Origin of the sequence: Streptomyces sp. NPDC056883 (assembly GCF_042788835.1) — a bacterium.
Taxonomy (GTDB): Bacteria; Actinomycetota; Actinomycetes; order Streptomycetales; family Streptomycetaceae; genus Streptomyces; species Streptomyces stoeckheimensis.
The window spans coordinates 43703-156653 of sequence record NZ_JBHUBS010000002.1 but is presented as its reverse complement, the minus strand read 5'-3'; the positions used below and the strand labels follow the sequence as shown (position 1 = coordinate 156653).

The window sequence follows — 112951 nt, the reverse complement described above, 5'->3', positions numbered from 1 at the left end:
GCTTCCGGTGTTCTGCGGGGTCTGCGCATGGGCTCCTCGTTCCGGGCGGTGCGCACGTACGTGACGGTCGCGGGGGCGGTGGCGGTGGCGTGGCGTGGCGGCGGGTATCGGCGGCGGTCGGGCGCCGTTCGAGGCGGCGGCCGGACGGCGGCCGGGCCTCAGCCGGTGGGGGCGGTGGCGGCCCGCTCTCCCAGGCGCAGGTCGGCGGAGGCCATCGCGGAGGCCTCCCGCTCGTCGGCGGTCGGTGAGAGGGCGACGAACGCGGAGGTGATGAAGAGGTAGGAGCCGAGGCCGACGGCGAGCGGGAAGATGAACTGCATGGCGGTGGCGCCCGGCAGGGCCGCGTCCGAGGGGGTGACCTCGACGGCGACCGCGAGCATGCCGGTGTAGTGCATGCTGCTGACGGCGCCGCCCATCACGAGCGAGGCGACGGCGACGGCCACCGGGGACTTGATGTTGAGGGCCGCCCACAGGGCCGCCGTGGCCGCGACGACCGCGATGGCGACGGAGAGCCCGACGGTGAGCGGCTCGTAGGAGACCGAGCCGTGCAGGCGCAGGGCCGCCATGCCGAGGTAGTGCATGCTGGCGACGCCGAGGCCGGTGGTGAGGCCGCCGACGACGAGGGCCCGGCCGCGGTCCTTCCCGTAGCCGACGGCGAAGACCCCGGCGCCGACGACGATCATCGCGACGAGGAGGCTGAGGATGGTCAGCGGCACGTTGTAGCGGATCTCGGTCCCGGTGACGTGGAAGCCGAGCATGGCGACGAAGTGCATCGTCCAGATCCCGGTGCCGATGGCCGAGGCCGCGGTGAGGAGCCAGTTGCGGCGGGAGGTTCCGGTCGTCGCGGCGAGCGCGCGAACGGTGCAGCGCAGGCCGAGGGCGGCGCCGATCGAAGCCATCACGTATGACAGCGCGGGGGTAAGCCAGCCATAGGCGGCGTGGTCCAGGTGTCCCATGGCCACGGAAGCTAGTCCGGGTGAGGGAGCGAACACGGGCCGCATTTCGAAAGCCACTGGAACTGCTGGAATATGACAGAGATACGTTCATCTTCGATCACGCCACGTACCACCTTGCACACGTTCCGCAGGCATGTGCCGGAGCCCCGGTGAGGGATCATGGGCACATGAGCGAAGACCGCACACAGGACCAGACCCGGGACCGTGGCCACGTCCAGGAGTTCTTCGGGGCGCGCGCGGCCGGCTGGGACCGCAAGTTCCCCGGCGACGGGCCCGCCTTCGCGACCGCCGTCGGCGAGTTCGAACTGCGCCCCGGCGACCGGGTGCTCGACGCGGGATGTGGCACCGGGCGGGCGCTGACCGCGCTCCGCGCGGCCGTCGGACCGTCGGGGACGGTGCTCGGCGCCGATGTCACCCCGCAGATGCTGGCTGCCGCGCACGAGGCCGGCCGGGACGCGGAGGGCGCCCTGCTGCTCGCGGACGTGGCCCGGCTGCCGCTGCGCGACGGGGTGCTGGACGCCGTGTTCGCCGCCGGTCTCATCGCCCATCTGCCCGACCCCGGGGCCAACTTGCGCGAGCTCGCCCGGGTGGTCCGCCCGGGCGGCCGGCTCGCGCTGTTCCACCCGATCGGGCGGGCGGCCCTCGCGGCGCGCCACGGCCGCGAACTGACCCCGGACGACATGCGCGCCGAGCACAACCTGGGCCCGCTGCTGGCCGGTTCGGGCTGGCGGATGACCTCGTACGCCGACGAGGACTCCCGCTTCCTCGCGCTGGCGGTCCGCACCCCCTGATCACGACCGACGCATCCTTTACGTCGGCCACTTGCCCGGAGCCCGCCAAGCCGGTCCGGACCGGCCCGGAGCGTGAGCCGGACCTCCGGCCGACCGGCGCGGGTCCCGTACGGGGCATCCGCCCGAGCCGGGCACCGGCCACGCACCGGCCGTGCAGGTGAGCGGCTTGGAAATCGCCTCCCGCCAGCTCTCGACGCGGTGGTTACTCGCTGGTTAGGGTGCGCCGACGAGAGAACGACCGGGAGGCCACGTGTCCGAAGAGGAGGACGGCGGGTCGCTGTACGTGCTGACCGCCGTGCTGCTGACCCCCGCGCAGTTCCCGAGCATCCTGGGTGACGACTACCCCGAGGCCTGCTCGCTGCTCGGCGTGCCGCCGGCGGCCGCCGGGTACGGCCTGGTGCTGGGGCAGGACGAGGAAGGCGCGCGCTGGACGGTCGTGGTCGACGACGTCTCGCTCGTGGCCATGGCCATCGCCTCGTGGGACTGCGGGATGGAGTACGACCTGTCCCCCGACGAACGGTCCATCGTGGTCTCGCTGGCGGGCTGGCCCCTGGCGCTCGCGGTGGCCACGGCCGGGATCCCCGATCCGCACGATCCCGAGCAGGGTGCGGACGGCACGGGGCGGGTGCCGCTGGCCCCGCCGTCGGCCGAGACCTGGGGGCCGGTGCAGCGGCGGATGGGCGCCGACCAGATCGCCCGGGAGTGGGCCGACTGGAGCGAGCGCGTGGCCACGGACGGCGGGGCCGCCGCGGCCGCGCACCCGGGGCTGGCGCGGGCTTTGGAGCAGGCTCTGGCGTATACGCAGAGCCCGCCGCCGCCCGGCAGGGTGCGGTCGTCCTTCGCGGGCGACGAGGCGCGGACGCTGCGCGTCGACGGGCCCGGGTGGTCCCTGGTGGCCCGCACCGACGGGGCCGCCTTCGTCCTGCTCGACGAGGAGCCGAGCGAGGTGCTGGCCGTACCGCACGAGGCCCAGGGGGAGCTTCCGGAGCTGTCGGAGCTGCTGGCGGCGCTGGACCGGGTGGCCGTGCGGCCTGCCTGAGCGGGGCGGGCGGGGCGGGCGGGGCGGGGCCCAGCAGGGGTGCGGTGCGACGCAAGGCCCGGGTGAGCCGCGTGCGGGGTGTTCGATGGACGGGCTGGGTGTGAGGGGGAGGATGCGCTGATGGATCCGGTGGAAGTGGTCCCGGTGGGCATGGTGGTGGGCGGCCGCTCGGAGGTCGTCGACGACGACTGGGGGCGGGAGACGGCGGTGATCCGGCTGGACCGGGAGCGGTTCGGTCCGGAAGCCCTGTACGGGCTGGAGGACTTCTCGCACGTCGAGGTGGTCTTCCACTTCGACCGGGTGCCACAGGACAAGATCGAGACGGGCGCGCGGCGCCCCCGGGGCAATCCGGACTGGCCGCTCGTCGGCATCTTCGCCCAGCGCGGCAAGAACCGGCCCAACCGGCTGGGCCTCTCGCGCTGTCGCGTCCTGAAGGTGGACGTACTGGCGGCGGACGGCCCGGAGTTGCACGTGGAGGGGCTGGACGCGGTCGCGGGCACGCCGGTGCTCGACCTCAAGCCGTACATGACGGAATTCGGCCCGCGCGGCGAGCACCGCCAGCCGGAATGGGCGACGGAGCTGATGCGGGACTACTACTGAGTCGCGCGGGGTGCGGCGGGGCTCCGCGTGTAGGGTCCGAGATTCCGTGAGCACGTTGGGCGAGCCGACAGGAGTGCGGCATGACCGCGGTGACCCGTCTGGTCACGTACACCGATCTGCACGCCGGCGCCACGAACGCTCGGCAGCTGTCGGTGTCGGCACGGCTGGAGGCCGTCCTCGCGGACGGCCGCAGCGTGGTGTTGCTCGACGACCGCGGCTGGAGCACCTCGGGCCCTTCGGGCCTCCCTGCGCTGACCTCCCCCGAGGACATCGCGGAGACGGCCCGGACGGTGGTCGGACCGGACGAGCCGTTCGACGGCATGACGCAGGAGCAGATGGCCGCCGGACACTGGGGCTACCTGGCCGGCGTCCTCGGGGAGCAGGGAGTGGACGTGACGGCCCACGAGCTGGAGCGGCTGCCCCACGACGTGGTGCTCGGCGAGCGTCTGCGCGCGTGGCTCGGCTGAGCGGTCAGACGCGGTCGAGGGGGACGTGGGGAGTCGGCGGCAGGGTGACCTCGATGGTGTCGCCGGGCTGGATGGTGCCACCCCGGTGGACCACGCCCATGATTCCGGCCTTGCGGAGCACGTTGCCCTCGTCGTCCCTGCCCACCACCTGCTTGAGCAGCCCGTGCTGGAAGGTGTCGATCTGCAGGCACGGGTTGCGCAGCCCGGTCACCTCGACCACCGCGTCCGCGCCGAGGCGCAGCAACGTGCCGGTCGGCAGGGCGAGCAGGTCTATGCCTTCGGTGGTGACGTTCTCCCCGAGCTGCCCCGGCTCGACCTGGTGACCGGCGTCGGCGACCTCCTCGAAGAGCTCCCGGTGGATCAGGTGCACCTGCCGGAGGTTCGGCTGCGTGGGGTCCTGGGCCACGCGGGAGCGGTGCTTGACCGTGACCCCGGCGTGCACGTCGCCCTCGACCCCGAGCCCCTCGAGGAGCGTGATGCTCTCGCGGGTGGGCTTGGTGAACGAGTAGACCCCGTTGCTGCTGACCGCCGCGACCTGCGCCGCGCCTGCCGCGCTCGCTCTGCTCGCCGTGCTCATGGTTGGCCCCCCTGCCCCTGCCGCCGTCAGCGGCCGATCTGCTTCCTGGATATGCCCCGCAGCCTACGACGCTGGGAGGAGTCCAACAGCAGGTAGGCGGCGACCGGAACGCCGATCAGGACCAGCAGTCCGGCCCAGAACCCGACCGTCCAGAACAGTGCGATGGCTGCCACCACACCGGCAACCGCGATCTTTCCGCTCGTGGACATCTGCGGCACCCTCTTTCTCCGTAGGCCACTACCCCACACAACGCGCGCTCCGGGCCCCGCGTTCCCGGCTCCTCGTTTTCGTCCGGTCCGCCGCCCCTCCCGCGCACGGCGGCTCGCGCACGCCCGCTCACGCGAACGGCCGAGGACGTGATCCGGGTCACCGCGTCGCCGCGGGGCGGGGAGGCCGTCGGTGGGTTACTCTCGGCCACTCCGTATTCGGTAGTCAAGTTTGAGGAATGCGTGCTCCCAACGATCTCCGGCCTCATCCCCTGCTCCACCGTCTTCCTCCCCGCCGATCCGGCCCGCGAGGGCCGGATCGCCTTCTGGCGGCCCGACCCGGCCGAAAGCCTCCACCTCGGCGGCCTGGGCACCCCCGAGCAACTCACCATCGTCACGCCCGACCTGCGGCGCACCACCGTGCCGGCCCTCGTCCTGCCCCTCGCCGAAGCCCTGCCGCTGCTCACCCGGGTCCGGTCCGCCGCATCGGCCGGAGCAGCGCCCTTCTGGGGCGCCGCCACCCTGCTGGCCCTGCGCTTCGCCGCGCGCGGGCTCCTGCTGCCCGGGCTGAGCCCCGCCGGGTACGACGCCTGGCGGCTCGGGCCGCTGGACGCCGCCGATCTGGAGGAGGTACGGGAGCTGGCGGCGGCCATGCCGCCCGACGCGCACTGCGTACCGATCGGCTTCGGCGACGGCGGGGCCACGGCCGACACCGGCACCGGCACCGGCACCGCCGGGGATGGTGACCTCGCCGTCCCGCCGCGGCTGCCCGCCCCGGAGCCGCTGCTGCGCGCCTTCCTCGACGCCGTCGCCGACATCCTGCCCCGCTCCCCCGCCGCGCCCGCCGCCGCCGGCGGCTCCGCCTACGCCGCCCGCCCGCCGCAGCTCCACCCCGAACTGCGCGACTGGGCCGCGGAGGTCGCGGCCGGGCACGACGCCGGGGTCCGCGTCTCGCTCCGCATCGACGTGGACCCGGACGCCCGGCCCGCCGCCTTCCGCGCCGTCCTGCAGATGCACGGCCTCGCCGACGCCACGCTCGTCGCGGACGCAGCCGACGTCTGGGCCGGGTCCGGACCCGCCGCGGCCGCCTTCCCGCCCGGTGCCCGCCTGGACGCCCTCCGGGCCCTGCGCCGCGCCGCCCGCCTGTGGCCGCCGCTCGCACCCCTGCTCGGCGCCGCCGTCCCCGACGCGGTGGACCTCGCCGACGAGGAGGTCGCGGAGCTGCTCGGGGAAGCCGCCGGCGCCCTGGCGGCCGACGGGGTGCAGGTGCACTGGCCGCGCGGGCTCGCCCGTACGCTCACCGCGCGGGCCGTCGTGGGCCGGCCCGCCACCGGCTCCGACCTGCCGGGCATGTCGGGCCCGTCCGGCCTGCCGGGGCCGCCCTCCGCCACCTCCGCGCACCCCGTCGGCTGGCGCTACGCCCTGAGCGGCCAGGGCGATCTGACCGCCGATGAACTGGACCGGCTCGCCGAGGCGAAGCGGCCCCTGGTCCGGCTGCGCGACCAGTGGATCCTGATCGATCCGGCCGCGGCCCGCCGGGCCCGGGCCCTCGCCCGCGAGAACCGCGAGGTGACGGCCGCCGATGCACTGGCAGCCGTACTGACCGGCTCGGCGGAGCTCGGCGGCACGCGGTACGACGTAGAGGCCACCGGTCCGCTGGAACGGCTCCGCACGCTCCTCACGGCCGACCCCGAGCACCCCGCCCCGGAGCACTCCGACTTACAGGCTCACGCGCAGGCCGACGTACAAGCCCCGGCCGCCCTCCGCGCGAGCCTGCGCGACTACCAGCTGCGCGGCCTGCGCTGGCTCGCCCGCCTCACCGGGCTCGGCTTCGGCGCCTGCCTCGCCGACGACATGGGCCTCGGCAAGACCGTCACGCTGATCGCCCTGCACCTGCACCGCCAGGAGCACGGGCACGAGGGCCCGACGCTGGTGGTCTGCCCGGCCTCGCTGCTCGGCAACTGGCAGCGCGAGATCGAGAAGTTCGCCCCCGGCACGCCGGTGCGCCGCTTCCACGGCGCCGGCCGCGACCTCGAAGGGACGGCCGACCGGCCCGCCGCGGGATTCGTCCTCACCACCTACGGCACCATGCGCCTGGACGCGCCCCGACTGGCCGCCGTGCGCTGGGGCATGGTCGTCGCGGACGAGGCCCAGCACGTCAAGAACCCGCGCTCCTCGACCGCCAGGGCCCTGCGCACCATCCCGTCGGCGGCCCGTGTCGCCCTCACGGGCACCCCGGTCGAGAACAACCTGTCCGAGCTGTGGGCCGTCCTCGACTGGACCACGCCCGGCCTCCTCGGCCGCCTCGGCACCTTCCGCACGCGCTACGCCGAGCCGGTCGAAAGCGGCCGGGACCCGCGGGCGGCGGCCCGGCTCGGGGCGCTCGTCAGGCCGTTCCTGCTCCGCCGCAAGAAGTCGGACCCCGGGATCGCGCCCGAGCTGCCGCCGAAGACCGAGACCGACCACGCGGTGTCCCTGACCCGTGAACAGGCCGGGCTGTACGAGGCGGTCGTGCGCGAGACCCTCGCCGCGATCGCCGCGGCGGACGGGATGGAGCGCCGCGGGCTCGTCGTCAAACTGCTCACCTCGCTCAAGCAGATCTGCAACCACCCGGCCCAGTACACGAAGGAGCCGCAGGGTTCGAAGGAGTCCACCGGGGCGGTCTCCGGCAAGCTGGAGCTCCTCGACGAGCTGCTCGACACGATCCTGGCCGAGGGCGGCTCGGTGCTGGTCTTCACCCAGTACGTGACGATGGCCCGCATCATCGAACGCCATCTCACCGCGCGCGGCATCGCCTCCCAACTGCTGCACGGAGGCACACCAGTTCCGCGCCGGGAGGAGCTCGTGGACCGCTTCCAGGCGGGCGAGGTCCCCGTCTTTCTGCTCTCCCTCAAGGCCGCGGGCACCGGCCTCAACCTCACCCGCGCCGGCCACGTCATCCACTACGACCGCTGGTGGAACCCGGCCGTCGAAGAACAGGCCACCGACCGCGCCTACCGCATCGGCCAGACCCAGCCCGTCCAGGTCCACCGCATCATCGCCGAAGGCACCGTCGAAGACCGGATCGCGGAACTCCTCGAGCGCAAACGCGCCCTGGCCGACGCCGTGCTGACGGGCGGCGAGGCCGCGCTGACCGAACTGAGCGATGCGGAGCTGGCCGAACTGGTCGCGCTCCGCCCGACCACCTCCGGGGAGTGACACGGATGAACGCGAAGGACCCGTACGCGAAGGACCGGTACGCGAAGGACCCGTACGAGAAGACCTTCCCGCCCCTCCCGCCCGCCCCGGGCCGCGCCTTCGCCCACACCTGGTGGGGCCATGCCTGGCTGCGCGCCCTGGAGGACAGCGCGCTCGACGGCCAACAGGTCAAGCAGGGCCGGCGGTACGCGCGTTCGGGCGCCGTCGGGGCCGTGTCCGTACGGCCGGGCGGGCTGACGGCCGTGGTGCGCGATCCGGACGGGACGGCGCACCGGACCGACGTGCTGGTGCAGGAGTTCACGGAAGCGGAATGGGACCGGCTGCTCGGGATGGCTGCCGCCGAGTCGGGCCACATCGCGGCGCTGCTGGACCGGGAGGTGCCGCCGGAGCTCGTGGAGGACGCGGCGGCGGCCGGGGTGGAGCTGCTGCCCGGGATCGGCGACCTCGACCCGCGCTGCGACTGCGAGGAATGGGACCACTGCCCGCACACGGCGGCGCTCTGCTACCAGGTGGCGCGGCTGCTGGACCAGGACCCCTTCGTGCTGTTGCTGCTGCGCGGGCGGGCGGAGGCCGGTCTGGTGGCCGAGCTGGAGGAGCGCAGCACGGCGGAAGCGGAAGCGGGATCCCCGGATTCCGCGAGCGAGGCCGGCGGCGTACTCGGCGTCCTCGCGTCCGAGGTGTACGCCGCGGCGTCCGCCCTGCCCCCGCTGCCCCCGCCCGCGGCGCTGCCGGACGCGCCGGGCCAGCCTCCGACGCTGGACACGGAGTCGGGGACGGAGCCGCCGGGCCTGGACGTGGACGGGGTGGAGTTCCTGGCGCAGGCGGCCGCGACGGAGGCGTACCGGCTGCTCGCGGAAGCGCTCGCTCCGGCCCACGCGGAGCGCGCCCCGCAGCCCGGGCCCACGCCTGCGCACGACGCCGTACGGCTCACGGCGGAGGCCCATGACCTTCGGGTCCGCTCCCGCCTGTCGGCGGCTTCCGACAGGGACCGGGCCGCCATGGACCGGGCCGTACTCGCCTGGGGCTTCGGCGGGTCACGGGCCGTCGAGGTGCTGGAGGAGGACTGGAACCCCGACCGGGCATCGCTCGCCCGGGCCCGGGCCGCCCTGGCATCGGCCTGGCCCGACGGGGCGGACGGGGCGGACGCCGGCGCCGGCGCCCCCGCCCCGGTGCTCCGCCGGATCCGGTCCCGCTGGACGGAACCGGGCGGTGACCGCCAGCTCCGCCTGGGCCGCGAGGGCCGCTGGTGGCCGTACCGCCGGGCGGCGGACCACTGGCTCCCGGCGGGCCCGCCGTCCACGGACCCGGCGTCGGCGCTGGCCGCGCTGGACCCGGAGGACTAGGAGGCCCCGGCGCCGGGGCCCGGGACGAGGCCCGGGGCGCACCGGCGGGGACCGGCCGACCCGCATCCCGCACTGGCCGACGTACCGCTTGCCGGGGCGTCGGGCCGGTACGACGATGGGGCGCTCCGGGTACCAAGGCACCGCGAGAGGGTGACATGGACGATCCTTCGGTGGCTCTGCCGGGCGGGGCCGACCCCGCCGAGCGGACGCGGGAACTGCGGCGGGCCCACGCCGCGTTCACCCAGGACGGGCGGGTCGAGGCCCCGGTGCGGGCGGTCATCGCGAGGTCCTGGCGCCGCTGCGCCCGGGCCCGGGTCAGCCCGGAGTGCACGCCCCGGCTGGAGCTGGCCGGGCCGGAACTGCGGTCGTACCGGGAGCAGCACCCCCTGGCCAGGGTGCTCCCGCTGTTCCGGGACCTGGTGGGCGCCTTCGCCTCGGACGGGGCCCATCTGCTGGCGGTGTGCGATGCGCGGGGCAGCCTGCTCTGGGTGGAGGGCGAACCCGCCACGATGCGGCGCGCGGAGGGCCTCGGCTTCGTGCCGGGCGCCCACTGGGCGGAGACGGCGATGGGCACCAACGCCCCCGGCACCGCGGTGGCGGTCGGGGAGCCGGTCCAGGTCTTCGGCGCCGAGCACTTCAGCCGTCGGGTGCACCCGTGGACCTGCGCGGCGGCTCCGGTCCGCGATCCGCGCACCGGAAGGCTGCTCGGCGCCGTCGACGTCACCGGGGGCGACTGGCTGGCCCATCCGCACTCCCTCGCCTTCGTGCGTGCGGTGGCGTGCGCGGCGGAGGCCCGGCTCGCGCTGCTCGATCCGGCCCCCCTGCCACCCGGCGGCGCCCTCACCGCACTCGGCCGTGACGAGGCGCTGCTGACCGGCCCGGGCGGCCGTGAGGTCCGGCTCGGGCGGCGGCACAGCGAGATCATGGCGCTGCTCGCGCACCACCCGGAGGGCTTGTCGGGGGAGGAGCTGGCGATCGCCCTGTACGAGGACGAGTCGGTGTCACCGGTCACCCTGCGCGCCGAAATGTCACGGCTGCGCGGCCTGTTGGGTCCCCGGGCCCCGCTCTCCCGCCCCTACCGCACGGCCGCACCGCTGGAGGCCGACTTCACGGCCGTCACCCGCCACCTGGCCTCCGGCGCCGTCTCGGCGGCGCTGGCCCGCTACCCGGGCCCGCTGCTGCCCGCGTCCACGGCACCCGGCATCGTCCGGCTCCGGCGCCGCATCGAGGAGCAGGCCCGGGCCGCCGTGATCGCGCGGGCCGACCCGGGGCTGCTGACCGACTGGGTGTCCAGTCCGTGGGGCGCGGAGGACATCGAGGTCTGGCGGGCCCTGGCCGCCGTACTCCCGGCTGCGGGCCGGACGGCCGCGCTGGCCCGCGTACGGGCCATCGACGCGGAACTCACGGCGCCGCCACAGGAGTTGCCGACCCCGGGCTCGGCCGAGCGGGGCCGCACCGCCACGCCGACGGCCCGTACGCCGCGCGGCCGTGCAACGTACCGGCAACCTGCCCGCCCCTAGCCTCACGGCGAGCACCGGCCGACGGCGGCCGGCGCCCGGCAAGGGGAGGTCCTTCCATGGCCCGTTACGCTGCGCCCGGTACCGAAGGCGCGCTCATGTCGTACGCGTCCCGCTACGGCCACTTCATCGGCGGCGAGTACGTCGAGCCGGCCCTCGGGCGGTACTTCGCCAACCCCTCCCCCGTGACCGGTGAGACCTTCACCGAGGTGGCGCGCGGTACGGCCGAGGACATCGAGCGCGCACTGGACGCGGCGCACGCCGCCGCGCCCGCGTGGGGACGTACCTCGATCACCGAGCGTTCCACGATCCTGCTGCGCATCGCGAACCGGATGGAGCAGAACCTGGAGGCGCTCGCGGTCGCGGAGACCTGGGAGAACGGCAAGCCGATCCGCGAGACCCTGGCCGCCGACATGCCGCTCGCCGTCGACCAGTTCCGCTATTTCGCGGGCGCGCTGCGCGCCCAGGAGGGGGCCCTCAGCCAGATCGACGAGGACACGGTGGCCTATCACTTCCACGAGCCGCTGGGGGTGGTCGCCCAGATCATCCCGTGGAACTTCCCCATCCTGATGGCGGTGTGGAAGCTGGCTCCGGCCCTGGCCGCGGGCAACACGGTGGTGCTGAAACCGGCCGAGCAGACCCCGGTGTCGGTGCACTACCTGATGAGCCTGATCGCGGACCTGCTGCCGCCGGGCGTGGTGAACATCGTCAACGGCTTCGGCGAGGAGGCCGGCAAGCCGCTCGCGTCCAGCCCGCGCGTGGCGAAGGTGGCCTTCACCGGGGAGACGTCCACCGGGCGGCTGATCCTGCAGTACGCGGCGGAGCACCTCAAGCCGGTCACGCTGGAGTTGGGCGGAAAGAGCCCCAACCTCTTCTTCGACGACATCTGGACCGCCGACGACGACCTGCGGGACAAGGCCCTCGAAGGGTTCACGATGTTCGCCCTCAACCAGGGCGAGGTGTGCACCAGCCCGTCGCGCGCCCTGATCGAGCGCGGCCGCTACGGAGACTTCCTCGACGCGGCCGTGGCCCGCACCGAACTGATCGTGCCGGGGCATCCGTTGGACACCGACACGATGATCGGCGCGCAGGCCTCGGCGGAGCAGCTGAAGAAGGTCCTGTCCTACGTGGAGATCGGCCAGCAGGAGGGCGCGAAGATCCTGACCGGCGGCGGGCGCATCGACCACGGCGGCGAACTGGCGGGCGGCTTCTACGTCCAGCCGACCATCTTCGAGGGCGACAACCGCATGCGGATCTTCCAGGAGGAGATCTTCGGCCCGGTGGTGTCGGTGACCTCGTTCCAGGACTTCGACGACGCGCTGCGCATCGCGAACGACACGGCGTACGGCCTGGGCGCCGGCGTCTGGACCCGCGACATCAACACGGCCTACCGCGCGGGCCGCGCGATCCAGGCGGGCCGCGTCTGGACGAACTGCTACCACGCCTACCCCGCCCACGCGGCCTTCGGCGGCTACAAGCAGTCGGGCATCGGCCGCGAGACCCACAAGATGATGCTGGAGCACTACCAGCAGACGAAGAACCTCCTGGTGTCGTACTCTCCGAAGAAGCTCGGCTTCTTCTAGGCCCAGCGTCTCGTCCGAAGCGGGCGGTGCCTGCCTCGCCGCCCGCTTCGGCTCCCGGATGCGCCGGCGGTCACCGGGCACTCGCGGCGGGGCGTACGACGATCTCGTTGACGTCGACCCCGGACGGCTGGGCGACGGCATAGGCGATGGCCCCGGCGATGGCGGACGCCGGCAGGGCCACGGCGCGATAGGCCTTCATGGCCTCCCTCGCGGAGGGATCGGCGATCCCGTCGGCCAGCTCGGACTCGGTCACGCCCGGAGAGACCAGGGTGACCCTGATGGAGCCGTCCGACTCCTGGCGCAGCCCTTCGGATACGGCTCGGACGGCGAACTTGGTCGCGCAGTAGACAGCGGCAGTGGGTGACACCTCGTACGCACCGACGGAGGCCACGTTCACGAAGTGCCCGCCGCCCTGGGCGCGCATCACGGGCAGGGCGGCGGCTATCCCGTGCAGGACGCCCCGTACGTTCACGTCGATCATCCGGTCCCAGTCGTCGACCTCCAGCGCGTCCAGCGGCGAGAGCGGCATCACCCCGGCGTTGTTGACCATCACGTCGACCCGGCCGTATTGCTCCCGGGCGGCGGCCACGAAGGCCCGTACATCGGCGGCGTCGGTGACGTCCAGCCGCTGGAAGGCTGCCGTGCCACCTGCCTCGTCGATCTCCCGGCTCAGCGACTCGAGCCGATCGGTGCGCCGGGCGCCCAGGAACAACCGGTGCCCGTCGGCGGCGAGCCGCCGGGCCGTCGCCTCCCCGATCCCGCTGCTCGCTCCGGTAATGGCCACGACCTTGGCTTCGTTCCTCATGTCTGCCCCACTCCTCGTTCGAAACGGAATGCTCCGCCCGACCGAGTCTGTGCAAGCAGGAGCCGGCCAGCCAGGACGCATCACACCCAGGCAGCACGCCTCCCCCACCGCCTAGCCTGTGGCCATGACGGTGACCGGCAACCTCCTCGGCGAGTTCCTCCGCGCGCGCAGGGCGGCCCTGGGGCCGCGGGACGTCGGCCTGGTGAGCCACGGCGTACGCAGGGTCACCGGACTGCGTCGTGAAGAGGTCGCCGACCTGGCCGGGGTGAACGCGGACTACTACGCCCGCCTCGAGCAGGGCCGCGAACGCCGTCCCTCGCCGCAGGTCCTCGACGCCCTCGGCCGGGCCCTGCGCCTGGCTCCCGACACCCACGCCCACCTGCACCGCCTGGCCGGCGCGCCCCCGGCCGGCCGGTCGTCCACCGACCGGATCAGCGCGGCTCTGCGCCAACTCCTGGACGGCTTCACGGGCGCCCCGGCGTTCGTCATCAACCCCGCCCTGGACGTCCTGGCCGCCAACCCCCGCGCCGAAGCCCTGCATTCACCGTTCGCGGCGGCGGACAACCTGGCGCGCATGGTCTTCCTCGACCCGGAGGGCCGGCAGTTCTACACCGACTGGACCTCCACGGCCCGGGCCACAGCGGCCCACCTTCGGCAGACCTGCGGCATCACACCGGACGACCCGCGCCTGCGGTCCCTCATCGACACCCTGACCGCCCACAGTGTGGACTTCGCCCGCCTCTGGACCACCCATGACGTCCTGAACAAGACCCAGGACACCAAGCACCTGCACCACCCGACGGTCGGCCCCCTGACCGTGACCTACCAGTCCTTCGACGTCCGGGCCGCCCCGGGCCAACAACTCATCGTCTACCAACCCGCTCCCGACACCCCCACCGCCGAAGCCCTCGTCCGGCTCGCCCAGGGGACGGGCTCAGCCCGGATTGCCTGAGGGCTAGGTGTCCAGCGCCGCTTCCAGGGTGTGCGCGTACGTCCTGAAGTACCGTTTGGCGGCCTCCGGGGAGGTGGACGCGGGCATCAGAACGCCGGGGAGGAAGGCCGCCCGCCACATCAGGAAGACCTCGCGCGCCGTGCGCGCGTGGGCGGGTGACCCCAGCGAGGCAGCGGTTTCGAGCACCTCGACGATGGTCGCGGCATTGGCCTGCACGTCCTGCGGCGCACGGAACGAGGCCGTGCCCACCAGAGCGTGCAACAGGTGCGTCAGCTGGAGGTCCGTGCCCATCCGGGCCATGCGCCGCACCGCCTCGGCTCCGCCGAGCTCCGGCGAGAACTCCTCGATGCAGCCGGACCACAACAGCAACGACGTGACGGGAACGTCGTGCTCGCGCAGGTATCCCAGCTGATCGACGATGTCCATCGTCGGCGGATGGAATCTGCCGATGTCCCGCACCGCGGCAAGGATCCGGTCCAGTTCGGTGCGGCGGATCGTGACGAACTCGGCCACCGTTTCGCCACGGAGGGCCGCTCCGCATTCGACGATCCCCCCGAGAGGCCCGAAGATCTCCCGCGCGAGGGAGGTCTCCGAGGCCATGGGCCGCTCATCCACCGCTGTTCAGCTCCTTCGCGTGCACGTTCGTTTCCTTGTCGTCCTAGAACCGGTTGCTGAAGGGTTCCATGATCGCCTGCCCCTGCGGGAGGGCCTGTAGATGCTTGTTGAGCAGCTCGATTCCCTCCCGAGTGTTCACGAAGTACTCGGGGAAATTGCCGGCCGGCCCCGAATGCAGCCTGTACACGGATTCGGCGAAATCCGACCGGCCACGCCACCGATCCCCACACGGTGCTGCGGCTCTGCCAGGCCAGGGTCCCCGATTCGTCGACGAGCTCCGTGGGCGTGCCCACCAGGTCCGTGACGATGGAGAAGAAGCGCTCGCCGATCGCTTCCTGCGGCGCGTCGGCCGGGAGAATGCGCTCCGTCTGGGTGAGGGGACGCAAGCCGTTGTGGTCCCGGGTCATCGTCACCAGGTTCGGGGAGTGTGGCGCCTCAGTTCCCGGCCCACCACGTCCACTCGAAGGTCAGGGTGCGTCACGAGACGGTGAGGGCCGAGCGGCGGCCCGTCTCGTCGTACGTCCAGCGGGAGCGGGCCCCCGTCGGCGTCGTGTGGTGGGTGCGGCGGCCCAGGGCGTCGTAGGCGAACTCCGTCGTGCGGCCGTCGACCGTCTCGGACCGTACGAGTCCGTCCCGGTCGCGCAGCCAGGTCACCGTGGCGTCCGGGGACGCCGCGGACACCAGGTGGTCCGAGACGTCGTACTCGAACGTGGTCACCAGGCCGGCCGCGTCCTTGTGGACGATCTGCCCCATTTCATTGCGCCGGTAGGCCACGGTCTGGCCCAGCGCGTCGGTGCGGGAGGCCAGACGGCCACCCGCGTCGTAGGCATAGCCGAGCGACCGCGAGTCGAAGTCGTTCTCCGCGATCAGACGGCCCGCCGCGTCCTAGCTGTAGGTCCACGACAGACCCTGCGGGTTGGTGTTCCCCTCGGGCACCCTGGGATTCCTCCATGACCAGACAGATCTCGGTGACCTCGTAGCCGGTGCGGGCGGCACGAACCTCCTGGTCAGCTGGTCCACCAAGAAGCTCGGCTTCTTCCAAAAAGTGGAGCACGGTACCTGACCTGCACGAACGACAGGTGGGACACCGTGCTTCCCATGACTGCTTCCGCTGCTGCTACGGCTGCAACGGATTGACCGGATCGCTGATCGGCGCACCGTCCAGGTCGGTGGCGAAGTCGCGGTGGACCGGCTTCTTGTCCTTCGGATGGGGGAGGCCGGGGCATGCGATGCCGTCGCCGTCCCGGTCGAGCTCGTTGGGGTCGAGCGTGTCGGCGCGCAGCACCGCCTGGGCGTCCGCCTGGGCCTTGAACGTGTCGCAGTCGGCCACGTGCCCCTTGTGTACGTAAGGGGCGACGTCGAACCTGCGCTCCGGGGATCCGTTGCCGGCGCACGCGGTCAGCATGATCGCCGCGATCACACCGACCGCCGTCACGGTGGTACTACGGCCCGGTCCGCGCGGGTGATTCCCGCCCGTGCAGATGGTGCGTGACTGGTCTCGCATGGCCCTAGTCCGATCCCGTACCGAACAACACGACCTGCGACGTGCCCGGTTCGAGCACGTACAGCTTCGCCGTGGTGCCGTTCACGGCCAGCGAGCCGAACTGGGTGGGCGCCGCGACCGGAGCCTGCGTCAGCATCGTGGTGCCATCGACCACTCCGAGACCGCCCGGGGCGGTGGTGAGTCCGCCCGACGTGGAATGGAACTGCGAGAAGAACAGCCTGTTGGAGTTCTTCAGCACGGTGAGCTTGTGCGCCGGGTTCGACGTGATATTTGAGGTTCCGGTCGTCGGTACCTGCTTGCCGGCCACCTTCCCTTCGATGCGGGTGATGCGGCCCGTGGCGCCAGCTGAGGAGTAGACGTAGACCGCCGCTGCCGAGACGCTGTAGACGGCGGAGTGGTGGCCCATGCTCCCCGTCAGCACCGGTATTTCGTCGATCGCTGTGAAACTACCGTCGACAGGGTTGATGACAACCGTTGTCCCCACCGTCCGCGTGGTTGTCGAATCCAGCGCCACGCACTTGCCGGCAAGGAGGTAGACGAGGCCGCGATTCGGATCGACGGCCGTCACGCCGCGGGCGGAGGTGGACAGGAAGTGTCCGACACCGCCGCTGCTGCCGCAGCCCGACTTCGAGGGGAGTTCAGCCGCGAGCCGGGCCGTGTGGGTCTGCGTCGAGACGACGAAGAGGCCGATGTTGGGGCTCAGGGCGTTGCCCTGCTTCACGAAGTAGACCTCATGACGCGCGGGGTCGAAGGAGAAGTCCATACCGCCGGTCGCCAGTACGAGGCCCGCAGCGGGCAGCGGGATCGGCGTCGCCGTCGAGCTGCCGGCAGCAATGTAGGCGACCTCCGAGGCACCCACAGGACCACCGCCGACGTAGACCTCGCCGTTCTCAGGAGAGACGGCCAGGCCGCTGACGATCGCCGGGAAGTCGACTCGGGTCACTTGATTGCCGTTGGCCGTGTCTATGATCGCGACGCCGTTCGTACCCCCGACGTAGACCTGGCCCGTACCGGAGTTGATCGCGATCCGGGTGGGGTTCGGCGCGGCGCCGGAAACGTCGACCGGAGCGCCGATCTGCTTGTCGGTCTTGCCGTCGATCACGGTCACGGTGCCGTTGTTGGCGCTGGACACGACGTACACGCGATTGGCCTTCTCATCGACCGCGAGGTCGACCGGGCCGGTGGCCACCGGGATCGGGGCGCCCTTGCGCTCCGTCGGGGACGTGTCGTACAGCGTGAACGAGGACTTGGCGCCCCGGCCGCACTTGTTCTCCTCACCGACCGCCACCATGTTGTAGCCCGGATCGCCGGCCAGCAGCCCGTCGCCCTTCAGGTCGTCGATCGTCCCGTAGTGTCCGTGCTTCGCGCAGTAGGTCTCTTCCGCCGTGCGCAGGGTGGCCGCGTCCGCGGCGGCCGCGGCGTCGCTGCCCTTGTCGCCGATGCCCCTGACGGAGAACACCACGATGGCCGCGAGAACGCCCAGGATCACGATGACCACGAGCAACTCGATGAGCGTGAAGCCGTCCTCGCGTCTGGCGCGCAAGGGGAACGGGCGGTGGTCGGGTCTCATGACAGTCGGGCTTTCCTTCAATCGATGGGTCACGTCCGGCCCGAGCGCACGCGCGAGCCTCTGCCGCGTCACGGTGTTTTCCGCAGCACGGGCTTGACGTCCTTGGGTTCCGGGAGGTCCGGGCACGCAATGCCCTTCCCGTCGCCGTCAAGGTGGTTCGGGTCGGTCGGTGCGAAGCGCAGGACGGCCTGTGCGTCCGCCTGGCTGGCGAAGTCGGCGCAGTCGTAGGCGTCGTTGTTGTAGCGCAGGAAGTAGCGCGGCTCGAGGGCTCGCTCCGGCTGCGGGCAGAGCGCGCTGCGGGTGTCACCGGGCGCGCACGTGAACCGCTGCGCGGCCTGGGCAACGGGTGTGACGTCACGCGGGTCGGGCAGTCCTCGGCACGCGACGCCGCCGCCCTCGTCGATGCGGTTCGGATCGCTGGGGTCGGCCCGCAGCACCGCCTGCGCATCCGCTTGATTGGCGAAGTAGAGGCAATCGAAGGCGTCGCCGTGAGTGGTCTGCTCCTTGGCGTCGAAGGTCTTGCCGTTCGGGCAGAGCAGGGTGCGCGGGGAGCCCGGCGTGCACCATTCGCGCTCGGGCCTCTGGGCCTGGGCGGCCGAGTCCGACCCGCCCCGTACGAACACCACGACGCCCAACGCCACCGCCACCACCGCGAGAACGAGCACGCTCCGCCTGATCGCGCGCGAGCCCGACAGCCTGCTCAACACTGCCATTTCACGCCTCTGCACATCGTGCCGCCAACCCTTTCTGCGCGTCCCGCAGCGGGCCGACGGCACTCGCCCACCAGTCCCGTTGCAGTTTTGATACGTGCATTACATCCACAGCAGCCATGGTTGTCAACGATTGACTACCGGGGTTCCACATGAGCACCATCTAGGCGCGTGCGGCACGTTCATGCCAGAAACCTCGCAGATGCCCATGCAATTCCGGCATTTGCCTGACCCCGCCAACGGGGTGCCCGTACGGCAGCCGCCGCCCACCTGATCCACGAGGAGTAGCACATGCACATCAGATCCAGCCGCGCCCGAAGCGGCCCGAACTCCGTCCGCACCGCGATGCGCCGGGTACGGAGCGCGTTCGCAGTAGGCGCCCTCGCGACGGCGCTGATCACCACCACGGCCACGGCGGCGTCGGCGACCACGGACGCGCAGGTCGGTGTCGCGAACAACATGTACCCCGCCGCGAAGGACATGAAGACCTACATCTCGACGCTCAAGTCGTTCACGCCGTTCACGGCGAACGCCGCGTCGCAGGTCGGCGGGTTCTGGAACAAGCCGGCGATCGACACCTCGACGATGCGGGGCATCACCTCGGGAAGCCTGCGCCAGCAGCTCAAGAGCGCCGGCCCCTACACCACCTGCAACCCCGCCTCGTCGAACAACTGCGTCAACGGGCCTTTGCACATCGATGCGTTCCTGTCTGCGGACGCGACCAACGTGGACGCGGTCATCCCGACCTCGCTCGGCGGGACGTGCACGGCGAGCGGCAGCGTCGAGTGCAACGGCGACGCCGACAGCAGGCACCTCGTGGCGGTCGGGAAGCTGGCGATCTACAGCTGTAACGGCAGCTGGGCGGGTTCGACCAAGGGCGACGACCCGTCCAACGCCGCGAGCCCGCCGCTGGCGCTCGGCGCGGACGCCAACGGAAGCGGCAACGGCAAGGCCCAGTCGCCTCGCTGTGACGCCACGCCGATCAACGGCGGCGCGCCCACCACGATCTCCGGCGTGAAGACCTGGCTTGAGACGAGTGGAAACCGGATCGCGGTCGCCGACCCGGCTTCCGCACCGTTCGGTGCGGCGTCCAAGCAGGCGCTGGTGCAGGCGGGGTTCACCTGGACCGACAGCGGTGCGGGCCAGAACGTGTTCAAGGGAACCGCGTGCGACAACGCGGGCACGGCATGCAAGGTGCGTCTGGAATCCGGCATCAGCCAGGTGCGCGGCGCCGTGACGGCGAACGCCGGCGGAAACACCCAGCTGGGTCTCGTCGCGAAGTCGAACGTCATGAACGTGAGCTGGACGTCGAGCTCGCTGGCCCCCACCCCGTCCAATGACCCCAACTCTTGGACCGAGGTCAACCCCAGCGCGTACTCGGGCTACGGAGACATCGAGCAGTACGGCGTGGCCCTGACCGGTGGCAACACCGGTGCGGCAGCCGTCTGGAGCGATCTGTTCAACAACGACTGGGACTTCGACTCCACCATCCAGGGGACCCTCGCCGCCTACGGCTACTAGGCGACCCGGAACCCAGGGCAACGGACCGTCGGCCGGGCACGAGCGCCCGCCGACGGTCCCGGCCCGGCGGTACCCGTCGGCAGTACCCCTGTCCGCCGACGGCACGCATCTCCCTTCATCAGACCCTTAGGAGGGTCCTCCCCCATGCACAGATCGACACGTCGGCGACTCAGAGTTCCGACGCTCGTCTTCGCGGTGGCGACCGCCGTGATGGCGGCCGCCACCCCGGCCTCGGCGACCGGTACCAACACGACCGGCTTCGGCACCGCGGCGAACCTCGACGACACCGGCCGCGGCAGCTCCGCCGTCGCGATCGGCGATCTCGACAACGACGGGAAGCCGGACCTCGTGACGGCGATCCGCTCCGAGGGCCTCGGCGTGTTCCTCGGTTCGGGCAGTGGCGGCTTCGGCGCCGTCACCAAGTACGCGGCGCCGCTGACCTCGACGAGCGTCTTCCTCGGCTCGGCGGAGATCCGCGACGTCAACGGCGACGGCCACAAGGACGTCATCAGCCAGGACGCACGCGGCAACGTCGCCCTGGTCTGGCTCGGCGACGGCTCGGGCGCACTCGGCACCGGAGCGACGGTGCAGCTCAACCCGACGCCCGGATGCGACACCACGGGCGACAACCCCTGCGTCGTGCGCTTCCCGACCGGCGTCACCGTGGGCGACTTCGACGAGGACGGCAAGCAGGACCTCGCGACGTCCAACTCGAACACGAACAACGTCGCGATCGTGCCCGGCAACGGCGACGGCACGTTCGCCACGCCGGCACAGTTCGGACTGAACGGCGGCACCGGCCCGCAGGGCATCGCCACCGCCGACCTCAACGGCGACGGCCACCTGGACCTCGTCACGGCGAACCTCACGGCCGGCACGCTCTCCGTGCTGCTCGGCGACGGGGACGGCGGCTTCGGCACGGCATCGAACGTCTCGGCCGGCATGACGCTGCCCTCGAAGCTCAAGCTCGCCGACGTCAACGAGGACGGCAAGCAGGACATCGTCGTCGTGGCGCCCGGCACGCCGGGACGCCTGGCCGTCCTGCTCGGCGACGGCTCGGGCGGCTTCGCCGCCGCGAGCCTCCTGTCGGCGGGGGCGAACCTCACCTCCGCTTCGGTGTCCGACCTGAACGGCGACGGACACGTCGACCTGGTCGTCTCCAGCGCCGGCTCGCACGAGATCGTGGTGCTCGAGGGCAACGGTACGGGCGCGTTCGGCAGCCCGCTGGCCTTCGGGCTGAACGGCGGCAGCAGCCCGCAGGCCACGGCCGTCGCCGACCTCAACGGCGACGGGCGTCCCGATGTCGCCACGGCCAACAGCAACGGCTCGGCGACGTTCGTCAAGGACGCGTCGGTGCTGCTCAACGCGACGAACCGGACGCCGACGGCCGCGAACGACTCGTACAATCACGTCGGGGCCGACACCCCGCTCGTGGTCGGCGCTCCCGGCGTCCTCGGCAACGACACGGACCCCGACGGCAACACGCTGACGGCCTCGCTCGTGACCGGGCCGGCGCACGGCACCCTGACGCTCAACGCCGACGGTTCGTTCACCTACCAGCCCGAGAGCGCCTACGTCGGAAGCGACAGCTTCACGTACAAGGCGACCGACGGCACGGTCGACTCGAACATCGCGACCGTGACCCTCAACGTGTCGGCCGGCTGCAACGGTCTCGCCGCCACGATCACCGGCAACGGGATCGTCAACGGTACGAGCGCCTCGGACGTGATCGTGACCGGCAACGGCAACGACGCGGTCGCCGGCAACGGCGGCAACGACACCATTTGCACGTTCGGCGGCAACGACGCCGTGGCGGCGGGCAGCGGCAACGACTACGTCGACGCCGGTGACGGCAACGACGCGATCAGCGGCGGCAGCGGCAACGACGTCGTCAAGGGCGGGGCCGGCGACGACGCGCTTTCCGGTGGCTCCGGCAACGACACCGTCGTCGGTGGCGCCGGCAGCGACATCCTCTCCGGCGGCAGCGACACGGACGTCTGCGCCGGCGACGCCAACGGCGGTGCGACCCTCCCGGGCACGGACTCGATCACGTCCGGCGGCTCCTGCGAGACGGTCGTCGAAGTGCCGTAGGCGGCGGGCCGTTTCCGACGGCTGCCTATGAGTCTCTGACCTGAAAGACGTGACAAGACGGGCTCGGCGATTGCGATGACGCGATCACCGGGCCCGTCTTACGTGTACACGCGCATCGTTGGGGCCGGGGTGTCACCCGGTCCTGACCGCCGGCCGCGCCGAGTCGGCGTCGGCGTCGCCATCGACATCGACGGCGTCGAGAAAGCGGCGCGCGGCACGGACGTGCTCCAGGCGCCAGGCGTAGATCGCGCGGGGAAGGTAGTCACCGACGTGTTCCTTGGCGCGCAGGGACTCCTCGATCTCGTCGATGACGACCCGTTGGCGCTCGACCAGGTGGGACGGGCTGGCGGCGCGGCGCTGGAGCAGCAGAAGCTTGCACGTGAGCTCGGCGCGGACGTCGAACAGCTGAGCCACGGGTTCGCTGAGCCACCGGCCGACCGTCGCCTTCGCGGAGGGGGTGGCGGCGTAGATCATGCGCTGCGGTCCGCGGTTGCCTTCCTCGGAACCGACCGGCGTGATCAGTCCGCGCTCGACCAGCCGCGTGATCGACCGGTAGACCATGGGGCGCGAGATGTACCAGAACTCGCCGATTTCCGCGCCCTCCGCAGTGAGGGACGCGATGGCGAAGCCGTGGCTGGGCCGTTCGGCCATGATGGCGAGCACGATCCACTCGGCCAGCGGCAGATCAAGATCAGGTTCCTTCATGGGGACCAGGTTAGGGATTGCCGCTGGTATTTGCGATGCCGACCGAGCGGCCGGCAACCGGCCGGCCGCCGGGACGCGAGGAGCCGGCCGACGTCCGGCCCGGGGTGTGAAGGTCAGCGGCGGTCCGCCGTGAGCGGCGCACCCAGCGCGTACGGGTCACTCGCGCTCTCGTACCAGTGGACGACGGGGGCGCCGACGAGGAGGGCCGCGATGGCTCCGGCGGCGAGGAACACGCCGAAGGGGAGGCGGGTGTGGCGGGTAATGCGACCCGCCGCCATGAGCGCGATGGCCAGCAGCAGCCCGGCGGCGCTGCCGGCCAGCAGCGCGAAGACGAAGTACCACGGGCCGAGCCAGCCCAGCCCGGTGCCGAGCAGGCCCGCCAGGCGCACGTCGCCGAACCCGAGCCAGGCCGGCCGCACCCAGTGCAGGGCGAAGAAGAGGGCGAACGCGCCCACTCCGCACGCCGCGGTCACGCCGAGACGCTGCCACTGGCCGGTGGCTGCCGCGGCCGCGAGCAGGCAGGCGGCGGTGAGTCCGAGCGTCGGGTAGACCAGCCGCAGCGGGAGGAGGAACAGCTCGGCGTCGCAGGCGGCCAGGGCCAGCAGCCCCGCGGTGAAGACGAGTGCCGCCGGGAGCATTTCCGACCAGCCGAAGCGCAGGGCCTCGGCGGCGAACAGGAGCGCGGTGAGCGCTTCCATGAGTGGGTAGCGCGCGGGGATCGGAACCCGGCAAGCGCGGCAGCGCCGGCCCAGCAGGAGCCATGACACGACGGGGATGTTGTCCCGGGCCGCGATCGGCGTGGCGCACTGCGGGCAGGCGGAGCGGGGCCGTACGACCGAAAGGCCTGCCGGAACCCGGGAGACGGCGACGTTGAGGAACGAGCCGACTGCGAGCCCCAGCAGACCGATGATCACGACAAGTATGGGTGGCATGGCCGCAATCGTGCCGTATGCCGTGTACTGGTTGCTACCGTCACAAAACGATGGATCCGGCGCTTCCATAGGCTGCCGAACCCGGTTCGCCGGGCGGCACGTGCGGTACCACCCGGCAACCCGGACCGACCGTCCGACGCGCGCAGGCGGCGTCGTCCGGTGGAGGCTCCCCGTATCAGGGGGCTGCGCAAGGCCCGCCGGCCAGCGGCCTGATGGTGGGCTGCTTCTTCGGGTCGAGCGGGTCAAGCACGGCCTCGTGCAAGGTGGAGACCTCGCTCAGGAACCCGCCCTGCTTGACGTCATCCACGGTCCCGTACTTGTTGTTGTTGGCGAAGTAGGCCTCCTCCGCGGTCAGGATCGTGACCTTGTCCGTCTTGCACGCCGAGGCCTGGCCCTTGTCGTTGATGCCGCGGACGGAGAAGACGACGATGGCGGACAGGATGCCCAGGATCACGATGACCACGAGGAGCTCGATCAGCGTGAAGCCGGCTTCCGTCGTCTCGTTCTGCGCACGCATACGGCGGCGCAACTTGCCTTGCAGGTATGTGGACATCGTTCTCCATCTACGGCGACCGGTTCAGCAGAACCAGGCACTAGTAACAGCCTGATTAATCAGCAGCAGACTACTGAGCGGGCGATGGGCTCACAAGAGGCGGGCTCCAGGGAAAACCGCCTATTGCGGTTGCAGATGACAGGCTGATGGCGTGCTGTAGCATGCAGCTGAGTAATCAGCGGCTGACAGTTCTACGGAACGTGTTCGGGGCGAATGATCGACCTCGGGGCGAATGACCGGCCGTTGTTCTGGATGCGCGAAAGGGGTGGGTTCCTTGGCGAACCGCCGGCTCTTCCGGGGCCGCTCGGCCCCGACAAACCCTGCGGGCGAGGGCGGCACCCTGCCCGACGGAGCGCAGGGCCCGGCGCCGTCGCCGATCCCGGAGGGCAAGCCCGTCCAGGACACGGCGTCCGGCGCGGTGCAGTCGCCGCCCCCGCGGCAGCAGGGCCACCGCATCGGGGAACTGCTCGTGCAGCGCGGTCTGCTCACCCCGGCGCAGGTGGACGAGGCGCTCCTGCAGCAGTCGGCGTCGGGCAAGCGGCTCGGTGCCCTGCTTGTGGAACTCGGGATGGTCGACGAGCGCTCCCTGATCGAGGCGCTGGCGGTTCAACTCGGCGTACCGGTCGCCGACCTGCGCCAGAGCGAACCCGATCCCGAGGCGGCCGCCCGGGTGCCGGAGGCGCTGGCCCGCTCGCTGGGCGTCGTCGCGGTGCGGCGGACCGGGGGCACGCTGCTGCTCGCGGCGGCCGACCCGACCGATCCGCGCGTGCTCGACGAGGTCGGCCGGGCCGTCGCGCCGGATCGGGTCCGGTTGGCGATCGCGGCTCCCTCGGACATCCGGCGCTCAATCGACAGTGCCTACCGGGCGTTGTCCGGCGTCAGCAGCCTGGTCGAGGCCTTCAAGGCGACCGAGACCGGCCGCGACGCCAACTCCGGTTCCAGGGTGGTGAGCGAGGACGCACCGGTCGTCCACCTGGTCAACCTCATGCTGACCCAGGGCCTGCGGGACCGGGCCTCGGACATCCACATCGAACCGCACGGCGACCGGGTCCGGGTCCGGTACCGCATCGACGGCGCGTTGCACGACGTGCTGAGTCTGCCGGAGAACATGGGCCCGTCCGTGGTCAGCCGGATCAAGATCATGGCCAACATGAACATCGTCGACCGGCGGCGACCGCAGGACGGTCAGATCGCCACCGAGATCGACGGCAGGTCGGTCGACATCCGGGTCGCGACCACCCCCACCATCTGGGGCGAGAAGGCGGTGCTGCGCCTGCTCGACAGCAACCGCACCCTGTTGCGGCTGGCCGAACTCGGCATGCCCGCGGCGACCTACGAACGGTTCTCGTCCCTGCTGCGCTCCCCGTACGGCATGGTCGCCTGCGGCGGACCGACCGGCAGCGGCAAGACGACCACCCTGTACGCCACGCTCGGCGAGCTGAACCAGAGCGAACGCAACATCACCACCATCGAGGACCCGGTGGAGTACGTGGTCCCGTCGGTCAACCAGATCCAGATCAACGACCAGGCGGGCGTCTCCTTCGCGACCGGACTGCGCTCGATCCTCCGACAGGACCCCGACGTGATCCTGGTCGGCGAGATCCGGGACGCCGAGACGGCTCGGATCGCGGTCGAGTCCGCTCTCACCGGCCACTTCGTCCTGTCGTCCATCCACGCCGCCGACGCCTGCTCCGCGCTGCACCGGTTCGTCGACATGGGCATCGAGCCGTTCCTGATCACCTCCACGGTCGCCGGGGTGGTGAGCCAGCGACTGGTGCGCCGGATCTGCGACCAGTGCCGCGAGCCCTACCGGCCGGGCGTGGACGAACTGGCCTTCTTCGCCCAGGCCGGCGGATCGACCGACACCGGGTTCTGGCAGGGCCGGGGCTGCAACTTCTGCTCCCGGACCGGCTACCAGGAGCGGATCGGCGTCTTCGAACTGCTCGTGATGAGCGACACGATCAAGCGGCTGCTCGTCGAGAAGGCGCCGATCAACAGCCTGCGCAAGGCCGCCCGCGAGGAGCACATGGACAGCCTCCTGGACGGCGGCGTCCGTCTGGTGGAGGAGGGCGTCACGACCATCACCGAGATCATGTCCAGCGTGTACGTGGCCTAGAGGCTGCCTGTCGCCCGGCTCGCCGGACGCCGTACCGAAACACAGACGACGCGCACCTCTGAACACGGAAACCAGGAGAGTCGGCATGGCCACCTTCAAGTACGCCGCGGTCGGCCCGGACGGGAAACAGGCCACCGGCGTGCTCACCGGCTCCAGTGTCGACGGCGTGACCGACAGCCTGACCCGGCAGGGCTACGAGGTGCGGTCGGTCAAGGCCGCGAGCCGCAGCCTGCTGCAGATGGAACTCACGACGCAGAAGGTCGACCTGGTCGAACTGAGCAACTTCTCCCGCCAGATGGGCGCCTTCATCAAGGCCGGAGTGCCCATCCTGGACGCCCTGGAGATCATCCGCGCCGAGACCAAGGACAAGAAGCTCGGCAAGGTGCTCGTCGACGTCATGGACTCGCTGCGGTTCGGCGAAAGCTTCTCCGGCTCGATGGCCGTCCACACCGCGGCGCTCCCTCCGTTCTACATATCCGTCCTCCGCTCGGCCGAGGCGACCGGTGAACTCGACGTGGTCATGGACCAGTTGGCGCGCTACATCGAGCGCGACGTCGAGGCCAGGCGCAGCATCCGCTCCTCCCTGACCTATCCGAGCCTGGTGATGGGGCTGGCCCTCGCCGTCGTCCTCGTCCTCGTCATCTTCGTACTGCCCCGTTTCAAGGTGTTCTTCGAGTCCTTCAACGCGGAACTGCCGCTGCCGACCCGGATCCTGCTGGGTTTCACCGACTTCGTCACCGCCTGGTATCCGGTCATCACCGGCGTGCTCGTCGCGCTCGCCGCGGCGCTGATCGCCGGTCTGCGAACCGAGCGGGGACGGGCGTTGCGCGACCGCTTCCTGCTGGCGATGCCCGTGGTCGGCGACGTGGTCCGCTTCATGGTCATCGAACGGTTCTGCCGGATCCTGACCTCGATGATCAAGGCCGGCGTGCCCATCCCGGACGCGCTCACCCTGGCCGGCGCCGGCGCCAACAACCTGGTGTTCGAACGGGCCATCGCGAGGGCCCGGACGGAGATGCTCGAAGGCGGCGGCATCTCCCGGCCGATCGCCCGCACCAAGCTGTTCCCCGGGGCGGTCACCCAGATGATGCGCGTCGGAGAGGAGACCGGAACCCTCGACGACCAGCTGCAGAACGTGTCCGAGTTCTACGAGAAGGAACTGCAGCACAAGCTCAAGCGGATGACGAGCCTGTTCGAGCCGACCGTGGTGATCCTGGTCGGGGTCGTCGTGGGGTTCGTGGCCGTCGCCCTCCTCACGGCGATCTACGGCGTCTACAGCCAGGTCGAGGTCCAGTGACCGGCCCGGCACGGCGCCCGCTGCGCCGCCGCGGCGAAGAGGGCGAGACCCTGGTCGAGGTTCTCGTCGCCGTGGTGCTCATGGGCGTCGCCTTCGTGGCCGTCCTCGGAGGCATGGAAACCGCGATCATCAGCTCGGCCACGCAGCAGAAGGTGACCGGCGCCGACGCGGTCATCCGCAACGCCGCCGAGAAGGTCGTCAGCGCCCCCTACGTGTCCTGCGCCCGTACGTACGAGACCCCTGCGCCGCCGGACGGGTACACCGTGACCCTCGACATCGAGTACTGGGACGGGGTGGGTGCGTTCGCCCGGACCTGCCCGACGGCCGATACCGGAGTACAGAAGGTGACGCTCACCGTGCGCTCGACCGGCCCGCGCCCCGTCAGGGACGCGACGCTCGAAGTGGTCAAGCGGGAGTCGATGCTGTCATGACGGAGCAACGCCCCTCATGCCGCTCGGAGTCGGGGTTCACGCTGACCGAGTTGCTGGTCACGATCGTCATCGTGGGCATCATCGGGACGCTGCTGCCCACGGCGATCCTCCTCGGACTGCGGTTCACCGCGGACACCGGGAAGCGGGTGGCCGCCACCAGCGCGGTGGGCACGCTGGGCCGCTACTTCTACGGCGACGTGCAGAGCGCGGACACCGTCACGACCGACCCCGCATGCGGCGTCGCCGACGTGATCGTCCACCTGAGCCGTCCCGGCACCGACGTCGTCTACACCTACGACCGGCCGACCGGCGCCCTCAACCGGGTGAAGTGCAGCGCCGGAGGCGTCGTCACCACGTTGCTGGGCCGGTTCGACGACGCCACATCGACCCATCCGGTGACTCTGAGCTGCGGTGCCGAGACCTCGTGCACCTCGCCCATGGAGGTAACGCTGACCGTGCAGAGCGACCCCGCCGTGCCCCCGACGGCCCTCACCGCCGTCCGACGATCGAGCTCGTCATGACCGGCCGCCCGGATCCGCGCCGTCTGAGTACGCGCCGCCCGAGTCCGCGTCGCCTGCGCGAGGACGAGCAGGGCTCGACGCTGATCCTCGCGCTGGCCTTCATCGTCGTCTTCAGCGTGGTCACCGTGTCGGTCCTGTCCTTCGCGGCCACGGGACTGAAGACGGCGGGCGTGTACGTCGACCAGGGCAAACGGGACTACAGCGCGGACGGTGCCACGCAGCTCGCGGTCAAGAACTTCTCGCAGGGCAACCCGTGTGCCGACTACACCGCCCCGCCGATCAACGGCCGCCAGATGATCGTCCACTGCGACCCCCAGAACACGTCTCCCGCAGCCACCCGCGCGACCCAACCGCAGGACGCGCTGCGCAGCCTGGGCAAGGCGGCGAAGGACGGCGTCAACGTGACCACGCCCGGCCTGCGCGTGCAGGGCAGCGTGTTCTCGAACTCGACCATCACCACCGGCGCCGCCATCGGCGCCTCGATGCTGGTGTCGGGCGACGTGTCCGCCGTCGGCGACTGCTCCCGTGCCGTGTCACAAGCCCAGTTGGCCCCGACCCAGGCGCCGTACGTGCGCAGCTGCGCCAACGACACCCCGTCGGCTCCCGCCGACCCGGTCATGGGCGCCGACCCGGACCACGCCCCGCCCGTCACGGCCGTCCCGGTCCGGCGGACGGTGCCCGCGTGCCCCGGACCCGGCCCCGGTTCCTGGCTGGTGCGCTTGCAGCCCGGCTCCTACGACGACGCCCGCGCGCTCACCCACCTCACCGCCGGCGATTGCCCGGGCGTGGTCGTGTGGCTGCAACCGGGCACCTACTACTTCGACTTCGACTTCGCCTCTCCCGGCGGCGCCGCGGTCTGGACGGTCTCCGACCCCACGGTCAGCGTGGTCGGCGGCACGCAGGCGGGCTGGGATCCCGGGGCCCCCACCCGCCCGGCCGTCCCCAACCCGGGCGGCTGCGACACGACGCGGCCCGAAGGCGTCACGGTGATGATGGGCGGCGGCAGCCGGTTCCAGGTCGACCGCGGACAGGTCGAACTGTGCGCCCCGGTGACCCCGGGCGCGCAGCAGGTGGCGGTGTACGGGGTCCAGCCGCCGAAGCCGTCCCACGCGCTGAAGCCGACGGCGGTGGCCACGAACACCGGCTTCGCCCACCCGGGCCATGCCCTGACCACTGGCGAGCGGCCGACCCTGCCGGGGTGTGCGCAGACCGCGCAGCCCACCGGCGTCGCGGGCTGCACGGCCGACGCCGTCCTCGACCCGGTGAAACGCCGCTCGGCCTCGATGCAGTTCGCAGGTTTCACCCCGCGGGTGCCGCCCGGTTCGGTCATCACCGGCGCGACGCTGCGTATCGCGCACGAGGACGACGGCGACCTGACCGCCCCCGGCGCGGTGAAGGTCACCACCGCCGTCGGCGCGGACACCTGCCGCACCGACGACGCGCCCCGGCACACGGCGCTCGCCACCGATCCCCCGATCGACCTGCTGGGCGCGTGCGGGCTCACCGACCCGGCTCGGCTCGCCGGCCTGACCGTGACCTACGCCGCCACCCTGGACGCCGACGGCGCCGCCGCCACGGAACGTCTGGACGGCATCTGGCTCGAGGTCTCCTACCGCACGCCGACCACGTTCAAGCCGACCGCCGTGACCGCATCCACCGGATTCACCGGCACCGGCACCGGCACCGATCCCGGCAACGCCCTGGAGATCGGCGAACAGCCGACGCCGTCGATGGCCGGCGCCGCTCTGACCGCGGCGACCCGGTCCGCGTCGATCACCCTGGCCGGGTTCGGCCAACCGCCCCTCCCGCCGGGGTCGACGATCGGCTCCGCCGTGCTGCGGGTGGCCCATCAGGAGACCGGCGACGTGGCGGCGCCCAGAATCAACGTCACCCCCGCGAGCGGCGGCGGCAGGTGTACCAACCTGCCGCTCACCGCGCGGGCCGGCCTGGGCGACGACCGCATCGACCTGAAGGCCTGCGGCATCACCGACACCGCACAGTTGACCGGCCTGACCGCGACCTACGCCGCCGGACTGGACGTGGACGGCAGCGAGGGCGCCGTCTCCCTGGACGGCATGTGGCTCGAGATCGTCTACGACCTGCCGCCGCCCCGGCCGGCGACGAGTGCGGAGTCGACGACGTTCACCGCCGCGGCCGACGCCAAGGCGATCGACGGCGCCGACACGGCCCGCGCCGCGCTCTCGGGCACGACGCCGACCGCCGCCATCGACCTCGCCGGTTACGACACCCCTGCGGTGGCGCCCGGTTCGGTCCTGGACGGGGCCCTGCTGCACGTCGCGCACCGCGACGATCCCGGGGCGGCCGGCGGACCGCCGCCGACGGTCGCGGTCACCCTGACCGGGCCCGGCCTCCCCCGCTCCTGCACCACCCCGCAGAAGCTCGGTGCCCGTCAGGACGCCCTGGCGACCGACACACTGGACCTGGTCGCCCTCTGCGGGCTCACGGACCCCGCCCAGCTGACCGGTCTGGTCGTGACCTACACCGCCACCCTCGGCGCCGGCAGCACCGCCGCCACCGAGCAGCTCGACGGCGTCACCCTGGAGCTGGCCTACCGGTCCCCGCTCCCGGTACGGCCCACCCAGGCCGTCAGCACCGCGACGCCCGCCACCGCGGCGTTCCTCAACCCGAAGAACGCGCAAGCGATCGACACCGCCACCTCGGCCGCGACGCTTTCCACGGCCACCCCGTCGGCGTCGGTCCGGCTCGGCGCGTTCGCGATGCTGCCCCTGCCGGCGGGGGCGGTGATCGACAAGATCGTGCTGCGCGTGGCGCACCAGGACGACGACACCACCCCGGCACCGCCTTCGCAGACGACACCGCCCTTGCCCAAGGCGCCGCCCACTGCGGCCCTGACCGTCTCCGGCACCGGTACCGCCTGCGACGCGCACCACGCCCTGACCTCCCGTGCAGGGGCACTCGGCGTCGACACGGTCGACCTCGGAGCCTGCGGGGTCACGAAGGGCGACCAGTTGTCCCGGCTCGCCGTCGACTACACGGCAAGGTTGGGCACGGGCAGTACCGACGCCGCCGTCCGGCTCGACGGCGTCGAGCTCGACATCGTGTTCCGCGCCCCGTCCCTACGGGCCCTGTCCGGCTGCCTCACCACGGGCAGCGATTGCGCGGTGCTCAAGTCGACCGACGACTCCGATACGGCCACCCAGCACAGCCGCCTGGTGATCAACGGCACCGTCTACGCGCCGACCGCTGCCGTCGACCTGTCGATGAGCCAGGTCAGCTCGCAGGTCGTCACCCGCGGCATCATCGCCCGGACCATCGATCTCGGCATCAGCCCGACCACCCGGTACCTCCGCCCGGTGATCGGAGTCCCGCCGGAGCCGGTGCTGTTCACGACCTATCCGGCCGTGATCGCGAAACCCGCGTCGGTCACCGCGATCACCGGGTTCACGCCCCCGGCTCCCGGCGCGCCCGTCGACGTCGCCGACGCCACCCTCCCCGGCGGAGGCCGGGCGTCCCTCACGTTCGGCGGCTACGCCCAGCCGGCCCCGGCCCCGGCACCGGCCCCGGCCGGACCGCTCGACCACGTCGTCCTGCAGGTGGCGCACCACGAGGAAGGCGACGTGGAGTCGGTGAAGATGTCGGTGGACTTCCCCGGCAGCACCTGCACCGGCGTCGACAAGGCCCTCGACGTTCCGGTCCACCTCGGCTCGGGCGGCCCGGTGACCGACCGGTTCGACCTGGCGCCGTGCGGCCTGACCACGACCTCCCAGCTGGCCGGGCTGACCCTGACCTACACCGTGACCGCCGGTACCGGCGGCGCGACCGAGCACCTCGGCGGCACCCGGATCGACCTGCTGTCCGGCCCGCTCGTCCGGGCCGCCGTGTCCTTCGACGGCCACGCCGGCACCGTCACCCAGTGGACGGTCCTGCCATGAGCAAGCACCAGCACACCACCTTGGAGACCACCATGTCCGGGCCGAGTTCCGCGATCATCGACCACCTGCTCGGTGAGCTGTGGGTACGGGGCGGCAGCGATCTGCTGCTCACCAGCGGATCGGCGCCGTTCCTCCGCGTCGACGGCGCCCTGCGGGCGGTCGAGGGGGCCGCGCTGACCGAGCCGGAGGTCGATCGCCTGGTGACCGGGGTGCTGGGCCCGGAACTCACGGAACGGTTCCGCCGGAAGAAGCAGGTCGATTTCGCGTTCAGCTGGGGGGAGCAGGCCAGGTTGCGCGGGAACGCCTTCGTGCAGCGCGGCGCGTCGGCGCTGGCCCTGCGGATCATCCCGTACGACGTGCCGTCGTCCGACCAACTCGGCCTTCCCCCGGTCGTCATGGGGTGGGCCGGCATGCCGCGCGGGCTCGTACTGGTCACCGGTCCGACCGGGTCGGGGAAGTCGACGAGTCTTGCCGCGCTCCTCGACCACGTCAACACGCACCGGGCGGTACACATCCTCACCATCGAGGACCCGATCGAGTACCTGCACCAGCACAAGCGCTCGGCGGTCAGCCAGCGCGAGGTCGGCACCGACACCGACTCGTTCCCCGCCGCGCTGCGTTCGGCCCTGCGCGAGGATCCCGACGTCCTGCTCCTCGGCGAGATGCGCGACCCGGAGAGCATCTCCGCGGCCCTGACCATCGCCGAGACCGGGCACCTGGTGTTCGCCACCCTGCACACCAACGACGCGTCGCAGACGCTGGACCGCATCGTCGACGTGTTCCCGGCCGAGCAACAGCCGCAAATCCGGCTGCAATTGACGCACACCCTGGTCGGCATCCTGAACCAGACGCTCATCCCCCGGATCGGCGGGGGCCGGGTGGCCGCCTTCGAGGTGCTGGTCGGCACGTCGGCGATCCGCAACCTGATCCGCGAGGGCAAGACCCGCCAGCTCCGCAACATGGTCTCGACCGGCCACCGTGACGGCATGCAGACCCTCGAGACCGGCATCAACGCCCTCCTCGCGGCAGGCACCATCACCTACGAGGAGGCCGTGCTGCACACGGCCCACCCGGAGGACATCCAGCGGCCCTACGTCCCGGTCGCCCGCACCTGACCCGGGGACCACGCGCCGAACCACTGCTCGGCGCCGTACTCCTCGAACCGCTCGACCTCGGTGAACCCCAGCTTCGCCGCGAGCCGCATCGACCGGTCGTTGGCGGTCTGGGTGCAGAGCACCACCTGCTCTCCGGGCAGCGCGGCGGCGAACCAGCCGAGCGCGGCCGCGCAGGCCTCGGCGGCGTAGCCGCGTCCCCACGCCGTCGGCAGGAACATGTAGCCGATCTCGGCCTCTCCGCCATCGGGGCGAAGGTGCCCCGGACGCTCTGCACCGCGCCGGTCGAGCGATACCGTGCCGATCATCGTTCCGTCGAGATCGATCACGAAGAGACCGGGGCGCCGTCCGGGCAACTCCGGCACCGCGCGCTCGAGTTCCTCACGCGGTCGAGGGCCACCGAGGTAGGTGCGCACCTCCGGCAAGGCGAACAGCTCGATGAACGCCGCACGGTCCGGGGCCTCGGACTCGCGGAGTACGAGGCGTTCGGTTCGTATCGGGGCAGGTGGCCAGACGACGGTGCCAAGATCGGTCATGGCCGGCAATCTACCGCCGGCGTCGAGGCGTTGAGCTCACCGCCGCGGCGCAACTCCGCGCGGAGTCACACCAGGTCGAGGAGCTGCTTGAACGCACCTCCGAAGCCGCTGCACTGGTCGACCAGGCGTATCTCCAGGATCCAGTGAGCACGCCACCCTCCTGCGGCGGTGCGACGGAGCGGCTCGTCGTTGTCGGGACCGATGAAGGAAGAGGGCTCCGGAGCGGATCCGCCCACAGCCGGGGCCTGCCCGCACAAACGGCCCACCTGCCACGCCCCCAGGCTCCAACCCGCCTTGCCGGCCAGGGCCCGCACCTCGGCGTGCAACTGCCTGCCGGTGATGCCGTCCTGTCCGAGGAACGTCTCGCGAGCTGCCACGCCGACCTTGGCCATGTCCTCGACGAGCCGGCGCCGGCCCGGGTCGTCGCCGACGACGACCGTGCGGGCGAAGTCCGTCTCGTGCCCGGCGAAGAGCGGGCCGAGATCGATCACGACGATGTCGTTCACCCCGATGACACGGTCCGGCGGGCACTGACCGTACGGAAGCACCGTGTGCGGCCCCGAGCGGACGAGACGGGCGGGCCATCCCACGGCCGTACCGAAGACCTCCCCCGCCACCTCCCAGATCCTTTCGTCCACCTCGCACTCCGTGCTGCCGGGCGAGATCAGACCGCCCTCGATCGCCTCGGCGAACACGGCCTGAGCCATCCTCTGCTCCTCCACCAGCCTCAAGGCCCGCAGACGCTCGTCCATCCGGTCGGGTACAGCCAACGTGCCGCTCCTCTTCCTGCCGCCCTTCCGATGAAGGCGCACGTCCCCGTGCTCTCGCAGCAGTCAACACGCCGGGCCGCGGACGGCACATTGGTTGCCCCACCAGTTCCCGCGCCCGCAAGAGGGCCCCGCCTTGGTGATACCTCCGAACCCGCCGGCCTCCACGTCGTACTCGGTTTCCGCGACGGAGTCACCCGGATGCCCCTGTCGGCTGCGGCGCTCCTGCGCCGCGCCGATCCTGAGGGCATGACGCCCAGCGGACCGCAGGTCATCGTGCACGCGCCCGACAGCCGGGGACTGCGCGAGGTCAGCGTCGCGGGGAAGAGCGCGGGTCGGGCGTGGTCCCCCCGGGAGCTCCGGCGCGTGCTGCGGCGAGCGGGGGTGCCCCCGGACCTCGACCTCGGCGATCCCGGGCAGGTCCGATGGCGGGCCGACCCGGACCTGTGGCCGGATCGCCCCTGGTCGAGGCGCGCCCAGGCCGGTCTCATGGTGCTCGGGCTCCTGGTGTCCGCCGCCGTGCTCTTCCGGGTGGGGCTGACGGACACCCTCAGGGCACTGACCTTCGGCGGGCGGGTCATGGGTGTGGTGTTCCTGGCCGGCGCTCTGGTGGAGACGGTCGCGGCCGCGGCGGTCTTCGACCACTGGGGCAAGCGGGCCACCAGGTATGCGGGGCAGGGCGTCCTGCTGGGGGTCGTCATCGTGGCCGTCACCAGTCTGATGTTCCTGGTCCTGCAGTGGGAGGGCGGCTATCACGCCGGGTTGTTCCTGCTGTGGGTCTCCCTGGTGGCGTGGTCCGTCTGGGCGCTGTGGGAAGTGAGCCGGCACAAGGTGTGGCAGGGTATTCCGCATCCGAAGAGCTTCGCGACCGGTGTCGCCCTGTCGGCTCTCATCGGTTCCGCGAGCGTGGCGTACTCCGCCATGTACACCCCGTACGTCGCCCCGCCCAAGGTCCCCTTCATGGTCGCCTTCGGGAAACCGACCCTGAACGCCGCGCGCACCAGCCTGTACGTACCGGCTCACCTCACGTTCCGCAACGAGGGGTCCATCAGCATCTTCGTCGTCGGAACCCAGTGGTCCGCCACGATCTGGCCGAGCACCTTCCGGGAGAAGGGCACGGGGCTGACGAGGTGGCGGGACGAACTGGGAGACGGCTGGGACACCAACCGCCACGAGGACTTCGATGCCCCGGCCCGGCTGCTCGCGGCAGGGCAGATCACCTCCGCGGGAAGCCGCCTCGACCCCGGTGACGACTTCTCCAAGGAGGCCGTCATCGAAGTGCCGCTGAAGGAATCCGGGCAGGGCCGCGTCCAGTTGGCCGCGACGATCTCGTTCATCCGGGCCGACCGCTGCAAGCTCGCCAACAGCTACCCGCGGTCGATCGTGTACTCGTGGGACACGGGATCCGCCGATCGCAAGCACCTCCGGGACGCCCCGCCGTGGCTCGCGGACCCGGGCGACGACTTCTTCCGCTACACGTCGAGGATCTACCGGAGCAGCGCGATCATGAACATGACCCAGGCCCCCGACTGGGCGGCCATGTGGTGGGTGATCCCGACATGGCGCGAGGGAGCGCTCTTCGCGCGCGGGGACACCATCCCGTTCATGCAGGTCCACATCGCCCGCGACCCGGACGGCCGGGAGGTGCTCAGTGAGGACGAGCAGGAGCCCTACGGAATGAAGACCAGGTCCACGGCGGTGGACCAGCCGGTGGCGCTGCTCCGCCGGGCCGCCGAGAAGCCGTAGGCGTCGGCCGCAGCCCTGCGGGCGGCTCCGGCGCCGGGCGGTGCGCCACCGGTCGTGGAGCGCCGGGTTCGGGGGCAGCATGGAAGCGAAGCCCTCAACCGGTTCGTACCCCGGACGGGCTCCGCTGAGGAGGGAGCCGTCGAGGATGGGTGCACACGAGCCGCTCCCCGATGAGGCGCGGGACCGAACGGAGGGGCCGTCCTCGCCGGGAGGGCTGCTCGATCTGCTCAGCGTGGCCGCCATCGTGCTGGACACCCGCGGACGGATCGTGTTCTGGAGCCCGCAGGCCGATGAGGTGTTCGGCTACACCGCCGAGGAGGCCCTGGGCCGGCCCGCGGCGCACCTCCTGGTCCGCGAAGAGCACGAGGACCTGGTGACGAAGCTGTTCGCCGAGGTGATGGGCACGGGGGCGAGCTGGGCGGGCGCGTTCCCCATCCGCCACAAGGACGGAAGCACCCGCCTGGTGGAATTCCGCAACATGCGGCTGCTGGACGACCTCGGCGACGTCTACGCCCTGGGCATCGCCGCCGACCAGCGCATGCTGCACCAGGTGGAGACCGACCTCGCCCTGTCCCAGCGCCTCGTGGCGCAGGCCCCCATCGGCATCGCCCTGCTGGATACGGACCTTCGCTATCTGCTGGTCAACCCTGCTCTGGAGCGCATCAACGGCGTCCCGGCCGCCGACCACATCGGCCGCCGGATCCACGAGATCCTTCCGTTCGTCGACGTGGACACCCTCGAGTCCGCGCTGCGCCAGGTCCTGGTGACCGGCACGCCCCTGATCGACCAGTACTCCGTCGGCCGGACGCCGGCCGACCCGGACCAGGATCACGCCTGGTCGGTGTCGTTCTACCGGCTCGAAGGGCCCAGCGGCCGGGTGATCGGCGTGGCCAGCTCCGTCGTCGACGTCAGCGAACGTCATCGGGCGGCGACCGAGGCGGACCGTGCCCGGCGCCGCCTGGCCCTGATCGCCGATGCTTCCGCCCGTGTCGGCACCACGCTGGACGTGGAGCAGACCGCCCACGAACTGGCCCAGGTCGCCGTCCCCGGCCTGGCCGACCTGGCGGCCGTGGACGTCCTGGACGCCGTGCTGTCCTTCCGCCGGAGCTCGGGTCCCCGCGACGGGCCTGAGGTGTTCCGCGCGCTCGCCGTGGCCTCCGCCTACCCGACCGAGGCCGCCGCCGCAGCGGACACGGTCGGGGACCTGGCCTCGTACGGGGCGGACCGGCTGATCACCCGGTGCGTCCACACCGGACAGCCGGTGCTCGTGGCCCGTGTCGGCACCGAAGACCTTCTCCACATCGCCCGTGACTCCGATGCGGCCGCGACCCTCTCCCGGACGGGGGTGCATTCCTATCTCGCGGTGCCGCTGATCGCGCACAACGAGGTTCTCGGCGCCTTCGACATGCTGCGCGCCCGCAACCCCCTTCCGTTCGACGAGGACGACGTGATCCTCGCCGGGGAACTGGCTGCCCGCGCCGCCGTCGCCATCGACAACGCCCGCTGGCACCAGAGCGTCCGCAACGCGGCCGAAACCCTCCAGCGCAGCCTCCTGCCCGGCCACCCGCCCGAAGCCCACGGTCTGGAGATCGCCTCCCTCTACCAGCCCGCCCAGGCATCCCACGAGGTCGGAGGGGACTGGTACGACGTCATCCCCCTGGCCGGTGACAAGACGGCCCTCGTCGTCGGCGACGTCATGGGCAACGGCATCGACGCCGCCGCGACGATGGGTCGGCTGCGCACCGCCACCGTCGCCTTCGCCGACCTCGATCTGGCCCCCGACCAGGTCCTACGGCATCTCGACAAGATCACCCGAGGACTCGAGCACTACATCGCCACCTGCGTCTACGCCGTCTACGACCCCCACGACCACCGCTGCCACATCGCCAATGCGGGACACCTCCCGCCCGTCCTCGCCGCAGCGGGTCAGCGCCCCCGGCTCCTCGACCTGCCCACCGGCGCACCCCTCGGCGTCGGCGGCGTCGCCTTCCACACCACCGTGTTCGACCTGAACCCCGGCGACCGGCTGCTCCTCTACACCGACGGCCTCGTCGAAACCCGCCAACACCCGATCGACGAGCGCCTGGACACCCTGCTGCACACCCTGGACGGACCCCGCCGGCCCCTGGACGGCACCTGCCAGTGGCTCCTGAACTCCCTGCGCCACCCCGACGACCACGACGACGTCGCCCTCCTCATCGCGCAGGTCACCGCGGACGGTCACGTGGACCAACCGGAGGGCAAGCGCGGATCCGGGGCGTAGGTGCAGTAGGTCCCCGTGGAGATGGTGCGGTCGAGGTGGTCGCCGAGCGCCGGACAGGCGTCTCGGAGGTGGCCGATGGCCTTGCGCACGGCCTGGGTGACGGCCGCCCGGGCCCGTTCGGAGGCCACGCCCGCGTGCCGGTCCCGCCCGCCGAGTCCGACGGCCCGGGTGAGTTCGTTGATCAGGAACTCACGCTCGATGCCGGCTTGTTCCTGCCGGGCGATGTCGTTGTCGGCGCGGGCGTCTTCGATGTCCTCCTCGATGTCGGCCAGCCGCCGCCGGTACATCTGCTTGGCCCGGTCGTCCAACAGGGGGCCGAGGTCGCCGGCGCGGGACAGCCTTCCCGCAGCGGCAGGATCATCGCTGTCGGCGGCCACCAGGTCGAGGACGTGGAACTCCCGGCCCGGCGCGGCGAAGAGCCGGGCGAGGTGGTGCATTCCCTTGCTGTCGCGGACGGTCGTGCGTCGACCGTCGAAGACGACCCTCCAGTGATCGCCCTCCCGGACGAACGTGTCCGGCTCTGCCGTTTCCGTCCGGGGCCCGTCGGTCGCGGGCCCGTCGGTCGCGGGCCCGTGGGCGATCCGTTCGAGCTCGGTACGCGCCGCCGACCGTTCGAGGGTCTCGGCCCGGAGGTTGCCCAGGGCGCCCTGAGCGTCCGCGAGCCGGAGCCTACACTCGGCCGTCTCGTAGGGCGCGCCGACCTGGCTCCAGGCACGGACGGCATCGGTGAACGACGCCGACGCCCCGACCGCATCGCCTTCGGCGAGCAGGAGGTCGCCCCGGGCGCGCAGGGCCGATGCGGCGAGTGCGGTGCTTTCGAAGCGGACGGCGACCTCGTCGAGCTCGCGGGCCGCGGCCCGCGCCGTTTCCAGGTCGCCGCGGGCGACGGCGATCCTGACCTGCGCGTCCAGCAGCGGCGCCCGCCGCAGCCCGGAGGTGGGGGGCAGCTCCTTCGACGGCACCGGCAGCGGACGGGCCAGCGCCTCCCGGATCGCGGCGGCGGCCGTGTCGGCGTCGCCCCCGGCGAGCCGGACGAGCGAGAGACCGGGTTCGGGATCCCACCCGAGGCCATGGGCGGCGAGCAGCGCCTCTTCGGCTCCGGGAAGGTCGCCGCGCCGGAGCCGGATCCGGCCCAGTTCCGTCAGCGGCCAGCCCAGCTCGCGCCGCACGTAGGGGCGCAGCTCGTCGCACGCCAGCAGCACCTGCTGCTCGGCGTGCGCGCACTGGCCCCGCAGGCGCAGGATCTCGGCCCGGTGCACCCGGCAGCGGCCGTGCAGGCTGCCGATCGCGTTCGTGCGCGCCCACCGCTCCATCGCCTCGGTCCACTGCTCGGCGAGGTCGTACTGGGCCAGGCCCTGCAGGGCGCAGACCAGTTCGCAGTAGACGACTCCGGTCGACAGGGCGTCGAGATCGCCGGTCATCACCGCCGTGCCGGCTTCGTCGAGGAGCTCCAGGCCCCTGGGGACGTCACCGTCGAGAATCACCAGCCTGGCCCGGGCCACGCGCCCGATCGCCGCTGCCGCCGGATCGGTGTGCGAGCCGGTCTCGATCGCCCGGTCGGCCCAGTCCCGGGCCGCGTCGACGTCGCCGCTGAGGAGTCGCTCGAAGGCGCGCACCGCGGCGAACCACGCATGGACGGGTGTCGGCGTCGCAGGGTCGAGGAGGCGTTCCGCTCGATGCAGCCACCCGCGTACCGGAGCCATGAGAGCGGTGTCGAAGAGCAGGTGCATGGCGACCCGGACGGCGGCTCCGGCCGCCCCGATGTCCTCGCCGAGCCGGGACAGCTCCTCGTGGAGCCGCTCCCAGGTCTCGATCGCAACGTCGAGGTGTCCGGCGGCGTAGGCGACGGAGGCGAAGTCCGCGAGCTCCGCCGGGCCGAGCCCGCCCACCTCGCGGGCCTCCAGGTAGCCGGTGTAGGCGTCCGCCCAGGCTCCCCGGGCCGCGGCGTCCCGCGCCCGCCCCAGGGCGATCTCTTCGCCGGAGGTAGGGGCCACGGACGTTTCCTTCCGCCCCCGGGGCACGTGGGGGTTACAGCGGTAACGGTCGTGCTTACGCCTCCATGGTGAGCCACAACTCCAGTGGAGGACATCATGGACACCGTCACGGTCAACGACATCCGGCTGGAACACGAGGTCCGGGGAAGCGGGGAGCCGGTCCTGCTCATCAGCCCGGTCCTTCCCGACGGATTCCTCCCGCTCGTCGCCGAGCCGGTACTCACCGAGCGTTACCGTCTCGTCACCTATCACAAGCGGGGCTGGAGCGGCAGCACCCACACCCCCGGGCCGGTGGGCGTGGCCGATCACGTCGCGGATGCCATTGCGCTGCTCGACCACCTCGGCATCGACCGCGTCCACGTGGCGGGGCATTCGACGGGCGGGGCGGTCGCCGCCCAGCTCGCACAGGACCACCCCGACCGGATCGTCACGGTCGCCCTGCTGGAGCTCTCCCTCTTGTCGGTGCCCGCGGGCGCGGCGTTCTTCGCGCAGGCCGCGCCGGCGTTCGAGGCGTACGCCGACGGCGATCCCGAACGCGCCTTCGGACTGTTCCTGTCCCTCGCCGGCGGAATGGACTGGGACCGCTGCCGAACCCTGCTCGACGAGCGCATTCCGGGCAGCGTCGCCCAGGGGGTCAAGGACGCCGATACGCTCTTCGGGGTCGAACTCCCCGCTCTGGCGGAGTGGCGCTTCGGGCCCGACGAGGCCGCGGCGATCCGCCGGCCGGTGCTGTCCGTGCTGGGCGGCGCCACCCAGCCGCTGTGGGTCGAGGTCGCCGAGTTCCTCCGCTCGAACGTGCCCGACATCGAGGAGTGCGTCGTCGACGGTGTGGGCCATCTGCTCCACATCGAACGGTCCCGACCGGTCGCCGAAGCCCTGGCCCGGTTCCTGGCCCGTCACCCGATCACCCCCTGACCTCCCCGTTGGCCACGGCATGGTTCCCCCCGCGCGCCCGCCGACGGGGCCCGCATAATGGATGGAACGGCGGGTGGAAGGGGACGTCTCGTGCCATCGGCTCTGCCGGGGGGCGAGGCGGCTCACGGCCCGTTCTGGTCCGAGCCCGGGACGCTGCTGGAGCACGTGCCCGTGGCCGTCTTCGGTGTGGATGACGGCGACCGCGTCTGTTACTGGGGGCCCGGCGCACGGGACCTCTTCGGATACGACTCCACCGCCGTCCTGTCCGAGCCCGGCGCCGTTCTCTTCGCCGACGGGCTCCGGGGCGCCTCCGCATCGTGCGCCCGGATGACCGAGCGGGGCCGGACCCTCGGGTACTGGCGGGGCCGGCTGACGGCACGGCATCACGACGGCACGGCCTTCGCGTGCGGATTCCGGGCCTTCTCCGTGACCGGGTCCGCAGGACGTTCGGTGGTGATGGTCCTGGCGAGCCGCAGCGACGAGCTCGATCGGGTCAAGACCAACCTCGCGTTCCTCGACGCCCTCTTCGAGACCTGCCCCATCGGTCTGGTCATGCTCGACCCGGACCTCCGGTACGTCCACCTCAACCAGGCTCTCGCCGACATGGACGGTCTTCCGATCGAGGCGCACCTCGGGCGGCGGATGGACGAGTTCATGATCATGTCCGATGGCGGCGAGTACCAGCGCATGCTCCGGGACGTCGCGCGGGGCGGAGCGCCGATCGTGGGGACGCTGGTGGGCCTGCGCCCGCGCGGGCATCCGGACCGTGACCAGGTGCGGTCGGTGAGCTTCTTCCCCCTGAGCCGGGCGGTCGGCTCGCGCCCCGGAGTGGGCGGGTTGATGGTGGATGTGACGGACCGGGAACGGGCCATCCTGGAAGCCACCGCCAGCCGTCGCCGACTGGCTCTGCTGGACGGGGCCTCGACGCGTATCGGGACCACCCTGGACGTGAACATCACGGCCCAGGAGCTGGTCGACGCGTCCATCCCGGACTTCTGCGACGGCGCCGTGGTCGAAGTCGTCGAGTGGATGGACGAGGACGAGGTCTTTGATCCGGCGAGACTGCTGATCACCCGCCGGATCGCCTCCGGGACGACCCTGCCCCCGCCGGCCACCGAACTCGTGAGCGGGGTGGATACGGTGCGGTATCCGCCCGGCTCCGTCATCCACGACATGCTGCGCACCGGTCGTGCGATCTCCGCGGTGGTGAACGAGGAGTTCCTGGCCCGGACCGTCCTCCTCGAGTCGCGCGCACGGCTCTTCGCCGAGAGCGGGTTGGCCTGCGTCCTCGTCGCCCCGCTCATCGCCCGGGGCACCGTCCAGGGGATCGCCATGTTCGGCCGGTCAGGGGAGCGGCCGGCCTTCACCCGGGACGACGTCAGCCTGGCGAGCGAGCTCTCCTCACGTGCTGCGATCTGTCTGGACAACGCCCGTCTGTACAGCCGTGTCCAGGACATCGCCCTCACCCTGCAGCGGGCCTTGCTTCCCAGCGCGTTGGCGACCGGCCCGTACGTGGACGTGGCCCACCGGTACGTGCCCGGCAGCCGGATCACCGAGGTCGGCGGCGACTGGTACGACGTGATCAACCTGCCCGACGGCCGGGTCGTGCTCGTGGTGGGCGACGTGATGGGGCACGGGGTGTCGGCCGCCGCGGCCATGGGCCGCCTCCGCATCACCACCAAGGCCCTGGCCAGGCACGACGGCGAGCCCGCCGAGCTGCTCACCGAGCTCGACGCGTGCGCCCAGGAGGCCGGTATCGAGCTGGCGACGTGCCTGTACCTCGTCTACGACCCGAGGACCGGCCGCGCCCGCATCGCGAGCGCCGGGCATCCCCCGGCCCTGGTGCTCCGGCCGGACGGCACGGTGGAGACCATCGACGAGGTCCTGGGAGTCCCCCTCGGCGTCGGCGGCTTCCCCTTCCGGACGACCGAGGTCGAACTCCCCGCGCACGCGACCCTCGCCCTGTACACCGACGGCCTCATCGAGGCGCGCGGCCGGGACATCGAGGCCGGTCTGGGAGCGCTGCGTGCCGAACTGGGCAGGGCTCAGGGGCCGTTGGAAGCCATGGCGGACCACATCCTGACGAGTCTGCTGCCCACGCCGCCGGCCGACGACACGGTTCTCGTCCTCGCCCGCGTCGACCGCGCCCCGTAGCGGCCCCCGGCGGCGCGGCGCACCGGGGTCAGCGTGCGCGTACGCCGTCGATGGCGATCTCCAGCAGGAGGTCGGCCTCGGCCGGGCCGTCGGTGTCCTGCTCGGTGGCCAGCGCGATGGCGCCGACGAGTTTCAGCAGCCGGCCGATGGTGATCTCGGGGCGCACGGCGTGCGCCGCGCGGGCGCGTGCGAGGAGGGCGTCTCCGGCGCGGGTGATCATGTCGTGGCAGGTCTCGCCCAGTGCCGGGGCCGCGTCGCGCATCAGCGACGCCCCCAGTCCCCGGTTGGCCACGGCGTGTGCGCCGACGGCGCGCAGCCAGGTGGACAGGGCCTGACCCGGGTCCGGTTCGGCGAGCAGCTCGTCCGCCCTCGCGCACAGGGCCTCCACCCGGCCCTTGAAGACAGCCTCCAAGAGCGCCTGCCGGGACGGAAAGTGCCGGTGCAGGGTGGCCGAGCCGACCCCGGCCCGGCGGGCGACCTCCTCCAGGGAGGCGTCGGCGCCGTGCTCGGCGATCAGCGCCCCGGCGGCGGCCAGGATCTTGTCGGCGTTGCGGCGGGCGTCGGCCCGCAGCGGCCGGCGGGGCGGGGCGGCGGCGTCCTTCGGCACGGGGGCTCCTGAAGTGAAGGCTTGCTAAGTGGGGTGGCCCTCCATATCGTAGCGAACGAGAAACGGAGGACCACCCCACTTACGGGATGGCCCCCCTTTCGCATGGACGTGGTGGAGGAAAACATGAAGCCGACGCAGAAGAAGACCGTCGTGGTGGTGGGGGCCACCGGCCTGCAGGGCAGGGCCGTGACCCGCCACCTGCTCCGCGACGGCTGGGAGGTACGGGCACTGACGCGCGACCCGAACGGGGCCCGGGCCGCGGCGCTGGCGCAGGCCGGCGCACGGGTCGTACGGGCGCAGATGGAGGACGTCGACTCCCTGGCCGCCGCGGCCGAGGGCGCCTGGGGCCTGTTCAGCGTCCAGCCCACCATCGGATCGCCCGGCACCGCGCCGGAGTTCACGGCCGAAGACGAAGTGCGCTGGGGCGTGAACGTCGCCGAGGCCGCACACACCGTCGGCATCGGGCACTTCGTCTTCACCTCGGTCGCCGAAGCGGACCGGCACCTGGAGGAGAAGCTTCCGGTGAACCTGGTCAGCAAGTGGCGGATCGAGCAGCACATCGCCGGGCTCGGCCTGCCCGCGACGATCCTGAGGCCGGTGTCCTTCATGGAGAACTTCACCGGCGGATACGCGTTGCGGAACGGGACCCTGTCCACGGGGCTCGCGCCGGAGGTTCCGCAGCAGATCATGGCCGTCGACGATGTCGGGGCCGTGGCCGCGCTGGCGTTCTCCCGGCCGGAGGAGTGGATCGGCCGGGAGGTCTCCCTGGCGGGGGACGAACTCACGCCGGTGCGGATCGCCGAGGCCATCGGGAAGGCGCTCGGCATACCGCTGCCCTACGTTCAGGTCCCGATCGAGGCGATCCGGTCCCTGAGCGAGGACTTCGCCTACGCCAACGAGTGGCTCAACAGCCTCGGTTACCGCGCGGACATCCCCGCCACCCGTCGGATCCACCCGGGCACGATGGATCTCGGCACCTGGCTGGAGCGCACCGGAGCGTCCCGGATCGCCGCGTTCCTGGACTCCACACACAGCAGCCCGCACCACGTCTAGGACAGGGGCGGATCGAACAGGTCCAGCTCGGGTCCGGGCACCGGCAGGTCTTCCGGCCCAGGGTCAGGTGAAGCCGCTCAGGGCGGTGCGGGTGGCGCCGCGTCATGGTCCGTGCGGTTTGATGTACTTCGGTCGATCAGCGTTCTCGGTGGCGTGATCGGCTGCTGCGTGGAGCGACCAGAGTGATGAGGCTGCGATGAGTGAACTGACGAAGCCCGAGATCGAGCTTCCGGCGGGTGAGGCTCCCGAGGAGCTGACCGTCCGGGACCTCGTGGTCGGGGACGGGCCCGAAGCGAAGCCGGGCCGGGTCGTCCGGGTTCACTACGTCGGGGTCACCTTCGCGTCCGGGAGGGAGTTCGACGCCTCCTGGGACCGGGGCGAACCGTTCAAGTTCGCCGTGGGCGGCGGCAGGGTCATCAAGGGCTGGGACCGGGGAATCCGGGGGATGAAGGTCGGCGGCCGGCGCGAGATCATCGTCCCCCCGCGCCTCGGCTACGGGAAGCAGTCGCCCTCGCCGTTGATCCCGGCGGGCTCCACGCTCGTCTTCGTCGTGGACCTGCTCTCCGTGGTCTGAGGAAGGCCCGCGGCACGCGGGTCCGTCGCCCCCTTGAGTGTGCGACGCCCCGTCAGGTCGGGGTAAACGCGCGGGCGTACGCTGAGGCCCCGCCCCATGGCGCGTGAAAGCGACTTACGGAAAGGCTGATCGTGCGCACTCCCCTCTCATGGCTTGCCGACAGGTACTCACTCGGAGCGAGAAGCGTCCGGGTGGCCGCGCTGGGTTCGGTCGTGGCGAGCATCGCGATCATCGTGACCGGCGGAATCGTCCGCGTCACCGGATCCGGTCTCGGCTGTACCGATTGGCCCATGTGTACGGGAGAAACGCTGGCCCCCACCGCGGAAATGGGGGTGCACGGCGCCATCGAATTCGGAAACCGGCTCCTGACCGGGGCGCTGTGCGCCGTGGTGGGCTGGGTCATCATTACCGCGCGCCTCCAGGAAAAGCCCGTGCCCTCGGTGCTGCGCGGAGGCTGGGCGCAGTTCTGGATCGTCGTGCTCAACGCCGTCGTCGGCGGAGTGACCGTCTGGATGCGGCTGAGCCCGTACATCGTCGCCGCACACTTCCTCGCCGCCACGCTGCTGCTCACCGCCGCGGTGTACACCTGGCACGCGGCGTACGCCGATGGCGGCGCCGGCGCCAACGACGCCCCGCCCGTCGCGCGGGTCCGGTCCCTGTCGGTGGCCCTGGTCGCGGTGACGGCCCTGTTGGTCTTCGTGGGCACGCTCGCCACCGGCTCGGGCCCGCACGCGGGCGACTCCTCGGACGTGGCGCGGATGCCCTTCAACTGGACGGCCGTGACGGTCGTCCACGGCTTGCTGGCCGGGACAGTCCTGGTACTGGCCGGAGTCCTGCTTTCCGCCCTGCCCAAGGACGGCTTCGGCGCCGCGCGCCGCAAGGCGCTCGCCTTCCTGGCCGTGCTGCTGGGCCAGGGCCTCGTGGGGCTGGTGCAGTCGGTGACGGCCCTGCCCTCGCTCCTGGTGATGCTCCATCTGCTGGGTTCGGCGCTCGTGTGGACCGGAGTGCTCCAGGTGCACTTCACCGTCAAGAGGGCCTGTTCCGGATACTCGAGTCCGCTCGGCGGTGCACCGCTGCCGCGCGCGCGGGGTGCCGCGACGCACGCCTGACCGGCAGACTTGAACACCCCGAACAGCGGCGCGAGCTGCACCAGCCACTCGAGGATCATGGCATGGGCATGGGCATGGGCGTGGTCGGGCTCGCGGGTCTGTCCACGGCCAGGACCCGGAGGTCGCCGCTCCAGCTCTCGCAGCGGACACTGCCCGACCGAAAGTCCAGCTCGAGCGCCACACGCCCTGTCGCCGGCTCCCACTCCTGCCGGACGTCGAGCACCACCTCGCCGAGGTGGGCTGCGAACGGGGTCTCGTCACGCACGGGCCGAACGTCGATCCGTCCCCAGTCGCCCATGTCGAACCCGTCATCCGGCCCGGAGGACTCGACCATGAGGCACCAGTCCGTTCCGCCGGCGATGTTGGTGGACCCACCGTGATCGTCGATCAGCCACACTTCAACCGGGCCGTCGGCAGGTCGCTCGCCGTGCGTATGCCAGGACGCCAGCACCTCGACAAGCCGGCTGCCGACCAAAGACGACGGGTCGATGCCGGGTCCGTGCAGCGGGCAGGCCGGGTCCAGGAGCTCCATCCGGGGACCGTACCGCGCCTGCCCGCACCGACTCACCTGCTTGAACGGGACAGCCCTTCGCCCCGTTCACCGGGTGGTGTCCGGCTCGGCGATCAGTGCCACAAGGGTGTGTTGGTGCCTTGACGTCAGATCTCGTCCGTCAAGGCCTGCGGCTCGGCGGCCGCGGTGGAGGCGGCCCGGACGGCCGGGCCTCAGGGCGCGGAGAGGCGTACGGCCAGGGCCGCGATGTCGTCGTCGAGGCGTCCTCTGCTGTAGCGGAGCAGGTCGCGGTGCAGGGCCGTCAGCAGGTCGCGGGGCGGCGCCGGGGGCTGGCGGCGCATCCACTCCGTCAGCGGGAAGAACTCGCCGTCACGGGCGCGGGCCTCGGCGATCCCGTCGGTGTACAGGAGCAGTACGTCGCCGGGGGCGAAGCCGAAGGTGTCGACGGTGTAGTCGTCTCCGATCAGCTCGGCGAGGCTGAGCAGCGGGGAGGGGGCTGCCGAGTCGAGGACACGGAGCTTCCCGCGGTTCAGGATCAGTGGCGGGGGGTGTCCGCAGTTGAGGACGTCGATGTGCCCGGCCCCGTGCGGGATCTCGACGAGGAGGGCCGTCGCGAAGCGCTCCATCGGCCCCTCGGGGGGAAAGGCCGCGTTGTAGCGGGTGCTGCTGGCGTCGAGTCTGCGGGCGATGTCGACCAGGGCGGCCTCGCCGTAGGCCGCCTCCCGGAAGGCGTTGACGATCGCCGCGGCCGCTCCCACGGCCGGGAGTCCCTTGCCCCGCACGTCACCGATGAGCAGCCTGACCCCGAACGGCGTGTCGACGACCTCGTAGAAGTCCCCGCCGATGCGGGCCTCCGCCGCGGCCGCGAGGTACAGCGACTCGATCTCGATGCCGCCGATGCGGTGGGGCATGGGGCTCAGCACCACCTGCTGCGCCGCGTCGGCCACGAGCCGCACCTGGAAGAGGGTGCGCTCCCGCTGGAGCCGGACGTGGCTTCCGTACGCCGCGGCCACGGTCACCGCGATGATCCCCGAGGCGGTCCACCACGTCCCCAGATCGGGGAAGACGAGGCTGAGGCCGATCATCAGGAGGAGGCAGACCGTACCGAGCAGGACGGTGGGGAGCACCGGCCACATGGCGGCGGCGAGGGCCGGGGCGGCGGGCAGGAGGCGGCTGAAGGCCATCTCCGGCGGGGTGGTGTACGCGAGGCTGGCGATGACGACGGTCAGGAAGACCGGCGACAGCCGCACAAGTCTTCCCTGGCCGCGGCGCGTGCGGAGCCGCGACCGTCCAGACTCGATCACATGTACCAGGGTATCCGCGCACGGGGGATCCAGCGCCCCGACGGAAGGGGCGCGGGGCCCGTCGGGCCGCGGGCCGCGGGACCCGGGACCCGGGGTGGTTTCAGCCGGCGCTCGGGACACCGCGATCGGGTGCGCTCATGTCGCCCGTCGCGGGAATGCCGTCGGCGAGCCCGTAGCGCAGGTGCACGGTGCCCTTCGGACCGGCGACCGGGGGTGCGAGCAGAGCGAGGTTCGTGGGCACCGCGCCGCCGTCGAACACCCTCTTCCCGACTCCGAGCACGATCGGGTGCACCCAGAGGTCGAGACGGTCGAAGAGCTTCTCGCGCAGGAGGGTCTGCACGAGGTTCAGGCTCCCCACGACCTTCACGTGCTCGTGCCGCTCGCGGATCTCGCGCACCGCTCCGGCCAGGTCCGGGCCGAGGTGCGTGGACCCGGCCCAGGAGAGGTCGGGCCTGCCGCGGGAGGCCACGTACTTCGGGACCCGGTTGAAGAGCGTGGCGATCTCGCCGTCCTCGCCGCCCTTCTGGTGGGGCCAGTAGGCGGCGAAGATCTCGTAGGTCCGCCGCCCGAGCAGGAGGGCGTCCGTGCCCTCGTACGCGGCGCCGATCTGCGCTCCCGTGACCTCGTCCAGCAGGGGCGCCTGCCAGCCGCCGAACGGGAACCCCACCGGGTCCTCGTCGGGTCCCCCGGGCGCCTGCCCGACGAAGTCGAGGGTCGCGAACAGTTCGATGTGGATGAGGCCCATGGCGTGCTCCAGGTGAGTCGGTCGTCTCCGTCAAGGGGTAGACCTGCGGGCTGCCGCAGACTCATCGCCGCGCCGGAGCCCGCTTCGCCCGGTTCGCCCACGGGGGTGGATCCCCGCCCCCGGAGGGCGCGGCCCGGCCCCGCCTCGGCCGCCCGGCGCACGTCCGGCACGAAGCTGCTGCCTGCTCGTTCCCCGGCGCGACTCGGAGGTCCGTACGACCATGATCCACTCACACCCCAGCCCGCCCGAAGGGCGCCGCCGCCCCGTCCGGAGCGGCGGACGGGCGGCCACGGTGCTGGCCGCCGCGACGGCCGCCGCGCTCGCGCTGGTCCTGGCGCTGCCCGGTACGGCGCTGGCGGCTCCGGGAGACCCGGACCCCGGCTTCGCCGGTTCCGGCAAGGTCCAGACGTACTTCCCGGACGACGGCGGACCGTGGGACTACGCCGAAGGTCTGGACGTCGCCCGGCAGGGCGACGGCAAGCTGGTCGTGGCCGGCCACGTCACGGGGCCGGGCGTCCCGTTCGACATGGCGCTGATCCGGTACAACGCCGACGGCAGCGTCGACACCGGATTCGGTGGCGGCGACGGCCGGGTGACCAGCGATTTCGGGGGTGACGACCAGGCCGAGGCGGTGGCGGTACAGCCCTCCGACGGCAAGATCGTGGTCGCCGGCCGTACGGAGGTCCCGGACGAGGGCGGCGGCTGCTGCTTCTTCTCCGTCGCCCGCTACAACACCGACGGCTCGCTCGACCAGGGCTTCGGCTCGGCCGGTCTCGTGCGCGTCGACGACTTCGGCGCCGCGTCGGGTGCCGCCGACCTGGTCGTCCAGCCGGACGGCAAGATCCTCGCGGTGGGCCTCAGCGGCGGGGCGGGCTTCGCACTGGCCCGCCTCAACCCGAACGGCAGCCCCGACCCGTCCTTCGGCGGGGACGGCACGGTGGTGGCGGGCTTCGCTCCCGCCTTCCCCGGTGACGCGGGCGGGCAGGCCACCGGTCTGGCGCTCCAGCCCGACGGCAGGTTCGTCGCCGTCGGCTACGTGGGCAGCACGGCCTTCGACTTCGGAATGGCCCGCTACCTGTCCAACGGCAGCCTCGACACCTCCTTCAGCGGCGACGGCATGGCCACCGCGGACTTCGGCGGTACGGACTTCGGCCGGGCCGTGGCGGTCCAGTCCGACGGCGCGGTCGTCGCCGCGGGGTCGACCAACACCGGTTTCGCACTGGCCCGGTTCACGTCCGGCGGCAGTCCCGACGCCGCCTTCGGCACCGGCGGCCGGGTCACCACGGTCTGGCCCCTCAGTACGGCGGTGGCGTACGACATGACCCTCCAGCAGGACGGCAAGATCCTCGTCGGCGGCACGGCCGACGACCCGGACAGCCAGGAGGCCTCCGACTTCGCCCTCGCCCGCTACCTGCCGAGCGGCAGCCTGGACACCGGCTTCGGCGGCGGTGACGGCCGGGTGTACACCGGCATGCTGGGCGGGGAGGAGATCCGCGGACTGCTCGTGCAGCCCGACGGGAAGATCGTGGCCGCGGGGCTCGCCGGGCTGGGCGCCTTCGGCATCGCCCGCTACGAAGGCGGCGGCAGCACCCCGCCTCCGCCCCCTCCGGCGGCCAACCTGTCGGTGACGAAGACCGGCACGACGACCGTGAGCATCGGCGACCAGGCCTCGTACACGGTCCGGGTCACCAACGCCTCGACGTCCACGGCGACCGCGACGGGCGTGACCCTCACCGACACCCTCTCCGGAGCCGGGGTCACCCTCCTGTCGGCCGTCCCCTCCCAGGGCACCTGCACGACCACGGCGACCCGCGCGACCTGCGCCCTCGGCAGCCTCGCACCGGGCGCGAGCGCCACGCTCACGGTGACGGCCGAACCGCGCGCCACCGGCACCCTGACGAACAGCGCCTCCGCCACCGCCACGCCCCAGGACCCGAACCCGGCCGACAACAGTGCCGGCGCCTCGACCTCGGTGAACAACTCCCGCGGCTGCACGATCATCGGCACCAGCGGTACGGACACCCTCAACGGCGGCTACTCCAACGACGTCATCTGCGGCCTCAGCGGCAACGACACCATCCGCTCGAGCTACGGCAACGACACCGTCCACGGCGGGCCCGGCAACGACAACATCGACGGGGGCTTCGGCGACGACACCCTGAACGGCGGCCCGGGCAACGACACCCTCACGGGCTACTACGGCAACGACCGCCTGACCACCACCGACGGCGTCGCGGCCAACGACACCGCCAACGGCGGCGTGGGCACCGACACCTGCACCACCGACCCGGGCGACGCCCGCATCAGCTGCCCCTGAGCGGATGCCCCTGAGCGGATGGCCCGCGGCCCGGGAGGGGTTCGCTCCCCTCCCGGGCCGAGGCTGCCGGCCGTGTGGCGATGAGTTCCGGCGCCGCCGCCGGTCCACCCTCCAGACCCTTGCCCCGAAGGAGCGGCACATGACCGATACGACACTGCTCGACCTCGGACCGCAGGCCCGGATCGTGGCCCGCCTCGCGGCGGGCGTTCCCGACGCCCGGCTCGCCGATCCGACGCCCTGCCCCGACTACGCGGTCGGCAACCTGCTGGGCCACCTCTCCGGCCTGGCCGTCGCGTTCCGCGACGCCGGCCGCAAGGATCTGGGCTCCACGACGGACACGGCCCCCGGCACGGCCGTGCCCACCCTCCCCGCCGACTGGCGCGAGGAACTCCCCCGCGTGCTGGGCGAACTGGCCGAGGCCTGGACGGATCCGGCCGCCTGGACCGGCATGACCCGTGCGGGCGGCGTGGACCTGCCGGGCGAGATCGCGGGTCTGGTGGCCGTCAACGAACTGGTCATCCACGGCTGGGACCTGGCTCGGGCCACCGGCCAGGCGTACGCACCCGATCGGGCCGCGCTGGAGACCTCGTACGGCTTCCTCCTGGCCGCGGCGGAGGAGGAGGGCACCCGCGGGGACATCTTCGGCCCCGTCGTCCCGGTACCGGACGACGCCCCGCTGCTGGACCGGGCGGTCGGTCTGAGCGGACGCGATCCGGACCGGCCGTCCTGACGCCCGACGCTTCGCGACGGCTCCCGTCGCACGAGATCCTGCGGCCCCGTACCCGGAAGGCTCTACGCCATGCCCCTGGACCCGTCCATCGCAGCGCTCCTCTCGCAAGTCCAGGCGGGCCCGAGGGAGCGCATCCTCACGGCCGACCCGGCGGAACTCCGGGAACGGGAACGGCACGCGAATGCCGCGGTGGCGCCGGGAACGCGGATCGGCGTCGGATCCGTGGCGGACGACACGGTCCCGGGCCCCGCCGGTCCCGTACCGGTGCGGGTCTACCGTCCCGCCGGTGACGGGGCCTCCGTCGAAGGGGCCGCCGCGACCGTCGTCTTCTTCCACGGCGGCGGCTGGATCGTGGGAGACCTCGACACCCACGACCACGTGGCCCGTCGCCTCTGTCACGACCTCGGGTCCGTCGTGGTCGCCGTGCACTACCGGCGGCTTCCCGAGCACGCGTTCCCGGCCGCGTTCGAAGACTGCCTTGCCGCGGCCTGGTGGACGGCCGACCACATCGACCGGTACGGCGGCCGGCGCGACCGGCTGGCCCTCGCGGGCGACAGCGCGGGCGCTGCCCTCGCCGCATCGGTGGCCCTGGCCTTCCGCGACGCCGGGGAACCGCTCGCGGCCCAGTTCCTCGCCTACCCCGCGACGGACCGCAGCTCGCGCGACTACCCCTCCCACACCGAGAACGCGGAAGGCTACCTGCTCACCTTGCAGGACCTCCGTGACCTCACGACGATCCTGCTCGGCGGTGATGCCTCCGTTGCCACCGACGTACGGGCCTCCCCGCTGCACGCCGTGAGCCACGAGGGGCTCGCCCCCGCCGTCATCGCCACTGCCGCCTACGATCCGCTCCGCGACGAGGGCCTGGCCTACGCCCGCGCGCTGCAGGACGCCGGGGTCGACGTCTTCGTCCGCACCTACGGCGGCCTGGTCCACGGCTTCCTGAACATGTTCGCCGTCTCCGAGGGCGCGGAGGCGGCCGTCACCGAACTCGTCAGGGAACTGGGGGCCCGCCTCCGATGACCGGGCGTGCCTCTCAGGTGTCCGGCTCCGCGGCCGAGATGGCCGCGAGGGTGGATCCGGGGTCGCGTTCCACCGTGAGGTCGCCCAGCGTGACGACGCCGACGAGTTCACCGTCCTCCGACTGCACGGGCAGGCGCCGCAGCGCGTGCCGCCGCATGAGATCGGCCGCCTGGTCCACGTAGTCGTCGGGCTTGACGGTCACCGGAGCGGGGGTGCAGACCGCCTGCACCGTCGTCTCGGCGGGATCCCTGTTGTCGGCCACGGCCCGGATGACGAGGTCCCGGTCGGTCAGGATGCCGTGGAGCCGACCGCCGTCGACGACCAGGACGTCCCCGATGTCCGCGTCCCGCATCACCCTGGCGGCTTCCGCCAGGGACGTCAGCTTGTCGACGGTCACCGGATTGCCGGTCATCACCTCGTGGACTCGCCGGGTCATGGTCGCACCTCCGTACCCGGCGTCTTTCCACCCTGCCCGTCGGCAAACCCCGGGTGCTCAGGTCATGGGGTTACGCTCGGAGCAGGCCGCGAAGGGGATGGTCGCATGTGCCGGTGGCTCGCTTACTCGGGCTCTCCCATGCTGCTCGACGCCGTGCTCTACCGTCCGGAGCACTCGCTGATCAACCAGAGCCTGCACGCCCGCCTGGGCGTCGAGACGACCAACGGCGACGGTTTCGGCATCGGCTGGTACAGCGGGAACGGGGACGGCACGCCGGCCGTCTTCCGGGACATCGCCCCGGCCTGGAACAACCGCAACCTGCGCGAGCTCGCCGCGCACGTCAGCTCACACCTGTTCTTCGCACACGTGCGCGCCTCGACCGGCTCGGCCATCCAGCAGACCAACTGCCACCCCTTCCGCCACGGCCGGTGGCTGTGGATGCACAACGGGTCCATCGCGGACTTCCCCCGGCTGCAGCGGGACCTCTGCCTGGCCGTCGACCCGGCCCTCTTCCCGGCCATCGAGGGGTCCACCGACTCCGAGGTGATGTTCTACCTGGCGGTCACCTTCGGGCTCGACCAGGACGTCCCGGGCGCCGTGGCCCGGATGACCGGGCTCGTCGAGCGCCTCGGCAAGGAGCACGGCATCGCGGAACCGCTCCAGATGACGCTGGCGATCAGCGACGGCGCGTACCTCTGGGCCTTCCGCTACTCCAGCGGGGGTGCGGCCCGCTCGCTCTTCTACAGCAGCCGGGCCGAGACCGTCCGCCACCTGCACCCCGAGGTGGAGTACATCCGTGAGATCTCCGACGCGTCGCGCATCGTGGTCTCCGAACCGCTGGGGTACCTCCCCGGCGTCTGGAACGAGCTTCCCCAGGCCAGCTACACGGTGATCCCCTCCGCTCCGGACCGGGACTGGCTCCCCTTCGCACCGGAATTCCCCTGACGGCCGTTCCTCGTCCCGGGAGCCGCGGTGGCGGGTGCGGTGCGGTGCTGATTGGCTGGGAGGACCCAGTACCGCAGGAGTACGGCATTCTCCGAAGCGAGGATCGCTCATGATCAACGAGAGCCAGCCGAGCCGGCGGGCCCGGCAGATGCGTGACAAGGCCCAGGAACTGGAGCAGGCGGCGCAGCGCGCGACGGATCCTGCGGAGCGGCAGCGGCTCATCGAGAAGGCCCTGCACATCCGGAAGAAGAGCGAGCAGGAGAACGGCCCGGGCAGCGGAACCATGGACCCCATGTAGCGCCCGCGATCACCCGGTCCAGTGGAACCTTCCGCCTCCGACCCAGCGGACCTCGTCCGGGTCGTCGAGGTCGTGGATCGTGATGCCTGCGGCCGCCGCGGTCAGGACCACGTCCGTCATCGACCGGGCGGTGCTCGCCACCTGGCCGTCGATCTCCACGATGCGGAACGGCGGGTCGCCGGGGCACACCCCGAGCACGGTGACCCGAGCCGGGGGAAGGTAGGGGACAGCGCCTTCGGTCATGCGACATCGCCTCCCGGGTCTCATAGCGCCCCTGCCCGAACGCCCGGGCGGAAAACCTCCCGCGTGCGGTGGCGCCCCCGAGGTCACGGTTCGGGGGCGTGTGAGGGGGTAGGCGCGCGACGTATCCGGAGTACGAGCCCGCGTGAGGAACCCGCGGGCCCCGCGGGAAAGGGGTGCACGATGGCCACGGCGGACGGCGAACGCTTCGCGGTCGAAGTACGGCCCGTCGAGGGAGCCACCGTCCTGGCGCTGGCGGGCGAGCTCGACCACGGCACCGCCGAACCCTTGCGGGTGGCCATCGAGGCCGCCCGGGCGGGCGGCGGGCAGCGGCTGCTCCTCGATTTCAGCGGGCTGGACTTCTGCGACTCCACGGGACTGAACGTGTTGTTGCACGGCCGGCTCGCGGTCCGGGAGTCGGGTGGCAGTCTCGAACTGGTCGGCCTCCACCAACCGATCGAACGCATGTTGCACATCACGGGCGTGGTCGGACTGTTCCCGCTGCACCCCGATGTGGATGCGGCGCTGGCACGTCACCGGCGCGCGTAGCGGAGGAGCACGATGAGCGAGCACCGGCCACCGGAGCAGACCCGGCGTCTGGTGCTGCACGGCAGCACGAACGCCGTCAGCCGCTGCCGGGAGTTCACCCGCGCCGCCCTGACCGAGTGGCGGTGGCTGCCGGAGGCGGAGAGCCGCCGTGAGTACGGCCTCCGGGACGAGACCGCGGACGATGCCCTGCTGCTGGTGTCCGAAGTCGTGGCCAATGCCTGCATGCACGCGGGCGGGCCGAGCTCGCTCCTCCTGCGCCGCACCGCCGAGGGGCTGCGCATCGAGGTCACCGACGCGAGCCCCGTCGCGCCGGCCGTCAGGCAGCCGTCGGACCCGGCACGGCCCGGAGGCCACGGGCTGGTCATCGTGGACCGGCTGGCCCGGAAGTGGGGCTCGGAGCCGGTGGGCGGCGGAAAGTGCGTATGGGTGGAGCTCGACGCACCGCAGTACGTCCCGGCCGTACGTCCCCACACCGGCCACACCGACGACAGTGGCCGTACCGGCCGTACCGGCCTCGTCGGGCCGGTGGACCGTGGGAGGCTGGGGCGATGAGGCTGAGATCATGAGCGCGCCGTCCACCGCCCGCCTGGTGCTGCTGCGCCACGCCAAGTCCGCCTGGCCCGACGGCGTCGCGGACCACGAGCGGCCGCTCGGCCCGCGCGGTCTGCGGGACGCGCCCGCGGCGGGCCGCTGGCTGCGCGACGCCGGCTGCCTGCCGGCCCTGGTCATCTGTTCCACCGCCCGGCGGACCCGGGAGACCTGGGCACTGGCGGCCGCACAGCTCGGCGCCGAGGTCCCGGTGCGCTTCGACGAACGGATGTACGCCGCCGAGCCGGAGGAACTGCTGGAGGTGGTGGCCGAAGTACCGCAGGAGGTGGGGACGCTGCTGCTCGTCGGCCACAACCCGGGCCTGGAGGAGCTGGCCGTCGGCCTCGCGCGGGATGCCGCGGGCACCGCGGAGGCCGGGGCGATGGCGCGCCTGTCGGAGAAGTTCCCGACGTCCGCGATCGCGGTGCTCGCCTGCCCCGGTACCTGGCGGGAGCTCGCGCCGGGCTCGGCCCGGCTGACCGACTTCGCAGTCCCCCGTGGCGCCGCCCGCTGACGCACCACAGCGGGAAGGGGCCGTTCCGGATCGCTCCGGAACGGCCCCTGGTCCGTCTCGCCGGAGCTCCGTCAGACGCCGGACCGGCGCCTGCCCCGTTGGCGACGCGGGTACGGCAGGAGCCGCGGTGCGCGTTTGGCGGCCACGTCCTCGATCCAGCCGAAGGTCAGGACCAGCAGGCCGATCAGCGGGATCGCCACCAGCAGGGTGAACCACTGGCTGGCCAGCAGCCACTGGAAGTTCTCGTAGAAGAAGGGGACGCTCCAGAGGGGGTCGATCAGCGGGATCGCGACCACCAGGGCCACCTGGTGCCACAGGTAGACGCTGACCGCGCGCGAGTTGAGCAGGCTGACCAGGCCGTTCCAGCGTTCCAGCAGTCTGGGCCACTGCTCCCAGGAAGGGCTGACGTGGAGCAGGATGGCGACGAAGCCCAAGGACCACAGGGCCTGGGCGATCGGCCAGGCTTCGATGTCCGTCGGTACGGTCGGGTCGACCGGCCGGGTCTGCAAGTACCAGAGGCCGGCCACCATGACCAGCGGCGCGATGGACGGCAGGACGTACTGCGGGATCCTCTTGAGCAGCCCTTCCTGGTGGGCCATGCCGAGGAGCCAGCAGGAGCCGAACATGGCGAAGTCGTTGGCGGTCTCCCAGACCCGGCCGTAGACGAACTCCTGGTCGGCGAAGAACGAGTTCATGACGATCAGCACCGCCAGGGGGCTGAACAGCGTCACCCACGGCAGCCGTCGCAGCGCCCGGAGCATCAGCGGCGAGAGCAGGACGTACCAGAGGTAGGCCCGGAGGTACCAGAGCGGGACGGTGATCTGCAGGGCCCAGCCGCCCTCCACGTGGCCGAACCCGGGCAGGTCCTCCGCGAACGGCGGAGTGCTGAGCGGCAGGATCCAGAACGCCATCTTGGTCCACCACCAGGTGGGGTGGCCCTCAGAGTCGGGACCCCAGCCGTCGAGCAGCTGGAGGGTGATCAGGACGACGCCGAACAGCCACATCGGCGGCAGCAGCCTGCGCAGTCGGCCGCGGATCACGCCGAGTGCGGGACGGCCGAGCGAGCGGGCCATCAGTGAGCCGGCCAGCGCGAACATCACGCCCATCGAGGGGAAGACGAGGGGCAGCCAGAACCAGCCGAAGTTGTGGTAGAAGATCACGCGCACCAGGGCCAGCGCGCGCAGCAGGTCGAGGTAGCGGTCCCGGCCGCCCTTGCGCGGGGCCGGCGCCTTGGACTCCGGCTGCGCATCGGGCTGCGGCTCCGGCAGCGGCTCGGGCTCCCACTCCGCCTCCCACCGCTGTCGCACGATGGCGGGAACCCGCAACTGGACGGTTTCCTGGTTGCGCCCGAGGTCGGTGTATCCGGTCACGGTCAGGCCTCCACGGGTACAGCGACCTCGCCGGTGCGCCGGAGCTTCTGCCAGCGCAGTCGACCACCGGTCATCGCCGTGATCGCGGACTGCAGCAGGACGATGTACATGAGCTGCCGGTAGACCAGCTGCTGGATCGGCAGGCTGATCAGGTACCAGGGCTTCTCGCGGTCGAGATGGAAGGCGTACCAGGACAGCACGGCCTGGAGCAGGATGAAGCCGCCCCAGCTCGTGAGCGTGATCCCGGCGTCCCCGAAGAACACGCCGTACAGCAGGAACATGTCGACCAGCGGCGCCAGCAGCGGGGCGACCACGCCGAACAGCACGACGAGCGGCAGCCCGATGCGGCCGAAGCGCTTGCCCGGGCCGCGGGAGGTCACCGCGGCGCGGTGCTTCCACATCGCCTGCATGCTGCCGTAGCTCCAGCGGTACCGCTGGGACCAGAGCTGCTGGAGGCTGGCGGGCGCCTCGGTCCAGGCGCGGGCCTCCTCGGCGTAGACGATCCGCCAGCCGTCGCAGAGCACCGCGATGGTGATGTCGGTGTCCTCGGCGAGGGTGTCGTCGCTCATCCCGCCGACCCGCCGCAGGGCCTCCTTGCGGAAGGCGCCGACCGCGCCGGGGATGGTCTGGATGACGTTGAGCATGTCGTACATCCGGCGGTCCAGGTTGTGGCCGAGGACGTACTCGATGTGCTGCCAGGCGCCGATCAGGCTGTCGCGGTTGCCGACCTTGGCGTTGCCCGCGACCGCGCCGATCGTCGCGTCTCCGAAGGGCTGGACCAGCTCGCGCACGGTGGACGGTTCGAAGACGGTGTCGCCGTCCATCATCACGATGATCTCGTGCGAGGCCGCCGCGATACCGGTGTTGAGGGCGCTGGACTTGCCGCCGTTGGCCTTGCGGATCAGCCGGACGAACGGCAGGTTCATCGCCTCGACTATGTCCGCGGTGCCGTCCGAGGAGCCGTCGTCGATGACGATGACCTCGATCGGATAGTCACTGACGGCCAGCGAGTTGAGGGTGTTGGCTATGCACTCGCGCTCGTTGTACGCCGGGACCAGGACCGTGACCGTTTCGGTGACGGGCGTTCCCCAGGCGTCCCGCCGCTTGGCGCGCCGGGCGTGCATCGGTGCGAGGACGAGCATCAGCCCGAACCGGCCGAAGTTGAGGAAGCCGACGAGGGCCAGCAGCCCGACCAGGACCGGCAGGGTGTGCACGGCGACCTGGGTGGCCCAGATGTATCCCTTGCCCGCCCACAGCTGGAATCCGGTCACCGGCACGGTGGCGCTGGAGGCGCCGAGTGCGTCGGAGATGGTGGTGAAGCGGTAGCCCTGGGCCTGCAGTTTGACGATGATCTGCTCGAGCGCCTCGATGGTCTGGGTACGGTCGCCACCCGCGTCGTGCAGCAGGATCAGCTCGCCCGCACCGGGCGTGGCCGGCATCGCCGCCTTGACGATCTCCTCGACACCGGGACGCTTCCAGTCGTCGGTGTCCCGGTCGATGAAGGCGGTGAGGTAGCCGCGCGCTCCCACGTACTTGATGACCGGGTAGTTCCAGTCGTCCATCGCCGAGGCGTCGGAGGAGTACGGCGGGCGGAACAGCGCGCTGTGGACGCCCGCGACTCCGGCCAGCGCCAGCTGCGTCTGCGCCAGTTCCCAGCTGATCCGGGCGCGGGACTGGTACACCAGGTCGGGGTGGGTGAAGGTGTGCACGCCGAGCTCGTGGCCGCCCGCGACGATCTGCCGGATCAGCTCCGGGTTGCGCGTGGTCATGGCGCCGGTCACGAAGAAGTCCGCACGGACCTCGTGGCGCGCGAGCACCTCGAGGATCTTCGGAGTCCACTGCGGCGAGGGACCGTCGTCGAAGCTCAGGACCACCGTGCGGTCGGGGATGTGATAGCTCACGGGCTGCTCGTTCTTGCTGCCGCGCGCGTCGATGACCGGACCGCCCTTGAGCAGGTGCTGCGGCACGGTCGTCTTGTCGACCGAGATCGCGATCCGGTCGTCGTGGAAGGCCTCGTTGGTGGCGAGGCCGCGCAGCACGAGAAGCGCAAGCAGGCACGCCAGCAGGGACAGCGGCATGAAGAAGCGCAGCGGCGGCGCGGCCAGTCGGCGCGGCCTCAGCAGGGACTGCCGGCGGCGCTGATGGCGGGACAATGACGCTCCTGGAGATGGGTGGTGCGGACGATCAGGGGGTGTTGGCCGACGGACCCGAAGGGCCTCCGCCGGACGGCACGGTGGCCGTGGGGCTCTGTGGGCCGGCGGTCCCGGCCATGGGCTTCGGCGCGCTCGGCGTGGGCTTCGACGTGCGTGCGGCCGGGGGTTTCGGCGGGGCGGCCGAGGACTTCGACGGAGCGGCCGACGGCTTCGGCGTGCCGGCCGAAGGCTTCGGCGTGGCGCCGGAGGGCTTCGTCGCGGGTGTCGCGGAGGGTGTGGCCGTCCGGGGCGAGGGCGACCCCGAGGGCGCTGCCGACCCTGCCGGGGTGGCCGACGGCACGGGCGAGCCGGGCGGGGCGGGCGACCGCGAGGGCTGTACGGGGATGCCCATCGCCGGGGCCTCCGCCTGCATGCCGATCAGGCTGCTGCCCATGGCGACGGCCAGGACCGCGCCGACCACGGAGACGGGCCAGGCGAGACCCCGCAGCAGACGGCCGCGCAGACCCGACTGGTCGACGAAGACCGGGGCGGGAGCGGGGTCGTCAACACCCAACTCGGGCATTTCGGGCTGTGCCTGGTAGGCCGGGTACGCCGGTCCGCGTCCGGTGGAAGGAGGGGCTGATCGCACCTTGCGGGGCCTTTCAGTGCAGGGTACGTAGACCGCGGGATGGCAGGGCGAACGCTAGTGCACCGCCCCGAATCGACTTGGGCCCGATGTCCCCTTTTTGCGCCATCTGCTCCGGTGTCGTAATCGGATTGGAATACCAATTGGCAGTACCAGTCGGTATATCTACACGCACGGTCGTCGGGCACTGATCTCTGCGTGTCCAGCGGAACCGTTTCGCCGGGACCTCGGCGACCCGGGGTCGAGCAGGTCGCCGCGAACCTTAGGATGACCACCTCATGTGATCAGCCATTGATCCTCATGTCAGGGCGTGTCCAGGTACCGCCTCTACGCCCCAAGGAGCTCGTGTGAGTCACCCCCGCCGCACCTCTCGTCGCCGCGCGTGGACCGCGCTCACGCTGCCTGCCCTCCTGTGCGTACTGGCCTCGTGCACCAGCGGCTCCGGCGGCCCCGGCCGCGATGACGCCGCGCCCGCCAAGAGCGCTTCGCCGACCCCGTCCGGACCGCCGGGAACCCTGTTCGACGACTTCCGGTACAGCGGCCCCGACGACCCCGCGCTCAAGGCCAACGGCTGGGAGGTCCGTACCGGTGGGGGCGGCCCGGGGATCAAGGACACCTGGACTTCCGCCGGCGCCAGCTTCCCTTCCGACGCGACCGCCCAGGGAGGTAGGGCCCTTCAGCTGCAGTCTTCCACCGACGGCACCAAGCAGGGCACCAAGCAGGTCGAGATACAGACGACCGGCACTCCGCTTTTCACGGGAACCTATGCCGCTCGGGTCTACCTGAGCGACAAGCCCGTCAGCGGTCGCAACGGCGACCACGTCGTCGAGACCTTCTTCCCGATCTCCGCCTCGGACTCTTCGCCGAACTACAGCGAACTCGACTACGAATACCTGCCGAACGGCGGCTGGGGTTCGGTGGGGCCGCAGCTCGACACCACGAGCTGGTTCAAGGCCGATCCGCCGGACCGGGTCACCCACGCGCTCAAGAAGCAGCGCCTCGAGGGCTGGCACATCATGATGATCACTTTCATGGACGGAAAGGCCACCTATTCGCTGGACGGCAAGGACCTGTTCACCAGCTCCGGGAAATACGTCCCGCGCGAGAAGGTGGACATGCATTTCAGCAACTGGTTCATCGATCTTCCCTTCACCGGTGGTTCACGCACGTGGAACATGAAAGTCAACTGGTTCTACTACAAGGCCGGTGAGGCGGTTTCCCAGGCCGACGTCCAGAAAACGGTGGACGGTTTCTACAGCGCCGGAACCAGCCACATCAACACCGTTCCCAAGTCCTGACCCCGGTCCGGAGCGGGCCGGACCGGAGCGTGCCGGTCCGCTCTGACCGGCCAGATTCGGCCAATCTGCTCCGGCCGACCCGACCCGGCCGGCCCGCTCGGGCCGGCCCGGCTCACTCCGCCCGTAGTGCCTGCGCCGTCCGCGTCCGCGCCGCCCACCCGGCCGGCAGCAGCGCGCCGGCCACCGCGATGAGCACCCCCGCCAGCGCCAACGCCCCCACCAGCACGGGGCCGTACACGTCCACGTCCGCCGGCGGGATCGTGGTGCCGACGGCCCGGCCCATCTCCGGCATCACCCAGCCGTGCAGCGCCACCCCGAGCGGTACGCCGACCAGCCCTGCGGCCAGGCCGATCGCGCCCACCGAGGTGAGGACCTGGACGACTGTCTGACGGGGCGTCATCCCCAGCGCCTTGAACACCCCGAGGTCGCGCACGCGGTCCCGGGTGTCCAGCACCACGGTGTTGAGCACGCCCAGGCAGGCCACCGCCACCAGCATCAGCGTGAGCATGGTGATGAGAGCCCGCATCGCGAGGATCACGCTCGACTCGCCGGGCTCACTCGCCTCCGCCTCCGCGCCGAGCGGCTCCAGGGCGGAGTTCAGGGTCTCGACGTAGCCCCCCGCGTCCGTCCCGGGGGCCGTGCGCACGATGAAGGAGCTCGGCAGGTACCGGCTCTCCAGGGCCGCGACCGAGGCCATGTCCGTGCGCAGCACCATCCCCTTGTCGCCCAGGTCGAACACCTCCCCGACGATCCGCAGCCGGACGGTGCGACCCTGCTCCGACAGCACGACCTCGTCGCCCACCCGGACGCCCGCGGCCCGCAGGAAGCGGGTGGCGGCGACCGCTTCGCCCGGGGCGGCGAACCAGCGGCCGGACACCATCGTGTGGTCGGCGCCGGGCACGTCGCCCTCGTACGCCACCAGGGGCGCGCCGCCCGTCAGCCCCGCCACCGAGACCTGTGTCCTGGCCATCCGGTACGAGGACGCCGTCTCGGGCAGGGCTCCGATCGCCGCCGCCACCGCCGCCGGGTCGGCGGGCTCGCGCTGCGCGCTCGGCGGGCCCTCGCCGGGCCTGGCGACCGTGCGGGCCGTCACCTCGCCGCCCCGGTCCGGATCCCCGTCCCGCTCGACCGCGGCGAGCGTGCTGCCCAGACCCACCGCGAAGGTCACCGCGAGCGCGCCGAACGTGACGGCCGCGGCCGTCGTCGCCGAGCGGGCCGGGCGGGCGAACGGGCTCGCCAGCCCGAGGCTGACCGCACGCGGCAACGGCAGCCTGCCGAGGAGGCGGCGCACCCGGCGCCCCCGCCCGCCCCCGGCGCCCCGGCCCATGCCGAGCACCAGCGCGGTGCGCAGCCGTGCCGCCCGCAGCGCGGGCACCGAGGCGGTGACCGCCACCAGCGCCAGGGCCCCGGCCGGCACCACGAGGCTCACCCAGGCGGGGATGAGCACCGCCCCGGTCCCGTACGACCGCGCGACTTCCGCCATCAGGGGTACGGCCAGCGCGTTGCCCAGCGCCACGCCGAGCAGGGCGCCCGCCGCGGCCGGGATCAGCGCCTGGGCCACGTACGCCCGGCCCACCTGGAGCGGTGTGAAGCCGAGGGACTTCAGGATGCCGATCCGCCGGGTCGCGGCGCCCACCGCGCCGCTCACCACGATGCCGATCACCAGCACCGACATGGCCAGGCCCAGCACCGCGAAGGCGGACACGAAGGGGACGTAGGCCGCCGTGTTCTCCTGGGCGCTCTGCCGTACGTCGAGGTAGGACTGGGCGCCGGTCACGGCGGCCGGGGGCAGCGCGGCGGCGATCCCCGCTCGGGCGCTCTCGACGGCGGCGGTGCCTGCGCCGGTGAGCCGGTACAGCATCTGGTGGCCCGTCCGGTCCCCGGCGAGGGCGTCCAGTTGCGCGGGCATGACCCAGGCGTCGGCGCTCTCGCCCACCGACTCGGCGATGCCGACCACCGTGAACCCGGTCCCGGCGGCCCCGCCCGTCCCGCCCGTCCCGCCGGTCTCCAGGCGCGTCCCGGGCCGCATCCCCGGCTGCCGCGAGCCGGCCTCCAGCACGATCTCACCCGGCGCGGCGGCCCACCGGCCCTCCATCAGGTCGACCCGGTCCGCCTCTCCCCCGGCCGACGGCCGTCCCACCACCGTCAGCGGCGGCGGCTGGAAGCCCGGCGGCGTACCGACCGCCGGCCGGAAGCGTACGGAGGCCACGCCGAACGGCCCCGAGGAGCCCGCGACCCCCGGGAGCCGGGCGGTGTCCGCCATCTGCCCTTCGGTCACCGCGGAGTCGAACTGCACCGTCAGATGCGCCCCTTGCTGCCGGGCGAAGGCGTGGTCGAAGGGTGCCCGGGAGGCGACCAGCAGCCCGAGGGCGAGAACGGACGCGGCGACGGAGATGAGCGTCGTCAGGACCATCACCGCGGTCTGCGCGCGGCGCCGCCCCACCCCGGCCCGCACCACCCGCCCCAGGGCCCCTCTCCGACGACCGCCGCCCGCACGGCCCTTCCGCCCGCCGGCTCCCCGCTCCTCCCGCGGCCCGCTCATCGCCGCACCATCCCTTCGTCGCGCGCGATGCGCCCGTCGACGAGCTCGATGGTCCGGGTCGCGCACGACTCGGCCAGCGCCAGGTCGTGCGTGACCAGGACGATCGTCTGCCCGTCCGCGTTCAGCTCGCGCAGGAGTTCGCGTACGTCGGCTCCTGAAGCGGTGTCCAGGGCGCCCGTCGGCTCGTCGGCGAGCAGCAGCGGCGGACGGTTCATGAGCGCCCGCGCCACCGCCACGCGCTGCCGCTCGCCGCCCGACAGCCGGCCGGGGAAGGCCCTGGCGTGCCGGTCGATGCCCAGGCGCGCGAGCAGCTCGGCCGCCCTGGCCGCGGCCTCGGCGCGGGGCGTGCCGGAGAGCTGGGCGGGCAGCAGCACGTTGTCCAGGACGGTGAGGTCGTCGAGGAGGTTGAAGAACTGGAAGACCATCCCGATCCGCGAACGCCGGTACTTCGCGGACTCGGTCTCGGTCAGCGAGTCCACCCGGACACCGTCGACGCTCACGCTGCCCTCGCTCGGCCGGTCCAGGCCCGCGATCAGGTTGAGGAGCGTCGACTTGCCGCTGCCGGAGGGGCCGAGGACGGCGAGCGCCTCGCCCGCCCGCACCCTCAGGGTGAGCCCGGTCAGCACGGCCGGGCCGGCGTCGTAGGTCTTGCTCACCCCGTGCACGTCGATGAGGTGGTGGTCGGTCATGGATCCTCCACGGTCCGTACGTCGTCGGGCAGCGATCGGATCCGCTCCCCGTGCGGCCGTCCCGACGCTAGGAGCCGGCGCCCCGGAGCCGCGTCGGCACCGCTGGGGATCTTCCGTACCGTGCCGGGACGATGCCGCCGGGCGTCATCCGCGCGATGTAGGCCGGGGGTGCAAGCCCCCCGTCCCCGCGGGTGATCCGTGACGGCCCGGCCCTGGGCACACTGGTCCGATGAGCACACGAGACGCCCTCTTCCACTGGGCCCGCGGGCTGCGTCCCGTCGGGGCGCCCCCGCGGCTCTCGAGCCGGTCGTGGGCGCTCGACGCGGTCATCGCCCTGGTGCTCGCCGTGTACACGGTCATCGGCGACCTCAACCGGTCGTACGTGGAGGTGTGGAGCGGACCCGACCCCGCGTTGCCGCCCCCCGTACGGATACCGGCGCCGCCGGCCGTCAAGCACCCCGTGCCGGCGGTCGAGCACACGCTGCCTCCCGCGGAACCCTGGGAGCTCGTGGTCGCCGTACTGACCGCCCTGCCGCTGCTGCTGCGCCGCCGGTACCCGCTCGCGGTCTACTGGGCGGTGATGGGCGCGACCCTGCTGCTGCACCAGGGCGGCACGGCCGCCGCGGACGCCACCACGGTCACCTTCGCCTCGGGCCTGATCGCGGCGTACAGCGCGGCCGTGTACAGCCCGCACCGCAAGGCCGTGGCGGGGTCCCTGCTCGCCGGAGCCGTGCTGTACGCCGTATTCCCCCTGGTCCCCGAGGTGGACAAGGGGCTGGTGCCGGTGCTCGTCCTGCTCCCGGTCGGCCTCGCCGCCCACGGCATCCACACCTGGCGGCAGCGGACCCGGACCCTCCAGGAGGAGCAGCGAGCCGCGCTGCTCCGTGCCGTGGACCAGGAGCGTGCGCGGATCGCCCGGGAGCTGCACGACGTGGTCACGCACAACGTGAGCATGATGACCATTCAGGCCGGTGCCGCGCGCAAGGTCATGGACACCGCCCCCGACCAGGCCAAGGAGGCGCTGCTGGCGGTGGAGGCCGCCGGGCGGTCGGCGATGTCGGAGCTGCGCCACGTGATGGGCCTGCTCACCATGACCTCCGACGGCCCCGACCCGGCCGCCGGTGCGGACCTCGCGCCGCAGCCGGGTCTGGACCGGCTGCCGGAGCTGGCCGAACGGGTGCGCGACGGCGGCGTGCCGGTGGAACTGACCGTGCGCGGCACCCCGGCCGAGCTTCCGGGGGGTGTGGACCTGGCCGCGTACCGGGTGGTGCAGGAGGCGCTGACCAATACGGTGAGACATGCCGCGGGCGCGACCGTGTCGGTCCTGGTGGAGCACGCGCCCGGGGAGCTGCGGGTGGAGGTGACCGACAGCGGCGGCCGTGCCCGGCCGCCGGGTCCGGGCGGCGGCCGCGGCCTGGCCGGCCTGCACGAACGGCTCGCGCTCTACGGCGGTACCCTGCACACGGGCCCCCGCCCCGGCGGAGGTTTCCGGGTCCGCGCCGTCATCCCGGTGGAGGGTCCGTGACCGAGGCACCGCGTGTGGTGATCGTCGACGACCAGGCCCTGGTCCGTACCGGTTTCCGGATGATCCTCGCCGCCGACGGCATCGAGGTGGTCGGCGAGGCCGCCGACGGCGAAGAGGCGGTCGCCGTGGTCCGGCGCACCCGGCCCGACGTGGTCCTGATGGACGTCCGGATGCCCGGCACCGACGGGCTGGAGGCCACGCGCCGCATCCTGCAACACGAGGGCCCGGCGCCCCGGATCGTCATCCTCACGACCTATGACCTCGACCGGTACGTGTACGCCGCCCTCAGCGCCGGGGCGAGCGGGTTCCTGCTGAAGGACGTCACCCCCGAGCACCTGGCGGCAGCGGTCCGTCTGGTGCGCTCCGGCGACGCCCTGCTGGCCCCGGCCATCACCCGGCGGCTGGTCGAACGCTTCGCCACGGCCGACGACCGCGCCGCTCCCCTCCACCGGGACCTGTCCGCGCTCACCCCGCGGGAGCTGGAGTTCCTCGAAGCCCTGGCGCGCGGCCTCAGCAACGCCGAACTGGCCGGCCGCTTCCACGTCAGCGAGGCCACGGCGAAGACGCACGTCGCCCGCATCCTCGCCAAGCTCCGCCTCCGCGACCGCGCCCAGGCGGTGATCGCGGCCTACGAGACGGGGTTGGTCACCCCTCAGCCCGGGGGCGCGACCAGGCCGAACTCGTAGGCGAGGATCACGAGCTGGACCCGGTCACGGGCGTCGAGTTTGGTGAAGAGCCGCGCGAGGTGGGCCTTGGCGGTGGCCACGCTGATGATGAGCTCCCCGGCGATCTCCGCGTTGGACAGGCCGCGGCCGACCAGGGTCAGGACCTCGCGCTCCCGATCCGTGATGCCGCCCGCGGCCACCCGCCCGGCGCCCGGGGAGCCGCCCGGCCGGGCACCGGGGGAAGGATCGGGCCGCGCCGCGAACTCCTCGATGAGACGGCGCGTGACGCTCGGCGCGATGAGGGCGTCCCCGGCGGCGACGACGCGGACCCCGTCGAGGATGGACTCCAGGGGCATGTCCTTGACGAGGAAGCCGCTCGCGCCGGCGCGGAGCGCACCGTAGACGTATTCGTCGTCGTCGAAGGTGGTGAGGATGAGGACGCGGGTCGTCACCCCGGTCGTCGCGGACTCCGCGCCGATCCGGCGGGTGGCCTCGATCCCGTCCGTTCCCGGCATCCGGATGTCCATGATGGCGACGTCCGGCCGCAGCCGGGCCACCAGTTCCACCGCATCGGCGCCGTTGCCCGCCTCCCCGACCACCTCCAGGTCGGGGGTGTCGGCGATGAGGACGCGCAGGCCCGTACGGATCAGCGGCTGGTCGTCGACCAGCACCACCCGGATCACCGTGCCACCTCCTCGGGTATCGGCAGCAGGGCCGCCACGCGGAAGCCGCCGTCCGGGAGCGGCCCGGCGCTGAACTCGCCGTGCAGCAGGCCGACTCGCTCCCGCATGCCGACGATGCCGTAGCCGGAGCCCCCGGCGCTGCCCCCGCGACCGCGGTCGAGCACGTCGACGGCCAGCTCGCCGCGGCGGTAGTCGACCGTCACGGTGCAGTCCCGGGTGCCGGAGTGCCGCACCACGTTGGTGACCGCCTCCTGGACGATGCGGAAGGCCGCCAGGTCGACGTCCGGGGGCAGTTCGCGCCGCTCCCCCAGCCTGCGGACGTCGACCCGGACACCGGCGGCCGCGCTGCGCCCGACCAGCTGGTCGAGGGCGGCGAGGCCGGGGACCGGATCCAGCGGCGCCGACTCCTCCTCGCCCTTGCGCAGGGCGCCGAGCATCCGCCGCAGGCCGGCGAGGGTCTCCCTGCCGGTGGCCTCGATGGCGTCGAGCGCCTTGCGGGTCTCGGCGGGCTGGGTGTCCATGACCCGGCTGCCCACGCCGGCCTGGATGGTGATGATGCCGATGTTGTGGGCGACCATGTCGTGCAGTTCGCGGGCGATCCGCAGCCGTTCGGCGGTGACCGCCTGCCGCGTGGCCTGGGCGCGCACCGTCTCGGCGTGCGCCCGGTTCTGACGGATCGTGTTGCCGGTCAGCCAGGCGATGACGACGGTCGACGCGAGCCCGGCGGGCGGCGTGGGGTTGAAGAAGCCTCCGCGGGCCATCTGCCAGGCCGCGTAGCCCGCCAGCGTGGCGACGCAGAGCAGGGCGGCGGACACCGAGACCCGCCGCGGGCGGGTCGCGGCGGTGTAGCCCACGGCCGCGTCGGCCAGCAGGAACAGGACGGAGGTCGTCTCGCGCACCGCCATCCCGAGCGCGAACACGGAGCCCGCGAGCGCGACGGCCACGGCCGCCAGGGGCGCCCGGAACAGCAGCAGCGCGCCCAGGGTCGTGACGACGGCGGTGACCAGGAGCGGGGCGTCCTCGATGTTGCCGTCGTACTGGACCAGGTGACGGAGCTCGTTGGGCCGTTGCAGCATGCGCAGGAGGATGAGGGACACCCAGAAGGCACCCACCCACGCACCCGGTGGCACGCGTCTGAGCAGGGGTGGACGAGGGGTGGCGGTCATCGGCCGATCGTATCCGTGCCCGCCCGCCGGGGCATTGGCCCACGGGACTAATCCCCCGGGCCACCGGAGCGGCTCCGCAGTGTGAACCACCGGCCGACGCGCGGTCCGTACCCGTACCGGCAGCGTGGACCCCGTGATCGAATCGAAGCGGCTGACCAAGCGGTACGGCGACACCGTCGCCGTCGACGACCTGACCTTCACCGTGGAACCGGGCCGGGTGACGGGCTTCCTCGGCCCCAACGGCGCCGGCAAGTCCACCACCTTGCGGATGATCCTGGGCCTGAACGCACCGACCGCCGGGACCGTCACCGTGGACGGGGTTCCCTTCGCCCGGCGCCCGCGCGGACTGCGCCACGTCGGCGCACTGCTGGACGCACAGGACGTGCACGGCGGGCGGAGCGCGCGGTCCCACCTGTCCGCCCTGGCCCGCGGCAACCGCATCCCCCCGTCCCGGGTGGACGCGGTCCTGCGGGACGTCGGGCTGGCGAAAGCGGCGGACCGCCGGATCGGCGGGTTCTCCCTCGGGATGAAGCAGCGCCTCGGCATCGCGGGCGCCCTGCTCGGTGATCCGCCGGTGCTGCTGTTCGACGAGCCCCTGAACGGCCTCGATCCCGAGGGCGTGCTGTGGTTGCGCGGGCTGCTGCGGCAGCTGGCCGTCGAGGGCCGCACCGTTCTGGTCTCCAGCCACATGATGGCCGAGATGGAGCACACCGCCGACCGGATCATCGTCATCGGCCGGGGCCGTCTGATCGCCGACGCGAGCCTCGCGGAGTTCTCGGCACGGCACGCCTCCAGGGGCGTGACGGTCCACACCCCCGACCCGGCGGCCCTGGAGGCCGTACTGGTCGCCGAGGGTGCGTCGGTGCAACGGGAAGGCGGCCCGGCCGTCAGCGTCACGGGCCTGACGGCCGCCCGGATCGGCGACCTCGCCCACCGGCACCGCATCGTGCTGCACGAACTGGCCACCCGCACCTCGTCCTTGGAGTCGGCGTTCATGTCCCTCACCGCCGACAGCGTCGAATACCTCGCAGGAGAACCCCGATGAACCCACTGGCCCCGTCCGGCGCCCGGCAGTTCGAGCAGGCGGCCGACCCCGAGGCGACCGAACCCGAGGCGGCCGGGTTCACCGACCTGCTCGCCGCCGAGTGGATCAAGATGCGCTCGCTCAGGTCGACCTACTGGGTGCTCGTCCTCAGCGCCGTCGTCGCGATCGCGGTCAACGTGAACGCCGTCCACTCCGACCTGCCGTACATCGACCAGCCGCATCCCCTGCTTCCCGGCGAACCCCCCTACGTGTACGACCCGTTGTTCCACGGCCTGAACGACATCGCCGCCGCCGTCATGGCCTTGGCCGCGGCATCCTTCGGAGCCATCACCGTCTTCGGCGAGTACGCGACCGGAATGATCCGCACCACGTTCGCCGCCGTCCCCGACCGGCGTGCGGTGATCACGGCCAAGGTGGTCCTGGTCGCGGCGGTCACTCTCCTGCTCGGCGTCGTCGTCTCCGTGGCCTCGTTCTTCACCGTCAACGCGATGCTGGCCTCCCGTCACGTCGGGCTCTCGATCCACGACCCCGGCTGCCTGCGGGCCGTCACCGCCTACGCGCTGGTCGTCCCGGTGTGCGCCCTGATCGGCATGGCGTTCGGGGCCGTCCTGCGCCACGCCACGGCCTCCATCGTCGCGGTCGTGGGCATGCTCTTCATCCTGCCCCTGCTCTTCGGCGGCGACCGGTACCGGGCCCTGAAGGAGATCGGCAACCATCTGCCGCTCGCCGCCCAGGGACGGCTGACCTTCAACCCGGACTCGTACACCAGCCTGGGCACCCACCCGGGCACCGTCACCGGCTCCTGGATCGCCCTCGGAGCCTGGGCGCTCGTCTCGGTGGCCGTCGCCGTGACGGTCGTCCGGCGCCGGGACGTATGACGTATGACGTATGACGTATGAGGCGACGGTTCGGCTCCGGCCGGGGTGCTACCGGGTGGCGAGGCGTTCCAGGAGGGTGGCGCTCCGGGCCAGTACCGCCCGCTCCTCGTCGGTGAGTTCGGCCTCGATGGCCTGGGCGAGCCAGCCGGCCCTGCGGCCGCGCTCCGCCTCGAGCGCGACCCGGCCCGCGTCCGACAGTTCGACCAGCGATTTGCGGCCGTCCGTGGGATGCGCGCGGCGCGTGATCAGGTGCTGCTCCATGAGGAGTCCCACCGCCCGGGCCATCGACTGCGGGCGTACGCGCTGATCCGCGGCGAGGTCGCTGGTGGTCATGGCACCGTCGCGGTCCAGCACGCCGAGCACGGCGACCTGACCCAGCGGGATGCGGTCCTCGTGTTTCACGCGCCGGGTGAGCTTGCCCATGGCGGTGCGCAGTTCTGCGGCGATGGCGGCGGCTTCCGAGGTGGGCATGAGGCACCATACCCCGCTGGTCAGCGTCGGTGCGCGGGCGACCAGCACAGCAATGCTGTTCAGCAAAACTGAACAGCATTGCTGTAGGGTTTGGTCTTGTCGGGCTCAGCGCCAGCGCTGTCGCAGCCGGGGCCACGGCACGTGCAACGGGGAGGAACCACCCATGTCCACACAGGCAGTTGGACCCACCGAAAGCATCGACACCACCATCGAGACCGTCACCGCCCGCCGGATCATCGACAGCCGGGGCAACCCCACGGTCGAGGTCGACGTCGTCCTGGCGGACGGGTCCCTGGGGCGCGCGGCCGTCCCCTCGGGCGCCTCCACCGGCGCCCGGGAGGCCGTGGAGCTGCGCGACGGGGACCCGACGCGCTGGCACGGCAAGGGCGTCGACCACGCCGTGGCCCACGCCAACGGGGAGATCGCGGCATCCGTGCGCGGCCGGGACGCGGCGGACCAGGCCGGCCTGGACGCAGCCCTGATCGCCCTCGACGGGACCGCCACGAAGTCGCGGCTCGGCGCCAACGCGATCCTCGGCGTCTCCCTCGCCGCCGCCAAGGCCGCCGCGGCGGCCCACCGCCTGCCCCTGTACCGCTACCTCGGGGGCGCCGACGCCCACCTCCTGCCGCTGCCGATGATGAACATCGTCAACGGCGGCGCCCACGCCGACAATCCGCTGGACTTCCAGGAGTTCATGATCGCGCCCGTGGGCGCGGACACCTTCGCCGAAGCCGTCCGCATGGGCAGCGAGGTCTTCCACACCCTGCGCCGCGACCTCCTGGCCGCCGGCCACTCCACCGGCGTCGGCGACGAGGGCGGCTTCGCACCCGCGCTGCGCAGCGCCGAGGAGGCCCTCGACTTCGTGATGGCCGCCATCGAGCGCACCGGCTACCGTCCCGGCACCGACATCGGCCTGATCATGGACCCGGCGTCCTCCGAGTTCTTCCACGACGGGGTCTACGACTACGCGGGCGAGGGAGTGCGCCGCACCCCCTCGGAGAACGTCGACTACCTGGTCAAGCTCATCGACTCCTACCCGGTCCTCTCCATCGAGGACCCGATGGCGGAGAACGACTGGGACGGCTGGCGCGAGCTGACCGCCCGCGTCGGCGACCGCTGCCAGCTCACCGGCGACGACCTGTTCTGCACCAGCGAGTCCCTGCTGCGCGAGGGCATCCGCACCGGCGCGGGCAACTCGATCCTGATCAAGGTCAACCAGATCGGCACCCTGACCGAGGCGATGGCCGCCGTCGCCACCGCCCACCAGGCGGGCTGGACGGCCGTCATGTCGCACCGCTCGGGCGAGACGGAGGACACCACCATCGCGGATCTGGCGGTGGCGTCCGGCTGCGGCCAGATCAAGACCGGCTCGCTCTCCCGCTCCGACCGGACCGCCAAGTACAACCAGCTGATCCGGATCGAGGAGGAGCTGGGCTCCTCGGCCCGCTTCGCCGGCCGCTCCGCGCTGCGCGGAGCGTGACCGACAGGGCCCCGCACCGGTGGGTGCGGGGCCCTCGACGGCTCAGCGACTCAGCGGCTCACCGGCTCAGTGGGCATGGCCGTCGGCGTGCGAGGGGGCCGCGGGAGCGAGCTTCGCAGTGGGCGACGCCCCGGGGTCGGGGACTCCCGGGCTCGCCGGGGCCGTGGTGACGGCGGGGGCGTGGTCGTCGGCCTCGGGTTCATCGGCAGTGCCGTGGCTGTGGCCGCCCGCGGACGCGCTCTCCATGGAGGCGGCGACTTCCCTCAGGCCGAGGAAGGCGAGGGTCGAGGTGACGGCTATCGCCAGGCCGACGACGCCGAAGATCCTGCGCGCCGGGGTGTCCGCGTCCTTGATCACGTAGGCGACGAAGGAGACGACGAGTCCGGCGGGGACGAGGACGGCTCCGCGGGCGGGGAAATCGTCGAAGTGCTGGAGGCCGCCGCTGAGCATGCCGATGCCGAAGGACAGCAGCAGGGAGGCACCCATCACCAGCAGCAGCCGGGGCAGTCCCGGACGCTCCCTGGTGAGCACGAACTCGTTGAGGACGGTCGCGGCGAGGAAGACGAGGGCGCCGTACGCGGCGATGCGGGTGTAGCGGTCGGGGTCGAGCGGGTGGTGGACGACGGCGCCGCTGATGAGGCCGGCGCCGACGAAGTAGCCGACGTAGCCGAGGTACCGGGCGGCCAGGGACCGCCTCCGGGCCATGCCGGCGTGGTGCTTGCGGCGGGCGGCACGTCCCGTGGCGGGAGATTCCGGCGGGGTGTCCGCGGTCCGGGCGCCGAAGAGCTGGGTCGAAGTCACGTGCGAGGTCCTTTGGTGCTGCGTGCATGGCTCATCGCCCGGTCGACCGCGCGGGGCGGCCCGGGTCTGCCATGAGGGTCACGAGAGTCAGGTCGGGTCAGAACGAGGCAAAGCGCCCGGTCCTATACCTGCTGCACCACGGAACCGAGGGCGCTGCGCAAGGGCGGAAGGCCGGACGGAACGGTCCGCTCCCACCGGGCCGGCCGCATCGCGCCGGCAACGGGCGACATTGCGCCGAGGGGAACCAGCGGCGGCGCGGGCAGCTCCGCATCCGGCTGGGGGTGACCGGAGACGCACGCCTCGGCGGCGTGCCCGTGCCCACTGCCGTCGCCGTGCCCGTGAGGCGCCCCGGCGCCGTCGGAAGTACCCGGGGCGCCGGAAGCGCCGGGGGCGTCGGAAGTACCGGGGACTTCGGCCCCGATGGCGTCCAGGTGGGCGACGGGAGCGGCCCCGCGGGCGACGTGCGCCGTGGCGGTGTCGGCTCCGGCGGCATGTGTGTAGAGCAACGCGAACAACAGGGCCGCCAGCCACAGCAGTCGCAGCGCACCCACCGGACGGCGGGCCCGCTTCGCACTGGATGCAGCTCCGGCCGTGATCACGCCCCAACCCTATCCGGCGGCCGGAATCCGCTGCGCGGCAGCCCCGTTGACACCAGGCGTACGGGCGGGGGCGGTTTCGGTGCACGCCCGGACCGCGTCCCGGCACCAAGACTCTGCGAAATGACCCACATCCGGCATTTCGCCGCCCGCTCGCACGGCTCCCGTGGTTGCATCCTCATCGGAAGGGTGCGTTCACCGGGACCTGGAGGAGGCTGGATGTCCGGCTCGGTTGACGACCCCGGGCGCCTGCGGGCCCGCGCAGGACGACGCGGGCGGGGATCCGCGTTCCACCGCCCCAGGCGCGCGATGCGCAGGGATCTGGCCCAGCTCGTCTGCGCGGGCGCCGGGCTGGCCCTGGGGGTGCTGGTCCCCAGGCTCTCCGTGGGTCCTCAGGTGGACGCGGGACCGGTGGTGACGCTCTTGTTCACCCTCGGATTCGGTGTCATCAGCCTGGTGAGCATCATCTACTCGATGCTGTTCCTCGTCATCCAGTTCTCCGCCACCACCTTCACTCCGCGCCTCGGTCTCTTCCGGGACGACCCGATCGTGTGGCGTGCGTTCGCCTTCACCGTCGGCGTGTTCGTCTTCAGCATCACCTCGGGGCTGGCCGTCGGTGCCCGCAGGACGACCGTCTCGACCCTGGTTCCCGGCATCGCCATGGTGCTCACCCTGGTGGCACTCGCTCTCATGAGGTCGCTGCAGGCGGGAGCGTTCCGTTCGATCCAGCTCGGCCATTCCCTGACCGCGATCGCCACGCGGGCGCACCGGCTGTTCGACGACCTGTACGTACGCCCGTACGCCCCGGACACGACCTCGGGCCCGGACACGGCCCGGCCACTCCCGGCGGCCGGGACCACCGCCGTCCTGTGGTCCGGACCGGCGGTGGTGATCCAGCAGATCGACGTACGCACCCTGGTCGGCGCGGCCGGGGAGCGCGACTGCTCCATCGCCTTCCTCGTCCCCCCGGGGACGACCGTGTCCCGGGGCACGGCTCTGGCCGAGGTGACCGGCGGCGACGTGACCGAGGCGGTTCTGCGCGGCGCCCTGGAGACCGGAGTCGAGCGCACCTTCGACCAGGACCCCGACCTGCCCTTCAGGCTCCTCGCCGACATCGCGCTGCGCGCCCTCTCCCCCGCCGTGAACGACCCGGCCACGGCGGTGGAGAGCCTGGACCGCATCGAGGACCTGCTGAACCGCCTCGCCGGACGCGACCTGAACATCGGTCACTTCGCCGACGGGACGGGCCGGTTGAGGGTGAGCGTCCCCGTGCCCGACTGGGATCGGTACCTGCGGACGGCCGTCGACGAGGTCCTCTACGCCGCCACGGGCTCCCCGATGGCACTCCGCAGGATGCACGACCTGCTGGCCGGTCTTGCGGAGCGGGCCCCGGAGAGCCGTCGCGGCCCCGTACGGGACCGGCTCCGGTGGGTCGACCTGACCGGACGCGAGAGGTACCCGCTCACCTGGCCGGACGGGGCCTCACCCGGAGGTACGGGCCCCACCCCCCGGAGCGCCTGAGCGGCCGATGCCGTCGAAGGCGTTGACCTGGGCGGTGGGGACGTGGCTCTCGTTGGCCTCGCTGCCCCGGCCGAAGTGGTTCAGGAGCAGGTTGAGGAGGACGGCGACGAGGCATCCCGCCGTGATGCCCGACCCCAGCACCAGGGCGACGGGCGCGGGGAGCCGTTCGTAGAAGTCGGCCGATGCGACGGGGAAGAGACCGAAGGCGAGGGCGACGGACACGATGATGCCGTTGTGCCCGGTGGCGAGGGAGGCCTTGGCCAGGGTCCGGATCCCGGCGACGGTGATCGAGCCGAAGAAGACGACCGCCGCTCCGCCGAGCACGGGCAGCGGCACGAGCGCGACGAGCGAGCCCAGGACCGGTACGAGGCCCATGAGGACCAGGATCGCTCCGCACAGGGTGACCGCGTACCGGCTGCGGATGCGGCTGATCGCGACCAGGCCGACGTTCTGCGCGTAGGCGGTGCTCACGAAGGCACCCAGGACTCCGCCGAGTGCCGTGCCCAGGCCCTGGGCGCGCAGGCTGCCCGCGATGACGCGGGCGTCGACCGGCCGGTCGACCACCGAGCCCACCGCGATCAGGGAGGCGGTGGATTCCGTCATGGAGACGAGCATGATGACGAGCATGGTGGCGATGACCGGCACCTCGAACTGCGGGGCGCCGAAGGCGAACGGTTCCGGAAGCGCGAACAGCGGTGCCTGGGCGAGGGCTTGGAAGTCGACCTTGCCCATCGGAACCGCGGCGGCCGTGCCGGCGATGAGCCCGAGCAGGATGGCCACCCGTTGCAGGAAGCGTCCGCTGAGGAGCCGGTGGAGGAGGAGCGTCACGGCGAGGGTTCCGGCGGCGAGCGCGAGGTTGGACGGCGAACCGTAGCCGGAGGACCCGGGGTCGCCGCCCCGGGCCCATTCCCCTGCCACCGGCAGCAGCAAGAGGCCGACCAGCGTAATGACGGAGCCGCTGACGACGGGCGGGAAGTAGCGCAGGAGCCGGCAGAAGGCCGGGGCCAGGAGGAAGCAGACGGTCCCGGCGACGAGGGTGGCACCGAACACCAGGGGCAGGGTGTCCTGCCCCCGTGACACGGAGGCGGCCAGGACCGGTGACACGACGGCGAAGGAGACGCCGTTGGTGACGGGCAGTCCGGCCCCGACACCCCAGAAGCGCAGGGTCTGGGCCACGGTGGCCAGGCCCGCGACGACCAGGCTCGCGGCCAGCAGCGCGGTGAGCTGCGCCGCGGTGAGGCCGAGGGCGCCGCCGATGATCAGCGGGGGCGCCGCGAGGCCCGCGTACATGCTGGCCACGTGCTGCAGGGCGGCGGGGACCATCCGCCGCATGGGCAGCACCTCGTCCGCGGGATGGACGGGGAGGGGCGAAGGGGAGCGTTCGGGTGTGGATTCGGGCGTGAAGAGGCTGGGGGAGCGCAAAGGGGAGAGTCCCTCCGAGAGACCTCCCGGCCGACGGGCGGCGGGGACGGTCGGGGGCGAAGCACGGCCGGAAGAGCCGGACAAGTGGACGGACTTGCCCGGAGGGATGGGGAAATCGTGCCGGTATCCGGGGTACGAAGAACGGCCAGATTTCTCATTGCGGAATTTACTTTCCACTGTGGACGACTGCGACCCTACGAACCGACCCCCCGGTCGTCAACTCCTCCAGGGGGGCGAATCGATTCCTTCGATTCTTTGGATGTACGCACAAGCCCCGTTGACCGGGGGTTTTCGGCGCGCGCCGCCCCGCCTCTCGGGCGCCCACGGAGCCCGCGGGCCTTGGCTGGGGCTCCCCGCCGCCCTACGGTGTGCGGCTATGCCATCCCAAGACGATCTCCACAGACCTTCCGAGGGCGACATGTCCCCCTATCCCCCGCTGGACCCCCGTCGCGCCACCGGCGTGCGCGAGCGGCTCGGACTCACGCACGGCCAAGTCGCCTGGGCCGTCTCGGCCTTCCAGGGACACCCGCTCCACCCCGGCACGCTCCTGGCCTGGGAGCAGGGCGCCCAGGCTCCGACGAGCCATCAGATCAAGGCGCTGGCCGCCGCGTTGTGGTGTGCACCGGGCGACCTGCTCGGCGAGCCGGCCACGCTCCTGCAGTGCCGGACGCTCCTCGGGCTGACGGTGGAGCAGGCGGCCGTGGGGGTCGGCATGACCCGCGACCGCTACGCCGAGGCGGAACGGCGCAACCGCTGGCGGGGGTCGGGGCGGCAGACGCAGGCGCTGTTCGAGGTGCTCCGACCGCCGCCCGCCTGCTACGTCGGGGCGTGCGGCAGGACGGGGCAGTTGCGCGTGCTGCTGCGCGAGGCGGTCACCGGGTGGTGGCCGAACTACGTGCGCCCCGTAGCAAAGATCGTGCCGGTGGAGCCGGCGGAGATCCGCCGCGCCCTGGAGCAACTCCACCTGGAGTACCAGCGGATCGACAACCACGGCCGGACCGGCACCGCCGCCGAAGCCGTCGAGCGCGAGGCCCTGGCCTTCCTCGACCGGATCGACGGGCAGCTGTGGAAGCGGCTGCGGCCGCACGGATCCTGACCCCGCCCGCCTCCCGGATCCCGGGGCCCGCCTTCCGGACATCGGGTCTTGACACGACCCCCTCCGCGTGAGGCACTAGAGCCACCCAGCCATATGGAAACTGCTTTCCGCATCGTGGACGATCCGTTCATGCAGTCTTCGGCAGGGGCCGTCGGGGCTCGCTCACCCCACGGCACCCCGGCTCGGGCAACTCGTCCGTTCCCCGTTCCTCAGGGCACCTCCATGCCCCCGGGCCCTCCTGTCGCCCGCTCGACTGCGTCCTCGCACCAGTCCACACGGCCCCCCGAGGCATCGGCCGCGCACCGGCGCGCCCTTCCCCCGGCGACCGCCGTGCCACAGCAGTTCTGGAGGTACCTTCCATGTCGCCCACCGCCACGCCCGGCTCCACCCCTGCCCCCACGCCGGATCCCGCGCCGGACCCGGCCGCGGCCCCCTCCGCGAAGCATCCCGTCGACCAGACCCTGCCGTTCGGCAAGCTCCTCGGCGCCGGCCTCCAGCACGTGGCGGCCATGTACGCCGGTGTCGTCGCCCCGCCCCTGGTCGTCGGGATCGGCGTCGGACTGAGCCAGAGCGAGATCGCGTTCCTGATGAGCGCAAGCCTCTTCGCCGCCGGCATCGCCACCCTGCTCCAGACGCTCGGCTTCTGGAACATCGGCGCACGCCTCCCCTTCGTCAACGGCGTCTCCTTCGCCGGTGTGGCCCCGATGCTGGCCATCGCCAAGGCCGAGGGCCCCGAGGACGCACTGCCCGTGATCTACGGCGCCGTGATCGTGGCCGGAGTGTTCGGCTTCCTGCTCGCCCCCTGGTTCTGCAAGCTCATCCGGTTCTTCCCGCCCGTGGTCACCGGCACCGTCATCACGCTGATCGGCCTGTCCCTGCTGCCCGTCGCCTTCAACTGGGCCCAGGGCGGCAACCCTTCGGCCGCCGACTACGGGGACGTCAAGTACATCGGCCTCGCCGCGGTGACCCTGCTGATCACCGTGGTGCTCCGCAGGGTCCTCACCGGCTTCCTCAAGCAGATATCCATCCTGCTCGGTCTCCTCGTCGGTACGCTGATCGCCCTCCCCCTCGGGCTCGCGGACTTCAGCGCCGTCACCGATGCCGACGTGGTCGGTTTCCCCACGCCCTTCCACTTCGGTGCTCCGCAGTTCGCCGTCGCCGCGATCATCTCCATGATGATCGTGATGATCGTCTCGATGACCGAGAGCACGGCCGACGTGATCGCCCTCGGCCAGATCGTCGACAAGCCCGCGGACGAGAAGACCCTCGCCGCGGCGCTGCGCGCGGACGGCCTCGGCACCGCGCTGAGCCCCTTCTTCAACGGCTTCGCCGCCAGCGCCTTCGCGCAGAACGTCGGCCTCGTCGCCATCACCAAGGTCCGCAGCCGCTACGTCGTGGCCGCGAGCGGCGGCATCCTCATCCTGCTGGGCCTGTGCCCGTTCCTCGCCTCGGTCGTCTCCCTGGTGCCGCAGCCCGTCCTCGGCGGCGTCGGACTCGCCCTGTTCGGCACGGTGGCCGCCAGCGGCATCCAGACCCTCGCCCAGGCCGGCCTGGAACGCGGTGACAACGTCCTCATCGTCGCCATCAGCCTCGGCGTCGGCGTGATCCCCATGGCCAGCGAGGGCTTCTACCACGGCTTCCCCGAGAGCATGCGGATCATCCTCGACTCCGGCATCAGCACCGGCTGCGTCGCCGCGGTGCTGCTGAACCTCGCCTTCAACCACATCGGCCGCACCGACGAGGACGACACCCCGGAAAGGGAGCCCGCCTCCGCCGTGCCCGTGCACTGACGCGGGACGGCCGGCGCACGGGCATCCCGTACGCCGGCCGTCATGCGGGAATCAGGCGTTCGGCGGGATCTCCGCACGCACCCGGCGGGCCGCCTCGACGAGGTGCTCCAGCGAGTCCTTCGTCTCGGGCCAGCCGCGGGTCTTCAGACCGCAGTCGGGGTTGACCCAGAGGCGTTCGGCGGGGATCGCCCCGAGTCCCCTGCGCAGCAGGTCGGCCGCTTCACCGGCCGAGGGGACGCGGGGAGAGTGGATGTCCCAGACTCCCGGCCCGACCTCGCGCGGGTAGCCCGCGCCGGCGAGCTCGTCGGCGACCTGCATGTGGGAGCGGGCCGCCTCCAGGCTGATGACGTCGGCGTCGAGGTGCTCGATGGCCTCGACGATGTCCCCGAACTCCGCGTAGCACATGTGGGTGTGGATCTGGGTGTCCGGCCGGACGCCGCTGGTGGTGAGGCGGAAGGATTCCGTGGCCCACGCCAGGTAGTCGGCGTGGTCGGCGGCGCGCAGCGGCAGCGTCTCGCGCAGGGCGGGCTCGTCGACCTGGATGACGGACGTACCGGCCGCTTCCAGGTCGTCGACCTCGTCGCGCAGGGCGAGTCCGACCTGGCGCGCGGTCTCGCCGAGGGGCTGGTCGTCGCGTACGAAGGACCAGGCGAGCATGGTGACCGGGCCGGTGAGCATGCCCTTGACCGGCTTGGCCGTCTGTGCCTGGGCGTACGTGGTCCAGCGGACGGTCATCGGGTCGGGACGGGAGACGTCCCCGGCGAGGACCGGCGGGCGGACGTAGCGGGTGCCGTAGGACTGGACCCAGCCGTGCTGCGTGGCGAGGTATCCGGTGAGCTGCTCGGCGAAGTACTGGACCATGTCGTTGCGTTCGGGTTCGCCGTGCACGAGCACGTCGAGGCCCGTCTTCTCCTGGAAGGAGACGACCTCGCGGATCTCGGCCCGGATGCGTTCCTCGTAGGCCGCCGTGTCGATGCGTCCGGCGCGCAGGTCGGCGCGGGCGGTGCGCAGCTCCGTGGTCTGCGGGAAGGAGCCGATGGTGGTGGTGGGAAGCAGCGGCAGGCCGAGGTGGGCGCGCTGGGCCGCGGCCCGTTCGGCGTAGGGCTGGGCGCGGTGGACGTCGGCCTCGGTGATCGCTGCGGTGCGGGCGCGGACGGCCGGGTCGTGGGTGATCGGGGAGGCGGTACGGGAGGCCAGGTCGGCTCGGTTCGCGGCGAGTTCGGCGGCGATCGCGTCCGTGCCCCCGGCCAGTCCGCGGGCCAGCGTGCTGATCTCGCTGGCCTTCTGGCGGGCGAAGGCGAGCCAGCGCCGGATCTGCGGCTCGGTGTCCCGCTCGGCGTCGGCGTCGATCGGGACGTGCAGCAGGGAGCAGGAGGCGGCCACGTCGACCCGGTCGGCGAGGCCGAGCAGGGTGCCGAGGGTGGTCAGCGACTTCTGGTGGTCGTTGATCCAGATGTTGCGGCCGTTGACCACGCCGGCGACCAGACGCTTGCCGGGGATGCCGCCGACGGCGGCGAGGTCGTCGAGGTTGGCCGCGGCCCGGTCGGTGAAGTCGAGGGCGAGTCCCTCCACGGGCGCCTTCGCCAGGACGGGCAGGGCGTCGCCGAGCCGGTCGAAGTAGGAGGCCACGAGCAGCTTGGGGCGCTCGGTCAGGCGGCCGAGCTCGCGGTAGGCGCGGGCCGCCGCGTTCAGTTCGGCCGGTGTGCGGTCCTGGACCAGGGCCGGTTCGTCGAGCTGGACCCATGCGGCGCCCGCCGCGCGCAGGTCCGCGAGGACCCGGGCGTAGACGGGGAGCAGCCGGTCGAGCAGGGTGAGCGGTTCGAAGTCGGCGGCCACGCCGGGTGCGGGCTTGGCGAGGAGGAGGTAGGTCACCGGTCCGACCAGGACCGGGCGGGCCGTGTGGCCGAGGGCCAGGGCTTCCTTCAACTCGGCTACCTGCCGGGCGGGTTCGGCGGTGAAGACGGTGTCGGGCCCGAGTTCGGGGACCAGGTAGTGGTAGTTGGTGTCGAACCACTTGGTCATTTCCAGCGGGGCCACGTCCTGGGTGCCGCGGGCCATCGCGAAGTAGCCGTCCAGGGCGTCCGCCGCGACGGCGGAGCGGTGGCGGTCGGGGATGGCGCCGACCATGACCGTGGTGTCCAGGACGTGGTCGTAGTACGAGAAGTCGCCGGTCGGAACCTCGGTGATGCCGGCCCCGGCGAGCTGGGCCCAGTTGGTCCGGCGCAGGTCGCGGGCCGTGGCGCGGAGGGCTTCGGCGGTGACGCGGCCCTTCCAGTAGCCCTCGACGGCCTTCTTCAGTTCCCGGTTCTGTCCCTGGCGGGGGTAGCCGTACACGGTGGCCCGTACGGGCGCGGCTGCGGACTCGGTGGTCACGGAACTCTCCTTCGCGAGCGTGTCTCCATGAACCCGGTGACGGGTCGCGGAGGCGAAGGGTGCCGGAACGGGCGGACCGCCGGGGTCGCGTACGGCTGGGGTACGCGACGGGAGGATCCGCCTGAGGTGCACGCCGACCCGCCCACGAGGTCACCGGGAAACCGTGCGCGGTCGATCGCTCACGGGCAACGGGCAGGTCTTCGGACTCGCGGGCTCGCCTGCCGGTCTCCCGGCGGACTCCTAATGGCCGTCGCTTCCCAGGACCGGTTCCGGTCCCAGTGCGTATGACGGCGGTCGTTCCCGCTCACCGCTGCGGGGCAGTCCCGGATTCCCACCGGGTTCCCTCTTACGACGCATCCCGCCTGGCGAACGGGGGCGAACCAGCTGCGAGGCCCACAGTAGGGCGGGGGGCCGCGAAATGAACACGACTTCCCACATGTCGGACGGTGAAATGAGACACGACGGATCTCGGACGGTGCTTTCCGGCCGCCGGACTACTTCTCCCGCTCGTGGTACGTCTTGCGGGTGTGTTCCGTGTGCGCGCGCATGATCGCCGTCGCGGCCTGCCCGTCACCATCCGCGATCGCCGCGATCAACCGGCGGTGCTCGACCCAGGACTGGTGGCCGCGCTGGCGGGCGACAGGGGTGTAGTACCAGCGGACGCGCCGGTCCACCTGTCCGGCCAGCTCGGCGAGGACGGCGTTGCCCGCGAGCTCCATGATCTTCGCGTGGAGCCGGGCGTTCGTCGCGACGGCGGTGTCCACGTCGTCGGCGGCGACGGCCCGCTCCCCCTGCGCGCACAGCTCTTCGAGCGCGGCGACGGCCTCGGCGCCTGCGTGGGCGGCGGCCAGCCGGGCGGCTTCGGCCTCCAGCAGCGTGCGGACCGTGAGGAGCTGGTCCGCCTCCTCCTCGGTCGGCTCGTGCACGAACGCCCCCTGGGCGGGCCGCAGATCGACCCATCCCTCGGTGCTCAGGCGCTGCAGCGCCTCCCGTACCGGCTGCCGGGACACCCCGAGGTGTCCGGCGAGTTCGCTCTCGACGAGGTGCTGCCCCGGCTGGAGGGCGCGGGTGGTGATGAGCTCCAACAGGGCCCCGTAGACGCGGTCACGCAGCGGGCCGGGCCGCTCCAGCTTGGGCACCGTCCCCTGCGGCAGTCCTGTCGACAACATCACGGTCCCCTCCTGGGCAGCGCCGGTCGCTGCGTCGCGAAACCTCATGATGGATTGTCTTTCGCCTACAGTCTACGGCGCACCGTGCCGACCACCCCCGGACGGCCAACTCCCCCTCCCCCGGCCTGCGTCAGCCCTTGCCGCCCAGGATTCCATCCTGTAGACAATATTTCGTCGACAACGTTCGGCAGTTCCTCGGTACCCTCGACCGAACGGAGTGCCACATAGTGAAAGTCGCAGTTCTGGGCGCCGGTGCGATCGGCGCCTACGTCGGCGCCGCGCTGCACCGAGCAGGCGCCGATGTGCACCTCGTCGCCCGTGGACCCCATCTGGCGGCCCTGCGGGAGCACGGGGTCCGGGTGCTCAGCCCCCGCGGGGACTTCACCGCCCGCGCCCACGCCACCGACGACCCGGCCGCGATCGGTCCCGTCGACTACGTCTTCCTCGGGCTCAAGGCCAACTCGTACGCGGCGTGCGGGCCGCTCATCGAGCCGCTGCTGCACGGGGGCACCGCCGTGATCGCCGCCCAGAACGGCATCCCCTGGTGGTACTTCCACCGGCACGGCGGACCGTACGAGGGCCACCGGATCGAGAGCGTGGATCCCGGCGGCGCGGTCAGCGCCGTCCTCGCGCCCGAACGGGCCATCGGCTGCGTGGTCTACGCGGCGACCGAGCTGGCGGGTCCGGGGGTCGTGCGCCACCTCGAAGGCACCCGCTTCTCCATCGGCGAGCCCGACCGGTCCCTCTCCGAGCGCTGCCTGGCGTTCAGCGAGGCCATGCAGGAGGGCGGCCTCAAGTGCCCGGTCGAACAGGACCTGCGCAACGACATCTGGCTCAAGCTGCTCGGCAACATCTCCTTCAACCCGATCAGCGCGCTGTCCCGGGCCACGATGCGGGAGATGTGCCTGCACGGCGGTACGCGCAAGGTCATCGAGATCATGATGACGGAGACCCTCGCGGTCGCCGAGGCCCTCGGCTGCAAGGTCGGGGTCTCCATCGAACGCCGGCTGGCCGGCGCGGAGCGCGTCGGCGACCACCGGACCTCCACCCTCCAGGACCTGGAGCGCGGCAAACCGCTCGAACTCGACGTGCTGCTGGCGGCCGTGGTGGAGCTGGCGGAGATCACCGGGGTCCCGGTGCAGACGCTGCGGACCGTCCACGCCATCTCGGACCTGCTCGCGCTGCGGACCGCGGCATGACCCCGCCCCCGGCGGGCTGACCGCCGTGGGACGGGTCACGGAACGACGCAAGGTGCTCCGCATCCGGGAGGGCGCGGTCTCCACCCGGCCCGACACCCTGGTCGCCGAGGAACCCATGGAGATCCGGCTCAACGGCAGGGCCCTCGCCATCACGATGCGCACCCCGGGCGACGACTTCGCCCTGGCGGCCGGATTCCTCGTCAGCGAAGGGGTGTTGGGCAGCGCCGAGGAGCTGCGGAACATCGTGTACTGCGCGGGAGCCACGGCCGGCGGAGCCAACACGTACAACGTCGTCGACGTCCGGACGGCTCCCGGCCTCGTGCTGCCCGAGATCACGCTCGAACGCAACGTGTACACGACCTCGTCCTGCGGCCTGTGCGGCAAGGCGAGCCTGGACGCGGTCCGCACGACGGCCCGCTGGCCGATCCACGACACTCCCCCGGTCCGGCTGGATCCCGGACTGCTCGCCCGTCTCCCCGACCGGCTACGGGCCGCGCAGCAGGTCTTCGACCGGACCGGGGGGCTCCACGCGGCCGCGCTGTTCACCGAGGACGGCGAACTCGTCGACGTCCGCGAGGACGTGGGCCGGCACAACGCGGTCGACAAACTGGTCGGCCGCGCCCTGCGCGGCGGCATGCTGCCGCTGTCGCGGACCGTGCTGCTGGTCTCGGGGCGGGCTTCCTTCGAACTGGCGCAGAAGGCCGTGATGGCGGGCATTCCGGTGCTCGCCGCGGTGTCGGCCCCGTCCTCCCTCGCGGTCGACCTGGCCGCTGAGACGGGCCTGACCCTCGTGGGCTTCCTTCGCGGCGCCTCCATGAACGTGTACGCGGGCGAGCACCGCATCGCCCTGCGGGCCGAGGCCTCCCGGGGCTGACCCGCTCCCCCGCGGCACGGCGGCGGGGTCTCCACCGGCGGGGAGCGCCCCCTGCGCCGGAGAGGCCCCGCCTCAGCCATGCCCGCCCGGGCGCCGGACCGCCCTGGCGTCAGACCGCCCCGAGGAAATGAGGAGACATGACGGAGCTCGATCCCGAAGTCGTGCTGGGCATCGCCGCCCGGGCACCCGACGGCCTGGTGATCGTCGACCGCGCAGGGCTGATCCGCTACTGGAACCGGGGCGCGGAGCGCATCTTCGGGTACTCCGCGGCGGAGGTCGCCGGGCGCAGCCTGGACCTGATCATCCCCGAGAAGCACCGCAAGCGTCACGGGGACGGCTTCGTGAGCGCGATGGCGCAGGGGGCGAGCAGGTACGGGGAGGCCGATCTGCTGGCGGTGCCCGCCGTGGGCGCGGACGGCCGCAGGCTCGCCATCGAGTTCAGCGTGGTGCTGCTGACCGGTCCCGACGGCGCAGCCACCCACTGCGGCGCGGTCATCCGGGACGTCACCGCGCGACGGGCCCGGGAGAAGGCCCGGATGCGGCGCGAGGCGGCCGGCGACGCCTCCGGTGGGTCCCCGCCGGCCTGACCCCGCCGGCCTGAGCCCACCGCACACGGCCGGGTGCCCTGCACGCGAGGACCGCGTGCAGGGCACCTGGGTTTCCGGGGACGGGGGTCAGGCGACGACCCGGCCCTCGTGGAGCCTGCGGATGGCGTCCGCGTCGTAGCCGAGGTCGGCGAGCACCTCGTCGGTGTGCTCGCCGAGCAGCGGCGCGCCCTCGATCTCGGGCGTGAAGCCGGAGAACTTGATCGGGCTGCCCACCGTCAGGTAGGTGCCGCGCTCCTTCTGCTCGACCTCGACGATCGTGCCGCTCTTGCGCATGTCGGGGTCGGCGGCGAGCTCCTTCATGCTGAGCACGGGTGCGCAGGGCACCTCGAAGGTGCGCAGGATGTCGACCGCCTCGTACTTGGTCTTGTCCGCCAGCCACTTCTCGATCTCGCCGAAGATGTCCATGATGTGCGGCTGGCGGGCCGTGGCGGTGGTGTACTGCGGGTCCTGGGTCCACTCGGGCTTGCCTATGGCCTGGCAGGTGCGCGCCCAGTTCTGTTCCTGGATCGTGAAGTAGATGTAGGCGTTGGGGTCGTTCTCCCAGCCCTTGCACTTCAAGATCCAGCCCGGCTGGCCGCCGCCTCCGGCGTTGCCGCCGCGGGGAACCGCGTCGCCGAACTCGCCGTTCGGGTACTGCGGGTACTCCTCCAGGTAGCCGGTCTTCTCCAGGCGCTGCTGGTCGCGGAGCTTGACCCGGGTCAGGTTGAGCACGGCGTCCTGCATGGACACCGACACCTTCTGGCCGAGGCCCGTCGCGTTGCGCTGGATGATCGCGGTGAGCAGGCCGATCAGCAGGTGCATGCCGCTGTTGCTGTCGCCGAGGGCGGAGCCGCTGATGGTGGGCGGGCCGTCCCAGAAGCCGGTGGTGGACGCGGCGCCGCCGGCGGCCTGGGCCACGTTCTCGTAGACCTTGAGGTCGTTCCACTTCGAGTCGTCGTTGAAGCCCTTGACGGAACCGAAGATGAGCCGCGGGTTGAGCGCGTGGATCCGGTCCCAGCCGAGGCCCATGCGGTCCATCGCGCCCGGTGCGAAGTTCTCGACGAGGATGTCCGCCTCGCGGATCATCTTCTCCATGACCTCCTTGCCCTCGGGCGACTTGGTGTTGATGGCCAGCGAACGCTTGTTGCTGTTCAGCATGGTGAAGTAGAGGGCGTCGAGGTCGGGGATGTCCCGGAGCTGACGGCGGGTCACGTCGCCGCCGTCGATGCGCTCGACCTTGATGACGTCGGCGCCGAACCAGGCGAGCATCTGGGTGCAGGCGGGGCCGGCCTGGACCCCGGTGAAGTCGATCACCTTGATTCCGGCGAGCGGCAGTTCAGTCATGTTCGATTCCTTCTCGTGGAGGGGCGGTTACTTCTTCGCCGGCGCGATGTTGCCGACGGTGATGCCCTTGGGGTTGAGGTGGGCGATGTGGCCGCTCTCGGTGCCGGCCGAGGGGTCGATGGCGCAGTCGATGAGCGCCGGCCCGCCGGAGACCAGGGCCTCGGTGAGGGCGGCGGCGACCTCGGCGGGGGTGGTCGCGCGGTAGCCCTTGCCGCCGAAGGCCTCGATCATCAGGTCGTGCCGTGCGGAGAGCATCAGCGTCGTCGGGGAGGGGGCCCCGCCGAGCGGGTTGACGTCGTCGCCCCGGTAGACCCCGCCGTTGTTCATGACCACGGTCACGACGGGCAGCCCGTAGCGGCAGATCGTCTCCAGCTCCATGCCGCTGAACCCGAAGGCGCTGTCGCCCTCCACGGCCACGACCGGTGCACCGCTCTCGACCGCGGCGGCGATCGCGTACCCCATGCCGATGCCCATGACGCCCCAGGTGCCGCTGTCGAGGCGGTGCCTCGGAACGTGCATGTCGATCACGTTGCGCGCGATGTCCAGGGTGTTGGCGCCCTCGTTGACGAGGTACGTCTCCGGGCGCTCGCGCAGGACGTCGCGCACGGCCCTGAGGGCGCCCATGAACTGCATCGGGTGCGGGTCGGCCGCCAGGCGTTCCGCCATCTTGGCGACGTTCTGCGCCGAGCGGGCCGCCAGTTCCTCCCGCCAGGCGGCGGGGGCGCTGATCTGGCCGGGCTTGGTGCGCTCCGCGATCGCTTCGAGCACGGACTCGACGTCTCCGACGAGCGGGGCGGCGATGGGCTGGTTGCTGTCCAGTTCCCGGGGCTCGATGTCCACCTGGATGAACTTCGCCTCCGGGTTCCACTGGGGTGCCTCACCGTGTGCCAGGAGCCAGTTCAGGCGGGCGCCGACGAGGACGACGACGTCGGCCTTCTTCAGCGCCAGGGAACGGGCGGTGGCCGCCGACTGCGGGTGGTCGTCGGGCAGCAGGCCCTTGGCCATCGACATCGGTACGTACGGAATGCCCGTGGTCTCGACGAACTCGCGGATCCTGGCGTCCGCCCGGGCGTACGCGGCCCCCTTGCCCAGCACGATCAACGGCCGCCGCGCCCCCGCCAGCAGCTCGATCGCCCGGTCCACCGCCTCGGGTGCGGGCAGCTGGCGCGGCGCGGGGTCGACGAGGCGGCTCAGCGTGGCGGCGCCGGCCCCGGCGTCCATGATGGAGCCGAGCACCGCGGCCGGGATGTCCAGGTACACGCCGCCGGGACGTCCGGAGATCGCGGTGCGCAGTGCGCGGGCGATGCCGCGGCCGATGTCCTCGACCCGGCTCACGCGGTAGGCGGCCTTGACGAACGGCTGCGCCGCGGCGAGTTGGTCCATCTCCTCGTAGTCGCCCTGTTTGAGGTCGACGAGGTGGCGCTCGCTGGAGCCGGAGATCTGGACCATCGGGAAGCAGTTGGTGGTGGCGTTCGCCAGCGCGACGAGCCCGTTGAGGAATCCGGGTGCGGACACCGTCAGGGCCACGCCGGGCTTCTTGGTGAGGTAGCCGGCCGCCGCCGCCGCATGTCCCGCGTTGCTCTCGTGGCGGAATCCGATGTAGCGGATGCCCTGCGCCTGGGCGAGGCGGGCCAGGTCGGTGATCGGGATGCCGACCACCCCGTAGATGGTGTCCACGTCGTTCAACTTGAGCGCGTCGACGACCAGGTGGTAGCCGTCGGTGAGCTCGGTCGGGACGTCGGCGGTCGCCGCTGTCTCCGGAGTCGAGGGGGCGGTCATGATCCGAGGTCCTCCTTGGACGGGTCCTGCGGTGCGGCTGCTCCTCCACCTTCCTGACCTGGGCTCCCCGCGTCCAAGACGCATCGGCGACCAGCTGATAAACGGCGTCTATCGACGGCTGCCGCGAGGCCCCGGACACGGCCTCCGACTCCCTTGATAGGCAGCCGTTATCGCGCGTTCGCCGTTGCGTATTGGACGCGCACCTCCCCCGGCCGCAGGCTCGCTGGGGACTGCTTCATCAGACGTGGCGTGGGAGGTGGGGTCATGGCCGTTCCGGCGAAGACATCCGTGTGCGACGGGGGCGAGCACCAGGACGAGTACCGGCCGCCCTCGATCACGGGGCTGGCCGATCTGCTCGACCTGCACGTGCGGACGCGTCCGCACGCCCGGGCGCTTGTCGTCACCGGGGACCGGGTGGACGTGTCCTACGGCGCCCTCTCGGCCCTGGCCGCAGACGTGGCAGCCCGGCTCGGCTCCGCCGGCCTGCGGCGCGGCGATGCGATCGGACTGCTCTGCGCCAACAGCGCCGAGTTCGTCGTGGCCCTGCTCGGCGCCGCGCGGGCCGGGCTGGTGGTCGCTCCGCTCGACCCGGCCCTGCCCGGATCACAGCTGACCGCCCGGCTCGAGGCCCTCGGCGCACGGGCCGTCCTGCTCGGCCCGGCCGCGGCCGGCGCCCGGCCGGCCGCCCGGACCGGCGTACCGACGTGGCCGCTGCGGGTGAGCGCCTCCCGCGCCGGGACGGCGACGGTGTCCCTGGACACCGGGACCCCGCCGGTGCGCCGCGCGGGCGGCGCGGCCGGCGGTCTCTCGGACCGGGACGCCCTGGTGCTGTTCACCGCGGGCACCACGGCCGGCGCCAAGATGGTCCCGCTGACCCACGCCAACGTGGCCGCTTCCGTACGGGGCATCTGCGCCACGTACGAGCTGGGGCCCGGGGACGGCACGGTCGCGGTGATGCCGCTCTTCCACGGCCACGGGCTGTTCGCTTCGCTCCTGGCCTCCCTGGCCGGCGGCGGGCGGGTGCTGCTGCCCGCCCGGGGACGGTTCTCGGCGCGCACCTTCTGGGACGACATCCGGGCGGTCGACGCCACCTGGTTCACCGCGGTCCCCACCATCCACGAGGTGCTGCTGAACCGGGCCGAGACCGAGTTCCCGGGGCCGCGGGCGCCACGGCTGAAGTTCATCCGCAGTTGCAGCGCGCCCCTGAACACCGCCACGCAGCGGGCGCTGGAGCGCACCTTCGGCGCGCCCCTGCTGTCCGCGTACGGCATGACCGAGTCCACGCACCAGGCCGCCAGCGAGCCGTTGCCGGCGCGCGGCCCCCTGAAGCACGGGTCGGTCGGCCGGTCCTCCGGCGTGGAGCTGCGGATCGTCGACGCGCACGGGCGTCCCTGCCCGGCCGGCACCCAGGGGGAGGTGTGGGTGCACGGTCCGACCGTCACCCGGGGCTACCTCGGCAACCCCGCGGAGACGGCCCGGAGTTTCGTGGAGGGGTGGCTGCGCACCGGTGACCTGGGGTCGCTGGACAAGGACGGGTACCTGTCGCTGACCGGACGCATCAAGAACCTCATCAACCGCGGGGGCGAGAAGATCTCGCCCGAGCACGTGGAGGACATCATCGCCGGATGTCCCGGCGTCGGCGAGGTGGCCGTGTTCGCCGTCCCCGACCCGGTCTACGGGCAGCGGGTCGGGGCCGCGGTGGTCGTGCGCGAGGGGGAGGACGTCGGGCCGGAGCAGATCCTGCGGTACTCCCGCGACCGGCTCGCGCCCTTCGAGGTGCCCGACCGGCTCGATCTCGTGGCCGAGCTGCCGCACACCGCCAAGGGTGCGCTCGACCGGCAGGCGGTGGAGGCCCGGTACGCGCGCTGAGGCGGCCGGCGGTCCCGTTCACCTCACGCGGGGCCCGTCCGGCCGGGCCCGGTCGAAGAACTCGTCGAGCGCCAGCCCCTTCGCCGCGTCGACGAAGGCCCGGGCGGCGACCGAACCGGGGGTCGCCGCGTGGATGGCCACCGAGATCTGCGTACCGGCCTCCGGCTCGACCAGGGGCAGGGCCCGTGTCCTGCCGATCACCGGCATCGCGCTCAGCCAGGCGTGGGGCACGATGCTCGCCCAGCCGCCTCCCCCCACGTGCGCGTGGAGGGAGGCGATCGAGTCCGTTTCCACCTGCGGGCTCACGACGAGCCCCTTCTCCGCGAAGACGCGGTCGATGATCTGCCGGATCCGCATGTCGGGGGTCAGCAGGGCGAGCGGCAGCTGCGCGGCCTCCGCCCAGGTCATGGTGGAGGCGCTCTGCGGCGTGAGCTGGTCGGCGGAGATCAGCAGCATGTACCGCTCCTGGTACAGGGGGACGACCTGCAGGCCCTCCTGGTCGCCGGGGTCGAAGTGGGCGATCGCCACGTCCAGCTCGAACTCCCGCAGCTGGCGGTGCAGTTCCTTCGTCGACAGGCGGGAGCGGACCTGCACCTTGGCCAGCGGGTGCGCCGCGCAGAAGGCGGCCACGGGGAGCGCGAGGGTGGTCGAGGCCGTGGGGTCCGTGCCCAGCCGGAGCGTCCCGGTGATGCCCGACTGGACGGCGGCCACCTCGGCCTTGAAGGCGTCCTGCTCGGCGAGGATCCGCTTGGCCCACACGACGAGCCGTTCGCCCTCCGGGGTCAGGCCCTGGTAGTTGTGGCCCCGGTTGATGAGCGTGACGTTCAGCTCCCGTTCCAGCTTGGCGATCGCCGCCGAGAGCGCGGGCTGCGATACGTAGCAGGACTCCGCCGCCCGCGCGAAGTGCCGCTCCCTGGCCACCGCCACGAAGTACTCGAGCTGCCGGAAGAGCATGAGCGACTCCTTGCTGGGTGCCACGGGGCGGCCAAGGGTACCGGCGGCGGAGGCGGCCGTCAGCGCATCAGTCCCACCGCGGCGACCACCAGCGGGTGGAGCCCGTCCCCGCCGGCGTCGACGTGCGCGTACAGCCGGGTGCGCATGCGCGGGTCCCAGAACAGGCCCAGGTGTCCCGCGATGGCCTCGGCCGCCGCTCCGGGCGTGAGGTGGCCGTGGTGGGCGGCGATGTCGTTGGCCATCCTGGACTCGGGCGGCACCGTGCCGGCCATCTCAGTTTACCCCCGCGTCCTGCGGGAGCGGATGGACCAGGCCGACCTGTACGGCGGTCACCTTGTACTCCGGGCAGTTGGTGGCCCAGTCCGAGTTCTCCGTGGTCACCACGTTGGCTCCCGTCACGGGGTGGTGGAAGGTGGTGTAGACCACGCCGGCCGGCATCCGGTCGGAGATTTCCGCGTGCAGCGTCGTGCGCCCGACCCGGCTGGCCAGGGTCACCAGGTCGCCGTGCCTGATGCCGCGGGTCTCGGCGTCGTGCGGGTGCAGTTCGAGCACGTCCTCGGGATGCCAGGCGACGTTGCCGGTCCGGCGGGTCTGCGCCCCGACGTTGTACTGGCTGAGGATCCGTCCCGTGGTCAGGACCAGCGGGAAGCGGCGGGTGCTGCGCTCGTTCGTCGGCACGTACGCGGTGACGGCGAACCTGCCCTTGCCGCGGACGAACTCGTCGACGTGCATGACCCGCGTGCCCTCCGGCGCCGACTCGTTGCACGGCCACTGGACGCTGCCGAGCTTGTCGAGGACCTCGAAGGAGACGCCGGTGAAGGTCGGGGTGACGGCGGCGATCTCGTCCATGATCCGCGCCGGGTGCTCGTAGGACATGGGGTAGCCCATGGCGGTGGCGATCTCGCTGATGATCTGCCACTCGTGCTTGCCCGTCTTCGGCTTCATCACCGCGCGCACCCGGTTGATCCGGCGCTCGGCGTTGGTGAAGGTGCCGTCCTTCTCCAGGAACGAGGCCCCCGGCAGGAAGACGTGCGCGAACTTGGCCGTCTCGTTGAGGAACAGGTCCTGTACGACGACCAGTTCCATGGCCTCCAGGGCGGCCGTGACGTGCCCCAGGTTCGGGTCGGACTGGGCGATGTCCTCTCCGTGGACGAACAGGCCGCGGAAGGTCCCGTCGATCGCGGCGTCGAACATGTTGGGGATCCGCAGTCCCGGCTCGGACAGGATCGTGCCGCCCCAGAGCTTCTCGAAGACCTCGCGCACGGCGTCGTCGGACACGTGCCGGTAGCCGGGCAGTTCGTGCGGGAAGGAGCCCATGTCGCAGGAGCCCTGCACGTTGTTCTGGCCGCGCAGCGGGTTCACGCCGACCCCGTCGCGGCCGATGTTGCCGCAGGCCATGGCGAGGTTGGCCATGCCCATCACCATGGTCGAGCCCTGGCTGTGCTCGGTGACGCCGAGGCCGTAGTAGATGGCCCCGTTGGGGGCGGCCGCGTACAGCCGGGCGGCGGCCCGCAGTTCCGCGGACGGTACGCCGCTGATCTCCTCGGTCGCCTCGGGGCTGTGCTCGGGGCGGGCGACGAACTCGGCCCACTCGGCGAAGCCCTCGCACCGCTGGGCCACGAAGGCGAGGTCGGCCAGGCCCTCGGTGACCACCACGTGCGCCATCGCGTTGACGACCGCCACGTTCGTGCTCGGCTTGAGCTGGAGGTGGTGCGCCGCCTGGATGTGCGGCGAGCGGACCAGGTCGATGCGGCGGGGGTCGACCACGATGAGCTCGGCTCCCTCCCGCAGCCGGCGCTTCATCCGGGAGGCGAACACCGGGTGCCCGTCGGTGGGGTTGGCCCCGATCACCATGATCACGTCGGCCTCGGCCACCGACCGGAAGTCCTGGGTGCCGGCCGACTCCCCGAAGGTCTGCTTCAGTCCGTATCCCGTCGGGGAGTGGCAGACCCGGGCGCAGGTGTCGATGTTGTTGTTGCCGAAGGCCGCGCGCACCATCTTCTGTACGACGTAGACCTCTTCGTTGGTGCAGCGCGAGGAGGAGATGGCTCCGATCGAGCTGGGCCCGTACCGCTCCTGGAGCTCGCGCATCCCGCGCGCGACCGTGCCGATCGCCTCGTCCCACTCGACCTCGCGCCACGGATCGGTGATCCGCTCGCGGACCATGGGCCTCAGGATCCGGTCGGGGTGCGAGGCGTAGCCGAAGGCGAAGCGGCCCTTCACGCAGGAGTGGCCCTCGTTCGCGCCCCCGTCCTTGTGGGGCACCATCCGCACCACCTGGTCCCCGCGGAGTTCGGCCTTGAAGGAGCAGCCGACGCCGCAGTAGGCGCAGGTGGTGATCACCGACCTGGTCGGCATGCCGAGTTCGACGACGGACTTCTCCTGGAGCGTGGACGTCGGGCAGGCCTGCACGCAGGCTCCGCAGGAGACGCACTCGGAGTCCATGAAGGTCTCGCCCGCGCCCGCCGAGACCTTGGACGCGAACCCGCGCCCCTCGATGGTCAGCGCGAAGGTGCCCTGCACCTCGCCGCAGGCCCGTACGCAGCGGGAGCAGGTGATGCACTTGGAGGGGTCGAAGTCGAAGTACGGGTTCGAGGTGTCCTTCTCGGCGTCGAGGTGGTTCTCCCCCTCGTAGCCGTAGCGCACTTGCCGCAGGCCGACCACGCCGGCCATGTCCTGCAGCTCGCAGTCGCCGTTGGCCGGGCAGGTCAGGCAGTCCAGCGGATGGTCGGAGATGTAGAGCTCCATGACGCCCTGGCGCAGCTTCTCCACCTTCGGGGTCTGCGTGCTCACCCGCATCCCCTCCGCCACCGGTGTGGTGCAGGAGGCCGGGGTGCCCCGGCGGCCGTCGATCTCCACCACGCACAGCCGGCAGGAGCCGAAGGGCTCCAGACTGTCGGTGGCGCACAGTTTGGGGATGTCGATGCCGGCCTGCGCGGCGGCCCGCATCACCGACGTGCCCTCCGGGACGCTCACCGGCATCCCGTCGACCTCCACCGAGACCGTTGCCCCGCCGGGCCGCTGCGGGGTTCCGTAGTCGGGTTCCTTGAGCAGTGTCATGCCCGTTCCTCCGTCGTGGTGGCAGACCTGGCGCCGGTCGGTCGTACGGGGTGGATCTCCAGGCTCCGGCGGCCTCCGAGGAAGTCGTCGGGGAAGTGCGCGAGGGCGCTGCGCACGGGCAGCGGGGTCAGCCCGCCCATCGCGCACAGCGAGCCCTCGGTCATCAGGTCGCACAGGTCGTCGAGGAGGGCCAGGTTCTCGTCGCGGTGCTCACCGGCGATGATCTTGTCGATCACCTCGACGCCGCGCACCGAACCGACCCGGCAGGGGGTGCACTTGCCGCAGGACTCCTCGGCGCAGAACTCCATCGCGAAGCGTGCCTGGGCGGCCATGTCCACGCGGTCGTCGAAGACGACGAGACCGCCGTGGCCGACCATCGCCCCGGCCGCGGCGAAGGCCTCGTAGTCCATCGGCAGGTCGAACATCGACGTCGGCAGGTAGGCGCCGAGCGGGCCCCCGACCTGCACGGTGCGCACCGGGCGTCCGGAGTACGTGCCGCCGCCGTAGTCCTCGACCAGCTCGCGCAGGGTGACGCCGAAGGCGGTCTCCACGATGCCGCCGTGCGCGATGTTGCCGCCGAGCTGGAACACCTGGGTGCCGCGGGAGCGTTCGACGCCCAGGGCCTGGTAGGCCGCGGCCCCGGCCGCGAGGACGACGGGGACGGTGGCCAGCGTGAGGACGTTGTTGACCACGGTCGGCCGGCCGAACAGTCCCTCGATCGCGGGGATCGGCGGCTTCGGGCGGACCGTGCCCCGCTTGCCCTCCAGGCTTTCGAGCATGGAGGTCTCCTCGCCGCAGATGTACGCACCGGCTCCGACGCGCACGTGCAGGTCGAAGTCGAGCGCGGAGCCGAGGACGGCCTTGCCGAGCCAGCCCTGCTCGCGGGCGATGACGATCGCCGCGCGCATCGTGGCCACGGCTTCGGGGTATTCCGAGCGGATGTAGAGGTAGCCCTCGGTGGCCCCCACGGCGTGGGCGGCGATGGTCATGCCCTCGATGAGCATGAACGGGTCGCCCTCCATGACCATGCGGTCGGCGAAGGTGCCGCTGTCGCCCTCGTCGGCGTTGCAGCAGACGAACTTCAGCTCGTCGGCGCAGCCGAGTACGGTCTTCCACTTGATGCCGGCCGGGAAGCCTGCGCCGCCGCGGCCGCGCAGCCCCGAGTCGGTGACCTCCGCGACCACGTCGGCGGGATCGCGTTCCAGGGCCGCGCGCAGCCCCACGAGGCCGCCGTGTTCCAGGTAGTCCGCCGCCGACAGGGGGTCGGTGACGCCGATCCTGGCGAAGGTGACGCGCGTCTGGCGGGCCAGCCAGGGCAGTTCGTCCACGATGCCGAGCCGCAGGGGGTGTTCGGCGCCGTCGAGCAGGCCGGCGGCGAGGAGGCCCGGCACGTCCGCCGGGGTCACCGGCCCGTACCCGACCCGGCCCCGCGGGGTCACCACCTCGACCAGCGGCTCCAGCCAGAGCATGCCGCGCGATCCGTTGCGCACCAGCTCGATGCCGATGTCGCCCCGGGCCGCGGCCTGTTGCAGGGCTTCCGCGACCGCGTCGGCGCCGACGGACCTGGCCGCCGAGTCGCGGGGAACGTAGACCTTCACCGGGTGTGCGTTCACGAGGCGGCCGCTCCTTCGAGGAGTGCGCCCAGTTCGGCCGACCCGACCCTTCCGTGCAGCCGTCCGTTCACTTCCAGCGCGGGCCCCAGGGCGCAGTTGCCGAGGCAGAAGACCTGTTCCACCGTCACCGAGCCGTCCGGGGCCGTCTGCCCGAGGGACAGTCCGGCCGCGCGGGCGTAGTCCACCAACTCCTGTGCGCCCAGGGCCTGGCAGGCCTCTGCGCGGCAGATCCGCACCACGGTGCGTCCGGCGGGCTCGCGGCGGAAGTCGTGGTAGAAGGTCACGACTCCGTGGACGTCCGCGCGGGAGAGGTTGAACTCGTCGGCGAGCACCGGGATCGCCTCTTGCGGTACGTACCCCAACTCGGCCTGGACCGCGTGCAGTACGGGAAGCAGCGCACCCCGCTCGCCCCGATGGCGGGCCGCCACTCCTCGGACCACGTTCTCGACTGTCACGTCACTCCCGCTGGTCGTCATGATCGCTCCCCCAAGAGCCGATAGCGATGCGTGCAGGGGACTGAGACGATACCCCATACAGACTTCTGTATACAGTGTTCAGTCGACATCGAGCACCGTTCCCTCCCTCCCCCCGCCCGCCATTTTGCATACCAAAACCTGTATGCTCGGGCCGCCGCCGGCCATCCTCCCGACGGCCTCCACTCGACAGAGCCGTCGGCCCCACGGACCCGGTGGCGGAACGGGGCAATCATGCGCGAGGCACTCACGGCCGCCGCCTCCCTGCGGGTCACCCGCCCGGCACCGCTGCGCCAGGCCGTCTACGAGGCCCTGACCGAGCTGATCGTCAGCGGCTCCCTCAAGCCCGGCCAGCACCTCGTCGAGGCGGAACTCGCCGAGTACCTGGGCGTCAGCCGCCAGCCGGTCCGCGAGGCCCTGCAACGACTGCAGACCGACGGCTGGGTCGACCTCCGCCCCGCCCAGGGCGCCTTCGTCCACTCCCCCACCGACGAGGAGGCCGTCCAGCTCCTCAGCGTCCGCGCCGTGCTGGAGACCTACTCGGCCCGGCTCGCCGCCGAGAACGCGAAGCCCGAGGACGTGGAGGGACTGCGCGAACTGCAGCGGGAGGGGGTCGAAGCGCTCGCCCAGGGCGATGTCGCCCGCCTGGTCGCGGCCAACACCGCGCTGCACACCGCGATCACCTCGATGGGCGGCAACACCGTGCTCGCCGAGCTGATCTCGGTGGTGAGCCAGAAGGTGCGCTGGTACTACGCCCCCATCGCGCAGCCCCGCGGCAAGGAGGCCTGGAACGAGCACGCCCAGCTCATCAAGGCGATCGCCGCCGGGGACGGCGACCGCGCGAGCGAGGTCATGCAGAAGCACACCGAGCGCACCACCGGCTTCTACCGCAAGCAGCTCGCCGCCCGGGCCGCCCGGGGCTGAGGCGCCTCAGCGGTGCGCGGTGCCGTCCGGCTCCGGGGTGACCTCCCTCAGCAGGCCGGTCTCCACGTCGAAGACGAAGCCCCGTACGTCGTCGGTGCGGGGCAGGAACGGGGAGCTGCGCACCCGCCGCATCGACTGCCGGACGTTCTGGTCCACGTCCCGGAAGGCGTCGACGGCCCAGGTGGGCCGCTGCCCGACCTCGGCCTCCAGGTCGAGCCGGAAGTCCTCGGTCAGGCTCTGCAGACCGCAGCCGGTGTGGTGGATCAGGACGATGCTGCGGGTGCCGAGGGCGCGTTGGCTGATCGTCAGGGAGCGGATCGTATCGTCGGTGATCACGCCGCCGGCGTTGCGGAGGGTGTGGCAGTCGCCCGGTTCCAGGCCCAGGGCGGCGTGCAGGTCGATCCGGGCGTCCATGCAGGACACCACGGCGACGCCCAGCACCGGTCGGGCGCTCCTTCCGGGGGCGGCGAACCCGGCGGCGTAGGCCCGGTTGGACTCCACGAGCCGGTCGGTGACCGTCCCGGTGTCGGGTGCCTGCGGGGCGGCCACCGGTCAGATCACCCCCTGGCTCTTCAGGAGCGGCAGCTCCTCCGGCGAGAGGCCCAGCTCACGGAGGTAGACCTCCTCGTTGTGCTCGCCCAGCAGCGGTGAGCGCTCCACCGTCACCGGGGAGTCGGACAGCTTCAGCGGACTGCCGACCGTCACGTAGGTGCCGCGCTCGGGGTGCTCGACCTCGACGACGATCTCGTTGGCGATGAGCGAGGCGTCCTCGATGATCTCCTTGGTGGACAGGACCGGCCCGCAGGGAATGCCGTGGGCGTTGAGCGCCTCCAGCACCCGCATCTTGGGGAGCGTGCTCGTCCACTCCTCGATGAGCTGGAACATCTTGCCGAGCTTGGGCAACCGGGCCTCGGGCGTGGCCCATTCGGGGTCCTCTGACAGCTCGGGCCTGCCGATGAGCCCGCTGATCGGCTCCCAGCCGGCGGGCTGCACGATCACGTACACGTAGTCGTTCGGCCCGCCCGGCGCACACCGGACCGCCCACCCCGGCTGCCCGCCCCCGCTCGCATTGCCCGAGCGCGGCACCTCGTCGCCGAAGTCCTCGTTCGGGAACTCCGCGAGCGGCCCGTGGGCCAGCCGCTGCTGATCGCGCAGCTTCACCCGGCAGAGATTGAGCACGGCGTGCTGCATGGCCACGTTGACCCGCTGGCCGCGGCCGGTGTGCGTGCGCTGGAGGAGGGCGGCGAGGATGCCCGCGACGGCGTGCATCCCGGTGCCGGAGTCGCCGATCTGGGCACCGGTGGCGAGCGGCGGCCCGTCCTCGAACCCGGTGGTGGACATGGAGCCGCCCATGGCCTGGGCGACGACCTCGTACGCCTTGTAGTCGGTGTACGGGCCTTCGCCGAAGCCCTTGATGGAGGCGTAGACGATGCGCGGGTTGATCCGGCGGATGCGCTCCCAGGTGAAGCCCATGCGGTCGACCGCGCCCGGCCCGAAGTTCTCGACCATGACGTCGGAGCCGCGGATCAGCTCGGTCAGGATCTCCTTCCCGCGCGCGGTCTTGGTGTTGAGGGTGACGCTGCGCTTGTTGCCGTTGAGCATCGTGAAGTAGAGGCTGTCCACGTCCGGGAGATCGCGCAGCTGGCGCCGGGTGATGTCCCCGCCCGGGGGCTCGACCTTGACCACGTCGGCACCGAGCCACGCGAGGATCTGGGTTGCGGAGGGGCCGGACTGCACGTGCGTCATGTCCAGGACGCGGACGCCTTCAAGGGCCTTCTTCATCATCGCCACCTCGGTTCTGCGCCGTCGGTTGTGTGCCGTCGGCTGCGTGTCGCCGGTTGTGTGTCGCCGGTTGTTGCGTGTCGTCGCGGGCCCGGCCCTGACGCCGGCCGTGGCGTCAGGGCCGTCGCTCAGGTCATCCCGCGGCCCGGCCGGGGGACTTGAGGAACACCGCCAGTACGGCCGACATCAGTCCGACGCATCCGGCGATCACGAAGGCGCCTTCGTAGCCCCACGCGCCGACCACCACCGCGCCCACGCCGGAGCCCACCAGGCCCGAGATCAGCTTCGAGCTGTAGACGATCCCGTAGTTGGAGGCGTTGTTGTTCTCGCCGAAGTAGTCGGCGGTCATGGCGGCGAAGAGCGGGAAGATCGCCCCGCCGCCGAATCCGGAGACCATCGAGCAGAACAGGAAGAACGGCATGCTGCCCATCGACCCGGAGATCAGCACTCCGAACTGGGCCGACCCCAGCACCAGGCAGACGATGATCAGCGTGTTGCGTCTGCCGTAGCGGTCGGATATCCACCCGATCACCCCGCGGCCCGTGCCGTTCACGATGGCCTTCAGCGACATCGCCGTGGCGACGATGCCTCCCGCGAAGCCCATGTCCTTGCCGAAGGGCACCTGGAACGCGATGCCGAAGATGTTGATGCCGGCCGTGCAGAGCAGGCAGAACCACATCATCCACAGCAGCGGCGTGCGCGCGGCCTCCCGCGGCGTGTACTGCTTCGCCGCCGGCGGGTTCACCGCCAGGGCCCGCCGGATCCGCGGGTCCTCGGACACCTTCAAGGGGTCCACGTGGGCGGGCCACCAGCCCTTGGGCGGGTCCTTGAAGAACCAGCCCGCCGTCGCCACCAGCGCACACAGGCCGAAGCCCACACAGGTGAAGAGCACCTGGTAGTTGCGGAGGTCCAGGACCGAGGTGAACAGGAAGACGAACGGCACCGAGCCGTAGGCGAAACCGCCGTTGACCAGGCCGGTCTTGCCGCCCTTGCGCTCCGGGTACCACTTGCCGACCATGTTCACGCAGGTCGCGTAGACCAGACCGGCCCCGATGCCGCTGAACATGCCGAAGCCGATGTAGGCCACGATCACGTGCGGCGCGAACGCGAGGGAGAGATAGCCCAGCACCGTGCCGAGCGCGCCCAGCATCATGGCGTACCGCGCGGGCAGCCTTCCGCTCTCGCGCAGCTGACCGGCGGGGAAGGCGACGGCGGCCTGGAAGAAGACCCAGACGCCCATCAGCCAGAAGATGTGGCCGCTCGACCAGAGATGGGCCTCGCTCAGCGTGTCCTCGGCGGAAGTGAACGCGTACTCCGAGGAACTGATGCCCAGCATGCCCATCCAGGGGAAGAGCACCATCGTCCAGCGCGGGCGCCCCATGATGTCGCGGTCGGTTTCCCCGATGCGGTACAGGCGGCCTCCGGCGTCCGTCACCTCCCTGTAGGCGGCGGGCGTTGCGTAGTCGGTGGTTGTCATGTTGTTCGAGCACCCCTTGCGTTCGAAGGATCCGGACAGCGCCCCCTGCCCTCATGCCTTGTCGTGCGCTCGCGGCCCTGCATGGACTCAGGTCATGAACCCGCCTCCCAGCATCTGTACATTGCATACAGTCGACGAATACTGTATGAAGGATTGTTATCCCGTATCCCATGGGTGATGTCCAGGGGGCGTGCAACAACTTTTAACGAAAGGAGACTTGAGGTCGGCGCCCCGCCCCCGACCGTGCACCGAGAGCGGAGAGACCGAATGGAAAGCACCCGCAATCCCGCCCACCTCGTCGTGAAATCCGGTACGACCTGGGCCGAGGCATGGCAGCGCTGCCTCCGGGTCGCGCCCGAGGCGTTCCGGGACGACCACGTCCTGAACCTCTGGGGTTCCACCTGGCAGGCGGACGGCCTGGCACTGCCCGCCACCAGCCCCGTCGACGGCAGCCCCATCGCGGGCCCGCCGCGCCTGGACGGCGCCACCGCCCGGCAGGCCGTGCGCGCCGCGCTCGACCAGCACCGCGCCTGGCGCCACGTACCCCTCACGGAGCGCCGCTCGCGCGTCGCGGCGACCCTCGACGCACTGGCCGCACACCGTGAGCTGCTGGCGCTCCTGCTGGTCTGGGAGATCGGCAAACCGTGGCGGCTCGCCCTCGCCGACGTCGACCGGGCCATCGACGGGGTGCGCTGGTACGTCGACGGCATCGAGCCCATGGTGGCGGGCCGGTCCCCGCTCGACGGGCCCGTGTCCAACATCGCGAGCTGGAACTACCCGATGAGCGTGCTGGTGCACGCCATGCTCGTGCAGGCGCTGGCGGGCAACGCGGTGGTCGCCAAGACTCCGACGGACGGCGGCGTCGCCTGCCTCACCCTGGCCTGCGCGCTCGCCGCCCGCGAGGGGATCCCCGTCACCCTCGTCAGCGGCAGTGGACGCGAGCTGTCGGAGGCGCTCGTGCGCGCGCCCGAGATCGGGTGCGTCTCCTTCGTCGGCGGGCGCGACACGGGCGCCGCGGTGGCCACGGCCGTCGCCGACCTCGGCAAGCGGCACATCCTGGAGCAGGAGGGCCTGAACACCTGGGGCATCTGGAACCACACCGACTGGGACGCCCTGACGGCGGTCATTCCCAAGCTCTTCGACTACGGCAAGCAGCGCTGCACCGCGTACCCGCGCTTCGTGGTCCAGCGGTCCCTGTTCGACGAGTTCCTGACGGCCTACCTGCCGGCGGCCCGCACCCTGCGCATCGGGCATCCGCTCGCGGTGGAGCACCCCGACGACCCGTACCCGGAGCTGGACTTCGGCCCGGTGATCAACGCGGCCAAGGCCAAGGACCTACACGACCAGGTGGCCGAGGCGATCGACCGGGGCGCCGTCCCCCTGCACCGCGGCCGGCTCTCCGACGCCCGCTTCCTGCCCGGCCAGGACACCTCGGCGTACGTCCAGCCCGTCACGCTCCTGGGCCCTCCCCCGTCCTCACCTCTGCACCACGCCGAGCCCTTCGGCCCGGTGGACACCATCGTCCTGGTCGACACCGAGGCCGAGCTGCTCGCCGCCATGAACGCCTCCAACGGCGCGCTCGTCGCCACCCTGTCGACGGACGACAGGGCGACCTACGACCGGCTGGCACCGCAGATCCGCGCGTTCAAGGTCGGCCACGGCGCACCCCGCTCCCGCGGGGACCGCGAAGAACTCTTCGGCGGCTTCGGCGCCTCGTGGCGCGGCGCGTTCGTGGGCGGAGAACTGCTGGTCCGCGCGGTGACCCGGGGCCCGGCGGACGAACGCCTGCCGGGCAACTTCCCCGACCACCACCTCATGCCGTGAGGCCGAGTACCGCCGAACGGGCGAATGACGCTGACGGCTCGGCAGGTGACCAAGAGTCATAATCATCCCAATTGTGGTCGATTGTCCGAATGTGGGTTGTACTGGACGCCAAGCAACACCGTCCATGAACTGGAGCATTACGTGGCATCCACCACTCTCACCGTCTGGAAGTTCCCCACGCCCGAGGGCGCGCAGCAGGCGGAGTCCGCCCTGCTCGCCCTGCAGAAGGAACAGCTGATACAGGTGCACGACGCCGCGGTCGTCACCTGGCGCGAAGATGCCAAGAAGCCGAAGACCCAGCAGCTGAACAGCCTCACGGGAGCCGGCGCGCTCTCCGGCACCTTCTGGGGGATGCTCTTCGGGCTCCTGTTCTTCGTGCCGCTGCTCGGCGCCGCCGTGGGTGCGGCGGCCGGGGCCATCGGCGGATCGCTGTCCGACGTCGGCATCGACGACCAGTTCATCGACGAGGTGAAGTCCGAGGTGAAGCCCGGGACTTCCGCGCTGTTCCTGCTCTCCTCCGACGCCGTGGTCGAGCGGGTGCGCAGCGCCTTCCCCGGCGGGCAGGCGCAGCTGGTCCGTTCCAACCTCTCCGGCACGCAGGAGCAGCAGCTCCGCGAAGTCTTCGCGGCCTGAGCACACACCGAGTCGACTCCGCGGCCCGGGACCGGTGGACTCCTCCCCCGGTCCCGGGCGTTCCGAACTGGGAAGGATTTCCATGAAGCGTCTCCCCATCACCGCGGCCCTGGGCGCCACCGCGGTTCTGTTCCTCACCTCGTGCTCCTCGGACGACCCGAGCCCCAAGGCGCAGGCGACCCAGGCCGCCTCGGAGCTCTGCACCGGCCTCTCCACCCTGAAGGGGGACCAGGCCAAGCTGGCGGCACTGGACCCGGCTTCCGCGACGAAGGACCAGATCAAGGACGCCGTCGACGCCGTCCAGACCGACTGGGACAAGATCTCCTCCTCCCTGAAGGACCTGAATTCCGCGAAGAAGTCGGCGGTGGGATCCGCCGTCGGCGACCTCAAGTCCGGCGCCGGGAACCTGCCGGGCGACACCACCGGATCCCAGGCGCTGACCCAGCTGAAGCCTCAGATCCAAAAGCTCGACGAGACCCTCGTCGCGGCCTCGGCCGGTGTCACGTGCCCGTGACCCCCGCCAGGATCCGCGGCGCTTGCGGCACCCTGCTCGCAGCGGCCGTACTCGTCACGACGGCCGGCTGTTCCGACTCCGACGGGAACGCTTCGGCCGGGGTGTCGAAGGCGGCCTCGGCCGCCGCCTCGGTCCAGTCGCAGGCCGCCGACGCGGTCGACTCGGCCACCGCGGCCGCGAAGAAGAAGCTGGACGAGGTCAAGGACGGTGTCGACGCCAAGGACGCGGTGACGCTGGGCAGCGTCGGCACCGACGGCGAAGGACTGTCGGCGGTGACGGTCACGGCCCACAACACCGACGGCTCGACGAAGTCCTTCGCCGTCCAGGTCGACTACAAGGACGCCTCCGGCAATCCGCTGGACACGGTGGTCGTCACCGTGTCCGACGTACCCGCCGGACAGTCCAAGGACGCGACGGCGCGCAGCACCCACAAGCTCTCGGGCGAGGTGCGCGCCACCCTCGGCACCGCACTGCGGTACTGAGTCCCGCCACCGCCCGGCCACCCGCCCCGCACGCCCCGTCCGACCCGCACGACCCACCGGAATCCGGTACGGGAGCAGCGGGCCGGGCGGGGCGTCCGCCGTGCGGGGCGGGCGCCGAGGAGCGCCGGCACCCGGGCCGCCGGGACCTTCGGCCCTGCCGAAGGGACCAAGGACCCGGATTGGGCCCCTGAGCTGCTGTTAGCGTTGAGGTGTCGCCGCCCGTGAGTGCACTGCGCTCGCCCACCCGATGGCCGATGGCCGCGACCGCGTAGGAACTACGCCCTGCCGAGAGGAGGCGATCGCCCCATGGATCACAGTCCGAGTCCACTGAACCAGCCGCGCCGCTTCGCCTCGTCCTCCGCCGCGCTCTGAGCCGCACCTCCGCGTAACCAGAGCTCTCTCTCCATCCTCCGACGGACCCTCGGCGCTCTCCGCCCAGCCGTCGCCCCCTTCTCGGGCCCGTTCCGGCAACCCGCGCCCAGCCCTTGCGGCGGGCTCGTCCGCCATGCTCCGGGCCCCCTTTCCTCCACTCCCCCCTTCCTCAGGGCGCCCCACGGCCGCTCTGCCCTGTGCGCGCACAGCCGTGTCCGCGTACAGCCATGTCCACGTACCCCTTTCCAGAAGGAAGCACCGTCATGACCATCAACACCGCCATCAACACCGCCACGACCACCGCGACCGCCGAAGAGCAGGACCGGGCCCTGGCCGTCCTGCACGAGATCCGCGACGAACTCCGCGATTTCAACAAGGACATGGACCGCCTGAACTCCCTGACCGAGGATCAGGTCAAGTCCACCGTCGAGAACCGCAAGCTGACGGCGCTGACGCTGATGTTCGTCATTCCGTCCACCTTCGCGGCGATCCCGGGCGCCAACTTCGAGCACCTCAACGAGTACGGCTTCGACAATTTCTTCGCCCTGCCCGCCCTCCTCGGCACCGTCCTCGCCGCGTCCCTGGGCACCTTCGTCTTCGTCAAGAAGAAGGGATGGCTCTAGGAAGCCCCAGGCCGTCCCTGCCTAGACCGCCCCGGCAGGCGCGGGCAGCGGCGGGAGGGCCGGCGCGGAGAGCCAGGCCGCGAACAGGTCCTCCAGCGGTCCGGTCGCGAAGCGCGCCACGTGCGCGGTGAACCCGGCCGTGGTGACCACGCCGTGGCGGTTCACGGTGGCCCACTCCCGCAGCATGCGGAAGAACGGGCCGTCGCCCAGCGCGCAGCGGATCGCGTGCACGGCCAGCCCGCCGCGCTGGTAGAGGCGGTCGTCGAACATCAGCTTGCGTCCCGGGTCGGCCAGCAGGAGGTCCTGCGGCTGTCCGGACAGCAAGCGGTGTGCGGCGGACGCCAGTTCGTGCGCGGTGCGGCCGCCGGAGCGCTCCGACCAGAGCCATTCCGCGTACTTCGCGAAACCCTCGTTGAGCCAGATGTGCCGCCAGTCGGCGATGGTCACGCTGTTGCCGAACCACTGGTGCGCGAGCTCGTGGGCGATGAGCCGCTCGGAGCCCCGTACGCCGTCCACGTGGTTGGCGCCGAACAGGGAGAGCCCCTGCGCCTCCACCGGCACGTCCAGCTCCTCGTCGGCGACGACGACGGCGTACTCCCCGAAGGGATAGGGGCCGAACAGCTCCTCGAACAGCTGCATCATGGCGGGCTGCCGCGCGAAGTCGCGGGAGAACCGGGGCAGCAGGTGCGCCGGTACGTGGGCGGTCTGCTGGACCCCGCCCAGTCCGGGGTCGCCGAGCAGCACCGTCTGGTACATGCCGATCGACAGGCCGACCAGGTACGTGGACGTCGGCGCCGGCTGCTCGTACACCCAGGTGGTCGTGGAGGCGCGGGTCGTCCGCGTGAGCAGCCGGCCGCCTGCGACGACGGTGTAGGCGGAGGGCGTGTTGACCGAGATCTGGTACGAGGCCTTGTCCGCGGGCCGGTCGTTGCAGGGGTACCAGGACGGCGCGCCGACCGGCTGGCTGGCCACCAGCGCGCCGTCGGTCAGCTCCTCCCAGCCGAGTCCGCCCCAGGGGCTGCGCACCGGGGTGGGGTTGCCCGCCCAGTGCACCTCCACGGTGAAGGCGGCGCCGGCGGGCAGCGGCTTGGGCGGCCGGACGCGGAGTTTGCCGCCGCGGTGGCTGTAGTGCGGCGCCCGGCCGTTCACCAGGACCCGGCCTATTTTGAAATCGGCCAGGTTGAGGTGGAACTCGGTGAGCGGCGCCCGCCCGGCGATCGCGCTGAGCCGGGCCGTCCCGGCGAGCCGGTTGGGGCCGGGACGGTACTCCAGAGCGAGTTCGTACCGGTGCACGCGGTAACGGGGGTCGCCGTTGGCCGGAAAGTACGGGTCCGATGCCGCTGTCTTCTGGCCGTTCACTGCCGCTTCCGCTCCCTGCGTTGTGCTCGTACGACGTGCTGGTGGTGCCGGGCCCGTCCTGTCGGACCCGCCCGTCAGGGCCGCCACGCCTCGATCGGGTTGCCCAGCCAGCGGGTGTCGGCGGGAACGGATTCCCCGGCCATCACGAGGGAGGCGGGACCCAGTGTGCTGCGGGCCCCGACCGTGCTCCCGGGCAGGACGATTCCGCCCGGGCCCAGGGTGGCGCCCTCACGCAGGACCACAGTATCCGTCCTCAAGATCCGGTCGTGGAAGAGGTGCGTCTGCAACACGCAGCCGCGGTTCACGCTGACCGCGTCGCCCAGGACGACCAGGTCGGTCTCGGGCAGCCAGTAGCTTTCGCACCACACGCCCCGGCCGATCCGGGCACCGAGTCCGCGCAGCCACAGGGACAGCACCGGCGTACCGGGCACCGAGCCGACCAGCCACGGCACGGCCAGGACCTCGACGAAGGTGTCGGCCAGTTCGTTGCGCCACACGAAGCCGCTCCACAGCGGGTGCTCCCCCACCCGGTGGCGGCCCACCAGCAGCCACTTCGCGGCCGCGGCGACCACGCACGCGGCCACCCCGGCGGCGAGCAGGACCGCCCCGGACAGCAGCGCGGTCCCCCACGGGCCGGGTCCGTCCGCCCCGGCCAGCGCGCAGAACGCCGCCACGGTCAGGACGCCGAGCGCGGCCGAGCAGAACACCGGGACGAGCCGGCACAGCTCCACCAGCCCGCGCGCCCACAGCAGCCGTGCGGGCGGATCGTACGTCCGGCTCTGGTCGGCGTCGGCGGCGGAGCGCGGCAGCCGTACCGGCGGCAGGCCGAGGTAGGAGCTGCCCTTCTTGGCCTTCTTCGGGGTGGCGGACAGGACGCCGACCAGCCCGTCGTCCGGCACGGAGCGGCCCGGCGCGGTCATGCCGGAGTTGCCGAGGAAGGCCCGGCGGCCGATCTCGGAGTGGCCGATCCGCAGCCAGCCGCCGCCCAGCTCGTAGGGGGCGGTCAGGGTGTCGTCGGCGAGGAACGCGCCCTCGCCGACGGTGGTGAGGCTCGGCAGTGCGAGCACCGTGGACACCTCGGCGCCCCGGCCGATCTTCATGCCGAGGAGGCGCAGCCACACCGGTGTGATCAGCCCGGCGTACAGGGGGAAGAGGGTTTCCCGGGAGAGGTCCATCAGCTGGGTGACCGTCCAGGCCTGCCAGCCGATCCTGCTGTGCGTCGGATGGGTTCCCGTGCGCAGCCCGAGGCTGAGGAGGCGTACGGAGACCAGGAGCAGGGCGGCGTACGCGAATCCGAAGGCGAGCGCCCCCGGCACCACGGCGAGCAGCGCTCCGGCCAGGGCCCGGCCGAGTCCGGCGTCGGCGGGCACGAACCGGCCGGCCACGAGGAGGGCGGGCAGGGCGGCGAGCACGGGCAGGGAGGTGAGGCAGAAGCCGGCCGTCCCGTAGGCGGCGCGCCAGAACAGACCGCGCGGCGGGCGCTCCTTGGGCCAGTTCCGCTTGGCCTTGCCGAGCTTGCCGGCGGGGGCTCCGGCCCAGCGCTGGCCGGTCGGGATCTGCCCCACGACGGCGGAGCCGGGGGCCACCTCGGCCCGCTTTCCGACGCGGGCGCCGGGGAAGAGGATGCTGCGGGTGCCGACCACGGCGCCCGCGCCGACCTTCACGGCGCCGATCTCCAGCCGGTCCCCGTCCAGCCAGTGGCCGGAGAGGTCCACCTCGGACTCCACGGCGCAGCCGCGGCCGAGCTTGAGCATGCCCGTGACGGGCGGCAGCGAGTGCAGGTCCACTTCGGGACCGATCTTGGCGCCCAGGGCCCGTGCGTAGCGCTCCAGCCAGGAGCCGGTGAGCGAGGTCGCGCCGGAGTACTCGGCGAGCCGCTCGGCCGTCCACAGCCGCAGGTGAACGTTTCCGCCGCGCGGGTGGCGCCCCGCCTTCACCCCGCGCAGCAGCAGCCGGGCGCCGCCGGCCGCGATCGCGAGGCGGCCGGGCGGGCTGAAGAGCAGGGCGGCGCCGGCGGCGACGAGCCACCAGGAGGCCGCCGGCGCCCAAGGATAGGCCCCGAACCAGTGCAGTACGTTGCCCAGGGCGAGCAGCGCCACCGTCCAGCGCAGGCCGATCAGGGTGAACAGCGGGAGCAGCAGCAGGGACTGGATGACCTTGGTCCGCAGCGGCACGGGCGCGATGGTCCGGACCGCGCCGTCGTCCTGGGCGGACTTCTCCAGGTGCCGGGCCAGCTTGCGCAGGGTGGGCTGCTGGTAGATGTCGAGGACGGCCGCGCTCGGGTAGCGGGTGCGCAGCCTGGTGGTGAGCTGGGCGGCGGCGAGGCTGTTGCCGCCGATCGCGAAGAAGTCGTCGGCGGCGCCGGTGACGGCCACGCCCAGGGTCTCGCTCCACTGCTCGGCGAGCCAGGCCTCGGTCCCGTAGAGCTGCTCGGTGGGGCCGCCGGTCTCCAGTTCGGGGAGCGGCCAGGGCAGTGCGTTGCGGTCCACCTTGCCGGAGGTGCGGGTGGGCAGTTCCTCCACCGGTGCGAGCAGCGGTACGAGGGCTGCGGGCAGCTCGGCGCGCAGCCGGGTCACGGCCGCCGCGTGGTCCCAGCCGTCCTGGGTGACCAGGTAGCCGACGAGGAGCTGGTTGCCGCTGCGCGCGGTGCGGACGGCGGCGGCCGCGCCGGCGACGCCGGGCAGGGCCTGGAGGGCGGCGTCCACCTCGCCGAGCTCGATGCGGCGGCCGCCGAGCTTGATCTGCTCGTCTCCGCGGCCCAGGAAGACCAGCCCTTCGGGTTCCGCGCGGACGAGGTCGCCGCTTCGGTAGGCGCGCTCCCAGCCGAGCGATTCCAGCGGGGCGTACTTCTCGGCGTCCTTCTCGGGGTCGAGGTAGCGGGCCAGGCCGACGCCGCCGATGACGAGCTGGCCGCTGCCGCCCATGGGCACCGGTTCGCCGGATTCGTCGACGACGGCCAGTTCCCAGCCGTTCAGCGGGAGGCCGATCCGGATCGGTTCCTCACCGGTCAGCAGGGAGGCGCAGGCGACGACGGTGGCCTCGGTGGGGCCGTAGGTGTTCCAGACCTCGCGGCCCTCGGTGACCAGGCGCTGGGTGAGCTCGGGCGGGCAGGCCTCGCCGCCGAAGATCAGCAGCCGGACCTCGTTGAGGGTCTCGGGCTCCCACAGTGCGGCCAGGGTCGGCACCGTGGAGACCACGGTGATCTCCTGCTCGGCCAGCCAGGGGCCGAGGTCGGCGCCGCTGCGGACCTGGGAGCGGGGCACGGGCACGAGGCAGGCGCCGTAGCGCCAGGCCAGCCACATCTCCTCGCAGGAGGCGTCGAAGGCCACGGACAGTCCGGCCATGACCCGGTCGCCGGGGCCGATCGGCTCCTCGGTGAGGAACAGCGCGGCCTCCGCGTCCACGAAGGCGGCGGCGCTGCGGTGGCTGACGGCCACGCCCTTGGGCTTGCCGGTGGAGCCGGAGGTGAAGATGATCCACGCGTCGTGTTCGGGGCCGGGGCGGGCGGCGGGGACGGCATGCCCCGGGGAGGGTTCGGCGCCCTTGCCCGGCGCGGCGGCCTCGATGCGCTGGTCGGCGCCCAGCACGGCGCGTACTCCGGCCTCGCCGAAGACCAGGTCGGCCCGCTCGTCCGGGTCCTCGGCGTCCACGGGCACGTAGGCGGCTCCGGCCGCGAGGACGGCCAGGATGCCCGCGTACAGCTCGTTGGTCCCGGACGGCACGCGTACGCCGACCCGGTCGCCGAGCCCCACTCCGGCGGCCGCGAGGGCCCGGCGCCGGCGCTCCACCTCGACGGCGAGCGCCCGGTAGGTCAGGCGGGTGGTTCCGTCGTCGAGGGCGAGCTCGTCGGGGTGGGCCCGTACGGAGGCCTCGAAGATGTCGACCAGGGTGCGCGTCGGGGCGGCGGGTCCGGCGGAGAACCGGGCCGATTTGCCGGACTCCTCGGGCCGCTCCCGGACGTACCCGGCGTCGGCCCCGGGCCCTTCGCCGAGCCCGGTCCCGTCGTCGAGCAGAGTGACTTCACCGTGCTCTGGTGTGGCTGCCATCGGCCCTCGCGTCGTGTTCCCGGAAGCCTCCGGGTCGCCGGGCGGAGCCCGGGTCTGCCCAGGTTGTTCCGGTCCAGCGCCAAACAACCCGCCAGTCTAGTGCGAGATCGAGGATTTTCTGGTTCAAGCCTTGCGCTTGGCCGGGAAGGGACGGTACAAGGCGGCGGGGGGGGGGGAGGGAGGGAAGACAGGGGGGAGGGACGGGGGTGGGGGGGAGCGGGCACATAACACGGCGGAAAGGGGGGGCGTCGTTGACGCAGA

The 112951-nt window shown here is 72.0% G+C and carries 99 protein-coding genes, 2 pseudogenes and 1 riboswitch (1 of these 102 only partly in view); of the genes and pseudogenes, 53 read left to right on the top strand and 48 right to left on the bottom strand.

The genetic code is table 11. The annotated features are described in order from the left end of the window. Both ACFRU2_RS06070 and ACFRU2_RS06065 read right to left on the bottom strand, forming a co-directional pair. A protein-coding gene (locus ACFRU2_RS06070; protein WP_382968184.1) for a nitrate- and nitrite sensing domain-containing protein crosses the window boundary here: on the bottom strand, positions 1-29 show its 5' end (the start). Its footprint begins 2701 nt before the window's first position; the window shows 29 of its 2730 coding nt (coding positions 1-29); the start codon lies at positions 27-29; its stop codon lies beyond the left edge, outside the window. Positions 30-158: 129 nt separating this feature from the next. Further along, the gene (locus tag ACFRU2_RS06065) at positions 159-956 is read right to left on the bottom strand and encodes an MHYT domain-containing protein (protein WP_382968182.1); all 798 of its coding nucleotides are present in this window, start codon (positions 954-956) and stop codon (positions 159-161) included. Between the two features lie 167 nt (positions 957-1123). Here ACFRU2_RS06065 and ACFRU2_RS06060 point away from each other — a divergent pair, with 167 nt between their 5' ends. The 4 genes from ACFRU2_RS06060 to ACFRU2_RS06045 all read left to right on the top strand — a co-directional run bounded on the left by ACFRU2_RS06060 (position 1124) and on the right by ACFRU2_RS06045 (position 3853). Further along, the gene (locus ACFRU2_RS06060) at positions 1124-1747 is read left to right on the top strand and encodes a class I SAM-dependent methyltransferase (protein ID WP_382968180.1); all 624 of its coding nucleotides are present in this window, start codon (positions 1124-1126) and stop codon (positions 1745-1747) included. Positions 1748-1997: 250 nt separating this feature from the next. Beyond that, positions 1998-2786 carry a hypothetical protein gene (locus ACFRU2_RS06055; RefSeq protein WP_382968178.1) on the top strand — a complete coding sequence of 263 codons (789 nt, stop codon included), beginning with the start codon at positions 1998-2000 and terminating at the stop codon, positions 2784-2786. 120 nt (positions 2787-2906) lie between these two features. Then, a complete protein-coding gene (locus ACFRU2_RS06050; RefSeq protein WP_382968176.1) occupies positions 2907-3386 on the top strand; it encodes an SAM-dependent methyltransferase in 480 nt (159 codons plus the stop codon). 80 nt (positions 3387-3466) lie between these two features. Continuing rightward, a complete protein-coding gene (locus tag ACFRU2_RS06045) occupies positions 3467-3853 on the top strand; it encodes a hypothetical protein (RefSeq protein WP_382968174.1) in 387 nt (128 codons plus the stop codon). Positions 3854-3857: 4 nt separating this feature from the next. On the opposite strand, the gene ACFRU2_RS06040 is transcribed toward ACFRU2_RS06045, so the two are convergent. Then, the gene (locus tag ACFRU2_RS06040; RefSeq protein ID WP_382968171.1) at positions 3858-4430 is read right to left on the bottom strand and encodes an MOSC domain-containing protein; all 573 of its coding nucleotides are present in this window, start codon (positions 4428-4430) and stop codon (positions 3858-3860) included. A 26-nt stretch (positions 4431-4456) separates the two neighbouring features. Further along, complete coding sequence (locus ACFRU2_RS06035) at positions 4457-4639, bottom strand: hypothetical protein (RefSeq protein WP_250745025.1); 183 nt, start codon at positions 4637-4639, stop codon at positions 4457-4459. Between the two features lie 240 nt (positions 4640-4879). On the opposite strand from ACFRU2_RS06035, the gene ACFRU2_RS06030 reads away from it, so the two are divergent. From ACFRU2_RS06030 to ACFRU2_RS06015, 4 genes are all read left to right on the top strand, one after another. Next, positions 4880-7834 (top strand): SNF2-related protein, encoded by a 2955-nt coding sequence (locus ACFRU2_RS06030; protein WP_382968168.1) that lies wholly within the window; start codon positions 4880-4882, stop codon positions 7832-7834. A gap of 5 nt (positions 7835-7839) precedes the next feature. Further along, positions 7840-9177, top strand: coding sequence for an SWF or SNF family helicase (locus tag ACFRU2_RS06025; RefSeq protein WP_382968166.1), 1338 nt, complete (start codon positions 7840-7842; stop codon positions 9175-9177). 155 nt (positions 9178-9332) lie between these two features. Further along, on the top strand, positions 9333-10697 hold the full coding sequence (locus ACFRU2_RS06020) for a transcriptional regulator (RefSeq protein WP_382968163.1): 1365 nt from the start codon (positions 9333-9335) through the stop codon (positions 10695-10697). Positions 10698-10753: 56 nt separating this feature from the next. Beyond that, entirely contained in the window at positions 10754-12277 is a 1524-nt protein-coding gene (locus ACFRU2_RS06015; RefSeq protein ID WP_382968160.1) for an aldehyde dehydrogenase family protein, read from the top strand. Positions 12278-12347: 70 nt separating this feature from the next. Here the strand turns inward: ACFRU2_RS06015 and ACFRU2_RS06010 are convergent, their stop codons facing one another. Then, positions 12348-13082: an SDR family oxidoreductase gene (locus ACFRU2_RS06010; RefSeq protein ID WP_382968157.1), complete on the bottom strand. Its 735-nt coding sequence runs from the start codon at positions 13080-13082 to the stop codon at positions 12348-12350. A 130-nt stretch (positions 13083-13212) separates the two neighbouring features. Here ACFRU2_RS06010 and ACFRU2_RS06005 point away from each other — a divergent pair, with 130 nt between their 5' ends. Beyond that, positions 13213-14034, top strand: a complete 822-nt coding sequence (locus ACFRU2_RS06005; RefSeq protein WP_382969564.1) for a helix-turn-helix transcriptional regulator — start codon at positions 13213-13215, stop codon at positions 14032-14034. A 3-nt stretch (positions 14035-14037) separates the two neighbouring features. Here ACFRU2_RS06005 and ACFRU2_RS06000 read toward each other — a convergent pair whose 3' ends face one another. From ACFRU2_RS06000 to ACFRU2_RS05985, 4 genes and pseudogenes are all read right to left on the bottom strand, one after another. Next, entirely contained in the window at positions 14038-14649 is a 612-nt protein-coding gene (locus ACFRU2_RS06000; protein WP_382969653.1) for a hypothetical protein, read from the bottom strand. A gap of 254 nt (positions 14650-14903) precedes the next feature. Then, positions 14904-15056: pseudogene (locus tag ACFRU2_RS05995) on the bottom strand (hypothetical protein); the annotation flags it as partial. A 70-nt stretch (positions 15057-15126) separates the two neighbouring features. After that, positions 15127-15402: a hypothetical protein gene (locus ACFRU2_RS05990; protein WP_382968155.1), complete on the bottom strand. Its 276-nt coding sequence runs from the start codon at positions 15400-15402 to the stop codon at positions 15127-15129. Positions 15403-15417: 15 nt separating this feature from the next. Next, positions 15418-15516 (bottom strand): annotated as a pseudogene (locus tag ACFRU2_RS05985) (hypothetical protein); the annotation flags it as partial. A 52-nt stretch (positions 15517-15568) separates the two neighbouring features. Between ACFRU2_RS05985 and ACFRU2_RS05980 the strand changes: the two are divergent. After that, positions 15569-15712: a hypothetical protein gene (locus tag ACFRU2_RS05980; RefSeq protein ID WP_382968153.1), complete on the top strand. Its 144-nt coding sequence runs from the start codon at positions 15569-15571 to the stop codon at positions 15710-15712. Positions 15713-15766: 54 nt separating this feature from the next. On the opposite strand, the gene ACFRU2_RS05975 is transcribed toward ACFRU2_RS05980, so the two are convergent. The 3 genes from ACFRU2_RS05975 to ACFRU2_RS05965 all read right to left on the bottom strand — a co-directional run bounded on the left by ACFRU2_RS05975 (position 15767) and on the right by ACFRU2_RS05965 (position 18436). Continuing rightward, positions 15767-16084 (bottom strand): excalibur calcium-binding domain-containing protein, encoded by a 318-nt coding sequence (locus ACFRU2_RS05975; RefSeq protein ID WP_382968150.1) that lies wholly within the window; start codon positions 16082-16084, stop codon positions 15767-15769. 73 nt (positions 16085-16157) lie between these two features. Continuing rightward, on the bottom strand, positions 16158-17723 hold the full coding sequence (locus ACFRU2_RS05970) for a prepilin-type N-terminal cleavage/methylation domain-containing protein (RefSeq protein ID WP_382968148.1): 1566 nt from the start codon (positions 17721-17723) through the stop codon (positions 16158-16160). Positions 17724-17791: 68 nt separating this feature from the next. Further along, on the bottom strand, positions 17792-18436 hold the full coding sequence (locus ACFRU2_RS05965; protein WP_382968146.1) for a hypothetical protein: 645 nt from the start codon (positions 18434-18436) through the stop codon (positions 17792-17794). Between the two features lie 288 nt (positions 18437-18724). Here ACFRU2_RS05965 and ACFRU2_RS05960 point away from each other — a divergent pair, with 288 nt between their 5' ends. After that, positions 18725-19954, top strand: a complete 1230-nt coding sequence (locus tag ACFRU2_RS05960) for a hypothetical protein (protein ID WP_382968143.1) — start codon at positions 18725-18727, stop codon at positions 19952-19954. A 144-nt stretch (positions 19955-20098) separates the two neighbouring features. Continuing rightward, complete coding sequence (locus tag ACFRU2_RS05955) at positions 20099-22045, top strand: FG-GAP-like repeat-containing protein (RefSeq protein ID WP_382968140.1); 1947 nt, start codon at positions 20099-20101, stop codon at positions 22043-22045. Between the two features lie 132 nt (positions 22046-22177). Here the strand turns inward: ACFRU2_RS05955 and ACFRU2_RS05950 are convergent, their stop codons facing one another. The 3 genes from ACFRU2_RS05950 to ACFRU2_RS05940 form a co-directional block, all read right to left on the bottom strand. Then, on the bottom strand, positions 22178-22750 hold the full coding sequence (locus ACFRU2_RS05950) for a PadR family transcriptional regulator (RefSeq protein WP_382968138.1): 573 nt from the start codon (positions 22748-22750) through the stop codon (positions 22178-22180). 113 nt (positions 22751-22863) lie between these two features. After that, entirely contained in the window at positions 22864-23682 is an 819-nt protein-coding gene (locus ACFRU2_RS05945; protein WP_382968135.1) for a prepilin peptidase, read from the bottom strand. A gap of 175 nt (positions 23683-23857) precedes the next feature. Further along, on the bottom strand, positions 23858-24235 hold the full coding sequence (locus ACFRU2_RS05940) for a type IV pilin protein (RefSeq protein WP_382968132.1): 378 nt from the start codon (positions 24233-24235) through the stop codon (positions 23858-23860). A gap of 274 nt (positions 24236-24509) precedes the next feature. Here ACFRU2_RS05940 and ACFRU2_RS05935 point away from each other — a divergent pair, with 274 nt between their 5' ends. The 6 genes from ACFRU2_RS05935 (at position 24510) to ACFRU2_RS05910 (ending at position 33629) form a co-directional block, all read left to right on the top strand. Beyond that, positions 24510-26351, top strand: a complete 1842-nt coding sequence (locus ACFRU2_RS05935) for a GspE/PulE family protein (protein WP_382968129.1) — start codon at positions 24510-24512, stop codon at positions 26349-26351. 85 nt (positions 26352-26436) lie between these two features. Beyond that, positions 26437-27648 carry a type II secretion system F family protein gene (locus ACFRU2_RS05930; protein ID WP_382968127.1) on the top strand — a complete coding sequence of 404 codons (1212 nt, stop codon included), beginning with the start codon at positions 26437-26439 and terminating at the stop codon, positions 27646-27648. Next, on the top strand, positions 27645-28079 hold the full coding sequence (locus ACFRU2_RS05925; RefSeq protein WP_382968126.1) for a prepilin-type N-terminal cleavage/methylation domain-containing protein: 435 nt from the start codon (positions 27645-27647) through the stop codon (positions 28077-28079). The genes ACFRU2_RS05930 and ACFRU2_RS05925 overlap by 4 nt, the downstream gene beginning before the upstream one ends. Then, positions 28076-28600 carry a type II secretion system protein gene (locus tag ACFRU2_RS05920; protein ID WP_382968124.1) on the top strand — a complete coding sequence of 175 codons (525 nt, stop codon included), beginning with the start codon at positions 28076-28078 and terminating at the stop codon, positions 28598-28600. The genes ACFRU2_RS05925 and ACFRU2_RS05920 overlap by 4 nt, the downstream gene beginning before the upstream one ends. Continuing rightward, the gene (locus tag ACFRU2_RS05915) at positions 28597-32514 is read left to right on the top strand and encodes a hypothetical protein (protein WP_382968123.1); all 3918 of its coding nucleotides are present in this window, start codon (positions 28597-28599) and stop codon (positions 32512-32514) included. The genes ACFRU2_RS05920 and ACFRU2_RS05915 overlap by 4 nt, the downstream gene beginning before the upstream one ends. After that, positions 32511-33629 (top strand): type IV pilus twitching motility protein PilT, encoded by a 1119-nt coding sequence (locus tag ACFRU2_RS05910; RefSeq protein WP_382968120.1) that lies wholly within the window; start codon positions 32511-32513, stop codon positions 33627-33629. The genes ACFRU2_RS05915 and ACFRU2_RS05910 overlap by 4 nt, the downstream gene beginning before the upstream one ends. Here the strand turns inward: ACFRU2_RS05910 and ACFRU2_RS05905 are convergent. Both ACFRU2_RS05905 and ACFRU2_RS05900 read right to left on the bottom strand, forming a co-directional pair. Then, complete coding sequence (locus ACFRU2_RS05905; protein ID WP_382968117.1) at positions 33605-34162, bottom strand: GNAT family N-acetyltransferase; 558 nt, start codon at positions 34160-34162, stop codon at positions 33605-33607. The two genes, ACFRU2_RS05910 and ACFRU2_RS05905, sit on opposite strands and share 25 nt — an antisense overlap. A gap of 65 nt (positions 34163-34227) precedes the next feature. After that, positions 34228-34932 (bottom strand): M24 family metallopeptidase, encoded by a 705-nt coding sequence (locus ACFRU2_RS05900; RefSeq protein ID WP_382968114.1) that lies wholly within the window; start codon positions 34930-34932, stop codon positions 34228-34230. Between the two features lie 246 nt (positions 34933-35178). Here ACFRU2_RS05900 and ACFRU2_RS05895 point away from each other — a divergent pair, with 246 nt between their 5' ends. Together ACFRU2_RS05895 and ACFRU2_RS05890 are read left to right on the top strand one after the other, a co-directional pair. Continuing rightward, the gene (locus tag ACFRU2_RS05895) at positions 35179-36675 is read left to right on the top strand and encodes a hypothetical protein (protein WP_382968112.1); all 1497 of its coding nucleotides are present in this window, start codon (positions 35179-35181) and stop codon (positions 36673-36675) included. 145 nt (positions 36676-36820) lie between these two features. Beyond that, positions 36821-38938, top strand: a complete 2118-nt coding sequence (locus ACFRU2_RS05890; protein WP_382968109.1) for a SpoIIE family protein phosphatase — start codon at positions 36821-36823, stop codon at positions 38936-38938. Here ACFRU2_RS05890 and ACFRU2_RS05885 read toward each other — a convergent pair. Next, positions 38896-40932, bottom strand: a complete 2037-nt coding sequence (locus ACFRU2_RS05885; protein ID WP_382968106.1) for a transcriptional regulator — start codon at positions 40930-40932, stop codon at positions 38896-38898. The two genes, ACFRU2_RS05890 and ACFRU2_RS05885, sit on opposite strands and share 43 nt — an antisense overlap. A gap of 96 nt (positions 40933-41028) precedes the next feature. Between ACFRU2_RS05885 and ACFRU2_RS05880 the strand changes: the two genes are divergently transcribed. After that, positions 41029-41847: an alpha/beta fold hydrolase gene (locus ACFRU2_RS05880; protein WP_382968104.1), complete on the top strand. Its 819-nt coding sequence runs from the start codon at positions 41029-41031 to the stop codon at positions 41845-41847. 90 nt (positions 41848-41937) lie between these two features. Next, positions 41938-44001, top strand: coding sequence for a SpoIIE family protein phosphatase (locus ACFRU2_RS05875; RefSeq protein WP_382968101.1), 2064 nt, complete (start codon positions 41938-41940; stop codon positions 43999-44001). A 28-nt stretch (positions 44002-44029) separates the two neighbouring features. Here ACFRU2_RS05875 and ACFRU2_RS05870 read toward each other — a convergent pair whose 3' ends face one another. Further along, complete coding sequence (locus ACFRU2_RS05870) at positions 44030-44608, bottom strand: TetR/AcrR family transcriptional regulator (RefSeq protein WP_382968099.1); 579 nt, start codon at positions 44606-44608, stop codon at positions 44030-44032. Between the two features lie 123 nt (positions 44609-44731). Here ACFRU2_RS05870 and ACFRU2_RS05865 point away from each other — a divergent pair, with 123 nt between their 5' ends. The 3 genes from ACFRU2_RS05865 (at position 44732) to ACFRU2_RS05855 (ending at position 47344) form a co-directional block, all read left to right on the top strand. Next, positions 44732-45661, top strand: coding sequence for an NmrA/HSCARG family protein (locus ACFRU2_RS05865; RefSeq protein ID WP_382968096.1), 930 nt, complete (start codon positions 44732-44734; stop codon positions 45659-45661). A 196-nt stretch (positions 45662-45857) separates the two neighbouring features. Beyond that, positions 45858-46235: an FKBP-type peptidyl-prolyl cis-trans isomerase gene (locus tag ACFRU2_RS05860; protein ID WP_382968094.1), complete on the top strand. Its 378-nt coding sequence runs from the start codon at positions 45858-45860 to the stop codon at positions 46233-46235. Positions 46236-46426: 191 nt separating this feature from the next. Continuing rightward, complete coding sequence (locus tag ACFRU2_RS05855; RefSeq protein ID WP_382968091.1) at positions 46427-47344, top strand: heme A synthase; 918 nt, start codon at positions 46427-46429, stop codon at positions 47342-47344. 55 nt (positions 47345-47399) lie between these two features. Here the strand turns inward: ACFRU2_RS05855 and ACFRU2_RS05850 are convergent, their stop codons facing one another. The 3 genes from ACFRU2_RS05850 to ACFRU2_RS05840 form a co-directional block, all read right to left on the bottom strand. Further along, a complete protein-coding gene (locus ACFRU2_RS05850) occupies positions 47400-47876 on the bottom strand; it encodes a hypothetical protein (protein WP_382968088.1) in 477 nt (158 codons plus the stop codon). Positions 47877-48067: 191 nt separating this feature from the next. Next, positions 48068-49159 (bottom strand): PP2C family protein-serine/threonine phosphatase, encoded by a 1092-nt coding sequence (locus ACFRU2_RS05845; RefSeq protein ID WP_382968086.1) that lies wholly within the window; start codon positions 49157-49159, stop codon positions 48068-48070. A gap of 100 nt (positions 49160-49259) precedes the next feature. After that, positions 49260-49904 (bottom strand): dihydrofolate reductase family protein, encoded by a 645-nt coding sequence (locus ACFRU2_RS05840; protein WP_382968083.1) that lies wholly within the window; start codon positions 49902-49904, stop codon positions 49260-49262. A 220-nt stretch (positions 49905-50124) separates the two neighbouring features. On the opposite strand from ACFRU2_RS05840, the gene ACFRU2_RS05835 reads away from it, so the two are divergent. The 3 genes from ACFRU2_RS05835 to ACFRU2_RS05825 all read left to right on the top strand — a co-directional run bounded on the left by ACFRU2_RS05835 (position 50125) and on the right by ACFRU2_RS05825 (position 53974). Then, positions 50125-52221, top strand: a complete 2097-nt coding sequence (locus ACFRU2_RS05835) for a calcium-binding protein (protein WP_382968081.1) — start codon at positions 50125-50127, stop codon at positions 52219-52221. 139 nt (positions 52222-52360) lie between these two features. Continuing rightward, positions 52361-52951, top strand: a complete 591-nt coding sequence (locus ACFRU2_RS05830; RefSeq protein WP_382968078.1) for a TIGR03086 family metal-binding protein — start codon at positions 52361-52363, stop codon at positions 52949-52951. Between the two features lie 69 nt (positions 52952-53020). Further along, positions 53021-53974: an alpha/beta hydrolase gene (locus tag ACFRU2_RS05825; protein ID WP_382968076.1), complete on the top strand. Its 954-nt coding sequence runs from the start codon at positions 53021-53023 to the stop codon at positions 53972-53974. A 13-nt stretch (positions 53975-53987) separates the two neighbouring features. On the opposite strand, the gene ACFRU2_RS05820 is transcribed toward ACFRU2_RS05825, so the two are convergent. Continuing rightward, positions 53988-54410, bottom strand: a complete 423-nt coding sequence (locus tag ACFRU2_RS05820) for a CBS domain-containing protein (RefSeq protein WP_382968073.1) — start codon at positions 54408-54410, stop codon at positions 53988-53990. A gap of 105 nt (positions 54411-54515) precedes the next feature. Between ACFRU2_RS05820 and ACFRU2_RS05815 the strand changes: the two genes are divergently transcribed. Together ACFRU2_RS05815 and ACFRU2_RS05810 are read left to right on the top strand one after the other, a co-directional pair. Continuing rightward, entirely contained in the window at positions 54516-55355 is an 840-nt protein-coding gene (locus tag ACFRU2_RS05815) for a class II glutamine amidotransferase (RefSeq protein WP_382968070.1), read from the top strand. A 109-nt stretch (positions 55356-55464) separates the two neighbouring features. Beyond that, positions 55465-55653, top strand: a complete 189-nt coding sequence (locus ACFRU2_RS05810; protein WP_382968067.1) for a DUF6381 family protein — start codon at positions 55465-55467, stop codon at positions 55651-55653. A gap of 9 nt (positions 55654-55662) precedes the next feature. On the opposite strand, the gene ACFRU2_RS05805 is transcribed toward ACFRU2_RS05810, so the two are convergent. Further along, positions 55663-55896, bottom strand: a complete 234-nt coding sequence (locus ACFRU2_RS05805) for a hypothetical protein (RefSeq protein ID WP_382968065.1) — start codon at positions 55894-55896, stop codon at positions 55663-55665. A gap of 180 nt (positions 55897-56076) precedes the next feature. Between ACFRU2_RS05805 and ACFRU2_RS05800 the strand changes: the two genes are divergently transcribed. From ACFRU2_RS05800 to ACFRU2_RS05790, 3 genes are read left to right on the top strand one after another with little or no spacing between them, the layout of a single operon-like run. After that, positions 56077-56442: an STAS domain-containing protein gene (locus ACFRU2_RS05800; RefSeq protein ID WP_382968063.1), complete on the top strand. Its 366-nt coding sequence runs from the start codon at positions 56077-56079 to the stop codon at positions 56440-56442. A gap of 12 nt (positions 56443-56454) precedes the next feature. Next, positions 56455-56994 carry an ATP-binding protein gene (locus ACFRU2_RS05795; RefSeq protein WP_382968060.1) on the top strand — a complete coding sequence of 180 codons (540 nt, stop codon included), beginning with the start codon at positions 56455-56457 and terminating at the stop codon, positions 56992-56994. Positions 56995-57004: 10 nt separating this feature from the next. Beyond that, positions 57005-57544: a SixA phosphatase family protein gene (locus tag ACFRU2_RS05790; protein ID WP_382968057.1), complete on the top strand. Its 540-nt coding sequence runs from the start codon at positions 57005-57007 to the stop codon at positions 57542-57544. A gap of 71 nt (positions 57545-57615) precedes the next feature. Here ACFRU2_RS05790 and ACFRU2_RS05785 read toward each other — a convergent pair whose 3' ends face one another. Both ACFRU2_RS05785 and ACFRU2_RS05780 read right to left on the bottom strand, forming a co-directional pair. Then, a complete protein-coding gene (locus tag ACFRU2_RS05785) occupies positions 57616-58914 on the bottom strand; it encodes an acyltransferase (protein WP_382968054.1) in 1299 nt (432 codons plus the stop codon). 2 nt (positions 58915-58916) lie between these two features. Beyond that, positions 58917-61004, bottom strand: coding sequence for a bifunctional polysaccharide deacetylase/glycosyltransferase family 2 protein (locus ACFRU2_RS05780; protein WP_382969561.1), 2088 nt, complete (start codon positions 61002-61004; stop codon positions 58917-58919). Positions 61005-61066: 62 nt separating this feature from the next. Between ACFRU2_RS05780 and ACFRU2_RS05775 the strand changes: the two genes are divergently transcribed. Together ACFRU2_RS05775 and ACFRU2_RS05770 are read left to right on the top strand one after the other, a co-directional pair. Beyond that, a complete protein-coding gene (locus ACFRU2_RS05775) occupies positions 61067-61648 on the top strand; it encodes a hypothetical protein (RefSeq protein ID WP_382968051.1) in 582 nt (193 codons plus the stop codon). Positions 61649-62039: 391 nt separating this feature from the next. Next, complete coding sequence (locus tag ACFRU2_RS05770) at positions 62040-62990, top strand: glycoside hydrolase family 16 protein (RefSeq protein ID WP_382968048.1); 951 nt, start codon at positions 62040-62042, stop codon at positions 62988-62990. A gap of 112 nt (positions 62991-63102) precedes the next feature. On the opposite strand, the gene ACFRU2_RS05765 is transcribed toward ACFRU2_RS05770, so the two are convergent. Together ACFRU2_RS05765 and ACFRU2_RS05760 are read right to left on the bottom strand one after the other, a co-directional pair. Further along, positions 63103-65532, bottom strand: coding sequence for an FtsX-like permease family protein (locus tag ACFRU2_RS05765; RefSeq protein WP_382968046.1), 2430 nt, complete (start codon positions 65530-65532; stop codon positions 63103-63105). After that, positions 65529-66221 (bottom strand): ABC transporter ATP-binding protein, encoded by a 693-nt coding sequence (locus ACFRU2_RS05760; protein WP_382968043.1) that lies wholly within the window; start codon positions 66219-66221, stop codon positions 65529-65531. Before ACFRU2_RS05760 ends, ACFRU2_RS05765 begins: the two co-directional genes overlap by 4 nt. Before the next feature lie 229 nt (positions 66222-66450). Here ACFRU2_RS05760 and ACFRU2_RS05755 point away from each other — a divergent pair, with 229 nt between their 5' ends. Beyond that, on the top strand, positions 66451-67746 hold the full coding sequence (locus ACFRU2_RS05755) for a sensor histidine kinase (RefSeq protein ID WP_382968041.1): 1296 nt from the start codon (positions 66451-66453) through the stop codon (positions 67744-67746). Next, the gene (locus ACFRU2_RS05750) at positions 67743-68432 is read left to right on the top strand and encodes a response regulator (RefSeq protein WP_382968038.1); all 690 of its coding nucleotides are present in this window, start codon (positions 67743-67745) and stop codon (positions 68430-68432) included. Before ACFRU2_RS05755 ends, ACFRU2_RS05750 begins: the two co-directional genes overlap by 4 nt. On the opposite strand, the gene ACFRU2_RS05745 is transcribed toward ACFRU2_RS05750, so the two are convergent. Together ACFRU2_RS05745 and ACFRU2_RS05740 are read right to left on the bottom strand one after the other, a co-directional pair. Then, positions 68399-69094 carry a response regulator gene (locus ACFRU2_RS05745; RefSeq protein WP_382968035.1) on the bottom strand — a complete coding sequence of 232 codons (696 nt, stop codon included), beginning with the start codon at positions 69092-69094 and terminating at the stop codon, positions 68399-68401. The genes ACFRU2_RS05750 and ACFRU2_RS05745 overlap by 34 nt on opposite strands. After that, complete coding sequence (locus ACFRU2_RS05740) at positions 69091-70260, bottom strand: sensor histidine kinase (protein WP_382968032.1); 1170 nt, start codon at positions 70258-70260, stop codon at positions 69091-69093. The genes ACFRU2_RS05745 and ACFRU2_RS05740 overlap by 4 nt, the downstream gene beginning before the upstream one ends. A gap of 133 nt (positions 70261-70393) precedes the next feature. Here ACFRU2_RS05740 and ACFRU2_RS05735 point away from each other — a divergent pair, with 133 nt between their 5' ends. Together ACFRU2_RS05735 and ACFRU2_RS05730 are read left to right on the top strand one after the other, a co-directional pair. Beyond that, positions 70394-71305, top strand: a complete 912-nt coding sequence (locus ACFRU2_RS05735; RefSeq protein ID WP_382968030.1) for an ABC transporter ATP-binding protein — start codon at positions 70394-70396, stop codon at positions 71303-71305. Next, positions 71302-72183: an ABC transporter permease gene (locus tag ACFRU2_RS05730; protein ID WP_382968027.1), complete on the top strand. Its 882-nt coding sequence runs from the start codon at positions 71302-71304 to the stop codon at positions 72181-72183. Before ACFRU2_RS05735 ends, ACFRU2_RS05730 begins: the two co-directional genes overlap by 4 nt. A 48-nt stretch (positions 72184-72231) precedes the next feature. On the opposite strand, the gene ACFRU2_RS05725 is transcribed toward ACFRU2_RS05730, so the two are convergent. Further along, positions 72232-72654 (bottom strand): MarR family winged helix-turn-helix transcriptional regulator, encoded by a 423-nt coding sequence (locus ACFRU2_RS05725; RefSeq protein ID WP_382968024.1) that lies wholly within the window; start codon positions 72652-72654, stop codon positions 72232-72234. Between the two features lie 163 nt (positions 72655-72817). On the opposite strand from ACFRU2_RS05725, the gene eno reads away from it, so the two are divergent. Continuing rightward, positions 72818-74134, top strand: coding sequence for a phosphopyruvate hydratase (eno, locus tag ACFRU2_RS05720; protein WP_382968022.1), 1317 nt, complete (start codon positions 72818-72820; stop codon positions 74132-74134). 66 nt (positions 74135-74200) lie between these two features. Here eno and ACFRU2_RS05715 read toward each other — a convergent pair whose 3' ends face one another. Further along, complete coding sequence (locus ACFRU2_RS05715; protein WP_382968019.1) at positions 74201-74935, bottom strand: hypothetical protein; 735 nt, start codon at positions 74933-74935, stop codon at positions 74201-74203. 122 nt (positions 74936-75057) lie between these two features. After that, positions 75058-75534 (bottom strand): hypothetical protein, encoded by a 477-nt coding sequence (locus ACFRU2_RS05710; protein WP_382968016.1) that lies wholly within the window; start codon positions 75532-75534, stop codon positions 75058-75060. 216 nt (positions 75535-75750) lie between these two features. Here ACFRU2_RS05710 and ACFRU2_RS05705 point away from each other — a divergent pair, with 216 nt between their 5' ends. Further along, the gene (locus ACFRU2_RS05705) at positions 75751-77052 is read left to right on the top strand and encodes a DUF2254 family protein (protein WP_382968013.1); all 1302 of its coding nucleotides are present in this window, start codon (positions 75751-75753) and stop codon (positions 77050-77052) included. Here the strand turns inward: ACFRU2_RS05705 and ACFRU2_RS05700 are convergent. Continuing rightward, positions 77014-78384, bottom strand: a complete 1371-nt coding sequence (locus ACFRU2_RS05700; RefSeq protein ID WP_382968011.1) for a nucleobase:cation symporter-2 family protein — start codon at positions 78382-78384, stop codon at positions 77014-77016. The genes ACFRU2_RS05705 and ACFRU2_RS05700 overlap by 39 nt on opposite strands. Positions 78385-78892: 508 nt before the next feature. Here ACFRU2_RS05700 and ACFRU2_RS05695 point away from each other — a divergent pair. Next, a complete protein-coding gene (locus tag ACFRU2_RS05695) occupies positions 78893-79570 on the top strand; it encodes a helix-turn-helix domain-containing protein (RefSeq protein WP_382968008.1) in 678 nt (225 codons plus the stop codon). Between the two features lie 359 nt (positions 79571-79929). Then, positions 79930-81360: a nucleobase:cation symporter-2 family protein gene (locus ACFRU2_RS05690; RefSeq protein ID WP_382968006.1), complete on the top strand. Its 1431-nt coding sequence runs from the start codon at positions 79930-79932 to the stop codon at positions 81358-81360. A 51-nt stretch (positions 81361-81411) separates the two neighbouring features. On the opposite strand, the gene metE is transcribed toward ACFRU2_RS05690, so the two are convergent. Both metE and ACFRU2_RS05680 read right to left on the bottom strand, forming a co-directional pair. Continuing rightward, positions 81412-83733: a 5-methyltetrahydropteroyltriglutamate--homocysteine S-methyltransferase gene (gene metE, locus ACFRU2_RS05685; RefSeq protein ID WP_382968003.1), complete on the bottom strand. Its 2322-nt coding sequence runs from the start codon at positions 83731-83733 to the stop codon at positions 81412-81414. Positions 83734-83906: 173 nt separating this feature from the next. Beyond that, positions 83907-84133, bottom strand: a riboswitch (cobalamin riboswitch). 94 nt (positions 84134-84227) lie between these two features. After that, the gene (locus ACFRU2_RS05680; protein ID WP_382969559.1) at positions 84228-84902 is read right to left on the bottom strand and encodes a GntR family transcriptional regulator; all 675 of its coding nucleotides are present in this window, start codon (positions 84900-84902) and stop codon (positions 84228-84230) included. Between the two features lie 227 nt (positions 84903-85129). Between ACFRU2_RS05680 and ACFRU2_RS05675 the strand changes: the two genes are divergently transcribed. From ACFRU2_RS05675 to ACFRU2_RS05665, 3 genes are all read left to right on the top strand, one after another. Then, the gene (locus tag ACFRU2_RS05675) at positions 85130-86101 is read left to right on the top strand and encodes a 2-dehydropantoate 2-reductase (protein WP_382968001.1); all 972 of its coding nucleotides are present in this window, start codon (positions 85130-85132) and stop codon (positions 86099-86101) included. A 25-nt stretch (positions 86102-86126) separates the two neighbouring features. Continuing rightward, positions 86127-86975, top strand: a complete 849-nt coding sequence (fdhD, locus tag ACFRU2_RS05670; RefSeq protein ID WP_382967999.1) for a formate dehydrogenase accessory sulfurtransferase FdhD — start codon at positions 86127-86129, stop codon at positions 86973-86975. Positions 86976-87112: 137 nt separating this feature from the next. Then, positions 87113-87562, top strand: a complete 450-nt coding sequence (locus tag ACFRU2_RS05665) for a PAS domain-containing protein (RefSeq protein ID WP_382967997.1) — start codon at positions 87113-87115, stop codon at positions 87560-87562. Positions 87563-87649: 87 nt separating this feature from the next. Here the strand turns inward: ACFRU2_RS05665 and frc (ACFRU2_RS05660) are convergent, their stop codons facing one another. After that, complete coding sequence (gene frc, locus ACFRU2_RS05660) at positions 87650-88906, bottom strand: formyl-CoA transferase (protein ID WP_382967994.1); 1257 nt, start codon at positions 88904-88906, stop codon at positions 87650-87652. A gap of 27 nt (positions 88907-88933) precedes the next feature. After that, positions 88934-90685 (bottom strand): oxalyl-CoA decarboxylase, encoded by a 1752-nt coding sequence (gene oxc / locus ACFRU2_RS05655; RefSeq protein WP_382967992.1) that lies wholly within the window; start codon positions 90683-90685, stop codon positions 88934-88936. Between the two features lie 264 nt (positions 90686-90949). Here oxc and ACFRU2_RS05650 point away from each other — a divergent pair, with 264 nt between their 5' ends. Further along, positions 90950-92554 carry a FadD7 family fatty acid--CoA ligase gene (locus tag ACFRU2_RS05650; RefSeq protein WP_382967989.1) on the top strand — a complete coding sequence of 535 codons (1605 nt, stop codon included), beginning with the start codon at positions 90950-90952 and terminating at the stop codon, positions 92552-92554. Between the two features lie 18 nt (positions 92555-92572). Here ACFRU2_RS05650 and ACFRU2_RS05645 read toward each other — a convergent pair whose 3' ends face one another. From ACFRU2_RS05645 to ACFRU2_RS05625, 5 genes are read right to left on the bottom strand one after another with little or no spacing between them, the layout of a single operon-like run. Next, entirely contained in the window at positions 92573-93508 is a 936-nt protein-coding gene (locus tag ACFRU2_RS05645) for a LysR family transcriptional regulator (protein WP_382969557.1), read from the bottom strand. A 59-nt stretch (positions 93509-93567) separates the two neighbouring features. Continuing rightward, a complete protein-coding gene (locus ACFRU2_RS05640) occupies positions 93568-93780 on the bottom strand; it encodes a formate dehydrogenase subunit delta (protein WP_382967986.1) in 213 nt (70 codons plus the stop codon). A 1-nt stretch (position 93781) separates the two neighbouring features. Then, positions 93782-96568, bottom strand: a complete 2787-nt coding sequence (fdhF, locus tag ACFRU2_RS05635; RefSeq protein WP_382967983.1) for a formate dehydrogenase subunit alpha — start codon at positions 96566-96568, stop codon at positions 93782-93784. Beyond that, positions 96565-98181 (bottom strand): formate dehydrogenase beta subunit, encoded by a 1617-nt coding sequence (locus ACFRU2_RS05630; RefSeq protein ID WP_382967980.1) that lies wholly within the window; start codon positions 98179-98181, stop codon positions 96565-96567. Before ACFRU2_RS05630 ends, fdhF begins: the two co-directional genes overlap by 4 nt. Continuing rightward, a complete protein-coding gene (locus ACFRU2_RS05625) occupies positions 98178-98657 on the bottom strand; it encodes an NAD(P)H-dependent oxidoreductase subunit E (protein WP_382967977.1) in 480 nt (159 codons plus the stop codon). Before ACFRU2_RS05625 ends, ACFRU2_RS05630 begins: the two co-directional genes overlap by 4 nt. 231 nt (positions 98658-98888) lie before the next feature. Here ACFRU2_RS05625 and ACFRU2_RS05620 point away from each other — a divergent pair, with 231 nt between their 5' ends. Then, a complete protein-coding gene (locus ACFRU2_RS05620) occupies positions 98889-99578 on the top strand; it encodes a GntR family transcriptional regulator (protein WP_382967974.1) in 690 nt (229 codons plus the stop codon). Between the two features lie 6 nt (positions 99579-99584). Here ACFRU2_RS05620 and ACFRU2_RS05615 read toward each other — a convergent pair whose 3' ends face one another. The 3 genes from ACFRU2_RS05615 to ACFRU2_RS05605 all read right to left on the bottom strand — a co-directional run bounded on the left by ACFRU2_RS05615 (position 99585) and on the right by ACFRU2_RS05605 (position 102837). Continuing rightward, a complete protein-coding gene (locus ACFRU2_RS05615; RefSeq protein WP_382967972.1) occupies positions 99585-100127 on the bottom strand; it encodes a beta-class carbonic anhydrase in 543 nt (180 codons plus the stop codon). Between the two features lie 3 nt (positions 100128-100130). Beyond that, positions 100131-101363, bottom strand: a complete 1233-nt coding sequence (gene frc / locus ACFRU2_RS05610) for a formyl-CoA transferase (RefSeq protein WP_382967970.1) — start codon at positions 101361-101363, stop codon at positions 100131-100133. A 130-nt stretch (positions 101364-101493) separates the two neighbouring features. Then, the gene (locus ACFRU2_RS05605; RefSeq protein ID WP_382967967.1) at positions 101494-102837 is read right to left on the bottom strand and encodes an OFA family MFS transporter; all 1344 of its coding nucleotides are present in this window, start codon (positions 102835-102837) and stop codon (positions 101494-101496) included. Positions 102838-103104: 267 nt separating this feature from the next. Here ACFRU2_RS05605 and ACFRU2_RS05600 point away from each other — a divergent pair, with 267 nt between their 5' ends. From ACFRU2_RS05600 to ACFRU2_RS05580, 5 genes are all read left to right on the top strand, one after another. Beyond that, complete coding sequence (locus ACFRU2_RS05600; RefSeq protein ID WP_382967966.1) at positions 103105-104661, top strand: aldehyde dehydrogenase family protein; 1557 nt, start codon at positions 103105-103107, stop codon at positions 104659-104661. Between the two features lie 141 nt (positions 104662-104802). After that, positions 104803-105294 (top strand): DUF1269 domain-containing protein, encoded by a 492-nt coding sequence (locus ACFRU2_RS05595; RefSeq protein WP_382967963.1) that lies wholly within the window; start codon positions 104803-104805, stop codon positions 105292-105294. Between the two features lie 82 nt (positions 105295-105376). Next, positions 105377-105808, top strand: a complete 432-nt coding sequence (locus ACFRU2_RS05590) for a hypothetical protein (RefSeq protein WP_382967961.1) — start codon at positions 105377-105379, stop codon at positions 105806-105808. Further along, on the top strand, positions 105805-106290 hold the full coding sequence (locus tag ACFRU2_RS05585; protein ID WP_382967959.1) for an FxLYD domain-containing protein: 486 nt from the start codon (positions 105805-105807) through the stop codon (positions 106288-106290). The genes ACFRU2_RS05590 and ACFRU2_RS05585 overlap by 4 nt, the downstream gene beginning before the upstream one ends. Before the next feature lie 635 nt (positions 106291-106925). Continuing rightward, complete coding sequence (locus tag ACFRU2_RS05580; RefSeq protein ID WP_382967956.1) at positions 106926-107285, top strand: hypothetical protein; 360 nt, start codon at positions 106926-106928, stop codon at positions 107283-107285. Between the two features lie 21 nt (positions 107286-107306). Here ACFRU2_RS05580 and ACFRU2_RS05575 read toward each other — a convergent pair whose 3' ends face one another. After that, complete coding sequence (locus tag ACFRU2_RS05575) at positions 107307-108644, bottom strand: M1 family metallopeptidase (RefSeq protein WP_382967954.1); 1338 nt, start codon at positions 108642-108644, stop codon at positions 107307-107309. A 74-nt stretch (positions 108645-108718) separates the two neighbouring features. Beyond that, positions 108719-112690 (bottom strand): Pls/PosA family non-ribosomal peptide synthetase, encoded by a 3972-nt coding sequence (locus ACFRU2_RS05570; protein ID WP_382967951.1) that lies wholly within the window; start codon positions 112688-112690, stop codon positions 108719-108721. Positions 112691-112951: the final 261 nt, after the last annotated feature.

What these genes read in the sequence shown, in the direction of transcription:
- ACFRU2_RS05640 (WP_382967986.1), bottom strand. Translation starts at nt 93,780, where the DNA reads ATGGCCGGCACGGTGCCGCCCGAGTCCAGGATGGCCAACGACATCGCC.
- ACFRU2_RS06025 (WP_382968166.1), top strand. Translation starts at nt 7,840, where the DNA reads ATGAACGCGAAGGACCCGTACGCGAAGGACCGGTACGCGAAGGACCCG.
- ACFRU2_RS05850 (WP_382968088.1), bottom strand. Translation starts at nt 47,876, where the DNA reads ATGGAGCTCCTGGACCCGGCCTGCCCGCTGCACGGACCCGGCATCGAC.
- ACFRU2_RS05725 (WP_382968024.1), bottom strand. Translation starts at nt 72,654, where the DNA reads ATGCCCACCTCGGAAGCCGCCGCCATCGCCGCAGAACTGCGCACCGCC.
- ACFRU2_RS05955 (WP_382968140.1), top strand. Translation starts at nt 20,099, where the DNA reads ATGCACAGATCGACACGTCGGCGACTCAGAGTTCCGACGCTCGTCTTC.
- ACFRU2_RS05890 (WP_382968109.1), top strand. Translation starts at nt 36,821, where the DNA reads ATGGGTGCACACGAGCCGCTCCCCGATGAGGCGCGGGACCGAACGGAG.
- ACFRU2_RS05830 (WP_382968078.1), top strand. Translation starts at nt 52,361, where the DNA reads ATGACCGATACGACACTGCTCGACCTCGGACCGCAGGCCCGGATCGTG.
- ACFRU2_RS05815 (WP_382968070.1), top strand. Translation starts at nt 54,516, where the DNA reads ATGTGCCGGTGGCTCGCTTACTCGGGCTCTCCCATGCTGCTCGACGCC.
- ACFRU2_RS05840 (WP_382968083.1), bottom strand. Translation starts at nt 49,904, where the DNA reads ATGGGCCTCATCCACATCGAACTGTTCGCGACCCTCGACTTCGTCGGG.
- ACFRU2_RS05605 (WP_382967967.1), bottom strand. Translation starts at nt 102,837, where the DNA reads ATGACAACCACCGACTACGCAACGCCCGCCGCCTACAGGGAGGTGACG.
- ACFRU2_RS05960 (WP_382968143.1), top strand. Translation starts at nt 18,725, where the DNA reads ATGCACATCAGATCCAGCCGCGCCCGAAGCGGCCCGAACTCCGTCCGC.
- ACFRU2_RS05775 (WP_382968051.1), top strand. Translation starts at nt 61,067, where the DNA reads ATGACGCTCCTGGAGATGGGTGGTGCGGACGATCAGGGGGTGTTGGCC.
- ACFRU2_RS06045 (WP_382968174.1), top strand. Translation starts at nt 3,467, where the DNA reads ATGACCGCGGTGACCCGTCTGGTCACGTACACCGATCTGCACGCCGGC.
- ACFRU2_RS05695 (WP_382968008.1), top strand. Translation starts at nt 78,893, where the DNA reads ATGTCCCCCTATCCCCCGCTGGACCCCCGTCGCGCCACCGGCGTGCGC.
- ACFRU2_RS06015 (WP_382968160.1), top strand. Translation starts at nt 10,754, where the DNA reads ATGGCCCGTTACGCTGCGCCCGGTACCGAAGGCGCGCTCATGTCGTAC.
- oxc (WP_382967992.1), bottom strand. Translation starts at nt 90,685, where the DNA reads ATGACCGCCCCCTCGACTCCGGAGACAGCGGCGACCGCCGACGTCCCG.
- ACFRU2_RS05940 (WP_382968132.1), bottom strand. Translation starts at nt 24,235, where the DNA reads ATGTCCACATACCTGCAAGGCAAGTTGCGCCGCCGTATGCGTGCGCAG.
- ACFRU2_RS05580 (WP_382967956.1), top strand. Translation starts at nt 106,926, where the DNA reads ATGACCATCAACACCGCCATCAACACCGCCACGACCACCGCGACCGCC.
- frc (WP_382967970.1), bottom strand. Translation starts at nt 101,363, where the DNA reads ATGATGAAGAAGGCCCTTGAAGGCGTCCGCGTCCTGGACATGACGCAC.
- ACFRU2_RS05825 (WP_382968076.1), top strand. Translation starts at nt 53,021, where the DNA reads ATGCCCCTGGACCCGTCCATCGCAGCGCTCCTCTCGCAAGTCCAGGCG.
- ACFRU2_RS05650 (WP_382967989.1), top strand. Translation starts at nt 90,950, where the DNA reads ATGGCCGTTCCGGCGAAGACATCCGTGTGCGACGGGGGCGAGCACCAG.
- ACFRU2_RS06020 (WP_382968163.1), top strand. Translation starts at nt 9,333, where the DNA reads ATGGACGATCCTTCGGTGGCTCTGCCGGGCGGGGCCGACCCCGCCGAG.
- ACFRU2_RS05805 (WP_382968065.1), bottom strand. Translation starts at nt 55,896, where the DNA reads ATGACCGAAGGCGCTGTCCCCTACCTTCCCCCGGCTCGGGTCACCGTG.
- ACFRU2_RS05790 (WP_382968057.1), top strand. Translation starts at nt 57,005, where the DNA reads ATGAGCGCGCCGTCCACCGCCCGCCTGGTGCTGCTGCGCCACGCCAAG.
- ACFRU2_RS05835 (WP_382968081.1), top strand. Translation starts at nt 50,125, where the DNA reads ATGATCCACTCACACCCCAGCCCGCCCGAAGGGCGCCGCCGCCCCGTC.
- ACFRU2_RS06040 (WP_382968171.1), bottom strand. Translation starts at nt 4,430, where the DNA reads ATGAGCACGGCGAGCAGAGCGAGCGCGGCAGGCGCGGCGCAGGTCGCG.
- ACFRU2_RS05860 (WP_382968094.1), top strand. Translation starts at nt 45,858, where the DNA reads ATGAGTGAACTGACGAAGCCCGAGATCGAGCTTCCGGCGGGTGAGGCT.
- ACFRU2_RS05760 (WP_382968043.1), bottom strand. Translation starts at nt 66,221, where the DNA reads ATGACCGACCACCACCTCATCGACGTGCACGGGGTGAGCAAGACCTAC.
- ACFRU2_RS05705 (WP_382968013.1), top strand. Translation starts at nt 75,751, where the DNA reads ATGTCCGGCTCGGTTGACGACCCCGGGCGCCTGCGGGCCCGCGCAGGA.
- ACFRU2_RS05680 (WP_382969559.1), bottom strand. Translation starts at nt 84,902, where the DNA reads ATGTTGTCGACAGGACTGCCGCAGGGGACGGTGCCCAAGCTGGAGCGG.
- ACFRU2_RS05795 (WP_382968060.1), top strand. Translation starts at nt 56,455, where the DNA reads ATGAGCGAGCACCGGCCACCGGAGCAGACCCGGCGTCTGGTGCTGCAC.
- frc (WP_382967994.1), bottom strand. Translation starts at nt 88,906, where the DNA reads ATGACTGAACTGCCGCTCGCCGGAATCAAGGTGATCGACTTCACCGGG.
- ACFRU2_RS05700 (WP_382968011.1), bottom strand. Translation starts at nt 78,384, where the DNA reads ATGCGGCGGATGGTCCCCGCCGCCCTGCAGCACGTGGCCAGCATGTAC.
- ACFRU2_RS05990 (WP_382968155.1), bottom strand. Translation starts at nt 15,402, where the DNA reads ATGGGGCAGATCGTCCACAAGGACGCGGCCGGCCTGGTGACCACGTTC.
- ACFRU2_RS05740 (WP_382968032.1), bottom strand. Translation starts at nt 70,260, where the DNA reads ATGACCGCCACCCCTCGTCCACCCCTGCTCAGACGCGTGCCACCGGGT.
- ACFRU2_RS05730 (WP_382968027.1), top strand. Translation starts at nt 71,302, where the DNA reads ATGAACCCACTGGCCCCGTCCGGCGCCCGGCAGTTCGAGCAGGCGGCC.
- ACFRU2_RS05600 (WP_382967966.1), top strand. Translation starts at nt 103,105, where the DNA reads ATGGAAAGCACCCGCAATCCCGCCCACCTCGTCGTGAAATCCGGTACG.
- ACFRU2_RS05590 (WP_382967961.1), top strand. Translation starts at nt 105,377, where the DNA reads ATGAAGCGTCTCCCCATCACCGCGGCCCTGGGCGCCACCGCGGTTCTG.
- ACFRU2_RS05880 (WP_382968104.1), top strand. Translation starts at nt 41,029, where the DNA reads ATGGACACCGTCACGGTCAACGACATCCGGCTGGAACACGAGGTCCGG.
- ACFRU2_RS05915 (WP_382968123.1), top strand. Translation starts at nt 28,597, where the DNA reads ATGACCGGCCGCCCGGATCCGCGCCGTCTGAGTACGCGCCGCCCGAGT.
- ACFRU2_RS05800 (WP_382968063.1), top strand. Translation starts at nt 56,077, where the DNA reads ATGGCCACGGCGGACGGCGAACGCTTCGCGGTCGAAGTACGGCCCGTC.
- eno (WP_382968022.1), top strand. Translation starts at nt 72,818, where the DNA reads ATGTCCACACAGGCAGTTGGACCCACCGAAAGCATCGACACCACCATC.
- ACFRU2_RS06010 (WP_382968157.1), bottom strand. Translation starts at nt 13,082, where the DNA reads ATGAGGAACGAAGCCAAGGTCGTGGCCATTACCGGAGCGAGCAGCGGG.
- ACFRU2_RS05920 (WP_382968124.1), top strand. Translation starts at nt 28,076, where the DNA reads ATGACGGAGCAACGCCCCTCATGCCGCTCGGAGTCGGGGTTCACGCTG.
- ACFRU2_RS05945 (WP_382968135.1), bottom strand. Translation starts at nt 23,682, where the DNA reads ATGCCACCCATACTTGTCGTGATCATCGGTCTGCTGGGGCTCGCAGTC.
- ACFRU2_RS05755 (WP_382968041.1), top strand. Translation starts at nt 66,451, where the DNA reads ATGAGCACACGAGACGCCCTCTTCCACTGGGCCCGCGGGCTGCGTCCC.
- ACFRU2_RS05665 (WP_382967997.1), top strand. Translation starts at nt 87,113, where the DNA reads ATGACGGAGCTCGATCCCGAAGTCGTGCTGGGCATCGCCGCCCGGGCA.
- ACFRU2_RS05810 (WP_382968067.1), top strand. Translation starts at nt 55,465, where the DNA reads ATGATCAACGAGAGCCAGCCGAGCCGGCGGGCCCGGCAGATGCGTGAC.
- ACFRU2_RS05930 (WP_382968127.1), top strand. Translation starts at nt 26,437, where the DNA reads ATGGCCACCTTCAAGTACGCCGCGGTCGGCCCGGACGGGAAACAGGCC.
- ACFRU2_RS05910 (WP_382968120.1), top strand. Translation starts at nt 32,511, where the DNA reads ATGAGCAAGCACCAGCACACCACCTTGGAGACCACCATGTCCGGGCCG.
- ACFRU2_RS05645 (WP_382969557.1), bottom strand. Translation starts at nt 93,508, where the DNA reads ATGCTCTTCCGGCAGCTCGAGTACTTCGTGGCGGTGGCCAGGGAGCGG.
- ACFRU2_RS05620 (WP_382967974.1), top strand. Translation starts at nt 98,889, where the DNA reads ATGCGCGAGGCACTCACGGCCGCCGCCTCCCTGCGGGTCACCCGCCCG.
- ACFRU2_RS06065 (WP_382968182.1), bottom strand. Translation starts at nt 956, where the DNA reads ATGGGACACCTGGACCACGCCGCCTATGGCTGGCTTACCCCCGCGCTG.
- ACFRU2_RS05820 (WP_382968073.1), bottom strand. Translation starts at nt 54,410, where the DNA reads ATGACCCGGCGAGTCCACGAGGTGATGACCGGCAATCCGGTGACCGTC.
- ACFRU2_RS05765 (WP_382968046.1), bottom strand. Translation starts at nt 65,532, where the DNA reads ATGAGCGGGCCGCGGGAGGAGCGGGGAGCCGGCGGGCGGAAGGGCCGT.
- ACFRU2_RS05965 (WP_382968146.1), bottom strand. Translation starts at nt 18,436, where the DNA reads ATGGCAGTGTTGAGCAGGCTGTCGGGCTCGCGCGCGATCAGGCGGAGC.
- ACFRU2_RS05905 (WP_382968117.1), bottom strand. Translation starts at nt 34,162, where the DNA reads ATGACCGATCTTGGCACCGTCGTCTGGCCACCTGCCCCGATACGAACC.
- ACFRU2_RS05970 (WP_382968148.1), bottom strand. Translation starts at nt 17,723, where the DNA reads ATGAGACCCGACCACCGCCCGTTCCCCTTGCGCGCCAGACGCGAGGAC.
- ACFRU2_RS05895 (WP_382968112.1), top strand. Translation starts at nt 35,179, where the DNA reads ATGACGCCCAGCGGACCGCAGGTCATCGTGCACGCGCCCGACAGCCGG.
- ACFRU2_RS05950 (WP_382968138.1), bottom strand. Translation starts at nt 22,750, where the DNA reads ATGAAGGAACCTGATCTTGATCTGCCGCTGGCCGAGTGGATCGTGCTC.
- ACFRU2_RS05690 (WP_382968006.1), top strand. Translation starts at nt 79,930, where the DNA reads ATGTCGCCCACCGCCACGCCCGGCTCCACCCCTGCCCCCACGCCGGAT.
- ACFRU2_RS05625 (WP_382967977.1), bottom strand. Translation starts at nt 98,657, where the DNA reads ATGACGACCAGCGGGAGTGACGTGACAGTCGAGAACGTGGTCCGAGGA.
- ACFRU2_RS06050 (WP_382968176.1), top strand. Translation starts at nt 2,907, where the DNA reads ATGGATCCGGTGGAAGTGGTCCCGGTGGGCATGGTGGTGGGCGGCCGC.
- ACFRU2_RS06035 (WP_250745025.1), bottom strand. Translation starts at nt 4,639, where the DNA reads ATGTCCACGAGCGGAAAGATCGCGGTTGCCGGTGTGGTGGCAGCCATC.
- fdhF (WP_382967983.1), bottom strand. Translation starts at nt 96,568, where the DNA reads ATGACACTGCTCAAGGAACCCGACTACGGAACCCCGCAGCGGCCCGGC.
- ACFRU2_RS06060 (WP_382968180.1), top strand. Translation starts at nt 1,124, where the DNA reads ATGAGCGAAGACCGCACACAGGACCAGACCCGGGACCGTGGCCACGTC.
- ACFRU2_RS05865 (WP_382968096.1), top strand. Translation starts at nt 44,732, where the DNA reads ATGAAGCCGACGCAGAAGAAGACCGTCGTGGTGGTGGGGGCCACCGGC.
- ACFRU2_RS05570 (WP_382967951.1), bottom strand. Translation starts at nt 112,690, where the DNA reads ATGGCAGCCACACCAGAGCACGGTGAAGTCACTCTGCTCGACGACGGG.